Origin of the sequence: Pseudomonas oryzihabitans (genome assembly GCF_032027545.1) — a bacterium.
GTDB lineage: Bacteria > Pseudomonadota > Gammaproteobacteria > Pseudomonadales > Pseudomonadaceae > Chryseomonas > Chryseomonas oryzihabitans_F.
The window spans coordinates 1-111,248 of sequence record NZ_JAVSJB010000017.1 but is presented as its reverse complement, the minus strand read 5'-3'; the positions used below and the strand labels follow the sequence as shown (position 1 = coordinate 111,248).

Annotated in this window: 101 protein-coding genes and 4 pseudogenes (1 of these 105 running past the window's edge); 43 read left to right on the top strand and 62 right to left on the bottom strand. The window is 66.5% G+C overall.

Annotated features, from left to right (window positions below):
- From RND78_RS22045 to RND78_RS21980, 14 genes are all read right to left on the bottom strand, one after another.
- On the bottom strand, positions 1-1,163 hold the 5' portion of the coding sequence (locus RND78_RS22045; protein ID WP_312732102.1) for an NAD(P)/FAD-dependent oxidoreductase. Its footprint begins 85 nt before the window's first position; the window shows 1,163 of its 1,248 coding nt (coding positions 1-1,163); the start codon lies at positions 1,161-1,163; the stop codon falls past the left edge of the window.
- Positions 1,156-3,480, bottom strand: a complete 2,325-nt coding sequence (locus tag RND78_RS22040; protein ID WP_312732101.1) for a hypothetical protein — start codon at positions 3,478-3,480, stop codon at positions 1,156-1,158. Before RND78_RS22040 ends, RND78_RS22045 begins: the two co-directional genes overlap by 8 nt.
- Positions 3,477-4,061 carry an outer membrane lipoprotein carrier protein LolA gene (locus RND78_RS22035; RefSeq protein ID WP_312732100.1) on the bottom strand — a complete coding sequence of 195 codons (585 nt, stop codon included), beginning with the start codon at positions 4,059-4,061 and terminating at the stop codon, positions 3,477-3,479. The genes RND78_RS22040 and RND78_RS22035 overlap by 4 nt, the downstream gene beginning before the upstream one ends.
- The gene (locus RND78_RS22030; RefSeq protein WP_312732098.1) at positions 4,049-4,483 is read right to left on the bottom strand and encodes an acyl-CoA thioesterase; all 435 of its coding nucleotides are present in this window, start codon (positions 4,481-4,483) and stop codon (positions 4,049-4,051) included. The genes RND78_RS22035 and RND78_RS22030 overlap by 13 nt, the downstream gene beginning before the upstream one ends.
- A complete protein-coding gene (locus RND78_RS22025) occupies positions 4,476-6,002 on the bottom strand; it encodes an aromatic amino acid ammonia-lyase (protein WP_312732097.1) in 1,527 nt (508 codons plus the stop codon). Before RND78_RS22025 ends, RND78_RS22030 begins: the two co-directional genes overlap by 8 nt.
- Positions 5,992-6,912: a glycosyl transferase gene (locus RND78_RS22020; protein WP_312732096.1), complete on the bottom strand. Its 921-nt coding sequence runs from the start codon at positions 6,910-6,912 to the stop codon at positions 5,992-5,994. The genes RND78_RS22025 and RND78_RS22020 overlap by 11 nt, the downstream gene beginning before the upstream one ends.
- Positions 6,909-7,646, bottom strand: coding sequence for a glycosyltransferase family 2 protein (locus RND78_RS22015; protein WP_312732095.1), 738 nt, complete (start codon positions 7,644-7,646; stop codon positions 6,909-6,911). Before RND78_RS22015 ends, RND78_RS22020 begins: the two co-directional genes overlap by 4 nt.
- Positions 7,643-9,289, bottom strand: a complete 1,647-nt coding sequence (locus RND78_RS22010; protein ID WP_312732094.1) for an AMP-binding protein — start codon at positions 9,287-9,289, stop codon at positions 7,643-7,645. The genes RND78_RS22015 and RND78_RS22010 overlap by 4 nt, the downstream gene beginning before the upstream one ends.
- Complete coding sequence (locus tag RND78_RS22005; RefSeq protein WP_312732092.1) at positions 9,286-9,858, bottom strand: hypothetical protein; 573 nt, start codon at positions 9,856-9,858, stop codon at positions 9,286-9,288. Before RND78_RS22005 ends, RND78_RS22010 begins: the two co-directional genes overlap by 4 nt.
- A 10-nt stretch (positions 9,859-9,868) precedes the next feature.
- Positions 9,869-10,123 (bottom strand): acyl carrier protein, encoded by a 255-nt coding sequence (locus RND78_RS22000; protein WP_312732090.1) that lies wholly within the window; start codon positions 10,121-10,123, stop codon positions 9,869-9,871.
- A gap of 10 nt (positions 10,124-10,133) precedes the next feature.
- A complete protein-coding gene (locus RND78_RS21995; protein WP_312732088.1) occupies positions 10,134-10,394 on the bottom strand; it encodes a phosphopantetheine-binding protein in 261 nt (86 codons plus the stop codon).
- The gene (locus RND78_RS21990; protein WP_312732087.1) at positions 10,387-11,154 is read right to left on the bottom strand and encodes a lysophospholipid acyltransferase family protein; all 768 of its coding nucleotides are present in this window, start codon (positions 11,152-11,154) and stop codon (positions 10,387-10,389) included. The genes RND78_RS21995 and RND78_RS21990 overlap by 8 nt, the downstream gene beginning before the upstream one ends.
- Complete coding sequence (locus RND78_RS21985; protein WP_312732116.1) at positions 11,151-11,873, bottom strand: beta-ketoacyl synthase chain length factor; 723 nt, start codon at positions 11,871-11,873, stop codon at positions 11,151-11,153. The genes RND78_RS21990 and RND78_RS21985 overlap by 4 nt, the downstream gene beginning before the upstream one ends.
- Before the next feature lie 939 nt (positions 11,874-12,812).
- Entirely contained in the window at positions 12,813-14,090 is a 1,278-nt protein-coding gene (locus RND78_RS21980; protein WP_409457097.1) for an MFS transporter, read from the bottom strand.
- A 120-nt stretch (positions 14,091-14,210) separates the two neighbouring features.
- On the opposite strand from RND78_RS21980, the gene RND78_RS21975 reads away from it, so the two are divergent.
- Complete coding sequence (locus tag RND78_RS21975) at positions 14,211-15,104, top strand: LysR substrate-binding domain-containing protein (RefSeq protein ID WP_312732085.1); 894 nt, start codon at positions 14,211-14,213, stop codon at positions 15,102-15,104.
- Between the two features lie 84 nt (positions 15,105-15,188).
- Here RND78_RS21975 and RND78_RS21970 read toward each other — a convergent pair whose 3' ends face one another.
- The 3 genes from RND78_RS21970 to RND78_RS21960 form a co-directional block, all read right to left on the bottom strand.
- The gene (locus RND78_RS21970) at positions 15,189-15,428 is read right to left on the bottom strand and encodes a hypothetical protein (protein WP_312732084.1); all 240 of its coding nucleotides are present in this window, start codon (positions 15,426-15,428) and stop codon (positions 15,189-15,191) included.
- 22 nt (positions 15,429-15,450) lie between these two features.
- Complete coding sequence (locus RND78_RS21965) at positions 15,451-17,016, bottom strand: anti-phage dCTP deaminase (protein ID WP_312732083.1); 1,566 nt, start codon at positions 17,014-17,016, stop codon at positions 15,451-15,453.
- 528 nt (positions 17,017-17,544) lie between these two features.
- A complete protein-coding gene (locus RND78_RS21960) occupies positions 17,545-17,937 on the bottom strand; it encodes a globin domain-containing protein (RefSeq protein WP_312732082.1) in 393 nt (130 codons plus the stop codon).
- 216 nt (positions 17,938-18,153) lie between these two features.
- Here RND78_RS21960 and RND78_RS21955 point away from each other — a divergent pair, with 216 nt between their 5' ends.
- Together RND78_RS21955 and RND78_RS21950 are read left to right on the top strand one after the other, a co-directional pair.
- The gene (locus tag RND78_RS21955) at positions 18,154-18,846 is read left to right on the top strand and encodes a bacteriorhodopsin (protein WP_312732081.1); all 693 of its coding nucleotides are present in this window, start codon (positions 18,154-18,156) and stop codon (positions 18,844-18,846) included.
- Positions 18,847-18,848: 2 nt separating this feature from the next.
- Positions 18,849-19,700, top strand: a complete 852-nt coding sequence (locus tag RND78_RS21950) for a Brp/Blh family beta-carotene 15,15'-dioxygenase (RefSeq protein ID WP_312732079.1) — start codon at positions 18,849-18,851, stop codon at positions 19,698-19,700.
- Here the strand turns inward: RND78_RS21950 and RND78_RS21945 are convergent.
- Together RND78_RS21945 and proP are read right to left on the bottom strand one after the other, a co-directional pair.
- The gene (locus RND78_RS21945; protein WP_059230999.1) at positions 19,674-20,153 is read right to left on the bottom strand and encodes an Lrp/AsnC family transcriptional regulator; all 480 of its coding nucleotides are present in this window, start codon (positions 20,151-20,153) and stop codon (positions 19,674-19,676) included. The genes RND78_RS21950 and RND78_RS21945 overlap by 27 nt on opposite strands.
- A 477-nt stretch (positions 20,154-20,630) precedes the next feature.
- A complete protein-coding gene (gene proP, locus RND78_RS21940) occupies positions 20,631-22,082 on the bottom strand; it encodes a glycine betaine/L-proline transporter ProP (RefSeq protein ID WP_312732077.1) in 1,452 nt (483 codons plus the stop codon).
- A 259-nt stretch (positions 22,083-22,341) separates the two neighbouring features.
- On the opposite strand from proP, the gene RND78_RS21935 reads away from it, so the two are divergent.
- On the top strand, positions 22,342-23,319 hold the full coding sequence (locus RND78_RS21935) for a DUF6515 family protein (protein ID WP_312732076.1): 978 nt from the start codon (positions 22,342-22,344) through the stop codon (positions 23,317-23,319).
- Between the two features lie 7 nt (positions 23,320-23,326).
- Here the strand turns inward: RND78_RS21935 and RND78_RS21930 are convergent, their stop codons facing one another.
- Positions 23,327-24,010, bottom strand: coding sequence for a class I SAM-dependent methyltransferase (locus tag RND78_RS21930; RefSeq protein WP_312732074.1), 684 nt, complete (start codon positions 24,008-24,010; stop codon positions 23,327-23,329).
- 698 nt (positions 24,011-24,708) lie between these two features.
- Here RND78_RS21930 and RND78_RS21925 point away from each other — a divergent pair.
- The 6 genes from RND78_RS21925 to RND78_RS21900 are packed head-to-tail and all read left to right on the top strand — an operon-like array spanning position 24,709 to position 31,184.
- Complete coding sequence (locus tag RND78_RS21925; protein WP_312732072.1) at positions 24,709-25,218, top strand: GspH/FimT family pseudopilin; 510 nt, start codon at positions 24,709-24,711, stop codon at positions 25,216-25,218.
- Entirely contained in the window at positions 25,218-25,808 is a 591-nt protein-coding gene (pilV, locus tag RND78_RS21920) for a type IV pilus modification protein PilV (RefSeq protein WP_312732071.1), read from the top strand. Before RND78_RS21925 ends, pilV begins: the two co-directional genes overlap by 1 nt.
- Positions 25,805-26,545: a PilW family protein gene (locus tag RND78_RS21915; RefSeq protein ID WP_312732070.1), complete on the top strand. Its 741-nt coding sequence runs from the start codon at positions 25,805-25,807 to the stop codon at positions 26,543-26,545. Before pilV ends, RND78_RS21915 begins: the two co-directional genes overlap by 4 nt.
- Positions 26,542-27,144, top strand: coding sequence for a PilX N-terminal domain-containing pilus assembly protein (locus RND78_RS21910; protein ID WP_312732069.1), 603 nt, complete (start codon positions 26,542-26,544; stop codon positions 27,142-27,144). Before RND78_RS21915 ends, RND78_RS21910 begins: the two co-directional genes overlap by 4 nt.
- Before the next feature lies 1 nt (position 27,145).
- A complete protein-coding gene (locus RND78_RS21905; RefSeq protein WP_312732067.1) occupies positions 27,146-30,715 on the top strand; it encodes a PilC/PilY family type IV pilus protein in 3,570 nt (1,189 codons plus the stop codon).
- A 10-nt stretch (positions 30,716-30,725) separates the two neighbouring features.
- Positions 30,726-31,184, top strand: coding sequence for a type IV pilin protein (locus RND78_RS21900; RefSeq protein ID WP_312732066.1), 459 nt, complete (start codon positions 30,726-30,728; stop codon positions 31,182-31,184).
- On the opposite strand, the gene RND78_RS21895 is transcribed toward RND78_RS21900, so the two are convergent.
- On the bottom strand, positions 31,181-32,020 hold the full coding sequence (locus RND78_RS21895; RefSeq protein ID WP_312732064.1) for a DUF6502 family protein: 840 nt from the start codon (positions 32,018-32,020) through the stop codon (positions 31,181-31,183). The genes RND78_RS21900 and RND78_RS21895 overlap by 4 nt on opposite strands.
- Before the next feature lie 129 nt (positions 32,021-32,149).
- Positions 32,150-32,293, bottom strand: a complete 144-nt coding sequence (locus RND78_RS21890) for a hypothetical protein (RefSeq protein WP_295466246.1) — start codon at positions 32,291-32,293, stop codon at positions 32,150-32,152.
- Between the two features lie 175 nt (positions 32,294-32,468).
- Here RND78_RS21890 and RND78_RS21885 point away from each other — a divergent pair, with 175 nt between their 5' ends.
- On the top strand, positions 32,469-33,572 hold the full coding sequence (locus tag RND78_RS21885; RefSeq protein ID WP_312732062.1) for a catalase family protein: 1,104 nt from the start codon (positions 32,469-32,471) through the stop codon (positions 33,570-33,572).
- A gap of 4 nt (positions 33,573-33,576) precedes the next feature.
- Here the strand turns inward: RND78_RS21885 and RND78_RS21880 are convergent, their stop codons facing one another.
- Positions 33,577-34,209 carry a glutathione S-transferase family protein gene (locus tag RND78_RS21880; RefSeq protein WP_312732060.1) on the bottom strand — a complete coding sequence of 211 codons (633 nt, stop codon included), beginning with the start codon at positions 34,207-34,209 and terminating at the stop codon, positions 33,577-33,579.
- A 127-nt stretch (positions 34,210-34,336) separates the two neighbouring features.
- Here RND78_RS21880 and dbpA point away from each other — a divergent pair, with 127 nt between their 5' ends.
- Complete coding sequence (gene dbpA, locus RND78_RS21875) at positions 34,337-35,710, top strand: ATP-dependent RNA helicase DbpA (protein WP_312732059.1); 1,374 nt, start codon at positions 34,337-34,339, stop codon at positions 35,708-35,710.
- Positions 35,711-36,042: 332 nt separating this feature from the next.
- Here dbpA and RND78_RS21870 read toward each other — a convergent pair whose 3' ends face one another.
- From RND78_RS21870 to RND78_RS21850, 5 genes are all read right to left on the bottom strand, one after another.
- Positions 36,043-36,915, bottom strand: a complete 873-nt coding sequence (locus RND78_RS21870; RefSeq protein ID WP_312732058.1) for an oxygenase MpaB family protein — start codon at positions 36,913-36,915, stop codon at positions 36,043-36,045.
- Between the two features lie 3 nt (positions 36,916-36,918).
- Positions 36,919-37,506 carry an NUDIX domain-containing protein gene (locus tag RND78_RS21865; protein ID WP_059231022.1) on the bottom strand — a complete coding sequence of 196 codons (588 nt, stop codon included), beginning with the start codon at positions 37,504-37,506 and terminating at the stop codon, positions 36,919-36,921.
- Between the two features lie 116 nt (positions 37,507-37,622).
- Positions 37,623-38,267: a TIGR04211 family SH3 domain-containing protein gene (locus tag RND78_RS21860; protein ID WP_409457096.1), complete on the bottom strand. Its 645-nt coding sequence runs from the start codon at positions 38,265-38,267 to the stop codon at positions 37,623-37,625.
- 347 nt (positions 38,268-38,614) lie between these two features.
- A complete protein-coding gene (locus tag RND78_RS21855; RefSeq protein ID WP_059231026.1) occupies positions 38,615-38,827 on the bottom strand; it encodes a hypothetical protein in 213 nt (70 codons plus the stop codon).
- 22 nt (positions 38,828-38,849) lie between these two features.
- On the bottom strand, positions 38,850-39,566 hold the full coding sequence (locus RND78_RS21850; protein WP_312732057.1) for a CDP-diacylglycerol diphosphatase: 717 nt from the start codon (positions 39,564-39,566) through the stop codon (positions 38,850-38,852).
- 118 nt (positions 39,567-39,684) lie between these two features.
- On the opposite strand from RND78_RS21850, the gene RND78_RS21845 reads away from it, so the two are divergent.
- On the top strand, positions 39,685-39,951 hold the full coding sequence (locus tag RND78_RS21845) for a DksA/TraR family C4-type zinc finger protein (RefSeq protein WP_312732112.1): 267 nt from the start codon (positions 39,685-39,687) through the stop codon (positions 39,949-39,951).
- 68 nt (positions 39,952-40,019) lie between these two features.
- Here the strand turns inward: RND78_RS21845 and RND78_RS21840 are convergent, their stop codons facing one another.
- A complete protein-coding gene (locus RND78_RS21840) occupies positions 40,020-40,724 on the bottom strand; it encodes a glutathione S-transferase N-terminal domain-containing protein (protein WP_312732055.1) in 705 nt (234 codons plus the stop codon).
- A gap of 142 nt (positions 40,725-40,866) precedes the next feature.
- Here RND78_RS21840 and RND78_RS21835 point away from each other — a divergent pair, with 142 nt between their 5' ends.
- The gene (locus RND78_RS21835; protein WP_312732054.1) at positions 40,867-41,616 is read left to right on the top strand and encodes an alpha/beta hydrolase; all 750 of its coding nucleotides are present in this window, start codon (positions 40,867-40,869) and stop codon (positions 41,614-41,616) included.
- Between the two features lie 3 nt (positions 41,617-41,619).
- Positions 41,620-42,666, top strand: a complete 1,047-nt coding sequence (locus tag RND78_RS21830; RefSeq protein ID WP_312732052.1) for a metal-dependent hydrolase — start codon at positions 41,620-41,622, stop codon at positions 42,664-42,666.
- A 68-nt stretch (positions 42,667-42,734) separates the two neighbouring features.
- On the opposite strand, the pseudogene RND78_RS21825 reads toward RND78_RS21830, so the two are convergent.
- Positions 42,735-42,860 (bottom strand): annotated as a pseudogene (locus RND78_RS21825) (DUF1127 domain-containing protein); the annotation flags it as partial.
- Positions 42,861-43,027: 167 nt separating this feature from the next.
- On the opposite strand from RND78_RS21825, the gene RND78_RS21820 reads away from it, so the two are divergent.
- Positions 43,028-44,473: a PLP-dependent aminotransferase family protein gene (locus tag RND78_RS21820; protein ID WP_312732051.1), complete on the top strand. Its 1,446-nt coding sequence runs from the start codon at positions 43,028-43,030 to the stop codon at positions 44,471-44,473.
- 19 nt (positions 44,474-44,492) lie between these two features.
- On the opposite strand, the gene RND78_RS21815 is transcribed toward RND78_RS21820, so the two are convergent.
- On the bottom strand, positions 44,493-45,764 hold the full coding sequence (locus tag RND78_RS21815) for an EAL domain-containing protein (RefSeq protein WP_312732049.1): 1,272 nt from the start codon (positions 45,762-45,764) through the stop codon (positions 44,493-44,495).
- 282 nt (positions 45,765-46,046) lie between these two features.
- Here RND78_RS21815 and RND78_RS21810 point away from each other — a divergent pair, with 282 nt between their 5' ends.
- The gene (locus tag RND78_RS21810) at positions 46,047-46,658 is read left to right on the top strand and encodes a recombinase family protein (protein WP_312732048.1); all 612 of its coding nucleotides are present in this window, start codon (positions 46,047-46,049) and stop codon (positions 46,656-46,658) included.
- On the opposite strand, the gene RND78_RS21805 is transcribed toward RND78_RS21810, so the two are convergent.
- A complete protein-coding gene (locus RND78_RS21805) occupies positions 46,655-48,379 on the bottom strand; it encodes a GGDEF domain-containing protein (RefSeq protein ID WP_312732047.1) in 1,725 nt (574 codons plus the stop codon). The two genes, RND78_RS21810 and RND78_RS21805, sit on opposite strands and share 4 nt — an antisense overlap.
- Before the next feature lie 249 nt (positions 48,380-48,628).
- Here RND78_RS21805 and RND78_RS21800 point away from each other — a divergent pair, with 249 nt between their 5' ends.
- Positions 48,629-49,138, top strand: coding sequence for a nucleoside 2-deoxyribosyltransferase (locus RND78_RS21800; RefSeq protein ID WP_312732045.1), 510 nt, complete (start codon positions 48,629-48,631; stop codon positions 49,136-49,138).
- Between the two features lie 154 nt (positions 49,139-49,292).
- Here RND78_RS21800 and RND78_RS21795 read toward each other — a convergent pair whose 3' ends face one another.
- A complete protein-coding gene (locus RND78_RS21795; protein ID WP_312732044.1) occupies positions 49,293-49,994 on the bottom strand; it encodes a glutathione S-transferase N-terminal domain-containing protein in 702 nt (233 codons plus the stop codon).
- 154 nt (positions 49,995-50,148) lie between these two features.
- Positions 50,149-51,051: a LysR family transcriptional regulator gene (locus RND78_RS21790; protein WP_312732043.1), complete on the bottom strand. Its 903-nt coding sequence runs from the start codon at positions 51,049-51,051 to the stop codon at positions 50,149-50,151.
- An 86-nt stretch (positions 51,052-51,137) separates the two neighbouring features.
- On the opposite strand from RND78_RS21790, the gene RND78_RS21785 reads away from it, so the two are divergent.
- Entirely contained in the window at positions 51,138-51,920 is a 783-nt protein-coding gene (locus RND78_RS21785; RefSeq protein ID WP_312732042.1) for an NAD(P)H-dependent oxidoreductase, read from the top strand.
- A gap of 175 nt (positions 51,921-52,095) precedes the next feature.
- Here RND78_RS21785 and RND78_RS21780 read toward each other — a convergent pair whose 3' ends face one another.
- From RND78_RS21780 to RND78_RS21770, 3 genes are read right to left on the bottom strand one after another with little or no spacing between them, the layout of a single operon-like run.
- Complete coding sequence (locus RND78_RS21780) at positions 52,096-52,392, bottom strand: DUF2845 domain-containing protein (RefSeq protein WP_312732040.1); 297 nt, start codon at positions 52,390-52,392, stop codon at positions 52,096-52,098.
- Entirely contained in the window at positions 52,389-52,673 is a 285-nt protein-coding gene (locus RND78_RS21775) for a DUF2845 domain-containing protein (protein WP_312732039.1), read from the bottom strand. Before RND78_RS21775 ends, RND78_RS21780 begins: the two co-directional genes overlap by 4 nt.
- Before the next feature lie 20 nt (positions 52,674-52,693).
- Complete coding sequence (locus RND78_RS21770; RefSeq protein WP_312732038.1) at positions 52,694-55,543, bottom strand: DUF748 domain-containing protein; 2,850 nt, start codon at positions 55,541-55,543, stop codon at positions 52,694-52,696.
- A 429-nt stretch (positions 55,544-55,972) separates the two neighbouring features.
- Here RND78_RS21770 and RND78_RS21765 point away from each other — a divergent pair, with 429 nt between their 5' ends.
- From RND78_RS21765 to RND78_RS21745, 5 genes are all read left to right on the top strand, one after another.
- On the top strand, positions 55,973-56,920 hold the full coding sequence (locus tag RND78_RS21765) for a bestrophin family ion channel (protein WP_312732036.1): 948 nt from the start codon (positions 55,973-55,975) through the stop codon (positions 56,918-56,920).
- 527 nt (positions 56,921-57,447) lie between these two features.
- Positions 57,448-58,752: an MFS transporter gene (locus RND78_RS21760; protein ID WP_312732035.1), complete on the top strand. Its 1,305-nt coding sequence runs from the start codon at positions 57,448-57,450 to the stop codon at positions 58,750-58,752.
- Position 58,753: 1 nt separating this feature from the next.
- Positions 58,754-59,857, top strand: a complete 1,104-nt coding sequence (locus RND78_RS21755) for a metallophosphoesterase (protein WP_312732033.1) — start codon at positions 58,754-58,756, stop codon at positions 59,855-59,857.
- Positions 59,858-59,906: 49 nt separating this feature from the next.
- Entirely contained in the window at positions 59,907-61,175 is a 1,269-nt protein-coding gene (locus RND78_RS21750) for an arsenic transporter (RefSeq protein WP_312732032.1), read from the top strand.
- Positions 61,176-61,264: 89 nt separating this feature from the next.
- On the top strand, positions 61,265-61,798 hold the full coding sequence (locus RND78_RS21745; RefSeq protein ID WP_312732031.1) for a cytochrome b: 534 nt from the start codon (positions 61,265-61,267) through the stop codon (positions 61,796-61,798).
- Here RND78_RS21745 and RND78_RS21740 read toward each other — a convergent pair.
- Entirely contained in the window at positions 61,795-62,727 is a 933-nt protein-coding gene (locus tag RND78_RS21740) for a LysR family transcriptional regulator (protein WP_312732111.1), read from the bottom strand. The two genes, RND78_RS21745 and RND78_RS21740, sit on opposite strands and share 4 nt — an antisense overlap.
- A gap of 164 nt (positions 62,728-62,891) precedes the next feature.
- Here RND78_RS21740 and RND78_RS21735 point away from each other — a divergent pair, with 164 nt between their 5' ends.
- The 3 genes from RND78_RS21735 (at position 62,892) to RND78_RS21725 (ending at position 69,094) form a co-directional block, all read left to right on the top strand.
- On the top strand, positions 62,892-65,123 hold the full coding sequence (locus RND78_RS21735) for an FUSC family protein (protein ID WP_312732029.1): 2,232 nt from the start codon (positions 62,892-62,894) through the stop codon (positions 65,121-65,123).
- Between the two features lie 100 nt (positions 65,124-65,223).
- Positions 65,224-67,656: a glucan 1,4-alpha-glucosidase gene (locus tag RND78_RS21730; RefSeq protein WP_312732027.1), complete on the top strand. Its 2,433-nt coding sequence runs from the start codon at positions 65,224-65,226 to the stop codon at positions 67,654-67,656.
- Positions 67,657-67,948: 292 nt separating this feature from the next.
- Positions 67,949-69,094 carry an acyltransferase gene (locus tag RND78_RS21725; RefSeq protein ID WP_312732025.1) on the top strand — a complete coding sequence of 382 codons (1,146 nt, stop codon included), beginning with the start codon at positions 67,949-67,951 and terminating at the stop codon, positions 69,092-69,094.
- Here the strand turns inward: RND78_RS21725 and RND78_RS21720 are convergent.
- The 5 genes from RND78_RS21720 to RND78_RS21700 all read right to left on the bottom strand — a co-directional run bounded on the left by RND78_RS21720 (position 69,021) and on the right by RND78_RS21700 (position 73,642).
- Complete coding sequence (locus RND78_RS21720) at positions 69,021-69,923, bottom strand: NAD-dependent protein deacetylase (RefSeq protein ID WP_312732024.1); 903 nt, start codon at positions 69,921-69,923, stop codon at positions 69,021-69,023. The two genes, RND78_RS21725 and RND78_RS21720, sit on opposite strands and share 74 nt — an antisense overlap.
- Before the next feature lie 114 nt (positions 69,924-70,037).
- Entirely contained in the window at positions 70,038-70,487 is a 450-nt protein-coding gene (locus tag RND78_RS21715; protein WP_312732023.1) for a GyrI-like domain-containing protein, read from the bottom strand.
- Positions 70,488-70,602: 115 nt separating this feature from the next.
- A complete protein-coding gene (locus RND78_RS21710) occupies positions 70,603-71,964 on the bottom strand; it encodes a citrate:proton symporter (RefSeq protein WP_312732022.1) in 1,362 nt (453 codons plus the stop codon).
- 80 nt (positions 71,965-72,044) lie between these two features.
- On the bottom strand, positions 72,045-72,749 hold the full coding sequence (locus RND78_RS21705) for a hypothetical protein (protein ID WP_312732021.1): 705 nt from the start codon (positions 72,747-72,749) through the stop codon (positions 72,045-72,047).
- Positions 72,746-73,642: a DUF1932 domain-containing protein gene (locus RND78_RS21700; protein ID WP_312732020.1), complete on the bottom strand. Its 897-nt coding sequence runs from the start codon at positions 73,640-73,642 to the stop codon at positions 72,746-72,748. Before RND78_RS21700 ends, RND78_RS21705 begins: the two co-directional genes overlap by 4 nt.
- A gap of 216 nt (positions 73,643-73,858) precedes the next feature.
- Here RND78_RS21700 and RND78_RS21695 point away from each other — a divergent pair, with 216 nt between their 5' ends.
- A complete protein-coding gene (locus RND78_RS21695) occupies positions 73,859-75,826 on the top strand; it encodes a sigma 54-interacting transcriptional regulator (RefSeq protein WP_312732019.1) in 1,968 nt (655 codons plus the stop codon).
- Positions 75,827-75,867: 41 nt separating this feature from the next.
- On the opposite strand, the gene RND78_RS21690 is transcribed toward RND78_RS21695, so the two are convergent.
- Positions 75,868-76,467, bottom strand: a complete 600-nt coding sequence (locus RND78_RS21690) for a TetR/AcrR family transcriptional regulator (protein ID WP_312732018.1) — start codon at positions 76,465-76,467, stop codon at positions 75,868-75,870.
- 72 nt (positions 76,468-76,539) lie between these two features.
- Between RND78_RS21690 and bdcA the strand changes: the two genes are divergently transcribed.
- Positions 76,540-77,253, top strand: a complete 714-nt coding sequence (gene bdcA / locus RND78_RS21685; RefSeq protein WP_312732017.1) for an SDR family oxidoreductase — start codon at positions 76,540-76,542, stop codon at positions 77,251-77,253.
- A gap of 45 nt (positions 77,254-77,298) precedes the next feature.
- On the opposite strand, the gene RND78_RS21680 is transcribed toward bdcA, so the two are convergent.
- Positions 77,299-78,561: an Hsp70 family protein gene (locus tag RND78_RS21680; protein ID WP_312732016.1), complete on the bottom strand. Its 1,263-nt coding sequence runs from the start codon at positions 78,559-78,561 to the stop codon at positions 77,299-77,301.
- Between the two features lie 130 nt (positions 78,562-78,691).
- Between RND78_RS21680 and RND78_RS21675 the strand changes: the two genes are divergently transcribed.
- Entirely contained in the window at positions 78,692-79,447 is a 756-nt protein-coding gene (locus RND78_RS21675; RefSeq protein WP_312732015.1) for a CPBP family intramembrane glutamic endopeptidase, read from the top strand.
- On the opposite strand, the gene RND78_RS21670 is transcribed toward RND78_RS21675, so the two are convergent.
- Positions 79,432-79,869 (bottom strand): DUF393 domain-containing protein, encoded by a 438-nt coding sequence (locus RND78_RS21670; protein ID WP_312732014.1) that lies wholly within the window; start codon positions 79,867-79,869, stop codon positions 79,432-79,434. The genes RND78_RS21675 and RND78_RS21670 overlap by 16 nt on opposite strands.
- A gap of 238 nt (positions 79,870-80,107) precedes the next feature.
- Between RND78_RS21670 and RND78_RS21665 the strand changes: the two genes are divergently transcribed.
- A complete protein-coding gene (locus RND78_RS21665) occupies positions 80,108-80,905 on the top strand; it encodes an SDR family NAD(P)-dependent oxidoreductase (protein WP_312732013.1) in 798 nt (265 codons plus the stop codon).
- On the opposite strand, the gene RND78_RS21660 is transcribed toward RND78_RS21665, so the two are convergent.
- On the bottom strand, positions 80,902-81,636 hold the full coding sequence (locus RND78_RS21660; RefSeq protein ID WP_312732012.1) for a DUF502 domain-containing protein: 735 nt from the start codon (positions 81,634-81,636) through the stop codon (positions 80,902-80,904). The genes RND78_RS21665 and RND78_RS21660 overlap by 4 nt on opposite strands.
- 133 nt (positions 81,637-81,769) lie before the next feature.
- Between RND78_RS21660 and aroD the strand changes: the two genes are divergently transcribed.
- Positions 81,770-82,633 (top strand): type I 3-dehydroquinate dehydratase, encoded by an 864-nt coding sequence (aroD, locus tag RND78_RS21655; RefSeq protein ID WP_312732010.1) that lies wholly within the window; start codon positions 81,770-81,772, stop codon positions 82,631-82,633.
- Here aroD and RND78_RS21650 read toward each other — a convergent pair.
- Entirely contained in the window at positions 82,628-84,445 is a 1,818-nt protein-coding gene (locus RND78_RS21650; RefSeq protein WP_312732009.1) for a S9 family peptidase, read from the bottom strand. The genes aroD and RND78_RS21650 overlap by 6 nt on opposite strands.
- 294 nt (positions 84,446-84,739) lie before the next feature.
- Here RND78_RS21650 and RND78_RS21645 point away from each other — a divergent pair, with 294 nt between their 5' ends.
- Positions 84,740-85,105 carry a hypothetical protein gene (locus tag RND78_RS21645; protein ID WP_312732008.1) on the top strand — a complete coding sequence of 122 codons (366 nt, stop codon included), beginning with the start codon at positions 84,740-84,742 and terminating at the stop codon, positions 85,103-85,105.
- 149 nt (positions 85,106-85,254) lie between these two features.
- Here the strand turns inward: RND78_RS21645 and RND78_RS21640 are convergent, their stop codons facing one another.
- From RND78_RS21640 to RND78_RS21630, 3 genes are all read right to left on the bottom strand, one after another.
- Positions 85,255-86,319 carry a PA0069 family radical SAM protein gene (locus RND78_RS21640; RefSeq protein WP_312732007.1) on the bottom strand — a complete coding sequence of 355 codons (1,065 nt, stop codon included), beginning with the start codon at positions 86,317-86,319 and terminating at the stop codon, positions 85,255-85,257.
- 160 nt (positions 86,320-86,479) lie between these two features.
- Complete coding sequence (locus RND78_RS21635; RefSeq protein ID WP_312732006.1) at positions 86,480-87,748, bottom strand: OprD family porin; 1,269 nt, start codon at positions 87,746-87,748, stop codon at positions 86,480-86,482.
- Between the two features lie 257 nt (positions 87,749-88,005).
- Positions 88,006-89,403 carry an MFS transporter gene (locus tag RND78_RS21630; RefSeq protein ID WP_312732005.1) on the bottom strand — a complete coding sequence of 466 codons (1,398 nt, stop codon included), beginning with the start codon at positions 89,401-89,403 and terminating at the stop codon, positions 88,006-88,008.
- A gap of 431 nt (positions 89,404-89,834) precedes the next feature.
- Here RND78_RS21630 and quiC point away from each other — a divergent pair, with 431 nt between their 5' ends.
- Both quiC and RND78_RS21620 read left to right on the top strand, forming a co-directional pair.
- Complete coding sequence (gene quiC / locus RND78_RS21625; protein ID WP_312732004.1) at positions 89,835-91,739, top strand: 3-dehydroshikimate dehydratase QuiC; 1,905 nt, start codon at positions 89,835-89,837, stop codon at positions 91,737-91,739.
- A 47-nt stretch (positions 91,740-91,786) separates the two neighbouring features.
- Positions 91,787-92,455 (top strand): TetR family transcriptional regulator, encoded by a 669-nt coding sequence (locus RND78_RS21620; protein ID WP_312732003.1) that lies wholly within the window; start codon positions 91,787-91,789, stop codon positions 92,453-92,455.
- A 172-nt stretch (positions 92,456-92,627) separates the two neighbouring features.
- On the opposite strand, the gene RND78_RS21615 is transcribed toward RND78_RS21620, so the two are convergent.
- The 3 genes from RND78_RS21615 to RND78_RS21605 form a co-directional block, all read right to left on the bottom strand.
- Positions 92,628-93,485 (bottom strand): glucose 1-dehydrogenase, encoded by an 858-nt coding sequence (locus RND78_RS21615; protein ID WP_312732002.1) that lies wholly within the window; start codon positions 93,483-93,485, stop codon positions 92,628-92,630.
- 60 nt (positions 93,486-93,545) lie between these two features.
- Positions 93,546-94,403, bottom strand: coding sequence for an SDR family oxidoreductase (locus RND78_RS21610; RefSeq protein WP_312732000.1), 858 nt, complete (start codon positions 94,401-94,403; stop codon positions 93,546-93,548).
- Positions 94,404-94,503: 100 nt separating this feature from the next.
- Entirely contained in the window at positions 94,504-95,091 is a 588-nt protein-coding gene (locus RND78_RS21605) for a TIGR00730 family Rossman fold protein (protein WP_312731998.1), read from the bottom strand.
- A 335-nt stretch (positions 95,092-95,426) separates the two neighbouring features.
- On the opposite strand from RND78_RS21605, the gene azu reads away from it, so the two are divergent.
- Complete coding sequence (gene azu, locus RND78_RS21600) at positions 95,427-95,876, top strand: azurin (RefSeq protein ID WP_312731996.1); 450 nt, start codon at positions 95,427-95,429, stop codon at positions 95,874-95,876.
- 1,043 nt (positions 95,877-96,919) lie between these two features.
- Here the strand turns inward: azu and RND78_RS21595 are convergent.
- Positions 96,920-97,468: pseudogene (locus tag RND78_RS21595) on the bottom strand (glutathione peroxidase).
- An 81-nt stretch (positions 97,469-97,549) separates the two neighbouring features.
- Positions 97,550-97,879, bottom strand: a complete 330-nt coding sequence (locus RND78_RS21590) for a hypothetical protein (RefSeq protein WP_059231106.1) — start codon at positions 97,877-97,879, stop codon at positions 97,550-97,552.
- A gap of 219 nt (positions 97,880-98,098) precedes the next feature.
- On the opposite strand from RND78_RS21590, the gene RND78_RS21585 reads away from it, so the two are divergent.
- On the top strand, positions 98,099-99,505 hold the full coding sequence (locus RND78_RS21585) for an L-cystine transporter (RefSeq protein WP_312731994.1): 1,407 nt from the start codon (positions 98,099-98,101) through the stop codon (positions 99,503-99,505).
- 45 nt (positions 99,506-99,550) lie between these two features.
- Here RND78_RS21585 and RND78_RS21580 read toward each other — a convergent pair whose 3' ends face one another.
- From RND78_RS21580 to RND78_RS21570, 3 genes are all read right to left on the bottom strand, one after another.
- Positions 99,551-100,078 (bottom strand): REP-associated tyrosine transposase, encoded by a 528-nt coding sequence (locus tag RND78_RS21580; protein ID WP_312731993.1) that lies wholly within the window; start codon positions 100,076-100,078, stop codon positions 99,551-99,553.
- Positions 100,079-100,168: 90 nt separating this feature from the next.
- Positions 100,169-101,158 carry a class I SAM-dependent methyltransferase gene (locus RND78_RS21575; protein ID WP_312731991.1) on the bottom strand — a complete coding sequence of 330 codons (990 nt, stop codon included), beginning with the start codon at positions 101,156-101,158 and terminating at the stop codon, positions 100,169-100,171.
- A gap of 29 nt (positions 101,159-101,187) precedes the next feature.
- Positions 101,188-102,147 carry a 2-hydroxyacid dehydrogenase gene (locus tag RND78_RS21570; RefSeq protein WP_312731990.1) on the bottom strand — a complete coding sequence of 320 codons (960 nt, stop codon included), beginning with the start codon at positions 102,145-102,147 and terminating at the stop codon, positions 101,188-101,190.
- Between the two features lie 93 nt (positions 102,148-102,240).
- Between RND78_RS21570 and RND78_RS21565 the strand changes: the two genes are divergently transcribed.
- Complete coding sequence (locus RND78_RS21565) at positions 102,241-102,831, top strand: ACP phosphodiesterase (RefSeq protein WP_312731989.1); 591 nt, start codon at positions 102,241-102,243, stop codon at positions 102,829-102,831.
- Here RND78_RS21565 and RND78_RS21560 read toward each other — a convergent pair.
- The gene (locus tag RND78_RS21560; RefSeq protein ID WP_312731988.1) at positions 102,771-103,571 is read right to left on the bottom strand and encodes a lysophospholipid acyltransferase family protein; all 801 of its coding nucleotides are present in this window, start codon (positions 103,569-103,571) and stop codon (positions 102,771-102,773) included. The genes RND78_RS21565 and RND78_RS21560 overlap by 61 nt on opposite strands.
- Positions 103,568-104,296, bottom strand: coding sequence for a GNAT family N-acetyltransferase (locus RND78_RS21555; RefSeq protein ID WP_312731986.1), 729 nt, complete (start codon positions 104,294-104,296; stop codon positions 103,568-103,570). The genes RND78_RS21560 and RND78_RS21555 overlap by 4 nt, the downstream gene beginning before the upstream one ends.
- Positions 104,297-104,520: 224 nt before the next feature.
- On the opposite strand from RND78_RS21555, the gene RND78_RS21550 reads away from it, so the two are divergent.
- Positions 104,521-105,006: a peptidylprolyl isomerase gene (locus RND78_RS21550; protein ID WP_059231121.1), complete on the top strand. Its 486-nt coding sequence runs from the start codon at positions 104,521-104,523 to the stop codon at positions 105,004-105,006.
- A 370-nt stretch (positions 105,007-105,376) separates the two neighbouring features.
- Here the strand turns inward: RND78_RS21550 and cysZ are convergent, their stop codons facing one another.
- Positions 105,377-106,129: a sulfate transporter CysZ gene (gene cysZ / locus RND78_RS21545; protein ID WP_312731985.1), complete on the bottom strand. Its 753-nt coding sequence runs from the start codon at positions 106,127-106,129 to the stop codon at positions 105,377-105,379.
- A 301-nt stretch (positions 106,130-106,430) separates the two neighbouring features.
- On the opposite strand from cysZ, the gene trxB reads away from it, so the two are divergent.
- The 4 genes and pseudogenes from trxB to RND78_RS21525 all read left to right on the top strand — a co-directional run.
- A complete protein-coding gene (gene trxB / locus RND78_RS21540; protein ID WP_308709672.1) occupies positions 106,431-107,405 on the top strand; it encodes a thioredoxin-disulfide reductase in 975 nt (324 codons plus the stop codon).
- Positions 107,406-107,978: 573 nt separating this feature from the next.
- Positions 107,979-108,395 (top strand): annotated as a pseudogene (locus tag RND78_RS21535) (HlyD family efflux transporter periplasmic adaptor subunit); the annotation flags it as partial.
- A gap of 85 nt (positions 108,396-108,480) precedes the next feature.
- On the top strand, positions 108,481-109,032 hold the full coding sequence (locus RND78_RS21530; RefSeq protein WP_312731984.1) for a hypothetical protein: 552 nt from the start codon (positions 108,481-108,483) through the stop codon (positions 109,030-109,032).
- Positions 109,033-109,043: 11 nt separating this feature from the next.
- Positions 109,044-111,248, top strand: a pseudogene (locus RND78_RS21525) (hypothetical protein); the annotation flags it as partial.

Below are 111,248 nucleotides of genomic sequence, written 5' to 3'. Positions count from 1 at the left end.
ATGTCCCAGGCGTAGCCGGCGAGGATGGCGCAGATCATGCTGCGGATCTCGGGCTTGGCCTGTTCGAAGTAGATGACGTCCTGGAAGCTGCCATCGTACCAGCCCTCCACATAGGCACGGAACGTATCGACGCCCGCCTTGAGTGGCTGGGCGAATTCGGTTTCCCAGTCCACCGGCTCGCCACGCAACTGGCGATCCACCAGGGGAGCGGCCAGGCTGGCCGAGCGCAGGGCGATGGTGACGCCCGAGGAAAACACCGGATCGAGGAACTCGGCAGCGTTGCCCAGCAGGGCGAAGCCGGGTCCGTGCAGGCGCTTGACGTTGGCCGCATAGCCACCGAGTTCGCGCACCGGGGTATCCCAGACCGCATTGTGCAGCACCCGGGCCAGGCTCGGGGTCTCGGCGACCCAGTCGCGCAGACAGGTGGCGAGATCGGTGGCGCGTCCGGCATAGCGCTCGGCGGCGGCGACCACGCCCAGGGAGGTGCGGCCGTCGCTGAAGGGAATGGTCCAGAACCAGACGTCGCGCAGGGTCGGATGGGTGGTGATGAGGATGCGTTCGCGGTCGAAGCTGGGCTCGTCGATGCGGTCCTCGACGTGGGTGAAGAGGGCACGGCGCATGGGGAAGTTCGACGGTGCCTCCAGGTCCAGCAGGCGCGGCAGGACGCGGCCGTAGCCGCTGGCGTCGAGCAGGAAGTCGGTGCTGAGGCGATAGGCGTGGCCGTCATCGCCGAGGACGTCGACCAGGGTCCTGGCGCCGTCTTCCCCGAGGGTCACGGCGGTCACCCGCTGGCCGTAGCGGATCGCCACGCCCTGACGCGCGGCGTCGTCGGCGAGGAGCTTGTCGAAGGGGCCGCGCTGGACCTGGAAGGTGCTGCGGCCGCCGCTGTAGGTGTCGCGGAAGTCGAAGTCGGTGTAGCGCTCGCCCCAGGCGAAGGCCGCGCCGACCTTGGTCTGGAAACCGGCGGCCGCGACCGCCGGCAGCATCCCGGCTTCCTCGACGAAGTCCAGGCTGTGGGAGAGCAGGCTCTCGCCGATGGAAAAGCGCGGGAAGTGCTGGGCTTCCAGCACCAGCACCGGATGGCCGCGACGCCTGAGCAGGGTGGCGACCACGGCGCCGGCCGGACCGGCACCGATGACGACCAGGGGATGATGTTCAACCATGACGAAGGTCCTTTTCGTGGGAGACGGGAGGCGAAGCCCAGGGCGCCAGCAGGAAGCTGAACACCAGGCCCAGGCTGATGGCCAGGCCGAAGTTGGCGATGGCCGGGGTGCTGCTGAGCATCAGTAGACCGAAGGACAGCCAGCTGCCGACGCCGGACAGCAGGCCGCCGAGCAGACTGACCGCCGCACCGCCGATGGCCTCGTGCATGAGGATGGCGTAGTCCACGCCGATGGCGGTGATGAGCAGCAGGGCGAACAGGCTGAACAGGGTCAGCGGCTGGCCCAGCCAGCCCAGGCAGGCCAGGGCGGCCAGGGCGGCCAGGAGCGGCAGGCAGACGATACGCAGCGCGGCGCGGCGCCCGAAGGCCCAGAGCAACAGCAGGAAGATGGCGCCCGAGGCCAGCAGCTTGAGCTCCACCGCCAGGCGCTGGGTATGGACGAACAGCCCGCGCAATTCGCCGAGGCGATCCACCAGTTGCACACCGGGCAGGCCGTCGGCCACCGTCTGTAGCAGACGGGCATCGACCAGGCCTTGCAGGCTGACCAGGCCGGCCGCGCCGCCATCGGCCGTCCGGCCTAGCCAGAGCGGTCGCCAGGGTTCGCCCAGGGGGCCGGCCAGGGCCTGGTCGAGGCTCACGTCGGGCAGCTGTTGCAGGTGTGCGAGCTCCGCCTGTAGTGCCGCGGCGGGAATGCCCACGGCCAGCAGGGGTTGCAGGCGCTCTTGCCAACTGGCCAGGGCCTGGCGCAGTTCGGCCTGGGCGGCGGCGGGGGCGACCAGGCCGCTGAGGGCACGATAGCCCTGCAGCTTGCCGTCTGCGACCAGGGGGTCGAGGCGTTGGCCCAGGGCGGTCTGGCGTTGCAGCACCTGGTCGGCGTCCGCACCGCGCACCAGGAAGAACTGGCTGGTGGGTTGCAGGCCGGTGAGGCGGGCGATGGCCTGGGCTTCACGGGTCAGCGCCGGGTCCTGGCCGAGCCAGAGGCGCAGGTCGTTCTGGGTGTGCAGCTGCCAGAGGCCGGCTCCGCAGAAGGCCAGCAGCGCCAGGAGCAGCGGCAGGCTGCCGGTGCGGGCCAGCAGTCGCAGGCGCAGGTCCAGCAGGCGCTGCATGAGGCGCAGGGGCGCGGCGGGCGGCGCCAGGTCCAGGCGCTGCCACCAGGCCGGCAACAGGCAGACGGTGGTGAGGTAGGCGCCGATCAGGCCGGCGGCGGAGAACACCGCCACCTGGGTCAGGGCCGGGAAGGGCGTGCAAGCCAGTGCCAGGTAGCCGAGCAGGTTGGTGGCCAGGCTGAGGGACAAACCGGGCAGGGTCTCGCTCAGGATGCCCGTGGCGTTCCAGGGGCCGCCCTTCCAGCTCTTGCTGAGATAGTGCAGTGGATAGTCGGCGGCCACCCCGGTGAGGCTGGCGCCGAGGATCAGGGTGAGGGCGTTGATCTGGCCGAACAGCAGTACGCAGGCGGCACTGCCGGCCAGCAGGGCCACGCCCACCGCCAGCAGGCTGAGCAGCACCCGCCAGCGGCGGAACAGCCCCAGCAGCAGGGCCAGGGTGCCGAGGGTGGCGAGGCCGCCGATCAGCGACATCTCGCGGCTGGCGGTGGCCTGGCCGTTGGCGGCGTATCTCAGGCCACTGGCGGCGAGCAGTTGGCCACCGTCGGCCACCACCTCACGGCGGGCGGTCTGGATCAGGGCTTCCACCTGGGGTGGGGCGTCGAAATCGAAGGCGTCGGCGCGGGTGCGGGCGCGAACCAGCGCCCAGGTCAGGCCGTCGCCCTGGGTCAGCAGCAGGCCGCTGCCGGCATCGAATTGCACCTTGCTTGCCGGCGTGAGCTGGCGCTGCAGCAGCAGGCCGAGGCCGAACCAGTCCTGCTCCAGGGGCAGGGCGCCTGCGCCGGCGAAGGGATCGAAGAGCGCGGCAGCGCGGGCTTGCAGATAGCTGTCGGGCGTCTTGAGCAACTCGTCGCGCGCAGGTCCCGGTGTCAGCGCCAGGCGACTGGCCAGGAGTTGCTGGCGCAGGCCGGGCAGGTCCGGCGTCAGCTGCCATTGCACCTTTTCGAACAGCGGCTCCCGGGACCAGGCCTGGCCCAGGCGCTCGACCAGGGCGGCGACCCGCTCACGCTGGGGATGACCGACCAATAGCAACACCTCGCGATTGAGCGGCTCGGCCATGCGCGCTTCGGCCTGCAGGGTCAGGGCATCGCCGGCGCCCTGGGGCAGCAGCGCCAGCAGATCGGCGGCCACCGGCGGGCCGTGCCGCCACTGCCAGGCGCTGAGCGCCAGCAGGGCGAGCAGGAACAGCAGGAAGGGACGGTGCAGGCGGGTCACTGGAAGGCCGCGTGCTGGTCGGCGGAGAGGGTGTCGCTGGCCTGGCCATGGAGCGTGAGCAGGCTGCGGTCGCCCTGGGTCTCGCGGATTTCCACCTGCTCCACCAGGGCCCCGCCCTGGATGAGGATGCCGTCGAACACCTGCTTGAGCAGGGCGCCGCGCGGGGTCAGGCGCAGCTGCCAGTGACTGGCGTCGCCGCTCAGGGCCAGTTCGAAGTCGCGTTCCAGGCCGCTGCGATCGCCGCCGAGCACGGCCAGGAACAGCGCACTCTGGCGTGCGGCCAGGTCGCTGCCGGGCAGCGGCGTCCAGCCCGCGGGGGTCTGCTTGGCGATGGCACCGGGGGTGATGCGATAGGTCTGCGCCAGGGGCTTTTCCAGCCGCCAGAGCAGGCCCAGGCCACGGGCCAGGATGAAGTGGCCGCTGCTGGTGAGCGGCTGCGGCAGGGCGCGCAGATAGCGCTGCTGGACGAAGCTGCCTTCCACGGCGGCCGGGCGTGCCAGCTGGCTGGCCAGGTCGTCGAGGTCGAAGGCCTGGGCCAGGGGGGCGGCCAGGATGAATAGCAGAGCGATCAGTCGGCGCATGCCAGGGCCCTCTCCACGGCGTCGATGAAGACCTGGGGCGAGGCCAGCTGCATCTCGCGGCTGGCGATGTCCACGGCCACCTGCACGGTGCTGGCGCGGGTCAGGCGCTCGCCGGTGGCGGCATCGCTGATCAGGTAGTTGAGCTTGAGGCGGTGCTCCCACTCCACCAGATCGGCCCGCACGCGGACGCGCTGCTGGAACAGCAGCGGGCGGATGTAGCGAATCTGCAGGTCGATCACCGGCCAGCCGTAGCCGGAGTCGCGCATCCGCAGGTAGTTGTGGTCGAGGCGGTCGAGCAGGGCGCAGCGCGCCACCTCCAGGTACTTGACGTAATGGCCGTGCCAGGCGATTTCCATCATGTCGACGTCGTAGAAGGGGATCTGCATCTCCACCTCGACCTGCAGGACACCGGTCTTACGCATAGAGCCTCCAGTGGCGGGCGCGGATCAGGATCAGGGCCTGGCGCAGCTCGGGCTCCAGGGCGCGGTCCTCGACCAGCGGAAGGAAGGTCTCGCCGAGTTCGGCATGCATGGCGGCCAGCGGCGCGGGCGGCTGCACGCCGTGCTGGCAGCGGAGCCAGACGCCCTGCTGGGCGGCCAGCAGGGTGGCAGCGGCGACCTGCTCGGTGAGTTCCAGCACGCGCAGGGCGTCGCGGGCGGCGATGGTGCCCATGCTGACCTTGTCCTGGTTATGGCACTCGGTGGAGCGGGAGAAGACACTGGCCGGCAGGGTGCCCTTGAGCGCCTCGGCGGTCCAGGCGCTGGCGCCGATCTGCACCGCCTTGAAGCCGTGGTTGAGCATGGCGCGTTCGGCGGGCGCGCCGGAGAGATTGCCCGGCAGGCCATGGTTGTAGCGGGCGTCCACCAGCAGGGCGAGCTGGCGGTCGAGCAGGTCCGCCACATTGGCCACCAGGGTCTTGAGGCTGTCCATGGCGCAGGCGATATGGCCGCCATAGAAGTGGCCGCCGTGCAGCACCCGCTCGTCTTCGGCGTCGATCAGCGGATTGTCGTTGGCGCTGTTGAGTTCGGTCTCGATGAACTGTCGCAACCAGGGCAGGCTGTCGGCCAGCACCCCCAGCACATGGGGCGCGCAGCGCAGCGAATATCTATCCTGTAGGCGGTGCAGCGGCGCGGCCGGACCTTCGGCGGAGAGGTCGGTGCGCAGCCAGGCGGCCACCTGGCCCTGGCCCGGGTGGGGCTTGGCGGCGAACAGGCGCTGGTCGAAATGCTCGGGATTGCCGGCCAGGGCCACCACGTTGAGCGCAGTGATGCGGGTGGCCAAGCGCAGCAGGTACTCGGCGCGGGCGAAGGCCAGGCAGGCCAGGCCAGTCATCACCGCAGTGCCGTTCATCAGCGCCAGGGCTTCCTTGGGGCGGAGCACCAGGGGCGTCCAGCCCAGCTCGGCATGGACGTCCGCCGCTTCCCGTACCTCGCCGCGCCAGAGCACCTGGCGCTCGCCGCAGAGGGCGGCGGCCACGTAGGACAGCGGGGTGAGATCGCCGCTGGCGCCCACCGAGCCTTCTTCGGGGATCAGCGGCAGGAGGTCTTCGCGCAGGAAGGCGGAGAGGCGTTCGAGCAGCTCGACGCGGACCCCGGAGACCCCCTGGCACAGCGACTGCAAGCGCGCCGCCAGCACTGCGCGGGTCGCCGCCGGGTCCAGGTGGCGACCCAGGCCGCAGCCGTGGAAGGTGTAGAGCTGGCGCGGCAGCGCCTCGACCTGGGCCAGGGGCACGGCGACCACGCAGGAATCGCCGTAGCCGGTGGTGATGCCATAGACCGAGCCCTCGCGAGCCAGCAGCGAATCGACGAAAAGTGCGCCGCGGGCGATGCCGTCGCGGAAGGCGTCGTCGTCCTGCAACGCGGCGGTAGCGCGGCCCTCGGCCAGGGCGACGAGCTCTTCGATGGCGAGGGCGGTGCTGCCGAAACGGACCTTAGCGTTCATCGCGATTCCAGAAAGGGTAGAAGTTGAACCACTGCCGCGGGGCTTTCAGGCAGTAGGCGGCGAGGCGCTCGGCATAGGCCTGGGCCAGGCCCTGGATGCCGGCGGCGCGTTCCTGGCGGCGCCAGGCGGGGATGGGGGCGAAGTCTTCCAGGTAGACGTGGTAGCCGTCGTCCTGGCGCAGGCAGAACAGCAGGTTGGTCGGGCAGCGTAGCAGGTGCGCCAGCAGCCAGGGGCCCTGGGGGAAGGGCGCCGGCGCGCCGAGGAAGTCCACCGCCACGGTGCGGCCGCCGTGCAGCGGTACCCGGTCGCCGGCGATGGCCAGCCACTCGCCGCGCTCCAGGCGTTCGCTCAGTTGCAGCATCACCGCCGGGTCCAGCTCGCTGACCTGGACCAGCCGCAGATCGCTGGCGCCGGCCTCTTCCAGCAGGCGATTGAAGGCTTCGGCATGGCGGGTATGCACCAGCACATTGAGGCGCACCCGCCGCCCCAGCTGGGCCAGGGCGCGACAGACCTCCAGATTGCCCAGGTGGGCGGTGACCAGGATCTCGCCGCGGGGGGCGTTCATCCGCGCGTGCACCTGGTCGTCGTCATGCAACTGCACCTGATCCAGGCCGAGCCGGCCGTTCCAGGCGTCGAGCTTGTCCAGCAGGGCTTCGGCGAAGGCCATGAACTGGGCATAGCCGCTGCGCCAGCTGGGGCCCAGCTCGGCGCGGCCGCTCCAGGCGGCCAGGCGCTGCTGGTACTCCTGGATGCCGCGGCGGGCGCGCCCGCCGAACAGGAAGAAGTACAGCACGATCAGCCGCAGCAACGGGGCGATGGCACGCCGGCCCAGATGCCGCGCCAGCCAGGCGGTGAGGCGCATCAGTAACGGGCTGCCGCGCTCGCGCTGCTGCGCCCAGTGGCCGCTCACGGGCGCACCCGGCGCCAGAGCAGGCGCGGCGCGCGCAGCAGCATGCCGAAGAACAGCCGGGTGTGCATGCGCGAGATCAGCACGTTGTCCTGCCAGAGGCGGAAGTGCGAACGGCCATCCAGCGGGTAGTGCACCCGCGTCGGGCGCCAGCGCATGGGCTGCTCGCGCCAGGCCAGGCGCACCAGGATCTCGGGGTCGAAATCCATGCGCTTGCCCAGGCCGCCGGCCTGGATCACCGCCAGGGTCGGCGCCAGCGGATAGACGCGAAAACCGCACATGCTGTCGCGGATCTCGAGCGACAGGCTGTTGATCCAGACCCAGACGTGGGTGAGGTAGCGGGCATAGAGCCGGCCCTTGGGCACCGAGTCGTCGAAGCGCGGATAGCCGCAGATCAGCGCCTCGGGATAGGCCTGGGCCTCGGCGAGAAAGGCTGACACATCAGCCAGGTCGTGCTGGCCGTCGGCGTCCACCTGCAGGGCATGGGTGAAGCCCAGCCGCTGTGCCTCGGCCAGCCCGGCCATCACCGCGCCGCCCTTGCCCTGGTTGAACGGCAGGCGCAGCAGGTGGATGTCGGGCAGGGTCGCCAGCTCGTCCATCACCTGGGCGCAGGCCGGGCTGGAGGCGTCGTCCACCAGCACGCAGGGCAGGGCGCGCTGGCGCAGGGCCTCGACCACCAGCGGCAGGGCGTGTTCGTGATCGAACACCGGGATCACCGCGCAGGCGCGAAAGCTCATGGCTGGCTCCCTTGGAGCAGGATGCGCCCGGAGGAGCAGGCCGCCTCGCCGCGGCGGAAGGCGAAGTGCAGCTTGCGGCGGCTGGCGTCGAAGTGGAAGCTGAGGGTGGTGCGATCACCCGGTCGCAGGAGCTGCTGGAACTTGAGCACCTCCAGGCCGGCGAAGTCCGCGGGCAGCTCCAGGTGCTGGCGGGCCAGGCGCTGCGCCCAGCCGACCTGCACCACGCCCGGTACCACCGGCACCCTGGGGAAATGACCGGAGAAGAAGGCCAGGTCGGGGGCGATCTCCAGCTCCAGGCGCCAGCCGTCTGGGGTCCGCTTGACGCTCAGCGGCTCGATGTCCACCGGCCGGGGCTGGGCCAGCCGCCGCTCCACCTCGGCCTGGGCCAGCTTGCCCTGGGCGCTGTAGGGCAGTGCCAGCAGCAGGCGCCAACGGCGCGGCAGGGCGATGGCTTCGCAGTGGCCGACCAGGTGTTCGCGCAGCTCGGCCACCAGGGCGCGACGCCCGCCGTTGCGCAGGCGGTGCAGGCCACTCTCGCTGAGGGCAACCAGGGCGCCGAGCAGGGCGCGGCCCTGGTGCACCACACCAAGGCGCACATCGGCCACCGCGGGATGGCTCAGTAGCCGTTCTTCCAAGGCCGGCAGGGCGATGCGTTTCTCTTCCAGCTTGACGATGCGATCCAGCCGGCCGAGCAGTTCGAAGCGGCCGTCGCCGAGCAGGCGCACGCCGTCCATGGTCTGCTCGCGCAGGCCCGCGGGCAGGTAGGGCGAGGTCAGCCAGAGGGCGCCGTCGGCGTCCTGGCCCAGCTCGAGGTCAGCGAAGGCCTGCCAGGGCAGGGGACCCTGGCGCCAGGCGATGCCGCCGGTCTCGGAGCTGCCGTAGACCTCGGTGGGGTACTGGCCGAAGCGTGCCTGACAGGCATTGGCCGTCTCTGCCGGCAGTACCCCACCGGAGGAAAATACCCGCACCACCTGGCCGAGAACGGCGTCGTCGAGATTCTCGCCCAGGCGCTTGAGCAGCGCCGGGCTGCTGATCCACACCGTGCGCTGGCCTTGGCGCAGCAAGGCGGCGGTTTCGCGCTGCAATTCCTCGGTGAAGGGCAGCGCCTGGCGGGCGAAGGGGCGACCGGCGCAGAGCGGCCAGAGCACCCGGAACAGCAGGCCGTAGATGTGCTGGGTGGAAACGCTACCGAGGATGGTCGCATCCCCCAGGGACTCGCCCCAGAGGCGCTCCAGGGCGGCGACTTCGTTGGCCAGCTGGAACAGCTGCTTGGCGATGGGCTTGGGTTCGCCACTGGAGCCCGAGGTGCTCAGGGTCAGCAGCGGCGCCTGGAGGTCGAGCCGGGCTGGTGGCAGCGGCGTGTCCGCCATCCAGCCATCGAGGTCGTCCAGCCAGGCGTCGAGGGACGGCGCCAGGCGCGCGCGGGTGGCAGGCTGGGCGTCGGCCGGCAGGATCACCTCGATCCCGGCGCGCCAGGCGCCGAGCAGGGCGCAGGCCAGGTCTTCGGCATCGTCCAGGTGCAGGGCCAGGCGCTTGAGGCCGGCGCTCTGGAAGGCGGCCGCCAACTGCAGGGCGCGCTGTTGGAGGGCGGCGTCCAGGGGGCTCGTGGCGCCGAGCAGCTCGGCCAGGGGGGTGAAACTCATGATTGCCTCCGCACGCGCTGGCGGATCAGCCATTCACCGGCGAACAGCAGGCCCATCAGCAAGTAGGCGATGACGCCGGTGTAGAGGGTCCACCAGGCCAGCGGTGCCCAGAACGCCAGGGCAGCGGCGGTCAGGGCGTTGCACAGGAAGAACAGGCACCAGACCTGGGTCACCCGGCGGGTGTAGCGCACTGCCCGCGGCGGCAACTCGGGTTCGCGCAGCCGCGCCAGGCGCTCGATCACCGGCTGGCCATGGACCAGGCTCAGGCCGAACACCGCCAGCAGGAAGAGGCTGAGCAGCACCGGATACCAGCGCAGCAGCACGGCGGCCTCGCTCAGCGCCAGCAGCAGGCAGAAGCCGAGGGCGACCAGGGCCGTACCGCGCTGCAGGGCGCTGGCACCGGGTTGCAACAGGCGCAGGCACCAGAGCGCACCGAGGGCGGCGGCGAACAGCCGTGGCGACAGGTGCTGCAGGCCGAAGTAGACGGCGAAGGGGTAGGCCAGGCCGAGCAGGAGCAGCAGGGCACCGGCGAGCAGGCCCAGGGGGGAGCGGGAAGGCAGCGCACTCATAAGCGGCGGATCAGGCTTCCGCTTGGCTGATGCGGTGGACGGCCTCGACCACGTCGCCCACGGTGCGCACCTGGCGGAATTGCTCGGCGGCGATCTTGTGGCCGGTCTGGCGGCGCAGGTGGTCGATCAGGTCGACGGCGTCGATGCTGTCGATCTCCAGGTCGTCGTACAGATTGGCTTCCAGGGTCACCCGCTCGGGCTCCAGCTCGAAGAGTTCGACCAGGGCGCTGCGCAGGGTGTCGAAGATGGCTTCACGGCTTTGCATGGCGATCTCCTCAGGCGGCGCGCTGGGCGGCCACGAAGGCGGCCAGGCTGTTGACGTTGGCGAAATGGGTGCGGGTGTCCTTGGCTTCGGCGTCGATGCGGATGCCGTAGCGCTTCTGGATCGCCAGGCCCAGCTCCAGGGCGTCCACCGAATCCAGGCCCAGGCCTTCGCCGAACAGGGTCTGGTCGTCGCCGATGTCGTCGACGGTGACGTCCTCGAGGCCGAGCGCCTCGATGATCAGGCCTTTGAGCTCAAGGTTGAGGTCAGTCATGGTTGCCGGTTTCCTTCAGGTAGAGCTGGTGCAGCTGGTCGTTGAGTTCACGCGACGCCAGCGGCAGCGGCCGCCCGGCGAAGGTGGTGGGGTCTATGTCGGCGCCGACTTCCAATTGGAAATCGAAACGCCGGGACGGAATGCGGTACCAGGGTGTGGCCTTGGTCAGGGTGCTGGGCACCACGCGGATGATCACCGGGGTGATACAGCGGGCGCCGCGCAGGGCGATGGCCGCGGCGCCACGGTGGAAGCGCGGGGCTTCACCAGGGGTGGTGCGGGTGCCTTCGGGGAAGACGATCAGCGTCTGCCCTTCGCGTAGGGAATCGGCGGCGGCATCGAGCATCTCGGCGCTGCCGTCGTTGCTGATGTAGCCGGCGGCCTGGATCTGCCGCTTGAGATAGGGGTTCTGCCAGAGGCCTTGCTTGACCACGCAATTGGCGTCGGGCACCAGGCCGATGAGCACCACCACGTCGATCAGCGAGGGGTGGTTGGCGATGATCAGCTGGCCCGGACGACCCAGGCGCTCGCGGCCCTGGATGCGCAGGTTCATCACCCGGGTCAGCACCATGAAGGCGACGAAGGAACGGAACAGCCAGGCATTGGCCCGGCGGGCGCGCTGACGGCGCCGCAGCCGAGCGCCCGGCAGCGCCAGTAGGACGGGCAGGACCAGCAGCCGGAAGACCAGCGCGCCGCAGCCGAACACCACGAAGTTGAGCCCCGTGGCCAGCAATCGGTAGGTATAGTCCAGCCGGCCGATCAACCGTATGCCTCCGCCTGCCAGTGCCAGGCGCGTCCGGCATAGGCATGGTGCAAGGTGCCGCGGGTTTCGAGCAGACGGAGCAGTTCCAGGGCGTGGGGCCAGGTGCTGGGCGCGGTGTCTGCCGGTGCCGGCTCGCCATTCAGGAAGCAGGTATTGCCTGGGGTGAGCAGCAGGCCGACGGCATAGGGAAAGGGCACGTCGTCGATCTGGGGCGCATAGAGCGTTGGCGGGGCTTCCTCGGCGATCACCACCAGCACCCCAGTGGCGCCTTCGGCGAGCAGGGTGCAGGCTTCCAGCACGGCGTGTTCGAGGCCGTCGCGACCGGTGGCCAGGGCGTTCATCTCGCTGTGGTCGCCCCGCAGGATCGACCACTGGCCGATGATGGCGTTGTGCACCGAGAGGCTGAATTGGGTCGGCGAGAGCGGTTCGCCGCGAGCCAGTTCCTGGAGGATGGCCAGGGTGCGCGGCGTTTCACCGTGGCGCGAGGCGAAGATCAGCGGCAGCGGCGCACCGTGGGCATCGGCCAGCGGCCAGGCCACCTGGAAGGTCATGCGCGCCAGCCGGCTCAGGCGGCGGCGCTGCATGGCCGGCAGGAAGCTGGCGTCGGGTTGGCTGCCATCGTCCGCCGGACTCCAGGGCGCGGCGCACCACTGCCGCCAGGCGTCCTGGTCGATGAGACCAGGCGCCCAGGCGCGCCAATCGCTGATCTGGAATTGCATGTTCACGGCTGAATCTACCCCGGAGCCTACCTGCTTGCCGTTCATCTATCCCTGATGAGCAGGGTACTGCAGCGTTCGCCGCGCATTATCCAAGCGGCTACACACCTAGGCAAACATTTGTCTGAACTTTGCGAAAGGGGTGCAGTCGCCGGCGTTGAGTCTGGGACAGGCTAGCCTGGCTGGGGCATCGGAGCCCCTGGCAAGGGCACGAAACGCCGCTCCGTGCGACGAGCGGCAATCAAGCAAGGATATAGACGGCAATGAGATCGCTCCCAGCTGCCTGTTCTATCGCGGCCATGGCGGTCCGCCGATGCGGCCGCTCCTACAGTCGTGCCTGAACCTGTAGGAGCGGCCCATGGCCGCGAAAGCCATACCTACGGCAGCACCGTAGCGTGGAAAACGGCGCAGCCTTTTCCACGGGGAGTTCGCCGCTAGGGGTTCCCTCACCCCAGCCCTCTCCCGGAGGGAGAGGGGGCGCTTCGAGCGGACATTCGCCTTCGGTGGCTCAGGCGATGAGACAGTCCCTCCTACGGGGTGGGTGCAGCACCGTAGCGTGGAAAACGGCGCAGCCTTTTCCACAGGGAGTTCGCCGCTAGAGTTTCCCTCACCGCAGCCCTCTCCCGGAGGGAGAGGGGGCGCTTCGAGCGGACATTCGTCTTCGGTGGCTCAGGCGATGAGACAGTCGCTCCTACGGGGAGGGTGCAGCACCGTAGCGTGGAAAACGGCGCAGCCTTTTCCACGGGGAGTTCGCCGCTAGAGGTTCCCTCACCCCAGCCCTCTCTCGGAGGGAGAGGGGGCGCTTCGAGCGGACATTCGTCTTCGGTGGCTCAGGCGATGAGACGGTCGCTCCTACGGGGATGGTGCAGAATTGTAGGAGCGGCCGCACCGGCGGACCGCCATGGCCGCGATTGAGAAAACCTCCAGCGGCACCGAGCGTCTTCAGGCCGCCGGCAAGGGCTGCAGCTTCGCCAGGCGCATGGCCACGGCCAGGGCGGCCAGCAACAGGGCGCCGATGAACAGGCCCACGCCGGTCCAGCCGCCCAGGTGCCAGCAGAAACCACCCAGGGTACCGGCCACGCTGGAGCCGGCGTAGTAGCTGAACAGATAGAGCGACGAGGCCTGGCCCCGGGCCTGGCGGGCCCGGCGACCGACCCAACTGCTGGCCACCGAATGGGCGCCGAAGAAGCCGAAGGTGAACAGCAGCATCCCCGGCAGCACCAGCCACAGCGGGGTGAACAGGGTCAGCAGCAGGCCGCACAGCTTGAGCACGATGGCCGCGCTGAATACCCGCCGCCGGCCGAAGCGATCGGCCAGGCTGCCGAACTTGGCCGAACTGTAGATGCCCGCCAGGTAGACCAGCGACAGCACGCCGATCCAGGCCTGGCTCAGGTGATAGGGCTCGGCCAGCAGGCGATAGCCGATGTAGTTGAACAGGGTGACGAAGGCGCCCATCAGCAGGAAGGCCTCCAGGAACAGCCAGGGCAGCCCGGCGTCGCGAAAGTGCAGCGCATAGCCGGCGAGTAGGCTGCGCGGCCGCAAGGGGCGTGGCTGGAAGCGCTTCGAGGCCGGCAGGCTGCGCTTGAACAGCACGGCCGCCACCAATGCCAGCACCCCCAGGGCGCCGAGGGCGATGCGCCAGGAGACGAAATCCACCAGGACCCCGCTGATCACCCGGCCCGACATCCCGCCCAGGGCGTTGCCACTGATATAGAGGCCCATGGCATAGCCCAGGTGCTCGGGATGCACCTCTTCGGCCAGGTAGGTCATGGCCACCGCCGCCACGCCGGCCAGCGACAGCCCGACCAGGGCGCGGGTCACCAGGATACCGTCCCAGGTCGGCATCAAGGCGCTGAGCAGGGTAAAGCCGCCCGCGGCGAACAGCGCATAGACCATCACCGACTTGCGCCCGATGGCATCGGAAATCGGCCCGGTCACCAGCAGGCCGCAAGCCATCAGGCCCGTCGCCAGGGATAGCGACAGACTGCTGGCCGCGGCGGTGAGGCCGAAGGCCTGGGAAAAGATCGGCATCAGCGGCTGCACGCAATAGAGCAGGGCGAAGGTAGCGAAGCCGCCGCAGAACAGCGCCAGGGCGGTGCGCAGGAATTGCGGCGTGCCCTTCTCGATGAAGGCAGCGGGCTCGTGCTGCGCCTCGTTGGCAGCCGGGCGGCTTTCCAGGGCGGGGGCGGGCGGCGTGGCGGACGACCGGGACGTGTTCACGGATACCTCGGTGCTGGGTCGGGTTACGGATCTGACCGCTACACCCTAGGCTGGTAGCTGCCATACATCCAATATATTGTTCGTCTCGATTGATAGGTTTTTCGACTCGATAGAGGCGGCATGGAACTGCGGCATCTGAGGTATTTCGTCGCGGTGGCCGAGGAGCTGCACTTCGGTCGCGCGGCTGAGCGCCTGAACATCTCCCAGCCGCCGCTGAGCCAGCAGATCCAGGCGCTGGAAGCCGAGCTGGATACCCGCCTGCTGGAGCGTACCAACCGGCGCGTCGCCCTCACCGAGGCCGGCCGGCTGTTCCTCGACGAAGCTCGCCAGATCCTCGCGGCCAGCGAGCGCGCCACCGAACGGGTCCGCCGCGCCGGCCGTGGCGAGACCGGGCAGCTGCAGGTGGGCTTCAGCGCCTCCTCGCCCTTCGTCGCCACCATCCCCAAGACCCTGTTCGCCTACCGCCGCGCCTATCCCGAGGTGCGTCTGCAACTACAGGAGATGAGCAGCCGCGAACAGATCGACGCCATGCTCGCTGGCAACCTGCAGATCGGCCTGATCCGCCCCATCGAATTGCCGGATTCCCTGGTGGCGGTCGAACTCTTCCGCGAACCCCTGGTGGTCGCGCTGCGCCACGACCATCCCCTGGCCCGCCAGGGCACAGGGCCCTTGCGCATGGCCGCCCTCGCCGAAGAGCCCTTCGTCTACTTCCCCCGCACCTTCGGCACCGGCCTCTACGAACAACTCCACACCCTCGCCGCCCGCGCCGGCTTCACCCCGCGCATCGTCCAGGAAGCCAGCGAAGTCCTCATCATCCTCGGCCTGGTCGCCGCCGGCCTCGGCGTCACCGTATTGCCCGCTACCTACCAGCGCACCCAGATGGAGGGGCTGGTGTATCGTGAGCTGGATGACCCGGAGGCGACCTCGGCGGTGTGGTTGCTGAGGCGTCGGGATGAGGTTTCGCCGCAGGCGGAGGCGTTTGTGGGGCTTTTAATAGGCGGGCTGGGTAAGTAGGTATGCAAGCACATAGAAAGTACATGCTTGCGCACTGATGGAACTATAAGATCTTGATTGGGGTGAGTGATTGTGATAATGGGGTCAAAAAAAACGAGAGCGCTCTACTATGCGCTCTATGAGCTTCGCCTGTGAGTCTGCTGTCGGTGCTCTTCCCTGCCCCTTAGGGAAATTTAGAACGACAGCCCCATCAAGACGGTTGGGGAAATCCAGCAAAACCGCATGAGCGCTTGGTTCAGCCACATGTCTATGACTCTGCGGCTCGAAGCTGAGGCAAAGCTGGACCATTTCGTCAAGAGCGAGATCTTTTTCTGACGTTTTCATGTCTGCTCCTCAGCTGAGGCCTTCACAGGGCGCTGGATTTTAGGCCTTTAACCACAAGGTCTTCAAGGGTTGAGACTGCCTCTATTGAAATTCGTGCCACTGGTTCCGCTTCCCTAGCAATCATTAGGCCATCTGTCTTGCGCCCACTTGGATGGGCAGAGAAAAATTTTAAATAACGTGATGGCGCGACTCCATCAAAGGGCAGTACACGTACCTTTGTTAGGTCGTTTTCGTTTTCAGTAATGGCATCTTGGTGTAGTTTGGTAGCAAGGCTCTTTCTGTAGGGTTCAAGAAAGATTACTTCTTTGATTCCCGCTGCCACAAGATGTCTTGCGCATGAATGACAAGGATAGGTGGTGACGAAAATTTTTCCTTTCCTTATTCTTGATCCGTGTTTAGATCCCGCATTTAATAGGGCATGCATCTCTGCGTGCACTGCTCTGGAAAACTCTATCAGCCCTTTTAGTTGCGTGTCTTTTCTCAAAACCCTTGTAGCGTTTTCTCTATTTTTTTCCTCTATTAATTTTTCGTCGATTAGTTTGCTTATGATTTGTTCGGAAATGATCTTTTTCTCATGGTCGTTAGAGCAGATTCCTCCTTTTATATTCCAGCATCGACGGTCTTCATCCGAGCTTAGTCCGTCTCCCTCTGTTTGATATAAGCCTCCGAAAGCTTTAGGTACATCGTTCCAGCCCGTAGACAGAATTTCCCCGTCTTCATCAGATATCGCAGCGCCAACTTGGCGCGATAGATAGGCAGAGTTTCTCGCCGCAGAAAACGCAGCATACATTGCCCTCTCGCTGGCGGTAGGGGTTGCAATTACAGTGCCCAGCATTAAGTCTAGAAAGCGCTTTACTCTGCTTTTTCTATGCGAGTCAGTTGTTTTTTCAACTCTTAGGAAAAAGTCTGATTGTGGGAAAGTGTCTTCTACTCTCTGGCCGTAATCGTGCTCCTCACCAGAGTCTCTATTTATCAATTCATGTATTGATACGCCCCCGAGTGAGCTCTCAAGCTGGGAAATCCTCATCTCAATCGGTGAGTAAACTCCGACCACGTACAGCATTTCACCGTAAATTGATCGCAATAAACGTAGTTCATCTATGTGTTTTATGGAGTCAATTATGTGGCACCACTTTAATGTGGCTTTTGGTATTAAGGCGGCGTCGGCTTCGTTTTTGAATAGGTCGGGGTGTTCATTTTTTATATTGTCTTCTAACTTTTGCTGCTCTATAGCTCTTGCTAAGCTTATTTTTCTTACGGCTAGTTTGGCGAGAACTTCGTTTCCATGCAATCTTCTTAGTTCGTTGCCTGCATCGATTAGTTCTTTTATGGATGAGGGTTCAGGAAGCCCTTTTTGTGTCCTTATTTCTTCGCTGAGTCGGATGATTTCTACATGTCTGTATCCGTAGTCTGAGCTTTTTAATAGGTCTTTGAACGTTTTTGCTGTCTCGTGTAGCGGGGTGCCCAAAGGGCCGCATAGTGCAATTACTATCTGCGGCGTTAATGTTTTTTGTATTGCTGTAACATCATCGAAGCGCGAGTTTTCGCCACTGCTTTCAACGACTTTAAGTCTTTCAGGATTAGCCATTACAGTTCCCTCTGTTGATTTTATTTGGCTTTGGTTTGGATGGTTTATTTTATGGCGGCTCTAAGTTTAGTATTTCTAATTTCTCATGTTGGGTTTCTAGGAGGTGCCAAGGCCAGTAAGGCCTCGGTGTCTGCTCTCAGGATGGGTGGTGGCAATGTGAGTCATTCGTATCGTTGATTGTTTTGGCATGTGGAAAGATAGAAATTTAGTCATCCAATAGCCTTTAAATTAAATGCTTTTATCAAGTGGTGGGTTTGCGCTTTATTTCCCTAATCACACCTTAGTCAGGCTCACGCGGCGGGTAAAGTAGTAAGGGGGGAGCAGCAGTTAACTGGGGTAGGTTGGCCGACCGATGGTGGTGGGCAGGTGGCCGGTATCCGGTTCTTTGGGAGGTATGGACGGTGTTCGGCGTTTGGTCTGCCCTCACCCCGGCCCTCTCCCTGGGGGAGAGGGGGCGTTTGGGTGGGATGCGCTGCCTTGGGTTGTTGTGCTGCGGCGGTGGGGCTGTCTCAGCCCAACCAGGCCTGCTCAGTAGTGACTGTGCATCACCGCGATCCCTGCCTCTAGCACGTCCCGCCATTCCTGGCGCAGCGCTGGAGAAAATTCGGCGTCGTGCTGGGCCAGGGTGGCGAGCAGGCAGGCGACCCACAGCTCGTAGAGTTCGGGGCCGATGTCCAGCCGCGCGCGGCTGTGGCTTTCGCCGAGCTGGCGCAGCTTGGTGGCGGGCAGGCCGCGGGCGACCAGCACCAGGTTCATGATGCCCTGGCGCAACAGCAACCGCTGCGCGGCCATGTCGGTGTGGGCGAATTTCTCCCGCACCCGCGGCGAGCTGGCCAGGAAGCACTGGTAGAAGTCATCGAAGAAGGCGGGGCTGGCGCAGCAGCGTCCATAGCTCAGCATCACGTTCTGGGCCGGCAGCATGGGCGGGTCCTTGCGGCAAGAAACGCGACAGGCTGCCCGAGGGGCGCGAAGGGCGTCTTGATGCCGATCAACGGCGGTCACCGCCAGGCGGCACTGAAACATTTTGAACCAAGTTTCGCGACGACTTCTCTACCTTAAGCGCAGCGGTCGTCGTGAAAACCCCAGGGTAGAGAGGGTGGTCGTACCGGTTCGCTCCCATCGCCTTTGGAGACTTCCATGATTCAAACCCCTCTGCTCATCGGCTTCGTCATCATGTCCCTCGCGTCCCTGGCCATCTATGCCAAGGGCGCGCACCACGGCCCGCTACGCGGGCACACCCTGGTCCACGCCGCCGTGCCCTTCATCGCCGCCACGGCCTATCTGGCCATGTACCTGGGCGTCGGCAACCTGCTCAAGCCGGATGGCAGCATCACCTATGTCGCCCGCTACCTGGACTGGACCTTCACCACGCCGCTGCTGCTGGCCGGTGTGGTGAGCTCGGCCTATCTGGGGGCTCGCGAGCAGGAAGGTCAGGCGGGCTTCGTGGCGGCCATCGTCACCCTGGACGTGGTGATGATCGTGACCGGCCTGGTCGCCTCGCTGGCGCCCTATGGGACGGTCAAATGGGTGTTCTTCGCCTGGTCCTGCGCGGCCTTCGCCGGGGTGCTCTATCTGCTGTGGAAGCCGCTGGCGACCCTGGCCGGGCAGACGGCGGCGGTCGGCGCGGCCTATCGCAAGAACGTCGGCTTTCTCAGCGTGCTCTGGCTGATCTATCCGGTAGTCTTCGCCATCGGGCCGGAGGGTGTCTGGACGGTGAGCGATGCCGCCACGGTCTGGGCCTTCCTGATCCTCGATGTGCTGGCCAAGGTGGTCTACGCCTTCACCTCCGAGCGCAATCTGCGCGCGGCCCTGGCACGGACCGGCGTCTAGGGATGCGCGAGGCCGGTCGGGGCTGGCTGGCGCTGCTGCTGACCGCCGGGCTCGCCAGCCTGGCGGGCGGGACAGGGCAACTGGCCTATGCCCTGGCAGTAGGCCTGGGCTTGGGGCTGCTGCATGGTGCCAGCGACCTGTGCCTGGTCGCGCCAGCGCGCCGCCTGGCCTTTCTCGGCGGCTACCTGGCGACGGCCCTGGCTTGCCTGCTGGGCTGGCAACTGGCGGGCAAGGTGGCCCTGCCGCTGTTCCTGCTGCTCTCGATCTGGCATTTCGCCCATGAAGACGAACTCCTCGCCGATCGGTTGAGTTCGCTGGCGCTGGGACTGTTCATCGTGGGTGGTCCGGCAGTGCTACACGAAGCGGCCGTGGCCCGGCTGCTGGCACTGGCCATGGGACCGGATGCCGCTCCGGCCTTGGCGGCTTGGTTGGCCAGGCTGCTTGCCTTGGGTGGGACGCTGGCGTTACCGGTGCTGCTGCTGGCCGCCTGGCAGCGCCGCTGCCCCTGGTTGGCGGCCACGCTGCTGGCGGTGGTGCTGGCACCGCCCCTGGTCGGGTTCGCCTTGGGTTTCTATCTGCTGCACGCCGCGCCCCAGACCGGGGTACGCCAGCGGTTGCTGGGTGCGTCCAGCTTCAAGGCCTACCTGCAACTGACCTGGCCGATCCTGCTGGGTGCGGCCCTTTTCACCCTGGCCGGCGGACTGGTCTTCCTGCTGCAGGAGCGCACCGGCATCCGCGCGCTGTTCGCCGTCCTGGCGGCCTTCGCCGTGCCCCACATGCTGGTGCTGCCGCGCTTCCTCGCACCTGGCGCCGAGGCCGCGCCGCGTTCAGGGGCGCAGGTGATTGAGCGGTAGCTCGGTGCTGGCCAGGATCTGGTTGAGCACGAAGCTCGAGCGCACGCTGGACACGCCTTCGATGCGCGTCAGGGTGCCCAGCAGCAGCTGCTGGTAATGCTCCATGTCGGGCACCACCACCTTGAGCTGGTAGTCCGCATCCATGCCGGTCACCAGGCAGCACTCCAGCACCTCGGGGCACTGGGCGATGACGGCCTGGAAGTTCTCGAAGCGCTCGGGGGTGTGCCTGTCCATGCCGATGAGCACGAAGGCGGTCAGCGACAGGCCGAGCTTCTTGCGATCCAGCAGGGCGACCTGGCGGGTGATGTAGCCACTGTCCTCCAGTTGCTTGACCCGCCGCGAGCAGGGTGAGGGCGACAGGCCGATGCGCTCGGCCAACTCCTGGTTGGAGAGGCGCGCATCACGCTGCAGTTCTGCCAGGATTTTCAGATCGAAGCGATCGAGTTTGTCCATTTTGCCTGCCTTGTACTAGCGGATTGCGCTGAATGCTAGATTCTTAGTCATGGATTGCGCAAGAGGCAGTAAAGAGGGCGTACAACGCAACCCCCTGCCGGCGGCAGCGGCGTAAGCTGAACTCAACTTCGATAGCCCGGTAGAGCTGTCCAACGAAGGTGCCCCAGGAGGGCCTTTCGCATCGCCAACGACGGCATCCCGTCCGCCGCGCCCGGGCCCGCCCAGGTCACCATTCCTGGTCGATCGCAGCCACCGTCACGAGCGGTGCGAGAGGACAACGAATTCAAGGGGAGGCCGCGAGGTCTCCCCTTTTCTTTTGGGCGGGGTTTTTGGAATGGGGTGGGCTATTCCCAATTGGAGAGGGGGGTGGGAGGTTCGGTAGGTTCGGTAGGGGGAAGAGCATCGCGGCCATGGGCCGCTCCTACGGGTAGCTCGTGTCTGTAGGAGCGGCCCATGGCCGCGATCAATCCGCGAAACTCAAGCCTGCCCCGGCGGCTGCTTGTCCACGGTCAGGGGGGCGTCGCTGGCGAGGAATTCCTTGGCTTCCTCCTCGCTGGCCACCGAGGGCGGCGAGCCGCGCAGGGGTTGGCCGGCGGTCTCGCGCACGGTGAGCATGGTCAGGATGCCGATCACCGCCGCGGCCATCAGGTAGTAGGCGGGTACCAGGGGGTCGCCGGTCTTTTCCACCAGCCAGGCAGTGACCAGCGGGGTGGTCCCGCCGAACAGCGACACCGAGATGTTGAAGGCGATGGACAGGGCGCTGTAGCGGATCGGGGTGTAGAACAGCGCGGGAAGGGTAGAGGGCATGGTGCTGGTGAAGCAGGCCAGGGCCATGCCCAGCAGCATCAGGCCGAGGAAGATCAACCCGTCGTGGCCACTGCCGATCAGCTTGAGGCAGGGAATCGCCAGGACCAGGATCGCCAGGCAGGCACCGATGATCATCGGCTTGCGGCCCAGGTGGTCGCTGAAGAAGCCGCCGAGGATGTTGAGCGGCATCATCACCACCATGACGATGAGGATCAGCAGCAGGCCCTTGGTCTCGGCATAGCCCATCGTCACGGCCAGGTAGCTGGGCATGTAGGTCAGCAGCATGTAGTCGGTGACGTTGAACACCAGCACCAGGCCGATGCACTTGAGCAGGGCGATACGATGCAGGGTGAACAGCTCGCGCAGGCTGTGCGCCGGGCTTTCCGCGCCCTTGCCTTCGTTGGCCTCGGTATGGGCCTTAAACGCCGGGGTTTCTTCCAGCTTCAGGCGCATGTAGAGGCCGAGCAGGCCCAAGGGACCGGCGATGAAGAAGGGTACGCGCCAACCCCAGTCGAGCAACTGCTCCTGGGTGAGGGCCGCGGTAAGGGCGGTGACCGTCCCGGCGCCGGCGATGTAACCGGCCAGGGTGCCGAACTCCAGCCAACTGCCCATGCGTCCGCGGGTCTTGTCGGTGGCGTATTCGGCGATGAAGGTCGCCGCCCCCCCGTACTCGCCGCCGGTGGAGAAGCCCTGCACCACCCGCGCCAGCAACAGCAGGGCGGGTGCCCAGATGCCGATGCTCGCGTAGCTGGGGATCAGGCCGATGCTGAAGGTGCCCAGGGCCATCATGATCATGGTCAGAGCGAGCACCTTCTGGCGGCCGTACTTATCGCCCAGGGGCCCGAACACCATGCCGCCGAGCGGGCGGACCAGAAAGGCCACGGTGAAGGTGGCGAAGGTGGCGATCAGCTGGGCCGCGGCATCGCCGTCGGGAAAGAACACCTTGCCCAGGGTGACGGCCAGATAGCCATAGACGCCGAAGTCGAACCACTCCATGGCGTTGCCCAGGGCGGCGGCGCCGACGGCGCGCTTGACCAGGGAGTTGTCGACGATGGTGAGGTCGTCCGGCTTTACCTCATGGCGGCGCTTGAACCAGCCGACGTGATGATGGTGTTTCGACATGTGTTTTCCTCCTTGCGTGGGGCCATAGACCCAAGCGGACCGCCGTAAGTGCGATGACAGAGGGCTATAAACTTGCGGGTGATTCGACGTTGGCCCCTTCACGTCTTCGAAATCGGCGGCGGTGCTGGCGTGCTCTGCCTGCTGCGCGACTCGCTGCGGAATGCCCTCGCTGCGCCGAACCGTGGAGCGGGTGACGGTCGGGTCGTGGGCCGGTCCAAGCCTTGAGGTAAGCTGGGTCATTCCTTCAAGGAGCCGCGCGATGAAAGCGCCTGCCGTCCTCTTCGCTCTCGCCCTGCTGGGTATCGCTTGCGGGAGCGCCGCGCCCGCCTGGGCCGATTCGAACTATCGCCTCGGCGGTGGCTATGTGACGCCGCCCCAGGGTGCGGCGCCGCCACCCGCACCGCCCGGCAATGGTGGTGGCTGGCAGGGTGGCGGCCCGGGTAACGGGAACGGCGCTCCGCCGCCTGGCCGTGGTGAGGGGCCGGGCCGGAGGGATGCGCCGCCGCCGGAGCGCTGGGGGCGTCCCGCTCCAGGACCCCGGCCGGATGTGCAGCCGGCCTTCCAGGATCGTCCCGTGCCCCTGCCGCGGCCCGGCTACATGATGCCGGCGCCCGCGCAGCCCGACTGGAATCCACCAAGGCCGCCCCGTCCCAACCCCGGTTACGATCAAGGCTGGTCAGGCAACCGACCGGGCTGGGGCACCCATCCACAATGGCGACCGGGCTTCGAGGTGCCGGGGATTCCCGCAGGCTTCACCCGCGTCTGGTATCGCGACAGCCAGTACTACTATGCCGACGGCTACTGGTATCGGCCCCAGGGACCACGCTACGTGGTGACGCTGCCGCCGACCGGCGTGCGGGTGAGCGTGCTGCCGGCCTTCGCCGAGACGCTGTGGATGGGCGGAACCACCTATTATTTCGCCGCGGGCAGCTACTACCGCACCGACCCGGGCGGTGGCTTCGTCACGGTGGCCGACCCCACGGTCGCCGCGGTACCGACCACTTCCGCGGCGCCGACCGGGGTGGGCTACGACGCCTACGACGTCACCGCCTATCCGCTGCAGGGGCAGTCGCCCGAGCGCTATGCCACTGATCGATACGACTGCCGCCGCTACGCCGCCGGCGACTCGGGCTTCGATCCCGAGCGCCCCGGTGCGGTCGGCGATCCCTACCTGACCCAGCGCTTCCGCCAGGCCCTGGGGGCTTGCCTGGCAGGGCGCGGCTACCGGGTGGAGTAGGGCTAGGCTAGTCGTTGGTCAGCTGCACCAGGGTGAACAGCCCGAACGGCGGTACGCTGCTACGACTAGCGCGACGCAGGTCTTCCCGGGAGAGGATGGAGTCCATGGCGAAGTCCGGATGCCAGCCCAGCTTGCGCGAGGCCGGGGCCAGGGCCTTTTCCGCCAGCAGGCGCAGGCCTCCCTCGGCCTGGAAGTGGTTGACCAGCAACAGGTGACCGCCGGGTTTCACCACCCGGCGCATCTCCTGCATCAGCTTGCGTGGATTGGGCACCACGGAGGCGACGAACATGGCCACGGCGATATCGAAGGACCCGGTGGGCAGCCCGGTTTCCTCGGCGTTGGCCTCGATCAGCGCCTCCACCGTGGCGATGCCGTCGCGGGCCACCCGCTCCTGGGCCTTGGCCAGCATGTCGGGTGACAGGTCGATACCGGTGACGCGCTTGTCCGGGCCGTAATGGGGCAGGGCCAGGCCGGTGCCCACGCCGACTTCCAGCACCCGGGTGCCCGCCAGGGCATTGACCGCCGCCACCGCGCGCTTGCGACCGGGCGCCGAGACGCCGCCGAATACTCGATCATAGACATTGGCCCAGCGCCGATAGGCAGAAATGATGGCGGCATTATCGAGGGCGGAATGGGGTGCAGAGCTGTGGGTGTCATTCAGCGAATAATCGATTTTCTTCGAGTCGTGCATAGCGGCCTTGTCATTGTCGGTAGATGAAAGCAGAGGCGATACGGAGCTAACTCGGAGCAAGTCCGCTGGTGGCGCACCACCAGCGCAAGACGCGGCATCACCGTCGCCGCGGCGCGCCAGGCGCCGCCTGGCCGGCCATCCTGGCCCCTTAGCAGTCGCGGCTTCAATTCTTTTTAAAGCAATTGCGAGGTATTTGGCTAGTTATGGCGAAAGTTGGTTGGCCAATAACGGGATTTTCTTTTTTTTTGGGGGGGATTAAGTTATTCGAGGATTCAATTAAAAAACTGTCGTTATATTTATTGTTTGTTCAATCAACTCATCATTGCCGATAGCGGCGGCGAAGGTCGGACCCGAAGGGCAGTACGAGGCTGAGACTGCCAGGCCGGGATCGTCTGGCACCCTGGGCGTCTTCGCCCTGCCGTGGCCTGCACGACGGTCTCGGCTCAGGGGATTCCTGAGGTATCCAGAGACATGAGCTTAAGCCGGCAACCCTCCGGCAAGGGGCGAGGGATGGCCTTTTGACGGCCACCTTCGCTTTCATTTGTAATCTGATTGCGTCTAGTGTCGGCTTCCAGATACAGAGCCTCCCAGCTGCCCCGGTCATCCCGCTCTAACGCCCGAATGTCTTGCCATTACTGATTTTCAGCTATGACGGGAGCAGCATGGGCGCATTCTCGAATCGACAAGGCGGATGTGGCGTGAAGAAGGCCGCAGGCTTCACTCTTACCGAATTGCTGATAGTTGTAAGTCTAATTGCCATTCTGGCGACCATCGCCGTCCCTGGTTTCGGCAGTCTCACCCGGGCCAACCAGGTGTCTTCGGCGTCCAGCGAGCTGCTCAATTTGCTGAACTATGCACGCAGTGAGGCTCTGACTCGCGGAGTGAGTACCAAGGTGACCGCACCCAGCGTGAGCAGTTGGACGGGGGCGCTGCAGATCACCACGGTCGGCAGTACCCTCCTGGGTGACGTAGAGACCCTACGCAGCTTCAGCAACACCGGTCTCGGCGCGGCTGGCGTCAACTCCAGCGCCAGCGCCGCCGAAGTGGTCTTCCGGCCCAACGGGACGGTGGCCTCGGCCTTTTCCGTCAAGCTGTGCGCCAGGAACGACCGGGCCACTACCGGCAAGCTCGTGACGGTGAGCCAGGGCGGCCAGGCTTCGCTCACGGATTTCACGCCAGCCTCGGCTAGCAGCACTGGTTGTAGCTGATGAGCCGGCTCGTGCGGGGATTCAGCCTCATCGAGGTGCTGGTAGGGCTGCTGATCATCAGCATTGGTGCCTTGGGCATGGTGGCCCTGCAGGCGCGCAGTCTGGTGCTGTCCCAGGATTCCGTGCAGCGCAACAATGCCATCATGCTCGCTGGCGACCTGCTCGAACTGATGCGCAGCAATCCCGACGGCGCCCTCAGCGATCGGCTGTTCAGTACCAGCAGCAAGTATTACAAGGCGGCGGGTATCGATTTCGCCAGCGTGGCGCTGGATGCCGCCGATGTGTCCTGTGCCAAGCTGCAGCGCGGTGCCGGCGGCGAGACCGTGGCCGGCAAGGATCTGACCTGTTGGTTGCAGCAGGTGCAAGCGCTGCTGCCGGTGAATGCCACCTTGTTGAAGAACAACTTCGCCATCTGCCCGTCGCAGCAACCGCCGCAGGTGGGCAGTACCGCGCCTTACAACGACACCAATGCCTGCGTGACCAACAATGCCTCCATGGTCATGATCGTCATCGCCTGGCAGGATGCTTCCAGCAATGACCAGGGGTGCCATGGCGGTATCTGCTTCTATACCTTGAGGGCCGAGCTGTGAGGTGGCGCCAGCGGGGGCTGTCGATCATCGAACTCATGGTGGCGCTGCTGCTGAGCAGCTTCCTGATCCTGGTGGTCACCCAGCTTTACCTGGACAACAAGCGGCATTACCTCTTCCAACAGGGGCAGGTGGGTAACGGGGACAACGGGCGTACCGCGCTGTTGCTGCTCGACCAGCAACTGGCGCGCGCCGGTTTTCGGGCCAATCCAGTCAACCAGTCGACCCTGGCCGGCGCCTTCGCCAGCCGCGGCGCCGGCGACGGATGCCCCGCGTTCGATCAGGCCCAGACGGTGGTCATGACCACCGACAACAACGGCATCTGCCTGCGTTATCGGGGGGCGACCAACGGCGCCGATCTCGATTGCCTGGGCAATCCAATCGCCGCCGCGGTGAACGGAACGGAGATCGTCACACGGATCAGCTATGTGGCGGATCCCGACCAGGTGCCCGGGCAGGGCTATCTGACCTGCAGCGCCCAGGGCCAGTCGGCCCAGACGATCATCTCGGGGCTGTCGGACTTCGTCTGGTTCCAGCTGCCCACGGCTGCGCAAAATAGTCAGGCGGTCCGCTATGCGGCGCTGTTCTCCAGTCGTGCGTCCCTCACGGACGGGATCGCCAATACCGCCATGGCGGGCAACTGGAAAACGCTCACCGGGCGCGACGTCACCGCAGCCGCCCAGACCCGGGTGCTGCAGATCGTACAGGGCAGCGTCACTTTGAGGAACCTGATGCCATGAGTAGCGCCAAGCGCCAGCAGGGGGCGGTAATGCTGGTGGCCCTGATCATGCTGTTGCTGCTAACGCTGCTGGCGGTGACCAGCATGCGCGAGACGACGGTACAGAATCGCCTGGCCGGTAACGTGTCCGAGCAGCGGCGTGCCTACAACGCGGCGGAGTCGGCCTTGCGCGAGGCTGAGCGGCGCCTGACGGCACTGCGTGGGACCCCGGCCTTCGTCAATGCCAGTTCCGGCTATGACTCCTGCACGGACAGCGTCAACGCCCTGTCGGCAACCAAGGGCAACCTCTGCATCCTCAGCCAGAGCCAGGATCTCAACACCCAGGCCAAGGTCCAGGCCTGGGCCAAGACGGCTCTGGCCACCGTGAGCATCAACCCCGCGGCGACGTCCGTCGGCTACACCGGCTATGACGACAAGGCGCGCTTCACCCTGCCGCCGCGCTGGGTGATCACCGCCATCTCCGGAGCGTCCGACCCTAACCTGGACAGCAGCTACCGGGGTAGTGGTACCTACTACTACCGGGTGACGGCCGTGGCACGCAGCGGCGGCGGTCGCTTTCCGGTGATCCTGCAGAGCATCGTCAAATTGGAGGATCAGTGACATGAGTCCGTGCCGTTATGCCTTGCGTCTCCTCGCCGGATGCCTGTTGGCCGCCGCCGGCAGCGTTAGCGCCAGCACGCTCAACCTCGGCCAGCAGCCGCTGTTCCTGACCACGGGGGTCGATCCCAACATCGTGGTGACGATCGACAACTCCAACAGCATGAAGTGGGGCTTCATCCCCGACTGGCTCGGCTACAGCGCCAATGGCCTGCGGGCGACGCGGCGGGTGAAGTCCTCGGCGTTCAATGCCATGTACTACAACCCTGGCGTCACCTACGCCCTGCCCAAGAAGGTGACCTTCAGCAACGGGACCCTGACCGTGGCCAACTATGCGGTCAGCAGCGGCTTTAGTTTCGATTTCACCAAGGTTTACGTGAACGGGTTTCGTCCCAGCGCGGGCACTATCGACCTGAGCAGCGAATATCGTGTCGCCTGGGAGTACGATACCTCGCGTGGCAAGGATACCGACTACAGCCAGTCCACCACCTATGGCAGCCCGACCGGCACCATCGCCTACCTGGCCGAGAACCCCAATGCCGACTTTGGCACCCGCACGAAGACGGGCGTGCCCGCCTATTACTATGTGTTCAACGCCGCGAACGCGAATTGTAACGGCCTGACGTCCGATGAGGATTGCTACACGCTGGTAAATCCCACCTCGTCCGCCGACCGGCAGAACTTCGCCATCTGGTATGCCTTCTATCGCAACCGGGCGTTGAGCATGCAGTCTTCCGCCAACCTTGCATTCTCGCAATTCTCCCGCACGGTGCGCATTACCTGGCAGGATCTGAGCAACTGCACCACCCTGAACAGCAGCGGGAGCTGCCGTGGCATTTCCTACAGCGGCAGCAACCAGTTGCTGACCTTCGACAACCAAGCGCGCGCCAACTTCTTCAATTGGCTGAGCGATGTCAATTTCAATACCGGGACGCCGTTGCGAGCCGCCATGGACAACGCGGGCAAGTTCCTGCAGACCACCGGCGTGAACGGTCCCTACGCCAAGGTGCCCTGGACCACCCAGAGCCCCGAGTACGCCTGCCGGCCCAGCTACCAGGTGATGATGACCGACGGCAAGTGGAACTCGGACAGCTTCAGCGTCGGCAATCTCGACGGCACGAGCCGTACCCTGCCCGATGGCAAGAGCTATACGGCCATGAGTCCCTTCCAGGACAGCGCCAGCAACACCCTGGCCGACCTGGCCTTCAAGTACTGGTACACCGATGCCCAGCCGAACATCGCCAACAAGCTGGCTCCCTATGTCCGCGAGTCCAGCAGCAATGCCGATACCCAGTACTGGAATCCCAAAAACGACCCGGCGACCTGGCAGCACCTGGTTACCTACACGGTGGGCTTCGGCCTGAGTTCGTCGCTGACCAACCCGGCCTGGGGTGGCAGCACCTACGCCGGCGGCTACAGTTCCAGTATGACCTGGCCGGCGGCCAGTAGCGACAGCGACAACAATGTCTATGACCTTTGGCATGCGGCGCTCAATTCGCGGGGTGAATTCTTCTCCGCCGACGATGCCAACGGCCTGGTCAGTTCACTCAACGAGGTGGTGACGCGTATCGCCCAGGCCAATAGCGCCAGCGCCAGCCAGGCGTCCTCGCCGCTGCTCGACAGCAGCCTGAGCTCCAACTACACCTATGTGCCGACCTTCTCCAGCACCGACTGGAGCGGCGACCTGACCAAATACCTCAGGAGCGCCACCACCACCAGCAAGGTCTGGAGCGCCCAGGCCAAGCTCGATGCCACCTATGGCAGCGGCAACTATGCGCAGCGCAAGGTCTACATGGCATCTGGCGGGGTACTCAAGGACTTCGCCTGGGCCAACCTGAGCGATGCCCAGAAGACCAGCCTCAACCGCAGTCTGACGGCCACCAGTGACAGCTACGGGGCGGACCGGGTGACGTACCTCAAGGGCAATCGCAGCCAGGAGAGTCTCACGGCCAAGCCCGCGTTCCGCATTCGCAACCACCTGCTGGGCGATATCATCGACTCCACGCCGGCCCTGGTCACCACGCCGAGCAGTCCGGTGGCGAAGATGAACGCCCTGGTCGGCACCGCGGGTAGCTATACCGCCTTCCTGCAGACCTGGGCCGAGCGGGCGTCGCGGATCTACGTTGGTGCCAACGACGGCATGCTGCATGCCTTCGACGATGACGGCAACGAGACCTTCGCCTTCATTCCCAGCGCCGTGATCGCCAACCTCTACAAGCTGACCGACACCGGCTACGGCGGCAGCAATCACCAGTTCTACGTCGACGGCTCGCCGGTGGTGCAGGACGTCTATTTCGGCGGCGCCTGGCATACCGTGCTGGTGGGCACCCTGCGCGGCGGTGCCCAGGCGATCTTCGCCCTGGACATCACCGACCCAAGCCAGCCTAAGCTGCTGTGGGAAAAGAGTGCGAGCGACAGCGACTATGCCGAGCTGGGCTTCACCTACAGCAAGCCGGTGATCGCGCGCCTCCATACCGGGGATTGGGGCGTGATCCTGGCCAACGGTTACAACGGCGCCAACGACAAGGCACTGCTCTATGTGCTGAACGTGGCCGACGGCAGCCGCCTCGCCGTGCTCGAGCCAACCCCCAATGACGGTCTGACCAGCGCCAACGGGCTGTCCACTCCCGCGGCCGCCGATGTCGATGGCGATCTGGTCGTCGACTATGTCTATGCCGGGGACCTGCGGGGCAATCTCTGGCGCTTTGACCTGCTCGGCAGCAGCCTGACGGCGACCGCCACGGCCAGCAATTTCAAGGTGGCCTTCGGTGGCGCGCCGCTCTATCGCGCCCGCTCCACCAGCTACACCAGCGGCGGCAGTAATCAGCTGCAGGCGATCATGGCGGCTCCCCTGCTGGTCCGGCATCCATCCGGTACCGGTTATCTGCTGGTATTCGGCACCGGCAAGTACCTGGAAACCGCTGACGCCACGGCGGTCACCAGCAAGGCCATGAGCTTCTACGGCATCTGGGACCGCCAGACCGACGGCTCGGCGGTCTCCAGCACGCCCACACTGACCACGGCCAATCTCCAGCAGCAGACCCTGGGCAGCGACACGACAATCAGCTACACCAGCGCTACCAATGCGGCGGTGAGTACCACGGCCAATACGCTATCGAGCAACGCAGTGAATTGGTACACCTCGACCAACACCGCGGGTCAATACGGCTGGTACCTCAACCTGCCGCTTACGGGCGAGATGAGCATCACCAGGCCGCTCTACCTGGCCGATACACTGTTCGCTGCCACCCTCACCCCCAACGACGATCCCTGCGATTCCGGCGCCGTGACCTATCTCTATGCCCTGGACCCCTTTACCGGCGGTGCCACCGATAGCCTGCAGCTCGGAACTACCATCAATTATTCACGCCTACAGATGGCAGGGTTGCTGTCCGGCTTGTCGGCCTTCATCTATGGCAATGGCACCATCGCCATCGGTGGCACCACCATCACCAGCTCGAACGGCAGCGACACTAGCACGGTCATCAACGAGGGGCAGAGCAAGGGCGTGCTGGCGAAGAGCAGTCGCTTCCGGCAGACCTGGCGCACCGTGACCAATGAGAATCCCGACTGATGAGGTACCCATGAAGGCCCGAGGTTTCACCCTGATCGAGCTAATGATCACCGTGGCGATCATCGGCATCCTGGCAGCCATCGCCTATCCCAGCTATCAGAACTACGTGCTGCGCTCCAATCGCAGCGAAGGCCAGGCGCTGCTGAACGAGGCGGCGGCGCGGATGGAGCGCTTCTATGCGCAGAACAACGCTTATCCGACCGCCGTCAGCAGCCTGAACATCGTCAACAACCGCACGCCGGCCGGCAGTCAGACGGTTACCTCTACCAGCGGTTACTATCAATTGGCCATGACCATCAATGCCGCCGGTAGCGCGGCCTATACGCAGAACGGCCCCTATTTGCTGACGGCCACCCGCAGCGGCACCCAGACCCGGGACACCAACTGCGGCGATCTTACCCTCAATGCGCAGGGGGTCAAGGGCATTGTCAACAACGGCTCCGGCACCGCCGCCGACTGCTGGCGCTAGTCCTCCCGCGGCTGCACCAGGCCCGCATCCCGACACTGTTCCACCCGGCAGCCGCCGAAGCCCAGGGTGATTCTCTGGGTGGCGTCGGCCTTGCCGGCGTCGCGCGCCTCGTGCTCGACCACCAGGCGATTCAGGCGGTTGAGCAACTGCATGGATTCATCGTAGGCGGTGCGGTAGAGGCTCAGGGTCGAGGCCTCGGTTAGGCCGTGGCCGTAGACCACGTGGAAGGTGAAGTCCGGCGCAGTGCGATCCTGCAGGTAACGGCGCTCGAAGCCGGCCAGCAGGTCGCCGGTGAAGTGCGCCAGCAACAGGGCGGCGCCCTCCTGGCCTGCGGAGCCGTGCAGCAGGGAGCGCGGCGTCAGCACCACGCGATCCTCTTCGTCGAGACGGGCATAGCCCTTGCGCAGCCATTCATCCAGCACCGTGCGCGCGCGGACGTCGCTGCCGACGCTGGCTACCAGCGCATCGAAGCTCTGCTCGCCACCGCGGCGCTGGGTCCGCGGCAGGGGCAGCAGATTGCCCTCGGCATCGAGCAGGTCCAGCCGAGAGGTCCAGGCGCTGAGCACCTGCCATTCCAGGCTCGGGGTGCCGCACGGCTGGTCGGGGCTGGCGTCACGCAGGGTGCGGACCTCGCGACGGGGCAGTCCGGTGAGTACCGAGATGCGGCTGTCGGAGTTGGGCTTGTCGCCCAGGGGTTCGAAGTCGCGGGCGACGTCGAAGTAGGTCTGGCGCAACAGGCGGTCGAAGGTCTGGTAGGTCACGCCGGAGGCGATGGCGATCCGCACCAGCCGACCGATGAGACTGCGAAGAAGCAAAGGAATCTTGGTGGAAAGCATGCAGGAGAGGCTCGACGCGGATAACGCCCACCCATCTTCGCGGCAGCCAGGGGCGCCGTCAAACCGGCGGTGTCGTCGGCGGACCTGGCGAGAAGCGCGACGGGCCCGGCCCGCCGCGCCGAGGGGGACTCAGCCGGGCGTGCCCGATTCGGTCTGGCCGGCCACATCCGGATCATCGGGAAACTCCTCCGGCTCCATGTCGGCGTAGGGCAGCTCTTCGGGCGGCGGGGTGTTGCTGGGGTTGTCGTAGGTCTTGCGGTCAGCGTCGCTCATTGGTGGTCTCCCGTGGTCATCGCAGATATCGAACCTGTCTGGCCAGCGCCGTTCCCGAGCGGCTACGGAGGGTTACCTTATGTCGCTGCGGTGGGGCTGGGTCGAACGTACTTAGCGCGATAGCGGTCTACAGTCGGACCGTCTCGCCCGAATGACGGCGCCCGAGGATTTCGTGATGACCACGCCCACCGCTGTCCACCCGCTACCCTTTCAGCCCGCCTTCGAGCAGGTGCCGGACGATGAAGCCGATACCATCCGCGAGATGGTCCAGGCCATGAGAGACATCGCCGAGACCACCTACGCCAACGGCGGCCATGCCATTCGCAGCGTCCACGCCAAGAGCCACGGACTGCTCACCGGCCGGGTGACGGTACTGGGCGGCTTGCCCCCGGCCTATGCCCAGGGCGTCTTCGCCACGCCTGGCAGCCATGCGGCGGTATTGCGGTTCTCCACCAATCCGGGCGACATCCTGCCGGACAGCGTCTCCACCCCGCGCGGTCTCGCACTCAAGCTGATCGACGTGTCCGGTGCGCGCCTGCCCGGCAGCGAAGGGCAGGTGACCCAGGATTTCGTCATGCAGAACGCGCCGGCCTTCACCGCGCCGGACCCCAAGACCTTTCTCAAGACGCTCAAGCTGCTGGCCAAGACCACCGACCGCGGCGAAGGGCTGAAGAAGGTGGCCTCGGCGGTGCTGCGCGGTACCGAGCAGGTGGTGGAAGCCCTGGGTGGCGAGAGCCCGACGCTGAAGAGCCTGGGCGGTCACCCGGAAACCCATATCCTTGGCGAGACCTTCTATACCATGGTGCCCTTTCTCTACGGGCCCTATTTCGCCAAGCTCAGCGTGGTGCCGGTGGCCCCCGAGCTGACCGCCCTGACCGATGCCCCGGTGGAGGTCAACGGCAAGCCCGACGGCCTGCGCGAGGCGGTCAACGTCCATTTCGCCCAACATGGCGGTGTCTGGGAGATCCGCGTGCAGCTGGGCGTCGACATCGAACAGACGCCCATCGAAGACGCCTCGGTGGTCTGGCCGGAAGACCTGACGCCCTATGTCACCGTGGCCCACCTGGAGGTGCCGCCGCAGCCGGCCTGGAACGAGGCCCGCTCGCGCGAGGTGGATGACGGCATGGTGTTCAGCCCCTGGCACGGCCTCGCTGCCCATCGGCCGCTGGGCGGGATCATGAGATCACGGCAGCCGGCGTACGAGATGTCGTCGCAGTTTCGCAGCGAGCGCAACGGCTGCCCACTGCATCATCCGCGCGGACCGGTGGAGCTGTCGTAAAGGATCAGTCGAGCGTAGCGAGCTCGGCATCGTCGAGTTCGCGGGCGCGTATCGCAGCCGCACGGCTTACCAGTCCGGCCACGTAGCGCTCGAAGTGCGGCCGCTGCTCGATGGTGCCGAAGGCCATGCCCCAGGCGAGATGGGAACCCACATAGACGTCGGCGGCGGTGAAGCGGTCGTCGACCAGGTATTCACCGGGCGCCAGGGCGGCGTCCAGGGTATCGAGCACCTCGGAAAGGCTGCCGTAACCCAGGGCGCGGCGCTTTTGCGGATCGTCGGGCAGGGTGAAACCCATGGCCTGGTTGGTGGTGGCGGCTTCCAGGGGGCCAGCGGCGAAGAACAGCCAGCGATAGTAGGCGCCGCGGGCTGGATCGTGCAGCGGTGGCGCCAGCCCCGCGGCGGGGAAGGCATCGGCGAGATAGGCGCAGATGGCCGCGGTTTCGGTCACCACCGCCGCACCGTGCCGCAGCGCCGGCACCTTGCCCATGGGATTGATCGCCCGGTAGGCCGGCGACTTCATCGCCGGACCATAGTCGATGCGCTGCACCTCGTAGGGCTGGCCGAGCTCTTCCAGCAGCCAGCGCACGATGCGTCCGCGCGACATGGGATGGGTATAGAGCACGGGCCGGTCGAACATGGTGGAGCTTCCTTGAGTTGTCGTACCCCTTAGCATAGGTAGGCCCTCCTCCAGCGTCCACGCCCCAGTGCCGCGGTGTCCTTCTGCTAGACTGGCAAACCTTTACGAGCCGTTTCACAGGACTCCCGTGCCCGCATCCTTCGCCTCCCTGCCGCTGGCCGACGCCATGCAGGCCAATCTGGCCGACCTCGGCTACCTGAGCATGACGCCCATCCAGGCGGCCAGCCTGCCCATCATCCTCAAGGGCCAGGACCTCATCGCCCAGGCCAAGACCGGTTCGGGCAAGACGGCCGCCTTCGGCATCGGCCTGTTGACCGGTCTCAATCCGCGCTACTTCGGCTGCCAGGCGCTGGTACTGTGCCCGACCCGCGAGCTCGCCGACCAGGTCGCTCGCGAACTGCGCCGCCTGGCGCGGGCCACGGCCAATCTCAAGATCCTGACCCTCTGCGGCGGCATGCCGCTGGGGCCGCAGATCGCCTCCCTGGAGCATGGCGCCCAGGTGATCGTCGGCACCCCGGGCCGGGTGCAGGAGCACCTGCGCAAGGGCACCCTGGTGCTGGACGGACTCAACGTGGCCGTGCTCGACGAAGCTGACCGCATGCTCGACATGGGCTTCATCGAGGCCATCGCCGACATCCTGCGGCAGACCCCGGCGCGGCGGCAGACGCTACTGTTCTCCGCCACCTATCCGGAGGGCATCGAGCGGCTGGCCCAGGACTATCTGCGCTCGCCCCTGCGCATCAGCGTCGAGAGCCAGCACAGCGAGACCCAGATCCGCCAGCGCTTCTACGAGATCGCCGCCCGGGATCGCCTGGCCGCCGTGGTGCGGTTGCTGCGGCATCATCGTCCGGCCAGCGCCGTGGCCTTCTGCCAGACCCGCCAGCAGTGCCAGGAGGTGGTCGAGGCCCTGCACGCCCAGCGCATCTCCGCCGCCGCCCTGCATGGCGACCTGGAGCAGCGTGAGCGTGACCAGGTGCTGGCGATGTTCGCCAATCGCAGCCTCTGCGTGCTGGTGGCCACCGACGTGGCCGCGCGCGGTATCGACGTGGCCGGCCTGGAAGCCGTGATCAACGTGGAGCTGTCCCGCGATCCGGCGGTGCACGTGCACCGCATCGGCCGTAGCGGCCGGGCCGGCGAGCAGGGCCTGGCGCTGTCGCTGGTGGCGCCGGCCGAGGCCAGCCGCGCCCAGGCCATCGAGGCCCAGCAGGGCAGCCCGCTGGACTGGCAACCCCTCAGTGCCTTGCGCGATACCCCGGAGCCGCTGGTGCCGGTCATGCACACCCTGGCCCTGGCGGCGGGCAAGAAGGACAAGCTGCGTCCCGGCGATATCCTCGGCGCCCTGACCGGCGATGCCGGCCTGCCCGGCGCCAAGATCGGCAAGATCACCCTGTTCGACCACCAGGCCTTCGTCGCCGTGGAAAGAGACATCGCCCGCCAGGCGCTGCAGCGCCTGGCCGAGGGCAAGATCAAGGGCCGGTCGATCAAGGTGCGGATGTTGTAGGGCGGATTTGGCTGCGGCCAGTGTGGCCCTGGCGGCCCACTCCTAACGGTCTTTGCCTTATCGCGGCCATGGCGGTCCGCCGATGCGGCCGCTCCTACGGATGGGTTTGCTACCGGTAGGTGCGGTCGTATCGGCGCACCGCCATGGTCGCGATCAGAGCCGTAGCGTGGAAAACGGCGCAGCCTTTTCCACGGGGACTTCATCGCGAGGCGCGCCCTCACCCCAGCCCTCTCCCAGGGGGAGAGGGGGCTATCCGAGCAGCTGTCCGACTCCTGGGCCTCCGTAAGAGCGGTCGCATCGGCGGACCGCCATGGCCGCGATCACTGCGAAGGCTACCCCTCGATCCCCATCCGCCGCCGGGCTCGATGCGACGAGCCGTTGCGCACCGCCCAGCGCAACACCGGGGCGGTGGCGCCGATAGCGGTACGAATCAGCCGGCGCTGCAGCGGCCCCTGGTGGAAGCCCAGTTCCGCGCTGGCCCAGTCGGGCAGCAGGTCGATGCCGGCCTGCATCATCAGTTTGCCGAACGGCTTGGCCAGGACGCTCGGCGCGGGTGCCTGCAACAGTACCCGACAGACCTCGCGGCTGCGCTCGTCGCACGCCAATTCGGGGCGTATCCGCTGATAGTAGGCGGCGATCTCCGCTCGTGAGCGCGGGACGTCGGTGGCGCCCAGACGCTCGGCCACCAGGGCGATCTCGGCGTAGTAGCGATCCTGCTCCGCGCCCGGCAGCCCGGGATCGAAGTAGCGCAGATAGGCGGCGAGGAAATGGCTGACCTCGGCCACGTGCACCCAGGTCAGCAGGGCGGGATCTTCGGCGCGGTAGGGACGGCCGTCGGCGGCCTGGCCCTGGATGTGGCGGTGGATCGCCTTGACCCGCTCGATCAGCCGCTCGGCGTCGGCCTGGCTGCCGAAGGTGGTGGCGGCGATGAATTGTCCGGTGCGGCGCAGGCGGCCGAGCATGTCCTCGCGAAACTGGGAGTAATCCCAGACACCGGCCAGGGCCAGCGGATGCAGGGTCTGCATGAGCAGGGCAGCGATGCCGCCGATCAGCATGCAGGTGAAGTCGCTGTGCACCCGCCAGGGGACGCTGTGCGGGCCGAACAGCCCGGGATCGCCGGGCGGCCGCTCGTAGTCGACCTCACCGAGGGACAGCCCAGTGAGGCTCATTACCTGCCGTTCGATACGGGCGCGGACGAACTCCATGGCTTAGCGCGGCAACAGGTAGAGGGCGGCGTACTGCAGCAGCATGATGGTCTTGCCATCCACCAGCCGGCCATCCCGCGCCATGACCAGGGCCTCGTCGAAGGGCAGCTCCAGCAATTCGATATCCTCGCCTTCCTCGTGCACGCCACCGCCGTCGGTGATGCGCTGGTCGGCGCGGTACTCACCAGCGAAGAAATACAGCAGCTCGGTCACCGAGCCGGGGCTCATGAAGGCGTCGAACAGGTGCTGGACGTTGTCCAGGCGGTAACCGGTCTCTTCCTCCACCTCGGCCTTGATGCGGGCCTCGGGCGCCGCTTCATCCAGCAGACCCGCAGGAGTCTCCACCAGCAGGCCATCGTCCAGGCCGTTGCCCAGGGTGGGCAGGCGGAACTGGCGGATCAGCAGCACGGTGCGCCGCTCGCGGTCGTAGAGCAGGATGGTGGCACCGTTGCCGCGGTCGTAGGTCTCCCGGGTCTGGCGTTGCCAGGTGCCGTCGCGGCGCAGGTAGTCGAAGGTGGTCTTCTTCAGCAGGCCCCAGTCGTCGGCCAGGGTCTCGACCTGCTGGATACGGATGCGGGAAGTGTCGGACATGGGACTCGTCTTGGCGGGAAGCGTGGCAGCACGGTAGCAGAAGTCGGGCTGCCTTGAATTGTCCGTCACCGCGTGGATTCCGCCCGGTCGCCAGGGCAGAACCCCGAGCTACGCCGTCAGAACCAGCGGTCGTTCTTTTTCCGGCGGGTCATGGAGGGCAGGATGAGACCGGCCAGCAGGCCCGCACCGGCGATGCTGCCGCCGTAGACCATGTATTGCATCAGCGCCTGCTTGTTCTCGTTGCCGAGCTTGGCCTGGGTGCTGCGCAGTTCTGACTGGGCCTGGGTCAGCTGGGCGTCCAGCTCCTTGCGGCGGCTTTCCAGTTCGTCGATCTGCTGCTTGCGCGAGTCCAGGGTCTCCTGCATGCCCTGGACGCGATTCTTCCAGCTGTCGTCGATGGTCTTGAGCTGGCCACTCAGTTCGGCCACCTGCTGCTCCAGCTGCGGCAGGCGCTCGGCCTGGCCGGGTTTGGCCTGCAGGTCGCTGCTGGGAATCCAGACGGTGCCGCCGCCTTCGCCACGGACCTGGCTGTAGTCGCCCTGGGTGCTGATCAGCTCGACCTTCTGCCCGGACTTGAGGGTACCGACGATGCGATAACCATCGGTGGGCCCACTGCGGACATAGGTGGTCAGGCTGTCGCTGACCCAGCGGGCGTTGCTCTCCTGGGCGACGGCGGTGCCGGCGAAGGAGGCGAGGGAGGCGGCCAGGCACAGGCCGAGACGCGGGAGGCGGGACAGCAGGCGAGATAGGGACATGGGCATGATGGGATCTGTATGAATAAGCTGAAGAGATGAAGGCCGTGGTGGGCCAGGCCGCATTATTGTGGGCAGTACCCTAACAAGCTGGCGCGATCAATCCGCCACCCCGGTGCGCTTGCTGTTCGAGACGGTGAAACAGTTCAAGCTTTGGCGGCGGAAATCGACGGCCAGTGTCATCTTGCCGCCATATGGAGTGGCTCGCAGGACTCAGAACCTGTTTACGATCTCGCGAGCTAGAGCCAAACAAGGCGAAAAGGGCTGAGGAAGCGGAGTTTACGAGTGGTAAATGAGCATTCCGAAGGCATTTTCAACGCCGTTTGGCCGACGCGCAGCAGGTCGTAAACAGGTTCTCAGAGCCGGCCGAGCAGATCCAGGCCCAGGGCGGCCAGCATCCCCAGCGCCGCACAGCCGAAGGCCAGCGCCTTGCCCCACCAGCGCTTCCAGGCCACGGCGCCGACGACCATGCCCAGGCCGCAGAGCAGCAAGCCGGATTTGAGATAGAAGTCGGACCAGGCGAGCAGCTGGTCGATGAAGTCGAAGAGTTCGTGGAATTCCTGCGGCATGAAGCCTCCTGGCGCGCTGGCGCTATTGAGTCGCCAGGGGGCCGGTCGTTCCCTGGCAGTCCGCGGCCAGCAACCCTTCCGCCGAACCGTAGTCATCGGGCTGGCTACCGGCGCGGCCGGCCAGTAGCAGGAATTCGCGGCTGGCGGTGCGGCCCGGCAAGGCGACCAGGGCCAGTGACAGGCGTGGATCGGGTAGCGGATAGGGCGGTTGCGCGGCCAGGTCGTGGAAGAAGTCCGGTGCCAGCAACTGGGCTTCGCTCAGGCGTTTGGCCTGGTAGTGGCCGTCGGCCAGGGCCACGGGCAGCGGTCGCCACTGGTCATCCAGTCCCGGCGCCAGCTGCCATAGCTGTTGGCGGAGGCCGGGCCGGACGCAGGCGAGATGCACGTGCAGCTGATCCTGGCTGCGTCCGCTGGGGGCATTGAGGGCGAGACCGATCCAGGCATCCGGCACCGGCACCGGGCCCCAGGCGCTCAGGTACCAGCGTTGGCGCCAGGCGAGGGCGAACCAGTTGGGTTGACCCTCCTGCCACAACGCCGGGCTTTCCAGCCCGCGCAGCGGACGCAGCGGCACCAGGATGAAATGCTGACGCTCGCCAGGCGCGCGCAGCACGGCATAGCCCGGGTCGGCGACCACCGCGCGGCACGGGGTGGCGAAGCCGGTGAGCCGGGCGTTGGGCGCACACAGTCCGACCGTGACCTGGCGCAGCAGCTCCCGGCTGGAGCAGCCCGTCAGCGTCATGGCCAGCACCAGCAGCGCCATCCCCTGGCGCCACGACCAGCGGATACTGGACGGCGTCGAACATCTGCGCGAACGTCGCTTCCAATGGCTATCGGGGCCACACACGGGAGACTCAGCCATGGCCAATGGGTGGGCCGGAGACGGCGCGGTTCAGGAACAGATCGACAGCACGGTGGACGATGCGGTGCAGCGCGCCCGCAGCCGTCTGCCTCGAGGTGCGAGCCTCAGCCACTGCGAGGAATGCGGCGACGCCATTCCCGAGGCCCGTCGCCAGGCGGTGCCGGGGGTACGCCTGTGCATCCGCTGCCAGACGGAGCAGGATGCCGAGAACCAGCGCGCCGGCGGCTACAACCGGCGCGGGAGCAAGGACAGTCAGTTGCGCTAGCGCTGGTCCCGCTATCGGTCGCGCGGAGGCGGGATCCTGCTCCGGATGCTCCCGATCGCCAGTGGGCATCAGGGCGCCGCCGGGATCTGCAGGCCGCGTTGCACCGCCGGCCGGGCGAGGAAGGCGTCCAGCGCACGGCGCACCTCGCGGAAGTCCTGGAAGCCGACCAAGTCATCTACCTGGTAAACCTCCACCAGCGCGCGAATCCAGGGGAAGGTGGCAATGTCGACGATGCCGTAGTCGTCGCCCAGGATCCAGGTGCGACCTTGCAACTGATGGTCCAGGACGCCCAGCAGGCGCCGGGCTTCCGTCACATAACGGTCGCGGGGCCGCTGGTCCTCGATCTCCTTGCCAGCGAACTTGGTGAAGAAGCCGAGCTGACCGAACATGGGGCCGATGCCGCCCATCTGGAACATCAGCCATTGGATGGCGTGGTAGCGCTGGGCTGGGTCCGTGGGCAGGAAGCGGCCGGTCTTTTCCGCGAGATAGAGCAGGATGGCGCCGGACTCGAACAGCCCCAGTGGCTCACCGGTGGGACCTTCGGGATCGAGAATGGCGGGAATCTTGTTGTTGGGGCTCAGCGAGAGGAATTCCGGACTGTGCTGATCGTCCTGGCCGAAGTCGACGCGATGCACCTCGTAGGGCAGGCCGAGTTCTTCCAGCAGGATGGCGACCTTGACGCCATTGGGCGTGGGCAGCGAATAGAGTTGCAGGCGCTCGGGATGCTGGGCGGGCCAGCGCTGAGTGATGGGAAAGCGGGAGAGCGCGGTCATGATGGACTCCTCGAACAGGACGATTCCAGATGAGACCTGCGCGCGCGGGGCGGGTTGCGCAGGCTCGCCGAAGCGGAACTTAGCGCGATGACCACCTCTCCATCTGACTAGTACGCCTTCCGCGCCGCACCGAGGACTCCCGATGCTTCCCCATAGCCAGCAGGGCAGCGGTTCGCCCACCTTCGTGCTCATGCACTTTCTCGGTGGTTCCCACCGCACCTGGTTTCCCACCGTCCCCTATCTGGATGGCGAGCACCGCTGCGTGGCACTGAATACCCCGGGCTTCGGCGATGCGGCCGGTGTCCAGGGCTATAGCGTGGCCGAGATGGCTGACCAGGTGGATGCCAGCATCCGTGCCCTGGGCCTCACGCGTTGCATCCTGGTCGGCCATTCGATGACTGGCAAGGTGGCCGTGGTGCTGGCGGCGCGGCGGCCGGAGTACCTGGTCGGGCTCATCCTGGTGGCGCCGTCGCCGCCCGGACCGCAACCCATGAGCGAGGCCGATCGCGATGCCCAGCGCGCCTACGGCAAGAGCCGGGCGGAAGCCGAGGCCTTCGTCGACGAATCCAGCGCCCACCGCCTGCCCGATGCCATCCGCGAGGTGGTGATCGCCGATGCCCAGCGGCTGAATCTCGATGCCTGGTGCGCCTGGGTCGATCACGGTAGCCGCGAGGACTGGAGCGACCGGATCGGGACCCTGGACTATCCGGTGCTGCTGGTCTGCGGCGCCGACGACCAGCAGGTACCAGGTCCGGACGAGCAGCGCCGCACCACCCTGGCGGCCTTTCCCAACAGCCGCCTGGAGGTCATCCCCGGCGCCGGCCACCTGATGCCGCTGCAAACGCCCCAGGCCCTGGCGCGGCTGATGCTCGATTTCGCCCGAGGCCTCTGACCGGTGGATTCGCTGACCCAGGCCCTGCTCGGCGCCACTCTCCAGACCGCGCTGCTCGGTCGCTGGCAGGGTCGCCGTGCCATCCTCTACGGCGCCGCCCTGGCCACCCTGCCTGATCTCGACGTGGTCATCGACTACGGCGATGCCGTCAGCGAGATGACCTATCACCGCGGCTTCAGCCACTCGCTGTTCGTACTGACCGGGGTGGCCTTGCTGCTGACCTGGCTCTGCGGACACTGGCGCGATCCGGGCTACAGTCGACGACGACTGTTCCTGACGCTCTGGCTGGTGCTCATCACCCACCCGTTGCTGGATGCCTTCACCACCTACGGCACCCAGCTGTTCTGGCCCTTGCCGACCACCCCGGTGGCCTGGTCCAGTATCTTCATCATCGATCCGCTCTATACCCTGCCGCTGGTGCTGGCGGTGCTCGTCGGGCTGGCGCTCGGTCCCCAGGGCAGAAGTGCGCGCTTGCCCGTGGCCGCCTTGGTGATCTCCACGGCTTATCTGGGGTGGACCCTGGTGGCCAAGCAGGCGGCCGAACGCCAGGTGCGCGAGGTCCTGGCTGCCCAGGGGCAGGTGGACGCCCGGCTGTTCAGCGCCCCCATGCCCTTCACCAGCCTGCTCTGGCGGGTGATGGTGGACGACGGCCCGGAGCGCTATCGGGAGACCTGGGTCGGGCTGTTCGACGACCGTCCGCCGCAATTGGTCCCCTTGCCACGCGGCGGCGAACTGGCGCCGATCCTCGCCGATTCACCGGCCGAGCAACGGCTGCGCTGGTTCACCGATGACTGGCTGCGCTACGACCGGCTGGGCGACGATCTGGTGGTGACCGACCTGCGCCTGGGCGCCACTGGCTATCACACCTTCCGCTTCGTGTTGGCTCAGCGCGAGACGACCGGCTGGCGACTGGTCGCCGAGCCTTCGCTCTGGCCCCGCGAGCGCGGCGGTCGCGAGCAGCTGGCGGTGGTCTGGCGCAGGCTCTGGCACCCCGAGCTGCCAGCACCGGTGGCGGACTGGGCGGCGCGGCTGTCGCGCTTGCCGGACTGACGCCAGGCGTCCAGCAGCAGCCACCACCAGGGGCGCCGGGCCTCGCGCAGGGCGGTGTAGCGATCCAGGCCGATGTCGGTCAGCTCCCTGTCCGTGAGGTCTGGCAGGATTCGGCGGGTAGACAGCCGACGCTGGAACAGCAGCCAGCAACCGGCGGCGCGGGTTTGGTCGTGAAGACTAGCGGGTCTGGGCATGGCGGTTCTCCTGTGTGTCTCCATGCTCCGACGTCCTGGCCAGAGCGGGCAGACCCAGGCCCCTGGATAGTTCGCCATACAGCCGCCGCACAGTAGTAGGCTGTATGGTGGATGGCGTGCACATCTGTATGGCGCAGGAACGCCGGCTTCGCCGCTATAGTCCGGGCATGAACCGTTATCAGCTGTTGGCCGATGCGCTCGGCCGTCGTATCGAACAGGGCCTCTATCGACCGGGCGAACGCCTGCCATCGGTGCGCGCCCTGGCCCAGGAGCACGGGGTCAGCCTGGCCACGGTGCAGCAGGCCTATCGCCTGCTGGAAGACCGCGGGCTGGTGGAGCCGCGACCCAAGTCCGGCTATTTCGTCCGTCTCGAACGGCGGGTGATCGAATTGCCCCAGGTCACCCGCCCGGCGCAGTGGCCGGTGGAGGTATCCGGCTGGGAGCCGGTGCGCGAGCTGATGACCAGTACGCCCGATTCGGTGCAGGTGCAGCTGGGTCGGGGCCTGCCGGATACCGAGGCGCCGACCCTGGCGCCGTTGCTGGCCGGCATGGCGCGGCTGGCGCGCCGGCCAGGCAACGCCGGGCTGTCCTACGACAGCATCCAGGGCGTGGCCGCCCTGCGCGAGCAGGTGGCGCGGCTGCAACTGGATGCCGGCTGCGTGCTCACGGCCGATGACATCGTCATCACCAGCGGTGCTCACGAGGCGCTGGCCGTCGCCCTGCGCGCCACCTGCCAGGAGGGCGACATCGTGGCGGTGGACTCGCCGACCTTCCACGGCGTGATGCAGACCCTCAAGGGGCAGGGCCTCAAGGCACTGGAGATCCCCACCGATCCGCGTACCGGCATCAGCCTGCCGGCGCTGGAACTGGCCCTGGAGCAGTGGCCAGTGCGGGCCATCCAGCTCACCCCCAGTTGCAACAATCCCCTCGGCTACTGCATGCCCGAAGCGAACAAGCGCCAGCTGGTGGCCCTGGCGCGCAAGCATGACCTGGCGGTGATCGAGGACGACGTCTACGGCGACCTGCTCTACGGCTATCCCCGGGGCCGGTCGCTCAAGGCCTTCGACGAAGACGACCGGGTGATCCTCTGCAGTTCCTTCTCCAAGACCCTGGCACCTGGCCTGAGGGTCGGCTGGGTCGCGCCCGGTCGCTACGGCGAGCGCATCCTGCACCTCAAGTACATCGGCACCGGCTGCACCGCCCCCCAGCCACAGCTGGCCATCGCCGAGTTCATCGCCGCTGGCCACTACACCGTCCACGTGAGGCGCATGCGCGCCCAGTACCAGCGCAATCGCGACCTGATGAGCACCTGGGTGCAGCGCTACTTTCCCGCTGGCACCCGGGTCAGCCAGCCCCAGGGCAGCTTTCTGCTCTGGGTGGAGTTGCCCGAGGGCTGCGACAGCCACCGGCTCAATCGCGAGTTGCTGGCGCAGAGCGTGCAGATCGCCTGTGGCAGCATCTTTTCCGCCTCCGGCAAGTACCGCAACTGCATACGCCTGAACTATGCTCAGGCGCATCGTCCGGGCATGGAGGCGGGGGTGCGGCGGGTGGGGGAGGCAGCCAGCCGCCTGTTGGCGCTCACGGCGCGACCTGAGGTTGCCACGATCTCGTAGGCGACGAGTTCGAGCGGGGTCAGTCGACCGGGGCGAACCGCTGCAAGGGACCGCTCGCTGTCCGCGCCGGCCAGTGCAACTGCAGCGGTGGTTCGCCCAGTCGCGGGCGCCCGAGCCAGAACCCCTGCGCCCAGTCCAGCTCGCTCAAGCGCAGGTTGTAGATATCCTGCGGGGTCTCCACCCCTTCCGCCACCACCCTAGGCGCCAGGGTCTGGCACAGGCGGGCGAGGTTGAGCAATTGCTTCATGGCGGAGCGGTTGCCACGGGCCGCGTGCAGCAGGCTGCGATCCAGTTTGATCACGTCGAGCGGCACTGCCAGGGCGAAGCCGAGCGCACCATAGCCGGAGCCGAAGTCGTCCAGGGCCAGGTGGCAGCCCAGCGCCTGCAACTGCCGGGTGAAGGCCAAGGCCGTCTCCATGTCGACGATGGAGGTGCTTTCGGTGAGCTCCACGGTCAGGCGGCTGGCGACCGCAGGCCGTTGTGCCAGGCGTTGCAGCAAGCTGCCCCACCAGGTGTCCAGCACCAGGCTGCTGGCGGAAAGATTGCAGCCCAGATGCAACTTCGGGAGTCGCTCCAGGGCATCGATGGAGGTGGCCAGGACCGCGTAGTCGAGCAGGCGTACCAAGCCCAATCGCTCCAGCGCGTCCACTACCTGGCCGGGCCCAAGGCCTTCCAGGCGCCGGCCGTCAGGCTGCCAGCGCAGCAGCGCTTCATGGTAGAGGACCTCATCACACTGGGGCTGGTGTGCGTCCTGGGGCAGCCGGGCGACGGGTTGCAGGGCCAGGGCGACCAGGCCTTGTTCGGCGAGGGCGAAGAAATCCTCGGCGATGGCCATGTCCTTGGCGTAGGTGTGTTGCCAGTCCCGGCCGCAGTTGATCGGGGACAGCCGCGGGGCTGGCCAGGCGTCCTGAACGGAATGTGGCTGATAGCGCGTAGGCGAGCGACCGCGCCGGTCGTCGCCCGTCAGGCGGCGTACCGGACGGATGCCGATCACCGGCACGGCACATTGCGAGTGCCACTCCAGCACCGTGCAGGTCAGCGCGAGTTGCCAGCGTTCGGCGAGACCGACGAGATCGTGTCGGTCGGTGGGGATGGGTTCGGCGAGAAAGCTGCCGTCGCCCAGTACGGATACCGCAGCCCCCCACAGCTGTACCTGGCGCTGCAGCTGGGCGGTCGCCGCTTGGGCGAAGTCTTCGCCGAAGGCCGTCAGCAGGTGTTCACGGTTGTACAGGGTTATCAGCAGTCCAGATAACCCTGGGCCGTCATCCCTTACTTCTATGGCCTCATCCATATCGACCTCTCGACCGCTGGCATGGATTCGCCGCAACCGATGTTGCGCCCCTTGCTCGAGGCTTGAAAAGATTATGCGAACCGGTCCACAAATGTTCCTTTGTGCAATCCTAAAAAAAGACCACTCCATGTTTATAAAATTCATTATAAATCAATAGCTTAATTAGATAGGAAGGCGGTGGTCAAAGAGGAACCTTTTAGTCAACTTTGGGGGCCGTGAATCTTGCTCGTGCGCGCTGGTGGGCCGTCGTCAGGCACGGTCTCCTGAATCAGGAAGAACAGAATGCTTATCGGATATGCCCGAGTGTCCACTGACGACCAGTCCCTGGCGTTGCAGATCCAGGCACTGGAGCGCGTCGGTTGCGACCGCATCTATACCGATCAAGGAGTGTCCGGGGGCATCACGTCGCGGCCTGGCCTCGACCGGGCCTTGGGGCGCCTGCGGGCGGGTGACAAGCTCGTGGTATGGCGGCTGGATCGTCTGGGGCGTTCCCTGCCGCACCTCATCCAGGTGCTGGACCGTCTGGGCCGGCGCCAGGTGCTGTTCCATTCCTTGACCGAGGGCATAGACACCACCTCGTCAGGCGGCCGGCTGGTGTTCCACATCATGGCGGCCCTGGCGGAGTTCGAGCGCGCCTTGATCAGCGAGCGGACCCGCGCGGGCCTGGCGGCTGCCCGCCAGGAGGGCAAGGTCCTCGGACGCCGCCCGGCGTTGTCCAGCGATCAGTGCCGGCAGGCCCACCAGTTGTTGCAGCAGGAGCGCTGGAGCCTCCTGGCGGTCGCCAGTCATTTCGGCGTGCATCCGCGGACCGTCAAGCGCCGCTTGGCGAACTACGCCAAGTTGTGTGAGGAAGAAGAGGTTGCGGGCACGGCCGACGTAGTGGCTCCGGTCTAGCCGGACTCGGCGATATCGCTGCAATTGCGTCCGCGGTGCTTGGCCCGGTAGAGGGCGGCATCGGCCTCGGCCAGCAGTCTGATACGAGCGCCGGGTTCCGCCCTGGCCGTCACCGCCACGCCGAAGCTGGCGGTGACCGTCAGTGCCTCGGTGGGGCCGACGGCGAAGGGCGTCTCGGCGATACCGCGGCGCAGGCGCTCGGCCAGCGCCAGGGCTTCCGATGCCTGCTTGACGTCGGCCAGCACGGCGAACTCTTCGCCACCGATACGGGCGATACGCTCACCCTCGCGCAGGAGGCCGTTGCAGCGCTGGGCCAGGTGCTGCAGCAACAGGTCGCCTGCCCCATGACCATAGGTATCGTTGATCCGCTTGAAATGATCGATGTCGAAGGTGATGGCGGCCAGGTGGTTGGGGGTATCGACCACGCCTTGCGCCAGCTGACGCTCGAAGGCGCGGCGGTTGGCCAGGCCGGTGAGGTGGTCGGTCTCCGCCCGGATGCCGAGTTCGGCGATCAGCGCATCGCGCTCCTGACGCAGCAGATCGGCCTGTTGCAGTTCGCGTTCCAGTTGCTCGAAGGCGGCGAACAGGGTGCGCGGATCGTCCTCGTCGTCGGCGATGGTACTGGCCGGCATATGCCGCCGGGTCAGGGTGAGCAACCGCTGGGTATTGGCTAGCAGCGGCGACAGCAGCCGGCGCTTGAGCAGCAGCAGGCCGGTACCCAGCGCCAGGAGGATGCCGAGGGCTGCGACGATGGTCAGCAGCAGGCACAGATGGGCTTCCCGGGCCAGGCGCGCGGCCTCGGCCTCGGCGAGACTTAGGGCGGTATCGCGCAGGTCCAGGATGCTGGCCATGGTGGGCACGTAGCCGCGGGCAAAGGCGGCGGCGCTGGGCGGCTGGCCGGCGAGCAGAGCTGTCAGGGTCTGCTGGTAGTACGCCAGGCCCTCGCCCAGGTAGCGCTCGCGCAACTGCTGGAAGCGTTCGCGCTCGGCCTCGGCCGCCGACCCTTCGAGATTGCCGCGCAACAGATCTGCCAGCTGGTGGAGGCGTCCCTGGGTCTGCTGCAATTGCTCGCGTTCGTCCGCCGTGGGCGCCCGCGCCGCCTGCAGCGCCGGGGTCAACAGCGAACCCAGGCGCCCGGCCGTATCGCGCAGGCGGGATGCCAGCTTGGCATTGACCAGGCAAGCGGCGATGCCTGGCGTCCGTGTGGCCAGATCCTGCAGGGTGATATCGCCGGAACGGAAACTGGCGTCGGCGGCCTGGAACATGGCCAGGACCACCTGGGCGACGGCAGGGCGCCCGGGGTCGCTGGGCGAGGCGCTTAGCCGCTCGTCCACCAGGGCACGGGCTTGGTGCAGGCTCTGGTAGCCGGTCTTGACCTGGGCGACGGTCACACTGCATTCCGGGCAGCCCTGTAGGGCCTGCAGCAGCTGGTTGAAGCGTTCGTCGCTCAAGGTGCGCGCGCCGGCCAGCGCCTGGGGATCGCCTTCGCGCTCGCCGAGCATGGCGTTGGTCGGGCCGCGTTCGGCGGAAATGGCCTCCACCAGGCGCAGGGCCTGGCTGTAGACCGGCAACTGCGCCAGGGTGAGTTGCAGGCTGGCGGACACCTCATGGGCCTGACGCACGATCAGCGCCATGCCGCAACCGGTGGCGAGCAGGGCCAGCACCAGCAGGAAGTTCGTCAGACGATTGAGTTGAGCAGTGAGAGAGAAGCGGCCGGACATCTGATGACACCGAAAGCTAACGGATCCAGAAGGCGAGCCACGACCACGGTCCAGAGCGGGTCCGGGCTCTCGCGCGGTGCCAATAGTAGGTCTCTTCCCTTTCAAAACGTATACGAAAGTTCCCTGGCGGCCGAGCTGTCGTGCGAAAGGTCGTAGGCGGGGTCTGAGCGGCTCCGTCCTTTGGGCTGGTTCGAGGCAGACGTCCAGGCAAGGCTCTCCTACACTGGCAGCTTTGCCTTGGGAGGCGCCATGTCACTACGCATCTATCTCGCCGGTCCCGATGTCTTTCGCCCCGATGCCGTCGCCCATGGCCAGGCGCTCAAGGCACTCTGCGCCGAGCAGGGCTGCGAAGGGCTGTTTCCCCTGGACAATGCCATTCCTGCTGAACTGACTGAGCCGCGCGAACAGGCGGCCTGGATCTACCGGGCCAACGTGGCGTTGATCGAGCAGGCCGATGGCGTGCTGGCCAATCTGGATTTCTTCCGTGGCACCGAACCCGACAGTGGTACCTGTTTCGAGGTGGGCTACGCCGTGGCGCAGGGCAAGCCGGTGGTGGGCTACGTGCCGGAGCAGGGCAGCCTCGCCGAACGCATCCGCGCACGCCATCCCGAGTGGATGGGGGCCGGGCTGCTGGATCGTGATGGCTGGACCCTGGAGGAATTCGGCTTGCCGCTGAATCTGATGTTGGCGGTGTCGGCCCCCATCGTCGTCGGCGGCCCGGAGATGGCTCTGGCGGTGTTGCGCGAGCGGCTGGGCTAGCGGGTCAGGGGTGTACGACCCTCGCCCCGGCCCTTTCCCAGGGGGAGAGGGGGTTGGAACAGGGGGCGATCGCGATCGGTCCAGTGGAAAAGGCGGCGCCGTTTTCCACGCTACGGGGCCTTGTGGCCCCGGGAGAGGAACGGTTGAAACGGAGTCAGCCGCGTGCCAGGGCCGCCAGTTCGTCCAGCCCGCTGTTGCCGTCGGCATAGGCCACGCGGAAGCTGTCGCGCTGCTGCCAGCGCGCCCAGAAGGCGGCCAGGTGCTCGAAGCGCTCGTCCAGCGGCATCTGGTTGGTGGGGAACTTGGAGAAGGCGATGGCGGTGCACAGGGTGATGTCGGCGAAGGTCGGCGCCGCGCCGCCCAGCAGCCACTCGCGGCCATCGGCCAGGTGACGATCCACCAGCGCCGCGTGCATCAGCGCCTCCTTGCGGCAATGCTCGCCCCATTGCGGGTTGTGGGTCAGCTCCAGCTTCTGGCCCAGGCCGTCGAGTTGCACATGGAACCGGGTGACGATGCGATAGAGCAGGTGGACGAAGATGCGGTCGTTCCACATGGCGTCCTGGCCCTGCTCCAGTGGCGTTTCGCCCATGACCTTGCGACCGGGATGGCTGTTGTCCAGATAGCGGGCGATGGCCGCGCTCTCGGCCAGGTAACCGCCTTCGGCGAGTTCCAGGGTCGGGGTCTCGCCCCAGGGGTTGCGCTTGAGGTGCTGCCACTGCCGCTGCTCGCCTTCGGGCGCCATCTTCAGGATGACTTCCTCGAATTGGTCGGCGATGCCCTTTTCATGGATGAACAGCCGCAGCCGTTGCGGATTCGGAAACGCGGACGGTGAAGTGAAGAGGCGTAGCTTGGCCATGGATGACTCCGAAAAGGGAAGTGACGAAGCATGCGACTGCGGGCAGTCGTGCCGCGTTCGGATAAGGCGACAGAGGATGCTTGGCCAGGGCAGGGACGCACAGCCAAGCCGCTGTATGCCGTCCATGCATAGAGTCGATTGGTCAGGCCGGTAATCACTCCGTGAGGCGGGCGACGATCCGCTCGCGCAACCAGGCGTGGGCGGGATCGCGCTGCAGGCGTTCGGGCCAGAGCAGCAGCATGTCGAAGCCCGGCACGGCCAGCGGCGGCACCTGGGTCTGCAGGCCGGGATGGGTCAGGGCGATCCGGGCGGGCAGCAGGGCGACCAGATCGCTGGCGAGCAGGGCGCTGGCCAGGGTGGAGAAGTGCGGGACCGACAGCACCACCCGCCGTGCCAGGCCGCGCTCCGCCAGCAGCTGGTCGGTCAGGCTGGCGAAGCCACCACCGTTGGGCGAGACCAGCGCCTGGTCCAGTTGGCAGAAGGTCTCCAGGGAGACCGGCTCCTGCAAGGCGGGATGCCCACGCCGGCCGGCCAGCAGATAACGCTCGGTGAACAGCAGCCGCTGCCGCAGTCCGGGCGCGGCGGCATCGGCCACGTCCAGCGCCAGGTCCAGGCGGTCGCCTTCCAGTTGCTCGGCGAGCAGGTCCGGTTTCTTGTCCAGCAGCGCCAGGCGGATACCGGGGGCTTGCCCGCGCAGTTCGGCCAAGAGCGGGGTGAGCAGGGTGGTGGCGCTGTGGTCGCTGGCGGCGATGCGCCAGGTCCGCTCGGCGCGGGCGGGGTCGAAGGGCGCGGCCGGTGCCAGGGCTTCTTCCAGTGCGGCCAGCGCCTGGCGCAGCGGCTCGCGCAGGGCCTCGGCGCGCGCCGTGGGGCGCATGCCGCGTGGACCCGGTAGGAGCAGGGGATCGTCGAGCAACTGGCGAAGCCGACCGAGTTGCAGGCTGACGGTGGGCTGCGCCAGGTTGAGCCGCCGCGCCGCGCGGGTCACGTTGAGTTCGGCGAGCAGGGCGTCTAGGGTGACCAGCAGATTGAGGTCGAGACGCCTTAAGCTATTGTGCATGGCAATGGCTGCTGTTTCGGTAATTCATTTTCAGCATAGCGCGACGACTTCTAGTCTGGGCACCTCTTCCTCACGAGGTGATCACCATGAAGGTCCTGCTGGTCTATGCCCATCCCGAACCCCGCTCCCTCAATGGCGCCCTGCGCGACTTCGCCGTGGCCCATCTGCAGGCGGCCGGACACGAGGTGCAGCTCTCCGATCTCTATGCCATGGGCTGGAAGGCCATCCTGGATGCCGCGGACGCCCCGCACCTGGCACCCGGCGAGCGTTTCGATGCGGTCCTCGATTCCCAGCGCGCCTATGCCAGTGACGCGCAACCGGCGGACATCGCCGGCGAGCAGGCCAAGCTGCTGTGGGCCGACGCCGTGATCCTGCAATTTCCGCTGTGGTGGTTTTCGCTGCCGGCCATCCTCAAGGGCTGGGTGGAGCGGGTCTATGCCTGCGGCTTCGCCTATGGCGTGGGCGAGCACAGCGATAGCCACTGGGGCGATCGCTACGGCGAAGGCACCCTGGCCGGCAAGCGCGCCATGCTGGTGGTGACCTGCGGCGGCTGGGCGTCGCACTACAGCGACCGGGGTATCAACGGTGGCCTGGACGACATTCTCTTTCCGATCCAGCACGGCATCCTCTTCTATCCCGGCTTCAGCGTGCTGCCGCCCTTTCCGGTCTATCGCACCAGCAAGATCGACGCCGCCGGTTTCGAGCGGCTGTGCCAGGCCTATGGCGCTCGACTGGATGGGCTGGCGACGGACGCCCCGCTGCCGTTCCGCCGGCAGAACGGCGGCGACTACGAGATTGCGGCGCTGACCTTGAGGCCCGAACTGGCGCCGGGCCAGACCGGGCTGGGGATGCATTTGCGGGAGGCGTGAGGGGCGGTGCCGTGCAGCCTTTGGACTGCAGCGGGGTTGATCTCGGCGAGACAGTGGAAAACGCTGCGCGGTTTTCCACCCTACGGGCGGCCGGGCTGTCCGGGCGGTAGGGTGGACGACGGCGCAGCCTCGTCCACGCGAACCCCGAACCCCGAACCCTGAGAAGCGAGCAGTCTCAGTTGGCCCTCTTGCTGTCTACCTCGGCCAGCCGTCCGCCACGGAAGGTGAGGAAATACAGCATGCCGTTCCAGGGGCCGTAGGCCCACTCTTCGACGAATTCCACCTGGCGATAGCCGTAGGTGTCCGTCACCTGGCGCTCGCCCAGCGGGGTGACGCTCAGCGGGTCGCCGCATTTGCCACGCACCTCATGGGTGGTGGAGCCGTCGGAGACCAGGGCGCTGCCGCAGCGCAGGGAGGCGGCCTGGGCGGTGCCGGTGGCGAGCAGGGCGAGCAGGAGCAGGGCACGGGTCATAGGCGCTTGAACTCGATGCGGGTGAGGCGGTTGGCTTCGAAGGTGAGGATGTAGTTGGCGCCGTTCCAGGGGCCGTACACCCACTCTTCGATCACCGCCTCGCGGCGTTCGTTGCGGCCCAGCTCGTAGCCCACCAGGTCGCGGTGGGCCGGTTCGCCGCATTTCTGCAGCACTTCGAAGGCTCTATCACCGCGGCTGACCAGGGCGTTGCCGCATCTCATGGAGTCGGCGGCGGCACCGGTGGCGACCAGCAGGGTGACAACGGCGAGCAGGCAGCGCATGACGAGGGTCTCCTGACCGGTCAGAGCGCGCCGAGCTGCAACTGTGCGGCCGTGGGCGACTCGCCGGATTGGGGTTGGGTGCTGACGTCCAGCAGGTAGACTCGCTGGGCGTCCAGTTTCGCCGTGTCCACCAGGTAGGTCTTGATGGCCCCCGCGCGCTGCTGAGCCAGGCTGCGCAGGAGACCGTCGTTGCCGCTCCAGGCGTCGAGGACCGCCTGGCGCAGGCGCGCCGTGCGGGTGGCATCGTCCAGACTATCCCATTCCTGCGGCGGCTGCGCCTGCAGACGCAGGCGATACAGGCCCTCCAGCAGGGGCGCGCGCATGTCGGCGGGCACCTGCAGCTGGCTGGGATCGGCCGGAACCTTGTCGCCGCGCCGCTGCAGCAGGTTGAAGTACTGGGTCTGGAAGTCCTTCTCCAACTGGCTGGCGGCCAGGGCGCGGCCGTCGCTGGCGGCGCTGGCGTGCCCCTTGACCTCCACCGCCAGTAGCGGTCGCTGGCGCAGGGCGGCGGCCAGCTTGTCCAGGTCGCCGCGGGCCTGGGCGGAGAGGGTGGTACTGCCGGGGGCGAAGTCGATGGCGTCGAGGTTGGCCTCGTGTCCGCCGACGAGCCCCGCCAGCAGGCGGAAGGGTGCCTGGACGGTGCGGGTCAGCAGATTCCTCAGGGTCTGCCAGACCACCGGCATGACGCTGAAGTTGGGGTCACTGAGGTTGCCCGCCACCGGCAGGCGCAGGTCGATGCGGCCGTGGCTGTCCTTGAGCAGGGCCACGGCCAGACGCACCGGCAGGTCCACCGCGTCCTTGCTATCGACCCGCTCGCCCAGTTCCAACTGGTCGAGCACCACGTGGTTCTGCGCCTGCAGCTTGCCGTCGTCGATGCGGTATTGCAGGTCCAGGTCCAGTCGCCCCTTGCGCACCGCGTAGCCGGCGAACTTGCCGGTGTAGGGCGACAGGGTGGTGAGTTCGACCTGGCGGAAGTAGGCGGTCACGTCCAGCTGCTGCAGGGGATCGAGGGGATCGAGGCGACCCTTGATCTCCACCGGGGCGAAGCGGTCGACCTTGCCGGCCAGGTGGATGTCGGCTGGCTTGGAGGCGGCGGTATCCAGGGTACCGATGCCACCTTCGAGGGACTGGATGTTGGTGGCGAAGCCGGGTTTCAGGCTGTTGTCGGCGAAGTCGGCGCTGCCATCCCTGATGGTCACCCCGCCGATGCGGATTTGCAGCGGTGGCGAGCTGTCCTTGGCCTCACTCTTGGGCTGAGGGACCAGCAGGGCGCTGAAGTTGTTGCTCAGGTCCTCGTTGATCACCAGGGTGCCATAGGGCTTTTCCAGGTCGACCTTGTCGATCACCAGGCGCTTGCCCAACTCGAAGGCGATGCCCTGCAGGTCGAGTAGTTGCCAGCGCATGAAGTCCTGCTGGTGCAGGGTGTCCAGCACGTGCACCTGGGTGACCTGGGCGGTGCCGCCGACCTTGAGGTCCAGCGGCTCGCCCGGGGCGAGGACGACCTTCAGCTTGCTGGCCAACTGGCCGCTGCGGATTTCCAGGCGGACATAGGGGTTGAGGTAGGGTTGGGCCTGGCGCAGGTTGAGTTCGTCGATGCCGACGTCGAACTGCCCCTGCAAGGGCGCAAGGCCAAGCTGGCCGTTGACGGTGATGCGGCCACGGTCGCCCAGGGTGGTCTTGAGGTCGAGGGCGAAGGGCTGGTCGCCCGCCGTATCGAAGCCCTTCACCGCCACGTCTAGGCCGCTGAAATAGAGACTGGCCGGGTCCGGCGGGACGCGGTCCACCAGGTGCAGCTGGTTGTCGGCGAGCTGGACGTCATCCAGCTTCACCCGCCAGGCGGGCCCGCTGCTCGGCGTGTCGCTGCTGGGGAAGAGCTTCTGCCAGTCCAGGCTGCCGTCCTGCTCGCGATTGCCCCAGGCGTCGAGGCCATTGCCGCGCAGGTGGGCGATGGTGACTTCGCGTTTCTGCAGATCCAGGGCGATGCCTTCGGCGGCGAAGCGCTTGAAGCTGGCCTTGGGTTCGGCGTCCACCGCCTGCACGGCGACGTCGTCGAGTGCCAGGCGGCCCTGGCTGAGTTGCAGTTGCAGCGCCTTGGTTAGGTCCAACCGGTAGTGGCTGCTGGCCTCCAGGCGGCCCTTGCCCAGGGCCAGGGGCAGCTGGTTGCGTACATAGGGCCACCAGGGCGCGAGGCTGACGTCCTTGAGGGTCAGGTCACCTTCGCTCCGCAGGGGAGCGAGGTCCAGGCTGCCCTTCCAGGTCAGTTGGCCGCCCTGGGCGGTGGTGGCGGTCAGGGCCAACTGGCCGGGGGTATCGCCGCTGCGGGTGCGGAAGTCCTGCAGGGTGGCGTCCAGCGGGGTGAGGGTGACGTCCACCGGCTGGGTGCCCTGGGCGTCGAGGAAGTGCAGGCGCCCGCCGACCAGGGCGATGCGCTCGATGTGTACCGGGAAGGGCTGGCTCGGCTCGGTGGTGGCCGGCGTCGGCGTGGCGGTGGCCGGATCGCTGCGCCAGAGCCCGGCCAGGTTGACCGCGCCACCCTTGGCGATGCGCAGGTCGACCTGGGGCTGGTCGAGGCGGACGTCGGTCAGGTGCAGGGTACGGCGCCAGAGGCTGTCCAGCTGCAGATTGGCGTAGAAGCCGTCAGCGGCCACGGTGGGGCGCTCCGCCGGACCGATCAGCAGCTTCTCCGCGCGCAGCTCCAGGGTGAAGGGGTTGAAGCTCAGGGCCTGCAGGCTGGCGGGCTGGGTAAGGCGCTCGCTCAGCGTCTGATTGAGGTAGTGCAGGGCGACCCGCGGCCCGACCACGAAGCCGAGCAGACTGTAGAGGGCCAGGAGCACGAGCAGCACGAGGCTCGCTTTGACGATTCTGGGCATGCGGGCTTCTAGGACGGCCAAGGTGCGCGGATTATGGCACGCCCCTCCTGTCGGGAAGGGCGGTGGGCGTCCCAAAAGTGCGGTGGGCCGCTCCTGGGCCCCGGCGAGCGAGCCGGGCACGGAAATGGGATACCCCTCACCAATCGGCGTTCAGGTATGGCAACGCGGCCTGGTGAGCGATCGACGGTTGCCTTGGCGTAGAGCCGCCGTCCAGAGCCTCGGCGGCATTGGTGAGAGGCTCTAATCCGGCACTTTGCCATGATCCGCCCGTCGCTCCGGATTAAGTTTGACTTAATGACCGCCGACTAGCCTCGTGAACAGGTTGCATTCTCAGGAGGAGGGCGGCGGCGGGCCGATACCCGCTGTGCGATGGCAGGCCAGCACGGGCAACCACGAATCGAGAGTCCGCGTCGTCGTTCGGAGAGCCTGATGTCCAGTCCGATTTCCCTCCGCTCCATCCAGAAGAAGGTGCAGTTCCTGCGCACCACCTTCAGCTATGTCGGCTGGTCGCTGTTCGGCCTGCTGCTGTGGGACGTGGCGGTCACGGTGGACGCCATGCTGTTCGTCGACGAGCGCTTCGACCTCCCGCTCACGCCCCTGACCCTGCTGTGCTCGGCGCTGGTGGTGCTGATCAGCTTTCGCAACAGCAGCGCCTATGGCCGCTGGTGGGAGGCCCGCACCCTGTGGGGAGCCATGGTCAATAGCTCGCGCAGCTTCGGCCGCCAGGTGCTGACCCTGATCGACGATCAGGGCAAGGCCCCGAACCGGGTCAAGGCGGTGCTGCTGCGCCGCCACATGGGCTATCTGCATGCCCTGCGCGCCCAGCTCAAGCGCCAGGACCCGGCCCAGGCCGCCGCGCCCTATCTCGCCCGCCACGAACTGGCGTTGGCCGAAGGCAGCCTCAACTTCGCCAACGACATCCTCGCCGGCACCGCCGAGCTGATCGCCAGCGAGTACCGCCAGGGCCGGCTGGACAGCATCCGCCTGGCACGACTGGAAGAGACCCTGGTGGACATGTCCAATTGGCAGGGTGGCATGGAGCGCATCGCCAACACCCCCTTGCCCTATCCCTACGTTTGCTTTCCGCAGCTGTTCAGCTTCCTGTTCTGCATCGCCATGCCGCTGGGGTTGGTGTCGACCCTGGGTTGGTTCACCCCGCTGGTGTCCACCGTGGTCGGCTTCATGTTGTTGGCCCTGGAGCGCATCGGCAGCGATCTGCAGGCGCCCTTCGCCGATAGTCAGCACCAGATCACCATGGACAAGCTGTGCGCCACCATCGAGGCCAATCTGCTGTCGATGCTGCGGCCGCGGAGCGAAGAGGGCAGCGCAATGGTGCTGGCCCAGGGCGAGGCCGGGCTGGCCCGCCAGGTGGCCTGAGAGCCTGTTCGAAATCTGCTGCGCGTCGGCCAAACTGCGTTGAAAATGGCCTGGGTCGCCAGCCCGGTCGGAATGCTCATTTACCACTCGTAAACCCGAGCGCGGGTCCGATCCGCTTCCTCAGCCCTTTGATTCGCTAGCGCTCACCCTACGGGCCAGCCGCTCGCTGGCTGTTACTCCCGTTGGTCGTTGCGCCTTGTTTGGCTCTAGCTCGCTAGATTTTGAACAGGCTCTGAGGCTCCCAGGCGACGGACGGCCGCAACGCGGGCGGCGCCAGGCCGCTGCGGGTGGGCAGGGCGCGTCGAAAGCTGGAAAGCGCCGCGCCAGACAGATTCTTTGCGGCTGGCACGGCACTAGCACCGCTTCGCTCCTGTCACATTTTGCAACCTCCCCTGGCAGCGGCGGTTTGCCATGACGTACCGGTCTTCCGGCACGTCGCGGACGAGCCGGGGCGAGGCGTGCCTCAGGGTGCACGTCCAGCGGACATCACCCGGGCGACCCCCAACCCTCGCTACGGATGCCCGCTCATGTCAGAGACCCGTTCCCCGGTCGCCGGGACCGGCGCCGAACCCTCGCGTCGCGCTCGTCATGCCCTGGATGCCCTGAACTTCACCCTGGCCGACGTCCGCGACGGCCTGGGGCCCTACCTCGCCATCTACCTGATCGCCGTGCGCGGTCCGGGGGAGGGCTGGAACGAGGCCACCGCTGGTTTCATCATGACCCTGGCCGGCATCGCTGGCCTGATCGCCCAGACCCCGGCCGGCGCCCTGATCGACCGGACCCGCCACAAGCGCCTCATGGTCGGCCTCGCCGCCTTGCTGGTGACGGTCTGCAGCCTGATGCTCCCCTTCGTTTCCAACTTCTACGTGGTGGCCGCCACCCAGTCGCTGGCCCATGCCGCAGCGGCGATCTTCGCCCCGGCGCTGGCGGCCATCACCCTGGGCATCGTCGGTCCCAAGGCCTTCACCCGGCACATCGGCCGCAACGAGGGCTTCAACCACGCCGGCAACGCCGTCTCGGCGGCCCTCGCCGGCGGCCTGGCCTATTTCTTCGGCCCTACCGTGGTGTTCTGGCTGATGGCCCTGCTGGCGGCGGCGTCCATCGTCGCCATCGTCCGGGTGCCCCAGGACGAGATCGACGATGACCTGGCCCAGGGCCTTGGCGAAGAAAACGGCGCCCGCGATGCCAAGCCGGTGTCGGCCTGGCAGGCGCTGCTGGCCAATCGCAAGCTGCAACTGCTGGCGCTGCTGGCCGCCATCTTCCACCTGGCCAACGCCGCCATGCTGACCTCGGTCGGCCAGCAACTGACCCACATCGTCGGCAAGGACAGCGCCACCTCGCTGGTGGCCGTCTGCATCGTCGCCGCCCAGTGCGTGATGGTGCCGGTGGCCATCCTGGTGGGGCGCAAGGCCGATGTCTTCGGCCGCAAGCCGATCTTCCTCTTCGCCTTCGCCGTGCTGGCGATCCGCGGGGTGCTCTACACCTTCTCCGACAGCCCCTACTACCTGGTGGCGGTGCAACTGCTCGACGGCGTCGGCGCCGGGACCTATGGCGCCCTGATGCCGGTGATCGTCGCCGATTTGACCCGCGGCTCGGGACGCTTCAACGTCAGCCAGGGCGCCATCGCCACGGCCCAGGGCCTGGGCGCCGCCATCAGCGCCACCATCGCCGGGGTGATCATCGTCCGCTTCGGCTACGGCGCGGCCTTCACTACCCTGGCGGCCATCGCCGCGGTGGGTTTCGTGCTCTATCTGCTGCTGATGCCGGAGACCCGGGACGAGCAGCTCGCCAGGGGTTCGGCACGCTCGACCGGTTCGGTGGTGGGAGGCTGAGATGACGCGCTCGACCGATTTCCTTGCCTTCGCCCATATCGGCGACCTGCACCTGACCACCGCCGACGCGGACAATGCCCGGGATCTGCGGACCATCCTGCAACGGCTGCGCGAACGGCAGGAACTGGACTTCGTCTTCCTGCCCGGGGATAACGCCGACAACGGCACCGCGGAGCAATACCGGCTGCTGCGCCAGGCGCTGGCCGACTTTACCCTGCCGGTGGCGGTGATCACTGGCGATCACGACATGGAGGGCGGCGATCTCGGACCCTTCTACGCCGAGCTGCAGGTACCCCGGTCGCCCTACGCCAAGGCAGTAGGCGACGTACGCTGCCTGTTCCTCGACATGTGCGGCCCCGGCGGCGGCGGCCCGGACTTCCGCCTGGGCGCCGAGCAGGTGCAGTGGCTGGAGCGGGAACTGCTGGAGGCCTCTCGCCAGGAGCGCCAATGCGTGGTCTTCATGCACAGCTATCCGGCGGACCTGCGCGGGCCCGGCGAGGCGGAGCGGGTGGCGCGCCTGCTGCACGAAGGCCCGGTGCGGCTGGTGGAGATCGGCCACACCCACTACAACGAATTGGCCCATGACGGCGGCGTGCTCTATGCGGCCTGTAGATCCTCCGGCCAGATCGAAGAAGGCGGTGTAGGATTCGCGCTGGTCACGCTGGACGGCCCGGCGGTGAGCTGGCGCTTTCGCGAATCACGCGAGGCTTGGCCCTGGGTGCAGATCACCGCGCCCGGCGATGCCCGGTTGAACGGGATGGGGGCGGTAGAAGCCAGCGAGTGTCGGGTCCTGGTGCTGGCCGAGGCCGAGCTCACGGCGTGCGAGTGGCAGTGCGACGAGGGCCCCTGGTGGCCGTTGGTATCGTTGGGCAAGGGCCGCTATCGCGGCGACCGTCCCGTGCCAGCGGGTGCCCGCCGCCTGCAGGTGCGGGTCCGGGATGCCCGGGGTGGCGAGGATCGCGATCAGATCGAGTTGACCGGACCGCAGCGACCGCTCGCCGCGCCGGCCGACTGGGGTTCGGATCGCACCAGCCTGGGTGAGTGGCAGGCCAAGGGCGTGCTGGGTACCCAGCTGGGGCCCAATCGCAATGGCCGCAAATGGTGAGGTGGGCAGGGGCCCACGTCGCGGATCGACTAGAAGGAATACGCCCTAGATGGGATCCATCATCACTACGCCCCACGTCCTGACGTGGGTGATCGCCGCGGTGGCCACCCTGGGGGTGGTCACCCGGCCCTTCGGCTTGCCGGAGGCGTTGTTCGCGGTAACCGGTGCCGTCCTGCTGGCGATCTTCGGCCTGCTGCCACTCGACGGCGTCTGGCATGGCGTCGCCAAGGGCACCGACGTCTATCTGTTCCTCATCGGCATGATGCTGCTGGCCGAGATCGCCCGGAAGGAAGGGCTGTTCGACTGGGTCGCCGGCCATGCGGTGCGGGCCGCCAAGGGCTCGGCGTTGCGGCTGTTCGCCCTGGTCTACGGCGTCGGCATCCTGGTCACGGTATTCCTCTCCAACGACGCCTGCGCGGTGGTGCTGACCCCGGCGGTCTACTACGCCACCCGCGCCGCCCAGGTGAAGAATCCGCTGCCCTATCTGTTCTCCTGCGCCTTCATCGCCAACGCGGCGAGCTTCGTGCTGCCGATCTCCAACCCGGCCAACCTGGTGGTGTTCGCCGAGCACATGCCGGAACTGGGTCGCTGGCTGGCGCTGTTCACCCTGCCGTCGATCCTCGCCATCGGCGCGACCTTCCTGGTGCTCTGGGCGACCCAGGCCAAGGTGCTGCGCGCCGAGGGGCTATCCCAGGGGGGCGAGGTGGACGCCCTGCCCACCACCGGACGCATTGCCGGTTGCGGCCTGATCCTGACCATCCTGGTGCTGCTGGGCGCCTCGGCGCTGGATCTGGAGCTGGGCCTGCCGACCTTTCTCGCCGGCTTCGCCACCTTCCTGGTGGTGGTGGCCTGCAAGCGCGGCGGCGGCCTGGAGCTGCTCAAGCACATTTCCTGGGGCGTCTTGCCCTTGGTGGCCGGGCTGTTCGTGCTGGTGGAGGCGCTGGAGACCACCGGGGTGCTGCAGGCGCTGGCCAGCCAGCTCCAGGCCGCCGCCCAGGCCACACCGGAGCGCGCCGCCTGGGGCGCCGGACTGCTGGTGGCCTTCGGCAGCAACCTGGTCAACAACCTGCCTGCCGGGCTGCTGGCCGGGGCGGCGGTGCAGGCCGCCCACGTCTCCGAGAAGATCGCCGGCGCTGTGCTCATCGGTATCGACCTCGGTCCCAACCTGTCCATCACCGGTTCGCTGGCGACCCTGTTGTGGCTGGCCGCACTCAGACGCGAGGGGCTGTCGGTGAGCTTCTGGCAATTCCTCAAGCTGGGCACCCTGGTGATGATCCCAGCGTTGTTGCTGGCCCTGGCGGCGCTTATCCATCTTTGAGCGAGCTCTGACGGACGGTCTCCCGGCGTAGCGACGCTGTCGCTGCGCCTGGGGCACTATCAGGGTTCGTCCGCTACGGAGCATTGCCCATGGCCATCGCCCGCTACACCGGCTTCGCCCAGGCGCTGCACTGGCTGACCGTCGCGCTGCTGTGTCTGCTGCTACCCTTCGTCTGGGTGGCGGAAAACTTTCCGCCCGGGCCGGTACGGACCCTCTGGTACCTGCTTCACGAATCCACTGGCATTTCCGTGTTCCTGCTGGTGCTGATCCGCCTGACCTGGCGCTGGCGGCATCCGGCGCCACCGGCCCATCCGCGTGACGGTCGCCTGCTGCGGCTACTGGCTGGGCTCAATCACGGTCTGCTCTACACCGTGCTGCTGGTGATGCCGGTGACCGGCTACCTGATGGCCGGCCAGGGGCAACCGGTGCCGGTGTTCGGGTTGTTTTCCCTGCCGGGGTTTCCCCGCCACGAAGCCCTTGGCATCCTCGCCAATCGCATCCACGTGGCCTGCCAATTCGCCGTCTATGGCCTGGTGATCCTGCATGTGGCGGCGGTGGTCTGGCACGTGGCGATCCGCCGTGATGGCACCCTGGAGCGGATGCTGCCCGAGCAGCGGCTCTAGTCGCTGCCTTCCACCAACTGTCGGTCGCGTTCCAAAAGGGTAGGCAGAGTCTCGCGCAGGTGGTCGACCAGGGTGCGGATCTTGGCATCGAGGAAGCGCCGCGAGGGATAGAGCGCATGGATGTCCAGGGCATAGAGCCGGTGCTCCGGTAGCACCCGTTGCAGGCGGCCGCTGGCAAGGCCCGCGACGGCGGCATACACCGGCAGGGCGCCGATGCCCAGGCCGTTGGCCACGGCTTCGGCCAGGGCATCGGCGGTATTGACCTGGAAGGGCGGTCGCTCCACCGCCACCTCGGTGCTGCCTTCCGGCCCTTCCAGCAGCCAGCGATCCGGTGCCATGGCGCGATTGACCAGGCGCAGGCAGCGGTGCCCGGCCAGTTCCGCCGGCGTGGTTGGGCGACCCAGGCGTTCGAGATAGCCGGGCGCGGCGCAGAGCACGCTGTAGGTGCTGCCCAGGCGCACCGAATGGAAGGCCGAATCCGCCAGGCCGTCGGCCAGGATCAGCGACAGGTCGTAGCCTTCCTTGAGGATGTCGGTGAAGGTGTTGGTCAGCTGCAGATCGAGGTCGACCTCGGGATAGCGCTCGCGATAGCCGGCCAGACTCTGGATCAGATAGTGCTGGCCGAGGCCGGTCATGGTGTGGATACGCAACCGTCCGCGCGGCACCGCCAGGGCGTCGCGGGCCTCGGCATCGGCGTCGTCGAGGTCGGCGAGGATGCGCTCGCAACGCACCAGGTAGCGCTCGCCGGCTTCGGTCAGGCGCAACTGGCGGGTGGTGCGGTGCAGGAGCCGGGTCTGCAGGTGCTGCTCCAGCTGGCTGACCGCGCGGGACACATAGGCGGTGGTCAGCTCCAGCTGGCGCGCGGCGGCGGTGAAGCTGCCGGTACGGGCCACGCAGGCGAAGGCGCGCAGGTTGAAGAGGTGATCCATGGGCGAGGGCAGGGCCGGACAAAGCGCCATTGTGGGCCATTACCCGCCCGTTGGTTAACGCTCTTTGCTGTCGCACCCAGCTTAATCGGCGCGGACCCGACTTCCTAGAATGGCCGCCGAGGCACTGCGCCTCGCCCCTCCCGTCGATCCCAGCGTTGCCCAGCATGCCCCTCGCTTCGCCGTTGCCCCTGCGCCCCTCCCGCGCGCTCCCACGCAAACGCTGGCCCAGCCTGAATGCCTGGCGCCGCGCCGGTCGCGAATGGGCCCGTACCGATGGCCAGACCTGGGCCTTCATCGCCAAGGCACTGCTGGCCGCCGCCCTGGCGCTGTGGCTGGCCTATCGCCTGGAACTGCCGCAACCGAGCACCGTGCTGGTCACCGTCTTCATCGTCCTGCAGCCGCAAAGTGGCCAGGTGCTGGCCAAGAGTTTCTATCGGGTACTAGGCAGCCTCGCCGGGCTGAGCTTCACTGTCGCCGCCATCGCCCTGTTCGCCCAGGAGCGGGTGCTCTTGCTCGGCGCCCTGGTGCTGTGGATTGGCTACTGCACCCGCGGCGCCGCGCGCTATCGGGATTTTCGCAGCTATGCCTTTCTACTGGCCGGCTATACCGCCTGCCTGGTGGGGCTGCCGGCGGTGGCCCAGCCCCAGGGCGCCTTTCTCCAGGCGGTGTGGCGTCTGCTGGAAATCGGCCTGGGCATCTGCTGCGCGGGGGTGGTGAGCGTGGCGATCCTCCCGCAGACCACCGCCGGCGTGCTGCGCCGGACCCTGGCCCAGCGGCTGCGCGACTTCCTGGCCATGGCCCATGACGGCCTGCTGGGGCGGCTCGACGGCGAGCGCTTCGCCGGGCTCAGTGCCCGTTTCGCCGCCGACTCCGTGGGCTTCGAGAGCCTGCGCAGCGCCAGTGTCTTCGAGGAGCCCTATCTGCGCCGCCGCAGCGGACGCCTGGCGGCCCTGGGCAACCGCTTCATGCTGCTCAACACCCGTTTCCACGCCCTCTACCAGCTGCTCGAACGCCTGGCCGAGCGGCCACCGGCGGTGCGCCAGGCCCTGGCACCCGCCCTGGAGTTGATCGCCGCCGCCCTGGCGCCCGGCCTCGGGCGGTTGCCGGAAGATCGCGATCTGCGCCGTCTCGACGACCGCCTGGCCGCCGAGCGCGAGACGCTGATGGCGGCGATCCGCGTGGGCCGCCAGCAACTGACCCAGCGGGCGCTGGCCGCCGAAGCCGACCGGCTCGACTACGATACCGCGGCCGAATTGCTCTATCGCTTTGCCGAGGACCTGCACCTGCTGCTCGGCGCCCAGCTGGCATGGGATGCACCCTCGAAAGCGCCCGCTGCGCCGCGGGAGACCTTCACCCCCCTGGCCAGTCGCGCGGTGGCCTGGATGGCCGGGTTGCGCAGCGCCCTGGTGGTGCTGGGCGTGGGGCTGTTCTGGATCGAGACCGCCTGGCCGAGCGGGGCGGCCTGCACCCTGGCGGCGGGGCTTATCTCGGCGCTGGCCTCCACCTCGGCCGATCCGCGGCGCTATTGCCTGCAACTGGCCGGCGGCACCCTGCTCGGGGCCCTGGCCGGTGGTCTGCTGCAATTCCAGGTGTGGCCCTGGATCGATGGCTTCGCCCTGTTGCTGCTGACCCTGGCTCCGGTGTTCGCCGCCGGCGCCTGGCTGATCACCCGCCCGCGGGTGGCCGGCTATGGCACCGGCTTGATGGTCTGGTTCTGCTCGACGGCGCTGCCGGGCAATCTGCCGCGCTATGACGCCGACCTCTTCTGCAACACCTACCTGGCCTATCTGGTGGCCTGCGGCGTGGCGGTGGTGGCCGTCAGCGTGTTGCTGCCGCCCAGCCAGCCCTGGGTCTGGCGCCGCCTGGAGGACGCCCTGCGCGAGCGGCTGGTCCATGCCCTAGGCGCGCCGCTGCCTGGTCTCAACGGCCGCTTCGATGGCGGCCTGCGCGATCTGCTCAACCAGGTACAGGTGCTCACCGTGGGCCAGCCGGTGGTGCAAAGGCAGCTGCTGCGCTGGACCTTCCTCAGCCTGGAGCTGGGCCATGCCATCATCGAGTTGCGCCTGGAGCAGGCGGCCTTGCCAGCCTTGCCCTGGTATCGCGAGGAACGTGCCTGGCGCCTGGCCATCCGCGCCCTGGGCCGGGCCTTGGTGCGACTGTTCCGCCAGCCCAACGCCGCCAACCTGGCCCGCGCCCTGAGCGCCGTGGACCAGGCCATCCTGCTCGCGCACCAGGCCCAGCGCCACTTGGAGCCGAATCCCGGCGACTTCGATCGGTCGCCGCTACGGCGCATCGCCAGCTACCTGCACTTCATCCGTACCTCGCTGCTGGCGCCGGATTCGCCCCTGGCCGGATATCTACCGCAGGCGCTGCACCCTGCGCGCGACGAGGGCTGAGCGGCGCCCTGGAAAAATCCGACTAGGCTTACGGACGGGGAGGGCGAAACGCCCTCTGCCACGCGACTTCCGGCATAACCAGAACAAGGCCCGACCGCCCATGCCCCTACGTTTCGTCCGTCCGCTGCTGTGTTCCGCCAGCTGTCTCCTCACCCCTCTGGCGTTCGCTCTGGACGCCCCCGGCGCACCTGGCGCCGACCCCTTCTGGTCCTATTCCGGCAAGACCGGCATCGGCACCAGCTACGAGGCCTATCGCGACGGCGCCTACAGCGACCAGGCCAGCACCGGGCGCGTCTCGCGGGTGTGGTTCTCCCTGGCCCAGGGCGTGGTCACCGAGACCATGCAGGGACTCATCCACGAGGCGCAACTGCGCGAGATGCAGCTGGTGATCCACGGACCCGACTTCACCCACCTGGAGCGCGACGACACCGACAGCCGCATTGAATACCTCGCCACCGATGCCGCCGGCCGGCCCACCTCGCTGGCCTACAGGATCGTCAACCGCGACCGCCAGGGCCGCTACGAGATCGAGAAGCACGTTTTCACCGACCCGGACCAGGACACCCTGGTCATGCGCGTCATCTTTCGCAGCCAGGACCCGCGCATCCAGCCCTATCTCTATGTCGATCCGGCGCTGGCCAACAGTGGCAGCCACGACCGCGCCGCGGTGAAGGGTGGGGTGCTCTACGCCAGCGAAGGCGAGCACGCCCTGGTGGTGAAGGCCAGCCAGCCGCTGCAGACGCCCACCGTGGGCTTCGTCGGCGCCTCCGACGGCCTCGACGACCTGCGCCGCAACGGCAAGCTGACCCGCCTCTACGGCAGCACCGGCGACCAGGCCGGCAACGTCGCCCTGCTGGCCAAACTGCCACTCACCGGCGCCGAGACCACCCTGGACGTGGTGGTGGGCTTCGGCGCCAATCCGCGCCAGGCCGAGGCGGCGGCGGATGCCACCCTGGCCCGCGGTTATCAAAAGGTGCTGGCCCACTACAACGGCAAGGGCGACGCCATCGGTTGGCAGGACTACCTGGCCAGTCTCGACCAGCTGCCACGGCTACAGGCCCAGGCCGGCGACGGCGGCAAGCTGCTCAACGCCAGCGCCCTGGTGCTCAAGGCCCAGGAGGACAAGACCCACGCCGGCGCCCTGATCGCCTCGCTGTCCAATCCCTGGGGCGAGACGGTGCCGGCCGCCAAGGGCACCACCGGCTACAAGGCGGTCTGGCCGCGCGACTTCTACCAGTGCGCCATGGCGCTGCTAGCCCTGGGCGATCGGCAGACGCCCAAGGTCGCCTTCAGCTACCTCAAGCAGGTGCAGGTGGACGCCAATACCGCGCGCCAGCCGGCCGACAGCTCCGCCTTCATCCACCAGCAGAAGCAGGGCGACGAGGTCCGGGCGCCCGGTGCCACCGGCTGGTTCCTGCAGAAAACCCACGTCGACGGCACCATCGAATGGGTTGGGGTACAGCTCGACCAGACCGCCATGCCGATCATGCTCGGTTATCGCCTCTGGCAGGGTGGCCTCTTGAGTGACGCCGAGATTGATCGTTGGTATCGCGAGATGCTCAGGCCCGCGGCGGATTTCCTCGCCCGCGACAGCCAGGTCAACCTGGGCTGGAACACCTGGCAGGTCAAGCCGCCGCAGACCCAGCAGGAGCGCTGGGAAGAGCAGTGGGGCTATTCGCCGTCCACCACCGCGGCCGTGATCGCCGGGCTGGCCACCGCCAGCGAACTGGCGCGCCACGCCGGCGACGAAGCCCATGCCAGCCGCTATCGCGACACCGCGCGGCGCTATTCGAGCCAGGTGGAACAGACCATGGCCACCACCCAGGGCAGCCTGGGCGCCGGTCACTACTACCTGCGCATCACCCAGAACGCCGACCCGAACGACAAGGGCAAGCTGGTGGACAACAACAGCCGCCCTGGCCTGCCGGAAGATCAGGTGCTGGACGCCGGCTTCCTCGAACTGGTGCGCTACGGTGTACGACCGGCGGGCGATCCGCTGGTGCAGCAGAGCCTGGCGGTGCTGGACGACGAAGGCCTGCCGGAGAATCTACGGGTCAAGTACAGCTTCCAGTATCCCGGGGTGAAGGGCACCTTCCCTGGCTGGCGGCGCTACGGCAACGACGGCTATGGCGAGAGCGAGACCTCGGGCAGCAACTTCCCGGCCACCGAGCAGCCGGTGCCCAACTCGGGGCTGCGCGGTCGGGTCTGGCCGATCTTCACCGGTGAGCGCGGCCACTACGAGCTGGCGCGCCTGGTCCTGCAGGGCAAGCCGGATGCGGGGGCGCTCGCCAAGCTACGCGACACCTACGTCCGCGGCCTGGAGCTGTTCGCCAACGCCGGCCTGATGCTGCCCGAGCAGGTCTGGGACGGCGTGGGTGACAACCGGCGCCACGGCTACAGCAAGGGGCATGGCACCGATTCGGCGACGCCGCTGGCGTGGTCCCATGCCGAATACGTCAAGCTGCTACGCTCCCTGGCGGACGGCCAGGTGTGGGATCACTACCCGGTGGTGGAGCGGACACTGGCGCCCTGAGGGCGGATCCGACGAATGGCAGGCGTGCCCTGGGCCGCGTGCCAGGGCCGCTGAGCTAGGACTACGAAACCTAAGACCCACAGGAATGCCTGTAACAAGACTTGTCTGATGGGCGTTCTCGCGCTTTCCTGAGACAGCGGATCCTTCCGCTCGCCGCTGTTTTCCTCTCTTTCCGGTCTCTCTGCCCTCGGTCGCGTACCGCGCGGTAGCGTTTTTCTCTCGCTCGCTCCGGCGACCGCTCCGGTGGTCTGGGGGCGGGTCTTTGCCGGTTCCTGTCAAGAAGGTCACGGATATGACTGACGTCGCTCTCCCCATCGCCCTCTACCTGGGCAGCCTGGTGCTGCTGGCCTTCGCCCTGCGCCGCAGCACGCTGCTCACCGAGGAGACCCTGGCGCGCTCCTCGCCGCTGGATGCCCTGCGCGGCATCCTCGCCACCGCCGTGGTCTGCCTGCATTTCGTGCTGACCTATCACCTCAAGGCCGAGGGCCAATGGCGCGAACCCGATAGCATCCTGCTCTACAACCTGGGTGTGGTGCCGGTCTCGCTGTTCTTCATGATCACCGGCTACCTGTTCTTCGGAAAGGTCTACCGGCGCACACCGGACTGGGGCGAGTTGCTGAGGTCGCGGGTGCTGCGGGTGATGCCGCTGTATCTCTGCGTGGTGGCCGTGGTGGTGCTCTTCACCCTGATCCGCACCCACTTCGTCATCGCCGACGGCCAGCACTTCATGCTCGAGCTGCTCAGCTGGGAGCTGTTTTCCGGCTTCAGTCTCAACGGCTTGGAAGAGAGCGGCTGGATGACCGCCGGCGCTCACTGGACGCTGCGCTACGAGGCGCTGTTCTACCTGGCCCTGCCGATCATCGCCGCGCTGTTCAATCGCCGTGGCTTCGGGCTGCCGCTGCTGGTCTCGGTGCTGCTGGTGGGGGGCCTGGTCGCCGCCGGCTACCACTATCATGTGCTGGGCGCGCGCTTCGGCCTGCTGTTCCTGCTGGGTTTCCTGCCGGTGTTCCTCAAGGTGCATCGGCCGGCGCTGCTGGCGCGACTGCGTACGCCCCTGGTGGCGGTGTTGTCCCTGGCCCTGGTGGGCTACGCCATGCTCCAGCCGGACTACAGTCTCAAGCAGATGCTCGCCCTGGCGCTGCCCTTCGCCGCCATGGCCGCCGGCAACGACCTCTTCGGCCTGCTGCGCAGTCGCGGCCTCAAGGTGCTGGGCGAGATCAGCTACAGCCTCTATCTCACCCACGGCCTGCTGCTCTACGGACTCTTCACCCTGCTCGACCTTGGCTCGGTCGAGACCCTGGGCACGCTCGGCTTCATGGCGCTGCTGCCGCCGGTACTGGTGCTCGCCTGCCTGCTGTCGATGCTCAGCTACCGCTGGATCGAGCGTCCGCTGATGCACCTGGGAAGGGCGCCACGGCCTCGGCACGTGCCGGCGTAAGCGCCGGTGCTGCCCCGGGATACTCCAGCAGAAAGGCCAGTGCCTGGGCGCAGGAGGCTTCCACCTTGAGCGCCAGCAGGTCGTCCGCGCGGGTACGCCCATAGCCCAGGGCGGCGATGGGCAAGCCGGCGCGGGCCGCGGCCTGGGCGAAGCGAAAGCCCGAATAGACCATCAGCGACGAGCCCACCACCAGCAGCGCATCGGCGCGGCCCAGGTGGGCGAAGGCGCGCTCCACCCGTGCGCCGGGCACGTGTTCGCCAAAGAACACCACGTCCGGCTTGAGCAGGGCGCCGCAGCGCGGGCAGTCGGGCACCCGGAAACTCATGAAGTCCACGCCTTCCAGATCGGCATCGCCATCCGGCGCGGTAGCTGCGTCCAGCTGCAGCCAGTCGCCATTGAGTTCGCCCAGCCATTGCTGGAATTCCTGGCGCGGCAGGCGCAGCTCGCAACCCAGGCAGCGGATCTGGTCGAGGCGACCGTGCAGGTCGATCACCGCCTCGCTGCCGGCGGCCTGGTGCAGCCGATCGACGTTCTGGGTCAGCAGCATCTCCACCTGGCCACGCCGCTCCAGGGCCGCCAGGGCCTGGTGGGTGGCGTTGGGCCGCGCCTGGCAGAAGCGCGGCCAGCCGATCAGGCTGCGTGCCCAGTAGCGGCGGCGCAAGAGGTCGTCGCCGACGAAGGCCTGCAGGGTGACCGGCTGCGGGCGCTTCCAGGCGCCGTCGCGGTCGCGGTAGTCGGGAATGCCGGAGTCGGTGCTGCAACCGGCACCGGTGAGCAGGAAGATCCGCTCGTGCCGGGCGATGAAGGACTGGAGCGCGGGCAGGGACATCGTGCACCTGGAGTTGCGGGCGATATCCCCAGCTTGGAAAGGGTTATGCCGCGAGGCAAGCCGCAGCTGACGAACGTCCTGTCCGTCGCGCCGCTCCGCCCGAAGGAAGCCTTGCTAGAACACCGGGACGTAGATGTAGATCTGCGAATCCTGGGCGTCCACCCCGGTGAAGGCCTCGGTGTAGTGCTCGAAGCAGGCGCCCGGACGGGGCTGCAGGCCGCGGGCCGGCAAGAGCTCGGCGAACAGCCGGCCCAGGCTCTTGGCCACGCTGGGCGCGGTACCCAGGTGCACGTAGCGGGCGTAGCGGCCTTCCGGCAGTTCCTGGCGCACCATGCCGGCGGGCAGGGGGGCGCCCGGTACGGTGGCTACCGCGGCCAGGTAGTGCATGGTGCCGGCCTGGCGCCAGCTCAGGCCATACCATTCGGCCTCGCCTTCGCGACCGGCGACTTCCCCGGCGCGGTCGGCGAGGCGCCGCCAGAGGGCGGCGATGTCTTCGCCCTGGCCGGGCTCGAACAGCAGGCCGGTGACTTCCAGGGCGGGATGGTCGACGATTTCCAGCGACATGGGGCAGACTCTCTCGAAGATGCAATGAAGGCCGCCACCTTACTCCAGCGGCGCCTTGCGGTCAGCCGTGTTCGAGCGTCCCGCGAAGACCGTCACTCGGCCCTGTTGCCGGCGATCAGCCGATGGGCAGTTCCCCCGTCACGATGGCGGTGACGATGAACAGGCCGAACATCGGCAGCGACCACTTGAAGAATTCCTTCTGATACTCGCCGAAGCTCATTTCCGTGCGATTCATCAGCAGGAACAGCCAGGCGACCGTCGGGCTCGCGTAGCGCAGGGCCTGGCCCATGAAGGAGGCCACGCCGATCTCGGTGGGGGTGATGCCGAACTGGTAGGCGATGGGCGCCACCACCGGCAGGATGCCGAAGTAGTAGGCGTCCACCGGCAGGGCATAGCAGGCGATGGCGCCAAGGAAGGCGAAGGCCAGCGCCGTATGGCTGCCCATGGACTCGGGAATCAGGCCGGCGATGCTGGTGGCCACCGCGGCAGCCATGCCGCTGCCGTTGAAGATGCCGAGGAAGCAGCCTGCCGCCAGGATGATGGAGGCCACGGCGATGGCATCACCGCCATTGGCGGTGATGCGCTCCCGCTGTTCGGTGGCGCTGTAGTTCACCGCCAGGGCTAGGGCGGTCCCCACCATGAAGACGATGGCGCCGTTGGCCCAGCCGGCCAGCAGCGTCACCAGCATGAGGACGGTCAGGGCCAGGTTGAACAGGAACAGGCGGGGTCGCTTGAATTCCCGATCGCTCTCCTGGATGACGGTGACCATCTCCTCGATCTGCTGTGGCGTGACGATGGCGCGTTCACCGGGAATGTAGCCCAGTCGCTCGCGCTCCTTGCGGCCCATCAGGTAGGCCATGCAGAACACATAGACGAAGGAGACGCCCAGGATCGGCAGGATCGCCACGAAGAGAGTATTCACCTCCACGTTCAGCACCGCGGCGGCGCGGGCCAGCGGACCCCCCCAGGGCAGGCAGTTACCCAGGCCGCAGGGCAGGATGATGAGCATCGCCAGGTTCGACAGCTTCAGCCCCATCTGCTTGTACAGCGGCAGGAAGGCGCTGGTGATGATGAGGATCGTGGTGGTGCCATCGCCGTCCAGGGTCACCACCGAGGAGGTGAAGGCCGTCACCAGGATGATCTTCAGGGGATCGCCGTTGGCCTTGCGGATCAGGTAGGTGCACAGGGGGTCGAACAGCCCCACGTTCATCATCAGGCTGAAATAGAGGATGGCGAAGAGGATCATCACCGTGGGATTGACCGTGCCCAGCGCTACCTTGCCGCTCTGGCTGGTGGAATAGAACAGGCCCTGGCGAATCCAGGTGACCAGGGACTCGAAGGGTACGCCGCTGGCGACGCAGGCCAGGGCGCCAGCGGCCAGGGAGACCACGATCAGGCCGGTGAAGGGCGACAGCTTCTGGCGGATGACCAGGAACAGAAAGGCGATGATCAGCGCATAGCCGAGGAAGGTCAGCATTCGGTGCAACTCCCAGTCTTATTGTTATCGGGACACGAATAGTGGGGCGGGGGAGCCGGATGTGCGGCTCCCCGGAGGGTTCATTCCCTCTTCAGAAGCTCGGTCACCCAATCGGGCGCCAGCGCCGGCAAGGGCTCACCACTGGCGCGACAGCGGACGTAGTCGGCGATGACCGCGCGGCGTTTGGCCTCGTAGGCATCCTTCTTCTCGGCCGCTTCGAGCACCTCCAGCAAACGGGCACGCGGCACTACGGTGAGGCCGTCGTAGTCACCGAAGATCAGATCGCCCGGCGCGACCTCGACGCCGGCGCACTGCACCGGCACGTTGATCCGCCCAGGACCGTGCTTGGCCGGACTGCGCTGCATGAAGCCCTTGGCGTAGATGGGAATGTCCAGGTCCGCCAGGGGGCGCCGGTCGCGCACGCAACCGTCGACCACCAGGCCGGCGAGACCGACCGCCTGAGCCGCGCCGGCCATCAGGTCGCCGAGGTAGGCACGTTCCCGGTGCGCCTTGCCGGCCACCACCAACACGTAGCCGGGTTGCCCCTGGTAGATGGCGACATGGATGGGGAAGTTGTCGCCATCCTCGGTATCCACGGTACAGGCGGTGCCCAGCAGGATCTTATCCGGGTCCAGCGGCAGCAGGTCATGATCCATGCAGCCACTGCGGGGAATGCCCAGGCTCTGCATGCCGTCGCATAGCTGCGCCGGGCTGAGTGCGCGAAAGCGCTCCAGCAACGCGGAGGGAATGAGTTCGGGCAGCGGTAGGTAGTGGTCGGTGTTCATTGCGACGACTCCTGCTGGGCACGGGTGAAATGGGCAATGGCGCTGCGGTAGTCCAGCTCGCTGCCACCAGGGCCGAGTTCGGTGCTCCAATCGTGGCGCGCCAGTTTCAGCAACTGGTCGCGGGTGGCGATGGACATGCTGGCATCGACTCCCAGGCCCTCCAGGGTCGCCACCACGTCGTCCAGCTCGGCGGCACGGCGCTTGGCGTGGATGAGGGTGCGGGCGGTGAAGGTGTCGGCCAGTTGTGCCACTGTCTTGCCGTCGAGGGAGTCGCCGAGGGAGTCGATCAGGGTATCGAGTACCCCGAAGCGTTCGGCCGCCTGGAAGGACTCCAGGAAGAGTTGCGGCAGGCCCTTCATCACCACGCTCTTGAGCATCTTGATGGCCGAGGCGGCGCCGGGTTCGGCGTCCAGCACGGTGAGGCGCATGCCATGGGGGGTGAGAGCGGCGGCGAAGGCCGGTGCCGCACTGCCGGCCAGCAGCATCGGCACTCGATGATTGTTGCCTGGCACGGTGCCCATCACGGCGCAGTCGCAAAAGCCCACGCCTGGGGCGCGCGGCAGGCGCTCGATGCGCTGCTTGACCAAGGGCGCCGCGGAATTCAGGTCCAGGTAGTCCTGGCCGGCCACCAGCAGCGGCAGGATGCGCTCGGCCAGCGCCAGGGCGCTGCTGGCGCTGGTGAGGCAGAGCACGAAGCGCGCCCCCTGGCAGGCCCGCTCCGGGCTGTCGAACAGTTCCACCCCGGCCTGGGCGGCACGTTGCCGGATCAGCGGCCCTGCCTTGGCATCGTCGCGATAGGCGTCGTAGGCGCCCAGTTGCAGTCCGTTCGCCGCGCCCAGGCCGAGGGCCAGGTGATAGGCCGCCTCGCCGAAGCCTATGAAGACCATTTTCATCGCCAGCTACCTTCTTCTTGATGTTGTTTGCCCAATAGCGGCGCAAGGGCTGTGCCAGGTCGTGCAGTCGTCTTGATGTCTCTGGGAAAGTCTTTCTTGATCAGTTACTTGACGGATTTTTCCACGAAACTCACCAGGCGGCCCGGGACGAAAGTCATGGCGCGAAACTGCAAAAGCTTTCAAGCTGGTGAAAAGCCTGCAACAAGAAGAACGCCCGTGAACGTCGAAGCCAACCCGTCCGCGCCCGACGCCCTGTCCGGTCGGATCGCCGTCATCGCGCCGTCGCGCACTCTTACCCTGGCCATGGAAAAGCTGCTGACACAGCGCGGACTGGCGCTGCCCGTGGTGGAAGCGGTCCAGGGCGATGCCTTGCGCACCGCCCAGCGCCTGCTGGACCAGGGGGCCATGGTGCTGATCAGCCGTGGCAAGACCGCCCACCGCTTGCGGGAGCACTTCCGCGTGCCGGTGGTGGAACTCAGGCACACCTTCTTCGACTGTATCAGCGCCTATCGCCAGGCCCTGCGCCTCTCGTCCCGGGTCGCCTTTCTCGCTACCTCGGACGGCTATGCGCGGATTCTCGCCAAATCCCACGCCTTCATGCCCGAGGCCCACATCTGCGTGATAGACCCGCTGGCCAGCAGCCAGGAGACCGAGGCGCGCCTCGACGAACTGCAGGCCCAGGGCATCGAGGTGACCATCGGCGGGCTGTCCTTCGCCGAAGCCGTCACCGCCCGCGGCCTGCACTTCGTGATGTCGGACACCGATGGCGATGCCGCTGCCGAGGCCCTCGACGAAGCCCTGCACCTGCTCCAGGTGGAAGACGAGCGCCGGCTGCAGCGCCAGGAGTTGCAGCGCCGTTACGAGATGATCCAGACGATCCTCGATTGCGTGTCCGAAGGCATCTTCAGCGTCGATGGCGTGGGCCGGGTGACGCGCCTGAACCAGGTCGCACAGTCCTACATGGGTGATCTCGCTTGCGGCGATCCCATCCTCGATCTGCCCATCGGGCGCTATTTCGAGCCGGCGTTGCAGCAGGGCAAGGCGGTCCGCGGGGCCCTGCTGGACGTCGGTCGCCGCTCCCTGACGCTGAGCATCGCTCCCATCGAGCTGGATGGCCAAGTGATCGGTGCAGTCGCCACCCTGCAGAAGCAGACGGACATCAAGACCCTCGAACGCAAGATGCGACGGGCGCTCGCCGGCCAGCACCTGGCACAGCGCACCTTCGCCGACATCGTCGGCAGCAGTCCGGCCTTGCAGCGGGCGAAGCGCCTGGCGGCTGCCTACGCCAGCGCCGACAGCACCCTGATCATCGAAGGCGAGACCGGCACCGGCAAGGAACTCTTCGCCCAGAGCATCCACAACGCCTCCGCGCGCCGCCATGGCCCCTTCGTGGCCATCAACTGCGCCGCCTTCGCTCCCGGCGTGCTGGAAAGCGAATTGTTCGGCTACGTCAGGGGGGCCTTTACCGGCGCGTCCAGCGAGGGACGCACCGGGGTCTTCGAGCTGGCCCATACCGGCACGCTGTTCCTCGACGAGATCAGCGAAACCTCCGCGGATATCCAGCTCAAACTGCTGCGCACCCTGCAGGAGCGCCAGGTCATCCGCATCGGCGACGACAAGGTGATCCCCGTGGACATCCGCATCATCACGGCCAGCAACAAGCCCTTGCTGGATCAGGTCGCCAAGGGGCTATTTCGCGAGGATTTCTACTACCGCCTCTGCGTGCTGCGCCTGACCCTGCCCCCCCTGCGCGAGCGGCGTAGCGATCTGCCCGAATTGCTGGATCGGCTCCTGCCGCACCCGTCCGCCGCGAGCCGGGCGCTCACCCAGGCCTTGCTGGCGCGTCTCGCCGACTACTCCTGGCCAGGCAACGTGCGCCAGCTCGCCAACCTCGGTGAACGCCTGGGCGTCTTGCTCGCCTGCGACTGGCCTGCCGATGAGCTGCTCGAGGAGTTGCTCGCCGATCTGCCCCGACCCGAGTCGGCGTCGCAGGAGCCGCGGGTCGCGGCCTTGCCCGATGAACGCGCGATTCTGCATGCGGCCCTCAACGCCGTGGGCGGCAATCGCAAAGCGGCGGCGGCCCGGCTGGGCATCAGCACGGCGACCCTGTGGCGGCGGATGCGTAGATACCTGGACGACGATCCGTCCTGCTTCGATGGCAGTCGTTACCGCCTGCCTGATTGAGCCTGCCGGAGATTGACCGCCTCCCCGCGCGCGCCAGCCTTTCAGGTGCCGGCCGGCAGCGCCTGGGTCAGCGCCAGGCCGGCCAGGCGGGCGCTGGCCAGCAGGCGTTCCAGGCTCTGGCCATGACGGGCGCTGGCGGAGAGTCCGGCCATGGTGGTGGTGACGAAATCGGCCAGTCGCTGCGCCTCCTGTGGATAGCGCGCGGCGATGCTGCTGCGGATGAATTCCTGGGCGGCCAGGTGATAGAGCTGCGCCGCCGCGCGCGCCTGGGGATCGTCGCAGTGGGTCCCTTCCAGCACCAGGCAACCTGCCGCCTGCGGATCGGCGGCATAGCTGCGCGCTGCCTGTTCCAGCAGCTGCACCAAGGCGACGGCCAGAGGCTGGTCGGCTTCCAGGATCTGCCGCAGCGGCAGGGCGCCGGTCAGGGCATAGCGCTCGAGGACCTTGCGGTACAGCTCGGCCTTGCTGCCGAAAGCTGCATAGAAGCTGGGCGGATTGATGCCCAGGACCTGGGTCAGGTCGGCGACGCTCACGCCGTCGTAGCCTTTTTCGTGGAACAGGCGTTGCGCCTGGGCCACTGCCGCTTCCGGATCGAAGCGGCGCGGACGGCCACGCGTGCTGGGTTTATTTGTAGTGCTCATTACAAAAACTCTTTGACAGAAAGCGAGCGAGGTTTATTGTAGCACTCACTACATTAATCAGGAGAGACGATCATGACGAATTTTGCAGGCAAGTCGGTGCTGGTTCTGGGTGGCAGCCGCGGCATAGGCGCAGCCATCGTGCGGCGCTTCGCTACCGAGGGTGCCCGGGTGACCTTCACCTATGCCAGTTCCAGGGACGCGGCCCAGGCGCTGGCCAGGGAAACCGGTAGCACTGCCGAGGCGACCGACAGCGCCGACCGCGATGCCGTCATCGCGCGGGTGCGCGCCAGCGGTCCCCTGGATGTGCTGGTGGTGAATTCCGGCGTGGCGCTGTTCGGCGATGCCCTGGAGCAGGACCCCGATGCCGTCGATCGGCTGTTCCGCATCAACGTGCAGGCGCCCTATCATGCGGCGGTGGAAGCCGCGCGGCAGATGCCGGCCGGCGGGCGGATCATCGTCATCGGTTCGGTGAACGGCGACCGCATGCCGGTCCCCGGCCTGGCTGCCTACGCCGTGAGCAAATCCGCCCTGCAGGGCCTGGCCCGCGGCCTGGCGCGGGATTTCGGGCCCCGCGGCATCACCGTCAACGTGGTGCAGCCAGGGCCCATCGATACCGACATGAACCCCGCCGAGGGGCCGATGAAGGAAATGATGCACAGCTTCATGGCGATCAAGCGCCACGGCAGCGCCGAGGAGGTGGCCGGCATGGTGGCCTGGCTGGCCGGACCCGAGGCCGGCTTCGTCACCGGCGCCATGCACACCATCGATGGTGCCTTCGGCGCCTGAGCGTCCTCGTGCGATCTGCTGCCTGCCTGCCTGGCTGGCGAGGCGCTAGCCGTATCTCTTGAACGCCTCGATGGCCAGGCCGTTGCCGATGTTGCCGAAGCGGTCACCGTCCACCAGGCGGGCGCCGGGGAAGCGCTTGGCCAGGGCCTGGCGCAGCGCCGGGATACCGCTGGAGCCACCGGTGAAGAACAGGCTGTCGACCCGCGCCGGATCGAGGTTGGCGCGCGCCAGCAGGGCGTCCACCCCGCTACTCAGGCGCTCCAGCTGCAGGGCGATGGCGGCGTCGAACAGCGGGCGTTCCAGCTCCGCGGCCAGGCCGGTCTCGATGCGGTCCAGGCGCAGGGTGCGGCGCCAGTCGTCGGTCAGGGCGATCTTGGCGTCTTCCACCTGGATCGCCAGCCAATGGCCGGCGCGCTGTTCGATGAGCTTGAACAGCCGATCCATGCAGCGACTGTCCTGGGCGTCGTATCTCATGTCGCGCAGGGCCAGCACGCTCTTCTTGGCGTAGACGGCATTGATGGTGTGCCAGGTCGCCAGGTTGATGTAGTGGCTAGTAGGCATGGTCGCGCCACTCTTCATGGCGCTGCCGTAGCCCAGCAGCGGCATCACCCCTTCCAGGCTCAGCTGGCGGTCGAAATCGGTGCCGCCCACGTGCACGCCGCCGGTGGCGAGGATGTCGCCGGCGCGGTCGGCCAGCTCGCGCCGTTCCGGCGCCAGGCGCACCAGGGAGAAGTCCGAGGTACCACCGCCGATGTCGACGATCAGCACCAGCTCCTCGCGCTCGATGCTGCGCTCGTAGTCGAAGGCGGCGGCGAGGGGCTCGAACTGGAAGGAGATGTCGTTGAAGCCCACCTGGCGCGCTACGGCGGCCAGGGTGTCCTCGGCCTCCTGGTCGGCCACCGGATCGTCGTCGACGAAGTGCACCGGCCGGCCCAGCACCACGGCGTCGAAGGCGCGGTCGGCCTGTTGTTCGGCGCGCTGCTTTAGGGTGCCGAGGAACAGGCCGAGCACCTCGGTGAAGGGCAGGGCGCTGCCGAGGATGCTGGTCTCGCCCTTGAGCAGGCTGGAGCCGAGCAGGCTCTTGAGCGATCTCAGCAGGCGGCCTTCGTAGCCTTCCAGGTATTCGTGCAGCGCCTGGCGACCATAGGCCGGACGGCGCTCTTCGGCGTTGAAGAAGATCACCGAGGGTAGGGTGGCCTTGCCGTCTTCGAGGGGCAGCAGGACGTCACCCGAGGGCCGCAGCCAGCCGGCGGTGGAGTTGGAAGTACCGAAGTCGAGGCCCAGGGCGCGGGCGGGTTGAGCAGACATGTCAGGATCCGTAACGCGAGCAGCCGCGTAGTCTAGCCGAGACGCGCGAGCAGGCGAACCCTGGCCCGGTGCCAGCAACGCCGCACGAACCGCTAGACTGGCGGCTTTTCCGGACGGACTCCGCATGCCCATGCCGCGCTCTTCCTGCTGGTGGCGGTCGCTGCCGCCCCTGGCCCTACTGCTGGGCGGTGCGCTCGGCGGGCTGGTCCAGCCCGTGGCACTGCTCTGTGGCGTGCTGTTCGTGGTATGGATAGCGGCGCGGCCCTGTGTCGCACCCCGCGCCTGGCTACCGGTGACGCTGGTGATGGCGGTGCTGTTCGCCGCCCATCTCGTGCCAGGGTTCGCGGCCCTGCCGCTGGGACCACCCCAGCACCTGGGCGGCTCCCAGCCCTGGCAACTGCGCCTGGCGCTGGACAAGGCTTTGGTCGCCCTCGCCCTGTTGCTGGCCTGGTGGGGTACGCCAGTGGGGCCGTGGCGGGCGCGGCCGCTGCTGGCCACGGTCGGTCTGACCCTGGGCGGCGTACCCGGTCTCGCCCTGGCACTGGGTGTCCTTGGCTGGCAGCCGAAGTGGCCGGAGGGTCTGCTGGCGTGGCTGGCGATCAATCTGCTGGTGACCTGCCTGGCCGAAGAGCTGGTATTTCGCGCCTTCCTGCAACGCCGCCTCAGCGAGCGCCTCGGCATGCCCACGGGCCTGCTGCTGACCAGCCTGCTGTTCGGCCTCGCCCATCTACCCGCGGGCGCAGGCTTCGCGCTGCTGGCGGGTCTGGCCGGTGTGGGCTACGGACTGGCCTTCCACTGCTCGGGCAATCGCCTGTGGCCAGCGGTGCTGCTGCACGGGGCACTCAATACCCTGCATCTGCTGCTGCTGACCTATCCCTTGCGCTGATCCTCGCGACGCTGGTCCAGGGTGCAGACCTCGTCCTGGCAACGCCGGCTGCCCGCTGGATGAGGCAGCCAGGTCAGGCCAGGGCGCAGCTTGAGAAAGAACCGATAGCCCAGTTCCAAGAAAGGCCGTAACGGACGCCAGGCCAGCGGTCGGGCCCAGCGTCCGAGTCCGGCGGTGCGCCAGCTCCAATAGGTGGCGTCCAGGCCGCGGAACCACTGGCCGTCGGCATCGCGCGCGTGCAGCAGGTCGAGCATGGCCTGGCGCGGTGGTGCATCGGCCGGGGCTCGATAGTCCGGCGCGGCCAGGTCGATCAGGTGCAGGCGGCTCGGATCGGCATGACGCCGCAGCCAGGCGATCTCGCGGGCGCAGAGCGGACAGGCGCCGTCATGAAAGAGGGTCAGGGGCAGGCGAGGTGCGTGCATCGTGATCTTCCTGAGGTCTTGCTATCTGGACCGGCGAGCCGAGTGGGCGTTGCGCTTTCCGCCGAACGGTAAGCGCAACGGCGTGCCGCCGCGAGTCGGAAACAGAGACGCCGCAAGAGCCTTTGCATCATCGCGCGAGCTGGAACCAGGCCAGGCGTTTTCAACAGGGTTTGGCCGACGCGCAGCCGATTATGCAAAGGCTCCAAGGCACTGTACGCAATCAATGAACGAGGTGGCTATGGATCTGGGAATCAAGGGGCGCGTAGCCCTCATCACGGGGGCCAGTGGTGGCATGGGTCTGGCCACGGCCAAGCTGCTGGCCGAAGAGGGCGTCAAGCTGGTGCTGTCCGATCTGGAGCAGGGCAAGCTGGAAGAGGCGGCCAAGGGCCTGCCAGGCGAGCCGCTGCTGATCGCCGCCGACATGACCGACCAGGCTGCGGTGGACGAACTGGTGGAGCAGGGCGAGTCCCGCTTCGGCCAGATCGATATCGTGGTCCATACCGCGGGCGTCACCGGGGCCAAGGGCGATCCGCTGGAGCTGGAAGATGCCGACTACGAGGAGGCCTGGGCCACCGACTTCTTCTCCGCCGTGCGGGTCGCCCGGGCCGCCATTCCGCGCATGCGTAAGCGTGGCTGGGGTCGCTTCGTCTGCATCACCTCGGAAAACGCCGTGCAGCCCTATTGGGAAGAGGCCGTCTACAACGTGGCCAAGGCGGCCCTGGCCGCCTTCATCAAAAACCTGTCGTACAAGGAAGCCGCCCACGGCGTGCTGTGCAATACCGTCTCGCCGGCCTTCATCGAGACCGGCATGACCGATGGCATGATGGAAAAACGCGCCAAGGAGCTGGGTGTCTCCTTCGAGGAAGCCATCGAAAGCTTCCTCGACGAAGAGCGGCCGGGCATCGTGCAGAAGCGCCGCGGCAAGGTGGAAGAGGTCGCTGCGGCCATCGCCCTGCTGGTGTCCGAACGCGCCTCCTTCATCAACGGCAGCAACCTGCGCGTGGATGGGGGCTCGGTGCAGGCCGTGCAGAACTAGGACTGGCGGGGCGGCTCCTCGGCCGTCCCCTGTTCCTGCTGGCGGCGTACCGCCTCGTCCAGGGGGATGAATTCCACCTGGCGATCCTTGACCACCGGCGGCAGGGTGATGCCCATGGAAACGTAGATGCTGGTGAACATGTCCACCCCCATGTCGGCCGGCTTCACCCAGTCCACTGGCACATAGAGCAGGCCACCGCCCACCGGCACCGGCGCCGAGGGCACCAGTACGGCGTGGTAGCGGCGACCATCGATGTCCACCACCGCCGGATTGGGTAGCAGTGCCAGTACCGCCACGCCCTGGCCACCGAAGAAGCACCACACCGGACTCATGGCGCGGATGTCCGCCCCGCCTTCCTTGCGATCCAGCAGCTCAACGAAGCGCTCGGCGAGACCATAGAGCTTGCCGAACACTGGAATGCGCCGGAAGGTCACGTTGGCGAACCAGGCCAGCGGCCGGCGCAGCCCCAACTTGACCGCGATGCCCAGCGGATAGAGCAGCACCAGCAGCAGCAGGGTGCCGATGCCGTAGGCGGCCAGGGAATTGCCGACGAAGGGATGTCCCACCGCCACGAACAACTGGCCGAGGGTGGTGTTGGGGCCGATCAAGCCGTTGAGGAAGCTGACGATCCAGCCGATCAGGGCCAGGGTCAGCACCAGGGGCAGCAGGAGCAGCAGCCCTGCCAACCAGGTGGATACGATGCTTTCGAAACCACGACGAACGAAGGGCATGCAGGGACTCGATGGCTAAAGCGCCAGTCTACGCGAGCCGGGCGATCAGCGCCCGCCAAGCGCTGGTCGGCGGGCACTCGGTCGCGGCAGCGCAGGTCTTGAAGACAGTCGTCTTTCGTTCTGGAGTCCTGTCATGCCCCGCACGCTTCGTCCGCTACTCCTCGCGGCCTTGCCCCTCGCCCTTTACGCCGGCTTGTCCCTTGCCTCGACCGCGCAGGCGGCTACCCAGCCGGTGCAGGTCCGGGACCTGCGCATCGGCGAAGGACGGCCGAAGATCATCGTCTCCACCTCGGGCAAGACGGCCGAGCAGGTGCTCGAACAAGGCCGGGCGGCGGCTGCTTCGCCAGCGGTCGATATCCTGGAGCTGCGCCTCGATCTCCTGGCCTTCGCCACGGATGCCGACCAGGTGGCCGCCCTGGGTCGGCAACTGGTGCAGACGCTGGGCGGCAAGCCCTTGCTGCTGACCTTCAGGTCCAAACGCGAAGGCGGCGCCGGCGAGCTGGACGATGCGGCCTATGCGGCGCTCTACGGCAAGCTGCTGCAGGCCGGCTTCGCCGATCTGCTCGACGTGGAGATGCGCCGCGACGAGCGCCGGGTCAAGGCACTGGTGGTGGAGGCGCACAAGACCGGCGCCAAGGTGATCCTCTCCAGTCATGATTTCCAGGGCACGCCGACCAATGCCGACATGCTCGGGCGCTTGCAGCGCCAGCAGGCCCTGGGCGCCGACATCCTCAAGCTGGCGGTGATGCCGCGCGACGGTGGCGATGTCGCCCGCCTGCTGCAGGTGACCTGGACCCTGCACGAGCGTAGCCCCCGCCCATTGCTCATCATGGCCATGGGAGGGGTCGGCGCCGTGTCCCGTCTCGCCGGCGAGACCTTTGGCAGTGCCCTCACCTTCGGCAGTCAGGGCCAGGCATCGGCACCGGGCCAGATCGAGGCCGACGTCCTGCACCAGACGCTCGAGGCGCTGCACCGGACGCGCCAGTCGTCGTCATAGCCAACGGCGGTAGAAGGCCGCTTCCTGCTCCAGGGCGTCCGCCTGGTTGGCCGCGTGGCGAAAACCGTGGCCCTCGTCCGGATAGCGTCGCACCACCACCGGCACGCCGCGCGCCTCCAGGGCGGCGGCCATGGCGTCGGTCTGCGCCGGTACCACCACGGCGTCCTTGAGCCCCTGGAGGAAGATCACCGGCGCCCGGATCTGATCGGCATGCAGCAAGGGCGTGCGCGCCTCGTAGCGGGCGCGGTCGGCCTCGGGGGCGCCGATCAGCCAGTCCAGGTAATCGGCTTCGAACTTGTGGGTGACCTTGGCCAGCGCCAGGGGATCGCTGACGCCATAGAGGCTGGCGCCGGCACGGAAGACGTCGCGGAAGGCCAGGGCGCAGAGCGCCGTATAGCCTCCCGCGCTGCCGCCGCGGATGAAGGCGCGCTGCGGATCGACGTGGCCCTGGCGCCCCAGGTAGTCCACCGCTGCACAGGCGTCTTCCACGTCCACTTCACCCCAGCGCAGGTGCAGCGCCTGGCGGTAGGCCCGGCCATGGCCGCTGCTGCCGCGATAGTTCAGGTCGGCCACGGCGAAGCCCTGGCGGACCCAGAACTGGATGCGCGCATCGAACACCGGATAGGTGCAGGAGGTCGGGCCCCCGTGGATGCTGACCAGCAGCGGAGGTGGACCCTCGCCGTGGTCCTCGGGCAGATAGAGGAAGCCCTGGGCCTGGCCATCGCCGCTGGGATAGCTCAGGCGCCGGGGCGCGATCACGGCGGTTTCCGGCAGGGGCGCCACGCCGCCGCAAAGGATCTCCACGGCTCCCGTCCGCCGCTCGATGGCCAGCACCGCCGAGGGCCGCGTCGGGGCGGCGGCGATGCAGTAGCAGTGACGCTCGTCCAGGGCCAGGCCGCGAAAGCGACTGAAGTCCGTGGCCAGACGCTGGACCTGGCCATCCGCACGACGCTCGCCGAGCAACCCGAAGCCGTCTTCCTGCCAGGTCGCCAGCCAGCCCTCCGCCGTCGGCAACCAACTGGCGCCGCCCAGTTGCCAGGGCGCGGCGGCATGATCCGCCGCGGGTGCCTCCTGGGCAGCGAAACCGTCGTCGGTCTCGCACCAGGGTTGCCACCAGCCCTGGCGATCGCTCAGCGCCCACAGCCGGTGCTGGCCATCGAAGAGCGGCTGCTGCAGCGCTTCTTCGGGATCGGCAGCGACTACCGTGGACGTCCCGGGCTGCCCTTCGGCGTCCAGGGGGGCCATCAGCAGCCGGGTGCGGGTCCAGGGTTGGTGCGGTCTATCCCATTCGATCCAGGCCAGGCGGCTCCCATCGGCGCTGGTCCGGGGGGCGGCGTAGAAGTCCGCGCCCTCGGCCAGCACCTGGCGCTCACCCGCCCGCCCGAGCGCGACCAGTCGATGGCGCGGTGGCTGTTCGCGGCGGTCTTCTTCCACGGCCAGAACCCGCCCGTGTAGCGCATCCCAATGCAGATCACCATAACGCCACGACTCGCCACCGGCCAGGCGCTCGGGCGCGCGGCCGTCCAGGGGCTGGCGATAGACCATCTGGTCGGCCTCGTTGACGAACACCGGTCCCGCATCCGCCAGGCACAGCGCGCCGCCGCCGTATTCATAGACCTTGCTGCGTAGACTGAACCCCGCCGGCGTGAGACAGACCGGCGCGCTACCGACCTGGCGCCGCCACAGCCGGGTGGCGCCGTCGGCTGGGTCGTACTGGCTCCAGTAGAGCCCACTGGCATCGACCTTGAGTTCGGCAAAATCGATACCGGCGGCAACGGCCTGGGCCGGTGTGAGCGGGGTAGGGGTGGTCATGGTGACTCCAGCGATGGGGACAGCCGTTAGCCTAGCAGCTGAGTCTCGCACGAGGCGGGCGGGACGGCGTCTCGATGCGCTGACAGATGAACCACTACGATCTGGGCACCGCGCGGCACAGGACTATGGTCCCTTCTCCCTTTGGGAGAGGGCTGGGGTGAGGGCGCCATGGACCCATGACTAAAGCGTCAAACCGGCGTAGTCTGCGTCTTCGGTAGGCACGGCTCCCTGCCATGCCCCTGCCCCGTCCTTTTCCATTACATCCGTCAGCCGCGCCCCTGGCCGGAGGTCGTCATGCCTCGTCCTGTCTTGCGTTGGTCATCCCTTTTGCTGCTGTGCCTGGCCAGCGCCTCGGCCCTGGCCTTGGACCTGAGCCTGCCGCCGAGCGAGCAACCCCAGGCGTCACTGGACAAGGTCGCACCGGCCTTCCCAGTACAGAACGAGGCGGCGGCTCCGCCCGATCTGGGCGACGGTGGCACGCCGCTCTTCGGCAAGCTGCCGAAGGTGCACGGCACCCTCGGCTACGGGGTCATGATGGGGAAAGGGCTGCCGAATGGCGTGGAGTCGGCGACCCACCTCGGCCTCGAGACGCAGGCTACCGATCACGTCAGCATCGGCCTCGGCCTGACCCAGTGGCAGGGCGGGCGCGCCTTGCCTTGAAGAGGCCATTCCGGAGGCGTGGCAGCGCCTTCATTCGCCTCATACCGCCCGGGTGACTGCTCGCCCTCTCGCTGAAGACTCACTCCCGACGCTTGGGCTCAGCAGGAAAGATCGGTCGCCCCTTCGGTCGCGACTACCTGATCGCTTTTCTAGAACAACCCCAACTGCTCCCCTGGCGGGGCGAACTGGCTGCAATCCAGCCCTTCACCTTCCCGCCGTTCCAGCCCGAACCGTCGCCGTGCCAGACGAAAGCGCTGGGCCAGCAGTTCGGCGAACTGGCCTTCACCCTTCATGCGGATGCCGAAGCGGCTGTCGTAGTTCTTGCCGCCCCGGGACTGGCGGATCAGGCTCATCACATGGGCCGCGCGCTCGGGGAAATGCGTCTGCAGCCACTCCTCGAACAACTCGACGATCTCCAGAGGCAGGCGCAGCAGGGTGTAACCCGCCGAACGCGCACCGTGATCGCGCGCCGCCTCGAGCATGGCCTCCAGCTCGTGATCGTTGATCATGGGGATCATCGGCGCCAAGAGCACACTGACCGGTACCCCATGCTCGTGCAGGCTGCGCATGGCGCGCAAGCGGGCGCTCGGCGCTGCGGTCCGGGGTTCGAGGATGCGCTTGAGGTCGTCATCCAGGGTCGTCAGGCTGAAGGCTACCCGCACCAGGTTACGCTCGGCCAGTTGGCTGAGCAGATCCAGATCGCGCAGGATCAAGGCGCTCTTGGTGATGAGGGTCACCGGATGGCGGTAGCGCAGCAGGATCTCCAGCGCCTGGCGGGTCAGCTGGTAGTGCCGCTCGATGGGCTGGTAGCCATCGGTATTGATGCCCAGGGCGATGGGCTGCGGCTGGTAGCCCGGCTTGCACAGTTCCGCCTCCAGGCGCTCCGCCAGGTTGGTCTTGGCGATCAGCTTCGTCTCGAAATCGATCCCTGGCGAGAGATCCCAATAGGCATGGGAGGGCCGGGCGAAGCAGTAGATGCAGCCATGCTCGCAACCGCGATAGGGATTCACCGAGCGATCGAAGCCCACGTCCGGTGATTGGTTGCGGCTGATGACGGTCTTCGCCGTTTCCTGGCGGACCTCGGTGGTGAAGGTCAGGGGCGTCGCCTCCTCGTACCAGCCATCCTGTTCGGCCTCGCTACGGGTGGCGGCGAAGCGGTTGTGCGGATTGCTGGCCGTGCCACGGCCGCGTGGCGGGCGTTGAGGCTGGGTCATGACCAAGGCTCCATAACTGTATTTTTATACAGTATAAGGTCTGGTCGAGCAGGGCAAGAGGGTTGCCGAGGTTTCTCCACTACGGCAGCCGCTCTTGCCAAGGAGGCTATCGGTAAGAGCGAAGGCGCGGCGGCCCTCAGGCCGCCGCTGAACCCTCTCCTTACAACACCGATATCGGGTAGTTGAAGATGATGCGGTTCTCGTCGAAGGAGCCGCTGGCGCTGTAGTCGCGTCTCATGCTGGAGTTGCGCCAGCGGATCAGCAGCTTCTTCAGCGGGCCGCTCTGGATCTCGTATTGCACCTCGGATTCGCGGCCCCATTCCTTGCCGTCGGTGATGGCGCCGGTATGGACGTTGTCACCGCTGATGTAGCGGTTCATCAGCGTCAGGCCGGGGAGGCCGAAGGCGGCGAAGTTGTGGTCGTAGCGTACCTGCCAGGAGCGTTCGCGGGCGTTGTCGTAGCTGGAGTTGTAGCTGTCGTTGGCCAGGGTGCCGCCGCTGGTGCCGTTGACCCTCATCCAGGCGCTGTCGCCGCTGACACGCTGCAGGCCGACGTAGAAGGTGCCGCCGCCCTGCTTGGCGGAGAGCAGCGCGGAGGCGGTGCGGTTGTCCAGCGCGCCGGCGCGGGCCGAGCCGTCGTCGTCACCGATGAAGTAGCCGAGGTTGGCGCCCAGGGTCCAGCTGCCTACCGGCTGGTAATGCACCAGGTTGATGAACTTCTGGTTGTAGATGTCTTCGAGCTGGGCATACCAGAGGCCGATCAGGGTACGTTTCTCGTTGAACCTGTACTCGCCACCGGCGTAGTTGAAGCGGTCGGAGGTGGCGTTGGCGCGGCCCTGCATGGACATGTCTTCCATGCTGGCGTCGTTGCGCGGACTGTTCTGGCGCATCTGGCCGCCCCAGAGTTCCAGATTCTGGATCTCGGTGGAATGAATCTGGGCGCCCTGGAAGGTCTGCGGCAGCGAGCGGCCGTCGTCGGACCTGAGGATCGGCAGCACGGCGAACCATTCGCCGACCTTCACGTCGGTCTTGGAGACCTTGGCCTTGGCGGCTACCGCCAGGCGACCGAAGTCCTTGGCCGGTTCGTTACCGGCGTGGGTGGGCAGCAGCTGGGTGCCATAGGTGCCGGCGCCGCCATCGAGCTTGACCGAGTAGAGGCCCAGGGCGTCGATGCCGAAGCCCACCGGACCCTGGGTGTAGCCGGAGGTCAGGCCGAAGATGAAGCTTTGGGTCCACTCCTCGGCCTTGTTCTGCGCGGTGTAGGCCGGGTCGACGAAATTGCGGTTGAAGTAGAAGTTGCGCAGGTTGAGATTGGCCTTGGTGTCTTCGATGAAGCCGTTGTCCGCCGCCCACAGCGGCGCGGTGCTGGTCAGGGCGGCAAAGGTGGCGCAGGCACGGGCGAGCCGGCGGGAAGCGAGGCGAGTGCTCATGGGTGATCCTTGTTCTTATGGCTGAAAGGTGCCCTGCCGGCGCGTGGGGCGGCATCTGACGAGGGCTTAGAGCGATAGCGGGCGAGGTGGAGCGCTAGGAAGGCGAGGGCGACATGGGGGATTCCTTTCTTATTTGAATTATCGGAACACACCGATCGAGGCGACCGGTTGGATAGTTATATGACAACGTATGTCTTGCGGCAAGGCGACCAAGGTCGCAGGCGGGAGCCCTCGGTGGGCGAGGACTCCTGCTGCACTCAGACGCTGGCCTTGAGGCTGTCCTGGCGAGCCGTATCGTAGGCGTTCTTGTCCATCTGCTGGGCGCCCGGCTTGCCCAGTTCGCTCATGGGCACGCGGTAGGTTTCCGGCGAGAGGTAGGCGGCCAGGGCCGACAGACAGGTCACCCCAAAGGCCAGGCCACCGACCACCAGCCAGATGTTCTCGGTGCCGGGCGGAGCGACCAGGGTGAACAGGGCCGGCAGCATGGCGGTGAGCATGGTGCCGATGTTCTGGGCGATGGCCATGGCCGAGACGCGGTAGCGGGTCTGGAACTGCTCCGGGTAGAAGCTCGGGAAGACCGCGTTGTAGCCCTGGTAGACCACGCCCCACATCAGCAGCGACATGACGAAGGCCAGCGGCAGGTTATGGACGCTGATGGCATAGAGGTAACCGAAGGCCAGCAGACCCGAACCCAGGGCGCCACCGATCATGGTCGGCCGCCGGCCGATGCGGTCGGAGAGGTTGCCGACGAAGGGGATCACCAGCACCGCGACGATGTTGCCCACCACGGGTATCCACAGGTAGACGCTCTTGTCGAAGCCGATGCCGTAGGCCGGCTGCACGGCGTAGGCCGCACCGAAGATGGTGGCGACCACCGGGATGACGTTCATCAGCGCCATCAGGGCGACCAGGACCATGGACTTCCAGCTGGTGGTCAGGGCTTCACCGATGGGCGAGCGCCTCGGGGCGGCGGTCGTCTCGGTCTTGGCTTCTTCCTTGACGAAGGCAGGGGTCTCGTGGACCTCGCGGCGGATGATGTAGCCGGCCAGCAGGACGAAGGCGCTGAGCAGGAAGGGGATCCGCCAGCCCCAGCTGTTGAAGGCGTCGGCGGGCATGAAGTAGGCCAGGGGCAGGAAGATGGCGGCGGCCATCACCTGGCCGGCCTGGACGCCCTGCAGGGTGAAGCTCGCGTAGTAGCCACGCCGTCCGAAGGGAGCGTGTTCGAGCACCATGGAGCTGGCGCCGGAGATCTCGCCGGCCACGGCGAAGCCCTGGATCAGCCGCAGCACCACCAGCAGGATGGGGGCGAGGATGCCGATCTGGTGATAGGTGGGCAGCAGGCCGACGGCCATGGTGGCGATGCCCATGAGGAACATGCACAGCAACAGGACGTTCTTGCGACCGCGGGTGTCGCCCCAGTGACCCAGGACGAAGGCACCGACCGGACGGGCCAGGTAACCTACGCCATAGGTGGCGAGGGAGGCGACGATGGCCATCTTGGGATCGGTGGAGGGAAAGAAGATCTGCGGGAAGATCAGGGCCGCCGCTTGGGCGTAGATGAAGAAGTCGTAGTATTCCAGTGCCGAGCCGATCCAGCCGCTGGCGGTGGCTTTCTTGGCTTGGGAGCCGGTGGTAGAGGAGGCGGTATTGGCCATAATTGTCTCCGGATTATTGTCAGGCCAGGGATGCAGCAGGACAGCCGACGTCATGGCGACGTGGGGTCCGCAAGCGATAGGTGAGGAAAGGCCCGGACTAGCCGTCGCCAGCGACACGCAAGAGGTGGCGAGCGAAACGGGGGGCGAAATATAGCGTGGATAGCGGGAGCATGGGCGCACACTCTTCTTGTTTGTCTTGTTCTTCTGGCTGCGTCGAGCGAGGGCTCTGGCGCCATAGTGCGAGCCACCTGGAAGGCGGTCAATTCGATAAACGACCTTGCGTTCGGTTATCGAACAAAAACTAACCGGTTCGTACAAAGACCGCTGTCGCCTGGTATCCGCTCGGAGAATAATTCTCCCAGCGCTTGCGAACTAGCCTGAATGTTCAGCGGTCATCCAAGCGGCAGCGGCCAACCAACAGGAGTCCCGGCATGCAGCGTTCCATCGCCACCGTATCCCTGAGCGGCACCCTTCCCGAAAAGCTCGAAGCCATAGCGGCGGCGGGCTTCGACGGTGTGGAGATCTTCGAGAACGACCTGCTGTACTCCGGGGCAAGTCCGCGCGAGATCCGCCAGCTGACCCAGGACCTGGGACTGGCCATCACCCTGTTCCAGCCGTTCCGCGACTTCGAGGGCTGCCGCCGGGAGCGGCTGTCGCGCAACCTCGATCGGGCCGAGCGCAAGTTCGACCTGATGCAGGAGTTGGGCACCGACCTGATCCTGGTGTGCAGCAACACCGCGCCCGACAGCCTGGGCGACGAGCGCCTGCTGGCCGACGACCTGCAACTGCTGGCCGAGCGTGCCGCCGTGCGCCGGTTGCGCATCGGCTATGAGGCCCTCGCCTGGGGCCGCCACGTCAACACCTGGCAGCAGGTCTGGCGCCTGGTGAAGGCCGTCGATCATCCCAGCCTCGGCGTGTTGCTCGACAGCTTCCATACGCTGTCCCTGGGCGGCGATCCGGCGGGCATCGCCCAGATTCCCGGCGACAAGATCTTCTTCGTGCAGATGGCCGACGCGCCGCTACTGCAGATGGACGTGCTGGAGTGGAGCCGGCATTTCCGCTGCTTCCCCGGCCAGGGCGAATTCGACCTGGCGGGCTTCCTCGCGCCCATCCTGCGCAGCGGCTATACCGGACCGCTGTCCCTGGAAATCTTCAACGACGGCTTCCGCGCCGCCCAGACCCGCGCCACCGCGGCCGACGGCCTGAGGTCCCTGCTCTATCTGGAGGAAAAGACCGCCGAGCGCCTGGCCCGCGAAGAGGCCGCGCCCGTCGCCGCCCCCTTGTTCGCCCCGCCGCCGCCGTCGCGCCTGGAGGGCGTCGAGTTCCTGGAGTTCGCGGTGGACGATGCCCATGGCGCGCAACTGGCCACCTGGCTGGGCAAGCTGGGCTTTGCCAAGGCCGGGCGGCATCGCTCGAAGAACGTCACCCTGCTGCGCCAGGGCGATGTCAATATCGTGCTCAACGCCGAGCCCTATTCCTTCGCCCACAATTTCTTCGAGGCCCACGGGCCGTCGCTGTGCGCCACTGCCTTGCGCGTGCCGGACAGCCAGGTCGCCCTGGAGCGGGCCCGCCAGTATCGCGCCCAGCCCTATCGTGGCCTGGTCGGCCCCAACGAGCGGGAAATTCCGGCGGTCCGCGCCCCCGACGGCAGCCTGATCTACTTCGCCGACCGCGGCACCGACGGTCGCACCCTCTACGACACCGACTTCGATGTGAGCGCGGGTGCCAGCGGCGGCTTGGGGCTCACCCGGGTCGACCACGTCGCCGAGGCGCTGCCGGCCGATGCCCTGGATGGCTGGGTGCTGTTCTACAAGAGCCTGTTCGACTTCAGCGCCGACGACGAAGTGGTGGTTCCCGACCCCTACGGCCTGGTCAAGAGCCGCGCCCTGCGCAGTCGCGAGTCCAACGTGCGGCTGGCGCTGAACATCTCGGAAAACCGCAACACCGCCATCGCCCGGGCGCTGTCGAGCTATCGCGGTTCGGGGGTCCACCACGTCGCCTTCGCCTGCGACGACATCTTCCTGGCCGTCGAGCAGGCCAAGGCGGCTGGGGTGCCGCTGCTGGAAATCCCCATGAACTACTACGACGACCTGGGGGCGCGCTTCGATTTCGACGACGACTTCCTCAGCCGGCTGGCCTACTACAACGTGCTCTACGATCGCGATACCCAGGGCGGCGAGCTGTTCCACGTCTATACCGAGTCCTTCGCCGACCGATTCTTCTTCGAAATCCTGCAGCGCAAGGATTACAGTGGCTATGGTGCCGCCAACAGTCCCGTACGCCTGGCAGCCATGGCCGCTGCCCGCCAGGGTCGGCCCGCCCCCGTGAAACTCTGAGCCGGACCCGCATGGGTCTGGCCCTTACCCAACAAGAGCCAGACCCGATGCAGGACTCCCCGGCGGTCGAGCCGACGCCCTCCACCCCCAGCAAGACCGGTCGCAAGAACAATCCCGAGAAAACCCGCCAGGCGATCCTGGCGGCCGCCGTGGCGGAATTCGCCGACCTGGGCCTGACCGGCGCCCGCGTCGATGCCATCGCCGAGCGCACCCATACCTCCAAGCGGATGATCTATTACTACTTCGGCAGCAAGGAGGGCTTGTACCTGGCCGTGCTGGAGAAGCTCTACAGCAACGTCCGCGCGACCGAGGCCCAGTTGCCACTGGACAGCCTGCCGCCGCTGGAAGCCATCCGCCGGTTGACCGAATTCACCTTCGAACATCACCGCAGCCACGATGACTTCATCCGCCTGGTGAGCATCGAAAACATCCATCGCGGCCATCACCTGGCGCGTTCCGAAACCATTTCCAGCCTGAACCTGTCGGCGTTGCAATCCATCCGCCGCATCCTCGAACGGGGCGAGGCCAACGGCGAGGTACGTCCCGGCCTCGATGCCGTGGACGTGCACCTCCTGATCAGCGCCTTCTGCTTCTTCCGCGTCTCCAACCGCCACACCTTCGGCCTCATCCACCGCGTCGATCTGGACGACGAAGACTCGGTGCGTCGCCACAAGGCAATGATCGGCGATGCGGTGGTGGGGTATCTGAAGCCCTGAAGGCTGACATCGGGCGACGGGCAGTGGCCCTCACCCCGACCCTCTCCCAAAGGGAGAGGAGGCGCTTGGCCGAACGCTGCAATAGGGGTTCAGTCCGGTAGGGTGGAAAACCGCGCAGCGTTTTCCACGCGTAATGCGCCTGCCGCTCTCATCCCTGCACCCGATCAAACCCTCAAAGCACCGGCATCCCGCCCGTCACCGGCAACATGGCGCCGGAAATGTAGCTCGCCTCGTCCGACGCCAGTAGCACATAGGCTGGCGCCAGCTCCACCGGTTGGCCAGGGCGACCCAGCGGCGTGCTGCTACCGAATTGCTCGGGCTCGTCGGGCTTCATGGTGCTGACGATCAGCGGCGTCCAGATCGGGCCGGGGGCCACGCTGTTGGCGCGGATGCCCTTGTCGCCCAGCAGCTGCGCGAGGCCCGCGGTGAAGTTGGCGATGGCGCCCTTGGTGGCCGAATAGGCCAGCAGGGTCGGCGGGGCGATGTCGGCATTGATCGAGGCGGTGTTGATGATGGAGCCGCCGCGTGGCATGTGCTTCAGCGCCGCCTGGGTGATGCGGAACATGGCATGGATGTTCACGTTGAAGGTATGTACCCATTCCTCGTCGGGGATCTCGTCGAGGCTGTCGCGCACTTGCTGGAAGGCTGCGTTGTTGACCAGCACGTCGATGCGACCAAAGGCCTCGACGGTCCGTTGCACCGCATCCAGGCAGGTCTGGCGCTCGGCCAGATCACCCGGCAGCAGCACGGCCTGGCGCCCAGCCTCGCTGACCAGGCGGGCGGTCTCCTGGGCGTCCTCGTGTTCGTCCAGGTAGGCGATGGCCACATCGGCGCCCTCGCGGGCGAAGGCGATGGCCACGGCGCGCCCGATGCCGCTGTCGGCACCGGTGATCAGGGCTTTCTTGCCCGCCAAGCGGCCCGAACCACGATAGCTCTCGGCGCCGCTGTCGGGTTGCGGATCCATGCGCGCTTCGGAGCCGGGAAAGGTTTGCGGCTGGGGTTTCAGCGGGGGCTTGGGATGGTCGCTCACGAGGGACTCCGAATGCAGGAAAAGGGAGGACCCCGACGCGTGCCGGGGTCCGCAGGGCGCTTAGAGAATGGGCTTGCCGCCGGTGACGGCGATCCGTGCGCCCGAGGTGTAGCTGGACTCGTCCGAGGCCAGCATCACGTAGACCGGCGCCAGCTCCACCGGCTGGCCGGGGCGGCCCAGCGGGGTGTTGCCGCCGAATTCCTTGACCTGCTCCGGCGGCATGGTGGCCGGAATCAGCGGGGTCCAGATGGGGCCCGGGGCCACGCTGTTGGCGCGGATGCCTTTCTCGCCGAGCAACTGGGCGAGGCCCGCGGTGAAGTTGGCGATGGCCCCCTTGGTGGTGGCATAGGCCAATAGCGTCGGCCGCGGCATGTCCGAATTCACCGAGGTGGTGTTGATGATGGAGCCACCGGGACCCATGTGCTTCACCGCAGCCTGGGTGATGCGAAACATGGCGGTGATGTTCACGTCGAAGGTGTAGACCCATTCGTCGTCGGGAATTTCTTCTAGCGTCTCATGGGTCATCTGGAAGGCGGCGTTGTTGACCAGCACGTCGAGCCGGCCGAAGGCGGCCACGGTCTTGTCCACCACCGCCAGGCACTGCTCGCGCTGGGACAGGCAGCCCGGCAGCAGCAGCGCCTCGCGCCCGGCTTCGCGCACCAGCCGGGCAGTGTCCTCGGCGTCTTCGTGTTCGTTCAGGTAGCTGATGGCAACGTCGGCGCCCTCGCGGGCGAAAGCGATGGCGACGGCGCGGCCGATGCCACTGTCACCCCCGGTGATCAGGGCCTTCTTGCCGGCCAGGCGGCCAGAACCCTTGTAGCTTTGCTCGCCGCAATCCGGCAGCGGATTCATGCGCGACTGCAGGCCGGGAACCTCCTGCTGTTGCTCGGGCATGGGGGCTTTGGGGAAGTCGGTCATGAAAGAGTCCTCGTCGCTTGCGTAACTTTTGTGGGCCTGTCAGTACCGACAGGCCACAAGCGGCGAGGGTTCGAGGGGCGGGACGGGCGGTGTGAGCGGGCTAGCGTGGCGCTGGTTCGGCCCAGCGTGGCGCTACCGTGGGCTGCCAGGCGGCGAGGGCGTCTAGCAGGGCGGTCGGCGAGTCTTCCACCTGCAGCATGGCCCGATGCGGGGGCGCCACGAAGCCCTGGGCGACCAGGTGATCGAGGAAACCTTCCAGTTGGGTGTAGAAGCCGTCCACTTCCAGCAGGCCCATGGGTTTGGCGTGATAGCCGAGCTGGCCCCAGGTCCAGACCTCGAAGAGCTCCTCCAGGGTACCCAGGCCACCAGGGAGGGCGATGAAGGCATCGGCCAGTTCCGACATCCGCGCCTTGCGCGCATGCATGCCGTCGACCACCTCCAGGCGAGTGCAGCCGGTATGGCCCAGCTCGGCGGTCTTCAGACTCTGCGGGATGATGCCGATCACCTCGCCGCCGGCGGCCAGAGCAGCATCGGCGACCACCCCCATCAGGCCGACCTTGCCGCCGCCGTAGACCAGGGTGAGACCACGCTCGGCGAGGGTACGACCGAGCTGCGCGGCCGCTTCCTGGAAGACGGGGGAGGCGCCGGGCTTGGCACCACAGAAGACACAGACGGCTTTCAGCGACATGGGAGCTCCTTGGCAGGCAAAACGCCTAGCCTAGTCGCCCCACGCGCGGGATCAAAGCGCGCTCATCGCGCGAGGAAGTCCTCTTCCGGGGCATTGCCGCTGGCGGCCTGGGCATAGGTGGCGAACAGCTGGCGCAGCAAGGCGGCGAGAGTCATGGCGAGCATCCTTTTTCGTGGCGATGGGTAGGGCCATGGTGGCAGAGGTGTCCTCGGGAGACCCGGCAAAGCTTTCGATGACGTCGATAGAGGAGACCTGTACCTCAGCTTGCCAGGGCGATCGGAACCCACCACCCTCGCATCGGTCTGACTGGCGACTTTCACGCATCCGGAGGGTTCATGAAATCCACGTTTTTTGCCGCAGCGCTGTTTGCCTTGGGAAGTAGCGGCGCCTGGGCTGCCGACGTCTGTTCGACGCAGATCGAAGCCGGCGACCAGATGACCTACAGCCGCGCCTCGATCCAGATTCCGGCGTCGTGCAAGACCTTCACCGTGGAGCTGGTGCACAGCGGTAGCCTGCCGAAGAACGTCATGGGCCACAATTGGGTGCTGACCCGCTCCACCGACGCCGCGGCCGTCGACGCTGCCGGCATGAACGCTGGCGAGGCCAAGGGCTACCTGCCCGAGGGTGACGAACGCATCATCGCCCATACCCGCATGCTGGGTGGCGGCGAGAAGGACTCGGTGAGCTTCGATACCGGGGCTTTGGAGGCGGGCAAGGAATACACCTTCTTCTGTTCGTTCCCGGGGCATTTCGGGTCCATGAGGGGGGTGTTGCAGAGGGGGTAAGGGGAGGGCTGACTGTCGCAGTCCGACTTCTTGAGCAGGAGTCTCCTGTAGATACCATCTCTCCCGGGTAATGAGGTAGCTAATCTCATTACCCGGGAGAGATACAAGGTTGGGTTGAGCGTTAGCGAAGCCCAACGGTTTGGGGCATTAGGTGCCTTAGCTGGTTATCGAGTGTCCTGATGGCTTGTGTTTCGCCCACCCGGGCGAGTCACTTTTGCCAGTCGCGGCTACGCGCCCCGGACAAAAGTAACCAAAAACGCTTGCCCCACGTTTCGGCCCTCCGCTGCGCTCCGGGTGATTCGCTTCGCTCACCCTTCGGGCCAGCCTGCGGCTGTTACTCCGCTTCGCTACGTTTCCCTCGCTCCGGCGCCGCTCCGGGGGCACGGCACGAAGGGGCTTCCTGCCCCTCGCGCCTTGCTCGGCGTCCTGCCTCGCATCCCCCTACGCGGCACCTACACTCGGCCTTACTGACGGGGACGGGGCGCCAGCCTGAGACTTCGGTGTTCATAGGATTTGTAGCGTGGAAAATCGCGCAGCGTTTTCCACTGGTACGCATCATGGCCATGCTCAGTGGACAAGGCTTCGCCGTTGTCCACACTACGGACCACGGACTTTTTGTGGCTATTCAACCAACACTTTCAGGCTAGCGAATCGCCCCGTTCAGGAGGGCGAACGCCAGTGTCGTGGAGTGGGTCGAGCCGCATGGATGCGGCGAGAGGTCCAGTGGGCCATGGAGGGTCCATCTGGACCGACCCCGGAACGGCGCTGGCGTGAGCGAAACGTAGCGAAGCGGAGTAACAGCCGTAGGCTGGCCCGAAGGGTGAGCGAAGCGAATCACCTGGAGCGAAGCGGAAGGCCGGATGATGGGGCAAGCGTTTTTGCTTACTTTTTTCGCGACTGAAAAAAGTGAGTCGCCCGGGTGGGCGAAACAAGAAACATCAGAAAACTCTATAACCAGCTAGTGCACCAGGCCATGGCAATGGTAATGGCTACGTATTGTTGGGCTTCGCTCCCGCTCAACCCAACCTACCAATGCTAGCCCCTCACCCCTTCCCCAACTCCACTTCGATGGCTTCCAGAAGTCGCGGATCATCCGCCGTCACATCCGGCGCGAAACGACCCACCACCTCCCCATGACGCCCAATCAGGAATTTCTCGAAATTCCACAGCACCTCGGGCTTGGGACTGGGGGTGCCGCCACGGCTGAGGATGCGCTCGCGGAAGGGGCCGTCGCCGGTGGCTTCGGGCTGGGCGCGGGTCAGTTCGTTGTAGAGCGGATGCTTGTCTTCACCCACCACGCTGAGCTTGGTGAACAGCGGAAATTGCACGCCGTAATTGAGGGTGCAGAATTCCTTGATCTCGGCGTCGCTGCCGGGCTCCTGCTGCTTGAAGTCGTTGGCGGGAAAGCCGAGCACTTCCAGGCCGCGCTCACGCTAGGCTTCGTAGAGGCGTTCCAGGCCTTCGTACTGGCTGGTCAGGCCGCACTTGGAGGCGACGTTCACCACCAGCAGCACCTTGCCCAGGTAGCGTTCCAGGGTCAGGGTTTCGCCGTCGATGGATTGCAGGGGGATTTTCATCAGGGTCGCGGTCATGGTCGGCTTCCTCGGGGAGAAGCAGCCAGCCTAGCGCAAAAGCGCCGCCTCGGTGGGCGGCGCCTGTCGGTCGGGCGGGGCTCAGCGCTTGAGCTTGACCACGTCGCCGGAAACGGTGGTGGTGAAGCCGCTCAGGACGTAGGCCCAGAACCAGTTTTCCTGCACCTGGGTGTTGATCAGGGCATCGCCACCGCGGGACTGGATGGCCGCCTGCTGGGCGCGGATGAAGCGGTTGTTCTGCTGCACCGGGATGAAGCCCAGCACCATGATGCCGGTGGCCTTGCCTTCGCCGTGGCCGATGACGGTGTATTGCGACGGGTCCAGATTCTGCGTCTTCATCGCGGTACCGGTGCAGCCGGCGACAGCGGCGGCGAGGGCGAAGGAGGCGGCGAGCTTGGCGAAACGTTGCATGGAGTGATCCTTTTCTGGTTGGCAGTGCCGGGCTTCGTTTCCCGGCCGCCCGCACTCTAGCAGCGCTAGGCCGCGGGTGAGCGCCGTTCATTCCAGCGATGGGACCGCTCCTCTCGTTATCAGGTGATAGCACCTCGATCTAAGCCTGGACGATCCGAGCTGCTACCATCGCCCGCCTTTCGTCCGGCGGCGCGCCGGGCGCCGTTACGGAGACCTCGTGTGAATCTGCCTCTCGCCCTCAATCTCGTCGCCTTCGCCGTGCTGCTCGGCCTGTTGGCGCGCACGCGCCACACCGGCTGGAGCCTGGCCGTGCGCGTCTTCATCGGCCTCGCCCTGGGCGTGGCCTTCGGCCTGGTACTGCAGCTCGTCCATGGCCATGACGCCCCGGTGCTCAAGACCTCCATCGGCTGGTTCAACCTGGTCGGCAACGGCTATGTGCAGCTGCTGCAGATGAGCATCATGCCGCTGGTATTCGCCTCCATCCTCGCCGCCGTGGCGCGGCTGCGCGAGGCCTCGTCCATGGGGCGGATCAGCCTGCTGACCCTGGGCACCCTGCTGTTCACCACCGCCATCGCCGCCCTGGTCGGGGTACTGGTCACCTGGCTGTTCGGCCTGAGCGCCGAGGGCCTGGTGCAGGGCGCCCAGGAGACGGCGCGCCTGGCCGCCCTGCAGAACAGCTACGTCGGCAAGGTGGCGGACCTGTCGGTGCCGCAGCTGCTGCTGTCCTTCATTCCGAAGAATCCCTTCGCCGATCTTTCCGGCGCCAACCCCACCTCCATCATCAGCGTGGTGATCTTCGCCGCCTTCCTTGGCGTCGCCGCCCTGCGCCTGCAGCGCGACGATCCGGTACGCGGCGAGAAGGTGCTGGCCGGCATCGACGTGCTCCAGGCCTGGGTGATGAAGCTGGTGCGGCTGCTGCTGCAACTCACGCCCTATGGCGTGCTGGCGCTGATGACCAAGATGGTCGCCACCGCCAGCCCCCAGGACGTGCTCAAGCTGGGCACCTTCCTGATCGCCTCCTACCTGGGCCTGGCCATCCTCTTCGGCGTGCATGCGCTGCTGCTGACCCTGAGCGGCCTGTCGCCGGCGCGCTTCTTTCCCAAGGTCTGGCCGGTGCTGAGCTTCGCCTTCACCAGCCGCTCCAGTGCGGCGACCATTCCGCTGAACATCGAGGCGCAGACCGAACGCCTCGGCGTACCGCCGGCCATCGCCAGCTTCGCCGCCTCCTTCGGTGCCACCATTGGCCAGAACGGCTGCGCCGGGCTCTATCCCGCCATGCTGGCGGTGATGGTCGCGCCCACCCTGGGCATCGATCCCTTCGATCCGCTGTGGATCGCCACCCTGGTGGGGATCGTCACCCTGAGTTCGGCGGGTGTGGCCGGCGTGGGCGGCGGCGCCACCTTCGCCGCCCTGATCGTGTTGCCGGCCCTGGGCCTGCCGGTGACCCTGGTCGCCCTGCTGGTGTCCATCGAACCCCTGATCGACATGGGCCGTACCGCGCTCAACGTCAACGGCGCCATGACCGCCGGCACCCTGACCGCACGCTGGATGGGCCAGTTGGACAAGGTCGCCTACGACCGCGACGACCGCGCAGAAGCACCGGCGGCGCCGCTAGGTCGCGGTTGAGGTAGCGCTCAAGCGGGCGACGTTGCACTCAGCGCCGCCTGCCGTTCAGCGTTCGCCCACTGCCCAGTCGCCATCGTCCTGGCCCGTCCAGTCCGCCGGCAGTACGCCAGCGCGCACCAGGCGATGGATGGAGGAGTAGGGCCATTCCAGCGGATGCCGCGCATGGCCATGCCGCACCGGATTGCGGTGGATGTAGTCCAGATGCCGCTGCAGGTCGTGTTCGTCACGCATGGGTTGCGCCCAGTAGCGTCGCTGCCAGAGACCGCGCTCGCGCTTGAGGCGGCGTGACAGCCGGACCGTCGTCAGTGGCGGCAGTTGGCTGGAGAAGCCCACCTTGATCAGGTTCCAGCGCAGTGGATAGTCCCCGTCATCCGCCGGCAGGCGCCAGAGCGCATGCAGGTGATCGGGCAGCACCACCATGCCGAGGATCTCGAAGGGGTGAACGGCCTTCACCTGGCGTATCGCTGAGCGCAACAGGCCGATGTGATCGGTGAGCAGGGTAGTGGCCGGGTCGTTGAGATGGAGCGTGAAGAAAAAGCTGCCGCCCGCGGCGAGGCTGCGTCGAGGATTCATGGTCACCATCCATGGTGAGTCGAAAACCCTAGTCTAGAGCCTTCGCTTGGGGCGCTCCAGATTGGCGGCGGTCGGGTGGAGCGGGTTTGGCTAGCGCCGCCTTGCGCTGTAGACCTTGAAGCCGTCGCGCTCGGCCAGGGTGCGGCAATTGCCGAAGGCGGCCTCGATCAGTGGCGGATAGCGCAGGAAGCTGTTGGCCACCAGACGCAGCTCGCCGCCCGGGCGCAGGTGGCGCACCGCCTCGGCCAGCAGGGTCTCGGTGGTGCGGTAGTCGGTCTTCACGCCGCTGTGAAAGGGCGGATTGCTGACGATGGCGGCCAGGCCGGTGGGGGCGGCGGCGATGCCGTCGCCGGCACTCACCGTACCCGCCAGGCCGTTGGCGGCCAGGGTCTGGCGACTGCTGGCGACGGCGAAGGCGTCGACGTCGAGCAGGTGCAAGGTGCTGGCGGGATAGCGTCGCGCCAAAGTGGCGCCGATCACGCCGGCGCCGCAGCCGAAGTCCAGCACCGCACCCTTGGGCAGGCCATCGAGGTGTTCCAGCAGCAGTGCGGTGCCTACGTCCAGCCGGCCATGGCTGAAGACGCCCGGCAGGCTGACGACCTCCAGCTCCGCCAACTGCTGGCGTTGTAGCCAGGCATCCGGGCGGGGATCGGCGGAGGGGCGCGGCCCCTGCACCACCCACAGCTGGCAATGGCGGGCGCTGTCGAGCTTGCTGGCGCTGCCGAAGGCGCCCAGTTGGCGCGCGGCGCGCTCGATGCCGGCCTTCTTTTCACCCACCAGATAGAGGTTGCCGTTGGCGGGTAGTCGGTGGCTCAGGACGGTGAGCAGGAAATCGGTGGCCTCCCGCGACTTGGGCAGGAACAGCACTGCATCAGCGACTTCGCCCGTGGGTGGTTCGATGCCGAAGGCGCAGCGTCCCGGATAGCGCGCCGCCAGGTGTTCCGCCTCGCCCGCGTGCCAGCTCCAGCCGTGGGCCGCGGGCAGGACGCCGAGCAGCTCGTCGGCGGGCAGGCCGGCGAGCAGCAAGGCGCCGCCGAAACGTTCGGGGTGACGGAGAAGGACTTCGCTACGCGGATCCATGGCACTACCTGGCGAAAAAAGCGCGAACTTTAGCAGACCACCCGCTGCGGCGTGCCGGCGAGATGGCCGCGGGCATTGTCGGCCAGCTGGCCGATGATGCGCTGGCGGGCTTCGCGGCTGCCCCAGGCGTTGTGCGGGGTGACGATCAGCCGCGGAATGTCGCCGGTCAGGAGTGGATTGCCATCGCGCGGGGGCTCCACGCTGAGCACGTCGGTGGCGGCGCCGGCCAGGTGGCCGCGTCTCAGGCAGTCGGCCAGCGCCTGCTCGTCGACGATGCCGCCACGGGCGGTGTTGACCAGGAAGGCCGTGGGCTTCATCGCCGCCAGTTCCGCAGCACCGAGCAGGCCGCGGGTCTGCTCGGTGAGCGGGCAGTGCAGGGTGAGGGCATCCACCTGGGGCAGCAGCTCGGCCAGCGGCAGGCTGCCAGGGCGCGCCGGGCGACCGGGCAGTTGCCCCACCAGGGTCTGCATGCCGAAGGCTTCGGCCAGGCGCTTGACCGCGCTGCCCAGTTCGCCGAGGCCCAGCAGGCCGAGGGTCTTGCCCTCCAGTTCGACGATGGGATGGTCCAGCAGGCAGAACTGCTGGGCGGTCTGCCAGCGTCCGGCGCGGACGTCCGCCTGGTAGTCCGGCAGCCGGGTGGCCAGCGCCAGCAGCAGGGCCAGGGTGTGCTGGGCCACCGAGGCGGTGCCGTAGCCCTGGCAATTGCAGACGCGCACGCCCTGGGCGCGGGCGGCGTCCAGATCGACGTTGTTGGTGCCGGTGGCACTGACCAGCACCAGTTTCAGATCCGGGCAGGCGGCCAGGGTGGCGGCATCCAGCATCACCTTGTTGACGATGGCGACCTGGGCTCCTGCCAGGCGGGTGGCGACGTCCCCCTGCGCGGTGGCGGGATGCAGTTCCAGCTCGTCGAACACCGCGCGGAGCGGCGCCGGGTCCAGATCGCCCAGGTCGAGGGAGGCATAGTCGAGGAACACGGCGCGAACGGGCATGACGACTCCAGCGAGAGAGGAAGGGAGTTCGAGCCTAGCAGCCAGGCGTCATCCAGGAAAACCGGAAGGAGGCGGCTGGAGTATGCTGGGCGGATGAATTACCTCGCGCATCTGCACCTGGGCGGCCCTGGCCGCGAAGACCGACTCGGCAGCCTCTATGGCGATTTCGTCAAGGGCTCGCCGGATACCTGGCCGACCGGCATCGCCGCCGGCATCCGCCTGCACCGGCGCATCGACGTCTACACCGACGACCATCCCCTGGTGATCCAGGCCAAGACCCGCCTGCCTGCGGCGCGGCGGCGGGTGGCCGGGCTGCTGGTGGACGTCTTCTTCGATCACTGCCTGGCCCGGCACTGGCACGACTATGCCGACCAGGCCCTGCCCCGCTTCACCGCCGACTGCTATAGAACCTTGCTCGAGGAGCCGACGCTGCCACCGCGACTGGCGCGCATCGCCCCGCTCATGGCGCAACAGGATTGGCTCGGCAGCTATACGGATTTCGCCGTGCTGGAGCGAGTGGTGGAAGGCATGGCACGGCGGCTGTCACGCCCTGGGTTGCTGGCCGGGGCCTTCGCCGAACTGGCCGGCGCCTACGACGGCCTGGAAGAGGATTTTCGCCGCTTCTATCCGCAGCTGCAGGCCTTCGCCGCCGCCGAGCGGGCCGCGGCGCGGCTCACCGGCTGAATCCCCAGGCGCGCGGCGATGGCCGCCTGGCACTGGCCGGCCAGGACCTGGCGGGCTTGGCCGCCGGACGGCAGCGGCGGCAGCAATTCGATCCGGAGGGTGGTCCCGCCGCGTTCCAGCAACCGGCGCAGGTGGCTGACCAGATCGTCGTCGCCGATGAAGGCCGCCCCCCGGTCGGGCCCGCCGTCGCGCCAGTAGCTCAGGGCCACCGGCTGCAGCGGGGTGCCGGTGGCGATGGCCGGACTCAGCAGCCGGCCGTGGAAGGTCTTGAGCTGGCTGCCATCGGTGGTGGTGCCCTCGGGGAAGAGCACCAGCGAGAATCCCTGGGTCAGGCGCGCCGTCAGGGCGTCGCCCAGCACCTCGCCGCGTTCGGCGCCGCGCTGGATGAACAGGGTGCCGGCCTGGCGGGTCAGCCAGCCGGCGAAGGGCCAGGCCGCCACCTCCGCCTTGGACAGGAAGCTCAGCGGCTGCAGGCTGCCGATCCCGATGATGTCGAGCCAGGAGACGTGGTTGGCCAGCCAGAGATGGGTGCCGACGGGCGGTGCGCCCCGCACCTCCAGGCGCAGGCGCAGGGCCCGGGCCAGCACCTGGAAGAAGCGTCGGGTCAGCCGCTGACGCAACCCCAGGCAGGGGCGGCGGCTGAGCGTCGTCGCCAGCGTCACGCCCAGGGCGAGCAGCGCGCCGAGCAATAGCGTGGCGAGCACCGGCAGCAGCCGCAGGCCGAGGCGCAGTCGGCTCATACCGCGGCCTTGAAGTGGCGGGCGTAGCGGGGGCAGAGGTCTTCGCGGTGCAGCAGGATGAAGACGTCGGCCACGCCGAACTCCGGGTCCCAGCAGGGCGCGCCGCAGACCTGGGCGCCCAGCCGCAGATAGGCCTTGAGCAGGGGCGGCAATTGCACCACCAGGTTGTCCGGCACGGCGACGAAGGGCAGCGGGCGCCGCGGCGTGGCGCGGATCGCCGGGCTGCGCTCGTCTCGGGCGGCGTGGCGCAGCAGCGCGGCGGCCTGCAAGCCGCCGTCGGCCATGGGCACGCTGGCGCAACCCATCAGGTAGCGATAGCCGCCACTGTCCATGATCTCGGCCAGTTCGGCCCAGAGCAGGGCGATGGCCGCACCGGTACGATGACCGTTGGCGACGCAGGTCCGCCCGATCTCCAGGATCGGCCCCTGCAGCTCATCGAGGCCCTCCAGCTGGAATTCGCTTTCGCTGTAGAGACTGCCGACCTGCGCCCGGCGGCGGCCATCGAGCAGGCGCGTGGTGGCGATCAGCTCGCCGCTGCGCAGGTCGCGCACACCCAGGTGCAGGCAGTGGGCATCGAAGGCGTCCTGGTCGAGGCCGTCGGCGAAATGGACGCCGTAGGTACTGCCGAAGACCGAGGCCCGCAGGCACTGGGCGGCGCGGATGTCCGCGGTGGTCGACAGGCGTTCGGCGCGAAGCGCGGGCGGTGCGGACACTGGAAGCGGCATGGCAGGGCTCCTGCAACGGTTGTGCAGCAAACCCTAGGTAGCCCCCATGACAGCCCCGTGAAGCGGTCATGGCGATTACGTGACGAGCGGTCGTCGACCATTGCCGGGGCGCCGTCCGGATACCTCAATGCGCCACTGGGCTGACCGAACGCATTCGCAATTGCCAGGTTGGACGCGTAGACTGATGCGTCATCCTATTTTTTTCCAGCATGAAGGTTCTGGCCATGCAGATCGCGGCGAACACGGCGGTATCCATCGACTACACCCTGACCAACGACGCCGGCGAAGTCATCGACAGCTCCGCTGGTGGTGCTCCGCTGGTTTACCTGCAGGGCGCGGGCAACATCATCCCGGGTCTCGAGCGTGCTCTGTCCGGCAAAGAGGCTGGCGACGAGCTGAAGGTAGCCATCGAGCCGGAAGACGCCTACGGCGAATACAGCCCCGAGCTGGTCGCTACCCTGGGCCGCGAGATGTTCGAAGGCGTGGACGAACTGGAAGTGGGCATGCAGTTCCATGCGTCCGGCCCGGACGGCGCCATGCAGATCGTCACCGTGCGTGACATCGAGGGCGACCAGGTCACCGTCGACGGCAACCATCCCCTGGCCGGCCAGCGCCTGAACTTCGCCGTCAAGGTCGTCAACGTGCGTGCCGCCAGCGACGAAGAGATCGCCCATGGTCACATCCATGGCGAGGGTGGTCACCACCACTAAGCCTGACTCCAGGCTCCTCGCGACGCCCGCGTCCGGTCATGCCGGCGCGGGCGTTGTGGTTTCTGACGTCTGCAACCTGGCGGGTGCCCCTCACCCCAACCCTCTCCCCGGGGGAGAAGGGTAGAGCAGCGGCGTAGGGTGGATGACGGCGCAGCCTCATCGACAGAGGCAGGGTGCTCGCGTGGAAAGCGCTGCGCGGTTTTCCACCCTACCGGGCTGCAACCTAGTGGCGCCCCTCATCCCAACCCTCTCCACGAGGAAAGGGATAGAGCCGCGGCGTAGCGTGGATGACGGCGCAGCCTCATCCACGGCGGCAGGGTGCTCGCGTGGAAAACGCCACGCGGTTTTCCACCTTACCGGGCGGGCCGCCTCACGGGCGCACCACCAGCGCCTGGTTGCCTTCCTCGCGGACCCAGAACAGCGTCGCGCCGGCTACCGCGGCGGGCATGAACAGGGCGTTCAGGCCGGGTACCAGCAGTGCCAGGTAGGTCACCCCACCGAAGCCCAGGCAGCGCAGGCGGCGGGTACGCAGCCAGGCGAGCATGCTGCGGAAATCCAGCTTGTGGTTGTCGGCGGGCAGGTCGATGTACTGCACCGCCATCATCCAGACGCCGAACAGGATCCACAGCGGCGCGGCGATCAGGTTGAGGCCGGGGATGAAGGTCAGCACCAGCAGGCCCAGGGCGCGCGGCAGGTAGTAGCCCAGCTTGCGCAGCTCGCGCTGCAGGGTACGGGGCACCATGGTCACCAGTTCGGTGAGACTGAAGGGCGGAAAGTCGTCCTGGCCGCGCACCATGACCTCGATCTTTTCCGACAGGAAGCCGTTGAACGGCGCTGCCACCAGGTTGGCCAGCAGGGTGAAGGTGAAGAAGATGATCGCCAGCAGCAGGACGACGAACAGCGGCCAGAGCAGCCACTCGACGAAGCCGGCCCAGGCCGGCAGGGTCGGCATCAGTTGCGTCATCCAGCCGCCGAATTGGCGGACGGCGAAGGTGAGGATGGCAGCGTAGAGCAGCAGATTGATGGTCAGCGGGATGACCACGAAGCGGCGCATGCCGGGGCGGGTCACCAGGCGCAGGCCTTCGGCGAAATAGGCGGAGCCGGACAGGGGAGCGACAGCCATGAAGATTCCTGACGAGTGGCGGGAATGCACAGCTTACCTCAGGGCTCCATTGGCGAAGCGATCGACATAGGCGCGCCCTATGGTCTGGATTTAGAATGGTCGCTTCTGTGGAGCGGTCGCTCCCGTTAGGCTGAGTACCATCCCAGGACCCGGCGCCCGTCACGGACGGCGCCGGTCGCGCCATCGCCAGGAGCGGTTGGCGCTGCGGAACGGCTCCGCACGAACACCGGCCGGCGTGCCCGAGCGGCGCGCTGGCCCCTTCACTCTTAGGTCTGCCGGAGACCCCGGCAGGGAGAATGTCATGTCTGAAGCCAGCAACTCGCGCCATTCGCGTCTCATCATCCTCGGTTCCGGTCCGGCCGGTTACACGGCGGCGGTCTATGCCGCCCGTGCCAACCTCAAGCCGCTGCTGATCACCGGCATGCAGATGGGCGGCCAGCTGACCACCACCACCGAGGTCGACAACTGGCCGGGCGACCCCCATGACCTGACCGGTCCGGCGCTGATGGAGCGGATGCGCGAGCACGCCGAGCGCTTCGAGACCGAGATCGTCTTCGACCACATCAACGCCGTGGACTTCGGTGGCAAGCCCTACACCCTCAAGGGTGACAGCGCCACCTATACCTGCGATGCCCTGATCATCGCCACCGGTGCCAGCGCCCGTTACCTGGGCCTGGCCAGCGAAGAGGCCTTCATGGGCAAGGGCGTGTCCGCCTGCGCCACCTGCGACGGCTTCTTCTATCGCAATCGTGAGGTGGCGGTGGTCGGCGGCGGCAACACCGCGGTCGAGGAAGCCCTGTACCTGGCCAACATCGCCAGCAAGGTGACCCTGATCCACCGCCGCGAGACCTTCCGCGCCGAGAAGATCCTGCAGGACAAGCTGCGCGCCCGGGTCGCCGAAGGCAAGATGGCACTCAAGCTCAACGCCAGCGTCGACGAGGTGCTGGGCGACAACATGGGCGTCACCGGCGTGCGCATCAAGAACAACGACGGCAGCACCGAAGAGCTGCAGGTGGCCGGCCTGTTCGTCGCCATCGGCCATACGCCCAACACTGGGCTGTTCGAAGGCCAACTGGAGACCCACGACGGCTACCTGGTGGTCAAGGGCGGTCGCGAGGCCAACGCTACTGCCACCAACGTGCCGGGCGTGTTCGCTGCCGGCGACGTGGCCGACCACACTTACCGCCAGGCCATCACCTCGGCTGGCGCCGGCTGCATGGCCGCGCTGGACGCCGAGCGCTACCTGGATGGCCTGGGCGATCTGCAGGTGCTCTAAGGCCCTTCGCAAAAAAGAAAAACCCGGCACCTGCCGGGTTTTTCTTTTCTGGGGTCTTCCTGCGAGGAGAAGATATGGCCGGGCTCTCTTGATCCTGCCTACGTGTTGAGCCGAGATATCCTGCCGAAAATCCTGAGCTAGAGCGGATCCACTCTCATTCGTTATGTTTCAAAGCATGTAGCGCGCTAGAAAAGCTCGTCGTCGCAAGGCTAGTCTTCTTGAATAAGGCCCGCTGAGTCCCACTCCCAACTACTCATCGCGCCCCTAGGTAAATGACTCGACTACCTTTGCACGGACTTCAAGATGAGCGAACAAGGACGTGGGCATCTTTTTTGCCCGAAGGCTACGATATCCTCGTGGACTAGCACGGCGCCTCTCCCTCCGGTGGCCAGCGCTAACGCATCGGCACCGCCCGCGCGCTTATGGGCACCCGTGCATCCTCATCTTCGACGAAACCTCCAGCGCCCTCGAATACGAATGCATCGTTCAGCTGAACATGCAGTCGTCTGCCAGCCCAGCACGGTGATCATCATCGCCCAGATCGGCCGGATCCCGCTCCGCCTCCTGAAGCAGGCCCACTACCAGGAAGACCTCACCACCCTCGAAGCCCCGGTGGACGGCACCGTCCAGCAGCTGGCCATCCATACCGTGGGCGGCGTGGTTACCCCGGAGCAGCCCTTGATGGTCATCGTGCCCCAGGACCAACCGGTGGAAGTGGAGGCAATGCTGGAAAACCAGGACATCGGCTTCGTGCATCCGCGGCAATCGGTCACGGTCAAGGTCGAGACCTTCGCCTACACCAAGTACGGCACTTTGGACGGCACCGTGGTCAGTGTGTCGCTATCGAAGACGAAAAAGTGCGGCCTGATCTATAGCAGCGAGATCCGCCTGGACAGTGACCACCTGAACATCAACGGCTAGTACATCAAGCTGTCACCCGGCATGGTGGTAACAGTGGAAGTGAAGACCGATCACCGCCGGGGCTCTTAAAACAGGTGTTTAAAATTTGCTTGGTAAGAGTGCTAGGGGCTTGCTGGGTGCGGGTTTAATAATGGTTAAGGGCTAGAGGATGTAAATGAAAGGAAGGCCTGGTTTTATAGATCTCTCGGTTGGAAGGTTTTACGCGCTTTTTTTTTCGTCATTGGTTTTCCTTGTTTTGATGTCGCTGCAAAACTTCGATCCGTCGTGGGCAGATAACTTGCGCGATATTTCACGTAATCTTGGTGGGTTCTTTTGGCAGTTGATGGTTGTGTCAGAGGGTAGAGTGAACTCTGATAGGTCTATCATTTTGCTTTGGGTTGCGACTGTAATTTCCATTTTTGGGTTTCTTGTTTTTTTATATACGATTCCTTTTTCGGTGGTTCAAGATAAATATCTGAAATCCAATGCCATATTGAATGTGTTGCTTCTTATTGCGTCGTGCGCCTTTTTAGCTATGATTATTGCTGGTGCGATTTGTGTTTCATTTGTCCTTCCGGTAGGTGATGGAAAGTTCTCAAGGATTATAGCTTTTATAATTCATACTGATGGAGGTCTTTCAATTTCATTTGCTAGCTTGCTTGTGGTGGAGGCATATTTTCTAGCAACGGCATTGAAAACTATTCTTGGCTATATTTTCATTCGATAAAAGGAGTTGTCATGAGTCAGGATTACAAGGCTGAAGCTAATAATTTCAACTCTGAGGTGCAAGATAAGGCGGTGGCGGTTGCGTCAAAGCTGGCTAGCGAGTATTTAAATCGTGCGGCAATGACGAAGGAGCAGTTTTACACGTCTCTGGCAGAGCAAAGGCTACAGTCGTTGCAGGATATAAAGGGTGTCGCTCAGAGTTACTCAAATAAAGCGGCTTTAGAGGGGGATGCGCAGAAGGCAAATCTTTATCAAGGTATGGCTAATGCCTATGCTGATATGGCAAGTCATTATGGGGCCGAATCGGCAGAAGCTTTTAATGCCAGAGTGGACGCCGCTGTTTTGAAAGGGCTTGGTAATATGGCTGGAACGGCGGGAGACTTGTATACCGCTGCTGGTGCTTATGAGAAGTATTCCAAAGGTGATGTTGATGGAGCATCTGCAACTCTAGTAGGAATGCTTGCTGGTGTGGCAGCCTGGTCGGCAATGATCGCGATTGTAGGGACTGGGCCAGTAGGTATTGGAGTTGCTCTCATCGCCTCTATTATCGCAGGTGATGTTTTTGAAAAAGGTTTCCCTGGATGGCGGTCAATATTTGACTACTGGTTTGGAAGTGACGGCATCGATCAGGAAGTTAATGGCAGTTTTAACACGGCGCTGAATTTTGTCCAGCGCTATGATCCTCTTTCGTTAGATTTGGATGGTGATGGTATTGAAACCGTCTCTGCAAACACCGGCATAGTTTTCGACTTCGATGGCGATGGCCTCAAGACGGGTACTGGCTGGGTCAAAGGTGATGATGGTTTCCTGGTTCTGGATCGAAACGGCAACGGCACTATCGATAATGGTGGAGAGCTTTTCGGGATCGACACCATCAAGGCCAACGGCAAGAAAGCCACCAATGGTTTCGACGCCCTGAGTGATCTGGACAACAATGCTGACGGCATCTTCAATGCGGACGACAAAGCCTTTGGTGAGGTACGTGTCTGGCAGGATAAAAATCAGGATGGCGTTGCCCAGGCCAGTGAACTCAAGTCTCTCAAAGACCTGAATATCGCTGCTATTCACCTGGCTTCCAAAGAAACCAACATAGATTCCAACGGCAACCGCATCACGGCGACCGGCCGTTTCGATTTCGCTGATGGCCATAGTGGAACGGTCAATGGCAACCAAAGCTTGGCAGGCAACCTGGATCTCGCCGCTAATCCCTTCTATCGCACCTTCACCGATAAGATCGCACTCGACGAAACAGTCAAGACACTGCCAAACATGCAAGGCTCGGGTGCCGTTCGCGATCTGCGCGAAGCGGCAAATGCCAGCCCCCAATTGGCGGAGCTGCTTAATCACTATGCCGTCTTGCAAACCCGTGCTGAACAGCGAGCTATGCTTGGCCAGATCGTTGCGGCCTGGGCCGATACGGCGAGCTTTGATAGGCTCTTCGATCGCCTGGAGTCAACGAGGATAGGTAACCTGAATATTGACTTCGAATATTCTTGGGTACTCGCAGAGCGAAATAGCGTCGGTGGCGGTAGCAATGGCGGCGGAAGCCCTAATAATTCCGGTATGGCACGTGACGGAGAAACGGTATCAGGCCCTACTGCCGAGCAGTTGGCGCATAAGGCATTGCTGGAAAAGATCTCCATTCTTGAGGTCTTCAATGGCACACGCTTCTACAACTTTCAGTCCACCGACCCAAATCCTGACACAGGCTCTGATGGTTCGGTGAAGCTTAGTGCGGGCGCGAATTTCTCCAATACGGTAGCTCCCCAGCGTAGTATGGGAGGTATAGCGTCCGAAATCGTCATAACCGAAAAGCAGCTCCCCCTGAACTCGACCCAGGCTGACTTCCTTAATCGGGCCTACGACCAGCTATTGGACTCGATCTATGACTCGCTGCTACTTCAGACGCGGCTTAGACCTTACCTTGATGCGGTGGAGGTTGCGTTGGCTGCAAATGGGTTGAGTTTTGATTATTCGCAAGTTGGTGCGATGTTGGAGGTCGTATATCGGGCGGATAAGGTAAAGGCTGTGTTTGATGGTCTTGATCTTCAGGGTGTTATAGAGAGCGAAGCTTTTAATAAGCATATTCAGGAAAAGTTGTCCGTTTGGGTGTCAGGGCTTAGTGGTGAAGCTTTGCAAGCTATTAGCTCGGAATTGGCTAAAGGCAGGCTAGGAAAGCTCGATGCTAATAGTTTGTTCTTAGGAGGCACTGTTAAC

Excerpts from the sequence above, each read along its gene's own strand:
- RND78_RS22035 (WP_312732100.1), bottom strand. The coding sequence starts at position 4,061 with ATGCGCCGACTGATCGCTCTGCTATTCATCCTGGCCGCCCCCCTGGCC.
- RND78_RS22030 (WP_312732098.1), bottom strand. The coding sequence starts at position 4,483 with ATGCGTAAGACCGGTGTCCTGCAGGTCGAGGTGGAGATGCAGATCCCC.
- RND78_RS22025 (WP_312732097.1), bottom strand. The coding sequence starts at position 6,002 with ATGAACGCTAAGGTCCGTTTCGGCAGCACCGCCCTCGCCATCGAAGAG.
- RND78_RS22015 (WP_312732095.1), bottom strand. The coding sequence starts at position 7,646 with ATGAGCTTTCGCGCCTGCGCGGTGATCCCGGTGTTCGATCACGAACAC.
- RND78_RS22010 (WP_312732094.1), bottom strand. The coding sequence starts at position 9,289 with ATGAGTTTCACCCCCCTGGCCGAGCTGCTCGGCGCCACGAGCCCCCTG.
- RND78_RS22005 (WP_312732092.1), bottom strand. The coding sequence starts at position 9,858 with ATGAGTGCGCTGCCTTCCCGCTCCCCCCTGGGCCTGCTCGCCGGTGCC.
- RND78_RS22000 (WP_312732090.1), bottom strand. The coding sequence starts at position 10,123 with ATGCAAAGCCGTGAAGCCATCTTCGACACCCTGCGCAGCGCCCTGGTC.
- RND78_RS21995 (WP_312732088.1), bottom strand. The coding sequence starts at position 10,394 with ATGACTGACCTCAACCTTGAGCTCAAAGGCCTGATCATCGAGGCGCTC.
- RND78_RS21985 (WP_312732116.1), bottom strand. The coding sequence starts at position 11,873 with ATGCAATTCCAGATCAGCGATTGGCGCGCCTGGGCGCCTGGTCTCATC.
- RND78_RS21975 (WP_312732085.1), top strand. The coding sequence starts at position 14,211 with ATGGAACTGCGGCATCTGAGGTATTTCGTCGCGGTGGCCGAGGAGCTG.
- RND78_RS21970 (WP_312732084.1), bottom strand. The coding sequence starts at position 15,428 with ATGAAAACGTCAGAAAAAGATCTCGCTCTTGACGAAATGGTCCAGCTT.
- RND78_RS21965 (WP_312732083.1), bottom strand. The coding sequence starts at position 17,016 with ATGGCTAATCCTGAAAGACTTAAAGTCGTTGAAAGCAGTGGCGAAAAC.
- RND78_RS21960 (WP_312732082.1), bottom strand. The coding sequence starts at position 17,937 with ATGCTGCCGGCCCAGAACGTGATGCTGAGCTATGGACGCTGCTGCGCC.
- RND78_RS21955 (WP_312732081.1), top strand. The coding sequence starts at position 18,154 with ATGATTCAAACCCCTCTGCTCATCGGCTTCGTCATCATGTCCCTCGCG.
- RND78_RS21950 (WP_312732079.1), top strand. The coding sequence starts at position 18,849 with ATGCGCGAGGCCGGTCGGGGCTGGCTGGCGCTGCTGCTGACCGCCGGG.
- RND78_RS21945 (WP_059230999.1), bottom strand. The coding sequence starts at position 20,153 with ATGGACAAACTCGATCGCTTCGATCTGAAAATCCTGGCAGAACTGCAG.
- proP (WP_312732077.1), bottom strand. The coding sequence starts at position 22,082 with ATGTCGAAACACCATCATCACGTCGGCTGGTTCAAGCGCCGCCATGAG.
- RND78_RS21935 (WP_312732076.1), top strand. The coding sequence starts at position 22,342 with ATGAAAGCGCCTGCCGTCCTCTTCGCTCTCGCCCTGCTGGGTATCGCT.
- RND78_RS21930 (WP_312732074.1), bottom strand. The coding sequence starts at position 24,010 with ATGCACGACTCGAAGAAAATCGATTATTCGCTGAATGACACCCACAGC.
- pilV (WP_312732071.1), top strand. The coding sequence starts at position 25,218 with ATGAGCCGGCTCGTGCGGGGATTCAGCCTCATCGAGGTGCTGGTAGGG.
- RND78_RS21910 (WP_312732069.1), top strand. The coding sequence starts at position 26,542 with ATGAGTAGCGCCAAGCGCCAGCAGGGGGCGGTAATGCTGGTGGCCCTG.
- RND78_RS21905 (WP_312732067.1), top strand. The coding sequence starts at position 27,146 with ATGAGTCCGTGCCGTTATGCCTTGCGTCTCCTCGCCGGATGCCTGTTG.
- RND78_RS21900 (WP_312732066.1), top strand. The coding sequence starts at position 30,726 with ATGAAGGCCCGAGGTTTCACCCTGATCGAGCTAATGATCACCGTGGCG.
- RND78_RS21895 (WP_312732064.1), bottom strand. The coding sequence starts at position 32,020 with ATGCTTTCCACCAAGATTCCTTTGCTTCTTCGCAGTCTCATCGGTCGG.
- RND78_RS21890 (WP_295466246.1), bottom strand. The coding sequence starts at position 32,293 with ATGAGCGACGCTGACCGCAAGACCTACGACAACCCCAGCAACACCCCG.
- RND78_RS21885 (WP_312732062.1), top strand. The coding sequence starts at position 32,469 with ATGACCACGCCCACCGCTGTCCACCCGCTACCCTTTCAGCCCGCCTTC.
- RND78_RS21880 (WP_312732060.1), bottom strand. The coding sequence starts at position 34,209 with ATGTTCGACCGGCCCGTGCTCTATACCCATCCCATGTCGCGCGGACGC.
- RND78_RS21870 (WP_312732058.1), bottom strand. The coding sequence starts at position 36,915 with ATGGAGTTCGTCCGCGCCCGTATCGAACGGCAGGTAATGAGCCTCACT.
- RND78_RS21865 (WP_059231022.1), bottom strand. The coding sequence starts at position 37,506 with ATGTCCGACACTTCCCGCATCCGTATCCAGCAGGTCGAGACCCTGGCC.
- RND78_RS21860 (WP_409457096.1), bottom strand. The coding sequence starts at position 38,267 with ATGCCCATGTCCCTATCTCGCCTGCTGTCCCGCCTCCCGCGTCTCGGC.
- RND78_RS21855 (WP_059231026.1), bottom strand. The coding sequence starts at position 38,827 with ATGCCGCAGGAATTCCACGAACTCTTCGACTTCATCGACCAGCTGCTC.
- RND78_RS21850 (WP_312732057.1), bottom strand. The coding sequence starts at position 39,566 with ATGACGCTGACGGGCTGCTCCAGCCGGGAGCTGCTGCGCCAGGTCACG.
- RND78_RS21845 (WP_312732112.1), top strand. The coding sequence starts at position 39,685 with ATGGCCAATGGGTGGGCCGGAGACGGCGCGGTTCAGGAACAGATCGAC.
- RND78_RS21840 (WP_312732055.1), bottom strand. The coding sequence starts at position 40,724 with ATGACCGCGCTCTCCCGCTTTCCCATCACTCAGCGCTGGCCCGCCCAG.
- RND78_RS21835 (WP_312732054.1), top strand. The coding sequence starts at position 40,867 with ATGCTTCCCCATAGCCAGCAGGGCAGCGGTTCGCCCACCTTCGTGCTC.
- RND78_RS21820 (WP_312732051.1), top strand. The coding sequence starts at position 43,028 with ATGAACCGTTATCAGCTGTTGGCCGATGCGCTCGGCCGTCGTATCGAA.
- RND78_RS21815 (WP_312732049.1), bottom strand. The coding sequence starts at position 45,764 with ATGGATGAGGCCATAGAAGTAAGGGATGACGGCCCAGGGTTATCTGGA.
- RND78_RS21810 (WP_312732048.1), top strand. The coding sequence starts at position 46,047 with ATGCTTATCGGATATGCCCGAGTGTCCACTGACGACCAGTCCCTGGCG.
- RND78_RS21805 (WP_312732047.1), bottom strand. The coding sequence starts at position 48,379 with ATGTCCGGCCGCTTCTCTCTCACTGCTCAACTCAATCGTCTGACGAAC.
- RND78_RS21800 (WP_312732045.1), top strand. The coding sequence starts at position 48,629 with ATGTCACTACGCATCTATCTCGCCGGTCCCGATGTCTTTCGCCCCGAT.
- RND78_RS21795 (WP_312732044.1), bottom strand. The coding sequence starts at position 49,994 with ATGGCCAAGCTACGCCTCTTCACTTCACCGTCCGCGTTTCCGAATCCG.
- RND78_RS21790 (WP_312732043.1), bottom strand. The coding sequence starts at position 51,051 with ATGCACAATAGCTTAAGGCGTCTCGACCTCAATCTGCTGGTCACCCTA.
- RND78_RS21785 (WP_312732042.1), top strand. The coding sequence starts at position 51,138 with ATGAAGGTCCTGCTGGTCTATGCCCATCCCGAACCCCGCTCCCTCAAT.
- RND78_RS21780 (WP_312732040.1), bottom strand. The coding sequence starts at position 52,392 with ATGACCCGTGCCCTGCTCCTGCTCGCCCTGCTCGCCACCGGCACCGCC.
- RND78_RS21775 (WP_312732039.1), bottom strand. The coding sequence starts at position 52,673 with ATGCGCTGCCTGCTCGCCGTTGTCACCCTGCTGGTCGCCACCGGTGCC.
- RND78_RS21770 (WP_312732038.1), bottom strand. The coding sequence starts at position 55,543 with ATGCCCAGAATCGTCAAAGCGAGCCTCGTGCTGCTCGTGCTCCTGGCC.
- RND78_RS21765 (WP_312732036.1), top strand. The coding sequence starts at position 55,973 with ATGTCCAGTCCGATTTCCCTCCGCTCCATCCAGAAGAAGGTGCAGTTC.
- RND78_RS21760 (WP_312732035.1), top strand. The coding sequence starts at position 57,448 with ATGTCAGAGACCCGTTCCCCGGTCGCCGGGACCGGCGCCGAACCCTCG.
- RND78_RS21755 (WP_312732033.1), top strand. The coding sequence starts at position 58,754 with ATGACGCGCTCGACCGATTTCCTTGCCTTCGCCCATATCGGCGACCTG.
- RND78_RS21750 (WP_312732032.1), top strand. The coding sequence starts at position 59,907 with ATGGGATCCATCATCACTACGCCCCACGTCCTGACGTGGGTGATCGCC.
- RND78_RS21745 (WP_312732031.1), top strand. The coding sequence starts at position 61,265 with ATGGCCATCGCCCGCTACACCGGCTTCGCCCAGGCGCTGCACTGGCTG.
- RND78_RS21740 (WP_312732111.1), bottom strand. The coding sequence starts at position 62,727 with ATGGATCACCTCTTCAACCTGCGCGCCTTCGCCTGCGTGGCCCGTACC.
- RND78_RS21735 (WP_312732029.1), top strand. The coding sequence starts at position 62,892 with ATGCCCCTCGCTTCGCCGTTGCCCCTGCGCCCCTCCCGCGCGCTCCCA.
- RND78_RS21730 (WP_312732027.1), top strand. The coding sequence starts at position 65,224 with ATGCCCCTACGTTTCGTCCGTCCGCTGCTGTGTTCCGCCAGCTGTCTC.
- RND78_RS21725 (WP_312732025.1), top strand. The coding sequence starts at position 67,949 with ATGACTGACGTCGCTCTCCCCATCGCCCTCTACCTGGGCAGCCTGGTG.
- RND78_RS21720 (WP_312732024.1), bottom strand. The coding sequence starts at position 69,923 with ATGTCCCTGCCCGCGCTCCAGTCCTTCATCGCCCGGCACGAGCGGATC.
- RND78_RS21715 (WP_312732023.1), bottom strand. The coding sequence starts at position 70,487 with ATGTCGCTGGAAATCGTCGACCATCCCGCCCTGGAAGTCACCGGCCTG.
- RND78_RS21710 (WP_312732022.1), bottom strand. The coding sequence starts at position 71,964 with ATGCTGACCTTCCTCGGCTATGCGCTGATCATCGCCTTTCTGTTCCTG.
- RND78_RS21705 (WP_312732021.1), bottom strand. The coding sequence starts at position 72,749 with ATGAACACCGACCACTACCTACCGCTGCCCGAACTCATTCCCTCCGCG.
- RND78_RS21700 (WP_312732020.1), bottom strand. The coding sequence starts at position 73,642 with ATGAAAATGGTCTTCATAGGCTTCGGCGAGGCGGCCTATCACCTGGCC.
- RND78_RS21690 (WP_312732018.1), bottom strand. The coding sequence starts at position 76,467 with ATGAGCACTACAAATAAACCCAGCACGCGTGGCCGTCCGCGCCGCTTC.
- bdcA (WP_312732017.1), top strand. The coding sequence starts at position 76,540 with ATGACGAATTTTGCAGGCAAGTCGGTGCTGGTTCTGGGTGGCAGCCGC.
- RND78_RS21680 (WP_312732016.1), bottom strand. The coding sequence starts at position 78,561 with ATGTCTGCTCAACCCGCCCGCGCCCTGGGCCTCGACTTCGGTACTTCC.
- RND78_RS21675 (WP_312732015.1), top strand. The coding sequence starts at position 78,692 with ATGCCGCGCTCTTCCTGCTGGTGGCGGTCGCTGCCGCCCCTGGCCCTA.
- RND78_RS21670 (WP_312732014.1), bottom strand. The coding sequence starts at position 79,869 with ATGCACGCACCTCGCCTGCCCCTGACCCTCTTTCATGACGGCGCCTGT.
- RND78_RS21665 (WP_312732013.1), top strand. The coding sequence starts at position 80,108 with ATGGATCTGGGAATCAAGGGGCGCGTAGCCCTCATCACGGGGGCCAGT.
- RND78_RS21660 (WP_312732012.1), bottom strand. The coding sequence starts at position 81,636 with ATGCCCTTCGTTCGTCGTGGTTTCGAAAGCATCGTATCCACCTGGTTG.
- aroD (WP_312732010.1), top strand. The coding sequence starts at position 81,770 with ATGCCCCGCACGCTTCGTCCGCTACTCCTCGCGGCCTTGCCCCTCGCC.
- RND78_RS21650 (WP_312732009.1), bottom strand. The coding sequence starts at position 84,445 with ATGACCACCCCTACCCCGCTCACACCGGCCCAGGCCGTTGCCGCCGGT.
- RND78_RS21645 (WP_312732008.1), top strand. The coding sequence starts at position 84,740 with ATGCCTCGTCCTGTCTTGCGTTGGTCATCCCTTTTGCTGCTGTGCCTG.
- RND78_RS21640 (WP_312732007.1), bottom strand. The coding sequence starts at position 86,319 with ATGACCCAGCCTCAACGCCCGCCACGCGGCCGTGGCACGGCCAGCAAT.
- RND78_RS21635 (WP_312732006.1), bottom strand. The coding sequence starts at position 87,748 with ATGAGCACTCGCCTCGCTTCCCGCCGGCTCGCCCGTGCCTGCGCCACC.
- RND78_RS21630 (WP_312732005.1), bottom strand. The coding sequence starts at position 89,403 with ATGGCCAATACCGCCTCCTCTACCACCGGCTCCCAAGCCAAGAAAGCC.
- quiC (WP_312732004.1), top strand. The coding sequence starts at position 89,835 with ATGCAGCGTTCCATCGCCACCGTATCCCTGAGCGGCACCCTTCCCGAA.
- RND78_RS21620 (WP_312732003.1), top strand. The coding sequence starts at position 91,787 with ATGCAGGACTCCCCGGCGGTCGAGCCGACGCCCTCCACCCCCAGCAAG.
- RND78_RS21610 (WP_312732000.1), bottom strand. The coding sequence starts at position 94,403 with ATGACCGACTTCCCCAAAGCCCCCATGCCCGAGCAACAGCAGGAGGTT.
- RND78_RS21605 (WP_312731998.1), bottom strand. The coding sequence starts at position 95,091 with ATGTCGCTGAAAGCCGTCTGTGTCTTCTGTGGTGCCAAGCCCGGCGCC.
- azu (WP_312731996.1), top strand. The coding sequence starts at position 95,427 with ATGAAATCCACGTTTTTTGCCGCAGCGCTGTTTGCCTTGGGAAGTAGC.
- RND78_RS21590 (WP_059231106.1), bottom strand. The coding sequence starts at position 97,879 with ATGCAACGTTTCGCCAAGCTCGCCGCCTCCTTCGCCCTCGCCGCCGCT.
- RND78_RS21580 (WP_312731993.1), bottom strand. The coding sequence starts at position 100,078 with ATGAATCCTCGACGCAGCCTCGCCGCGGGCGGCAGCTTTTTCTTCACG.
- RND78_RS21575 (WP_312731991.1), bottom strand. The coding sequence starts at position 101,158 with ATGGATCCGCGTAGCGAAGTCCTTCTCCGTCACCCCGAACGTTTCGGC.
- RND78_RS21570 (WP_312731990.1), bottom strand. The coding sequence starts at position 102,147 with ATGCCCGTTCGCGCCGTGTTCCTCGACTATGCCTCCCTCGACCTGGGC.
- RND78_RS21565 (WP_312731989.1), top strand. The coding sequence starts at position 102,241 with ATGAATTACCTCGCGCATCTGCACCTGGGCGGCCCTGGCCGCGAAGAC.
- RND78_RS21560 (WP_312731988.1), bottom strand. The coding sequence starts at position 103,571 with ATGAGCCGACTGCGCCTCGGCCTGCGGCTGCTGCCGGTGCTCGCCACG.
- RND78_RS21555 (WP_312731986.1), bottom strand. The coding sequence starts at position 104,296 with ATGCCGCTTCCAGTGTCCGCACCGCCCGCGCTTCGCGCCGAACGCCTG.
- RND78_RS21550 (WP_059231121.1), top strand. The coding sequence starts at position 104,521 with ATGCAGATCGCGGCGAACACGGCGGTATCCATCGACTACACCCTGACC.
- cysZ (WP_312731985.1), bottom strand. The coding sequence starts at position 106,129 with ATGGCTGTCGCTCCCCTGTCCGGCTCCGCCTATTTCGCCGAAGGCCTG.
- trxB (WP_308709672.1), top strand. The coding sequence starts at position 106,431 with ATGTCTGAAGCCAGCAACTCGCGCCATTCGCGTCTCATCATCCTCGGT.
- RND78_RS21530 (WP_312731984.1), top strand. The coding sequence starts at position 108,481 with ATGAAAGGAAGGCCTGGTTTTATAGATCTCTCGGTTGGAAGGTTTTAC.